The organism is Haloferax chudinovii, assembly GCF_042663345.1.
In the GTDB taxonomy this organism is placed as follows: Archaea; Halobacteriota; Halobacteria; order Halobacteriales; family Haloferacaceae; genus Haloferax; species Haloferax chudinovii.
Genome location: NZ_JBHTAB010000005.1, coordinates 53590 through 163263, shown reverse-complemented (window position 1 = coordinate 163263; position 109674 = coordinate 53590). Strand labels below are relative to the sequence as shown.

At 67.5% G+C, this 109674-nt stretch carries 112 protein-coding genes, 2 tRNA genes and 1 CRISPR repeat array (2 of these 115 cut by a window edge); of the genes, 47 read left to right on the top strand and 67 right to left on the bottom strand.

Annotation, left to right across the window (positions count from 1 at the left end):
- Positions 1 to 227 carry the 3' portion of a DUF7382 domain-containing protein gene (locus ACFQI8_RS11480; protein ID WP_390244883.1) on the top strand. It extends 217 nt beyond the left edge of the window, so only the last 227 of its 444 coding nucleotides appear in the window; its start codon lies beyond the left edge, outside the window; it ends in the stop codon at positions 225 to 227.
- Between the two features lie 24 nt (positions 228 to 251).
- On the opposite strand, the gene ACFQI8_RS11475 is transcribed toward ACFQI8_RS11480, so the two are convergent.
- Positions 252 to 1520 carry a TiaS agmantine-binding domain-containing protein gene (locus ACFQI8_RS11475; protein WP_390244881.1) on the bottom strand — a complete coding sequence of 423 codons (1269 nt, stop codon included), beginning with the start codon at positions 1518 to 1520 and terminating at the stop codon, positions 252 to 254.
- Positions 1521 to 1662: 142 nt separating this feature from the next.
- On the opposite strand from ACFQI8_RS11475, the gene ACFQI8_RS11470 reads away from it, so the two are divergent.
- Positions 1663 to 2637 (top strand): transcriptional regulator, encoded by a 975-nt coding sequence (locus ACFQI8_RS11470; protein ID WP_390244879.1) that lies wholly within the window; start codon positions 1663 to 1665, stop codon positions 2635 to 2637.
- A 116-nt stretch (positions 2638 to 2753) separates the two neighbouring features.
- On the opposite strand, the gene ACFQI8_RS11465 is transcribed toward ACFQI8_RS11470, so the two are convergent.
- From ACFQI8_RS11465 to ACFQI8_RS11440, 6 genes are all read right to left on the bottom strand, one after another.
- Complete coding sequence (locus ACFQI8_RS11465) at positions 2754 to 3008, bottom strand: glutathione S-transferase N-terminal domain-containing protein (RefSeq protein ID WP_390244877.1); 255 nt, start codon at positions 3006 to 3008, stop codon at positions 2754 to 2756.
- Positions 3009 to 3102: 94 nt separating this feature from the next.
- The gene (locus ACFQI8_RS11460; protein WP_390244875.1) at positions 3103 to 4491 is read right to left on the bottom strand and encodes an aryl-sulfate sulfotransferase; all 1389 of its coding nucleotides are present in this window, start codon (positions 4489 to 4491) and stop codon (positions 3103 to 3105) included.
- Positions 4492 to 4581: 90 nt separating this feature from the next.
- On the bottom strand, positions 4582 to 5994 hold the full coding sequence (locus ACFQI8_RS11455) for an NCS2 family permease (RefSeq protein ID WP_390244873.1): 1413 nt from the start codon (positions 5992 to 5994) through the stop codon (positions 4582 to 4584).
- 186 nt (positions 5995 to 6180) lie between these two features.
- Positions 6181 to 6894, bottom strand: coding sequence for a phosphoribosyltransferase family protein (locus ACFQI8_RS11450; protein WP_148413644.1), 714 nt, complete (start codon positions 6892 to 6894; stop codon positions 6181 to 6183).
- A gap of 74 nt (positions 6895 to 6968) precedes the next feature.
- Positions 6969 to 7499: an orotate phosphoribosyltransferase gene (pyrE, locus tag ACFQI8_RS11445; RefSeq protein ID WP_390244871.1), complete on the bottom strand. Its 531-nt coding sequence runs from the start codon at positions 7497 to 7499 to the stop codon at positions 6969 to 6971.
- Positions 7500 to 7625: 126 nt separating this feature from the next.
- Positions 7626 to 8168, bottom strand: coding sequence for a CDP-2,3-bis-(O-geranylgeranyl)-sn-glycerol synthase (locus ACFQI8_RS11440; protein WP_390244869.1), 543 nt, complete (start codon positions 8166 to 8168; stop codon positions 7626 to 7628).
- A gap of 126 nt (positions 8169 to 8294) precedes the next feature.
- On the opposite strand from ACFQI8_RS11440, the gene ACFQI8_RS11435 reads away from it, so the two are divergent.
- Together ACFQI8_RS11435 and ACFQI8_RS11430 are read left to right on the top strand one after the other, a co-directional pair.
- Positions 8295 to 9134: a proline dehydrogenase family protein gene (locus ACFQI8_RS11435; RefSeq protein WP_390244867.1), complete on the top strand. Its 840-nt coding sequence runs from the start codon at positions 8295 to 8297 to the stop codon at positions 9132 to 9134.
- Positions 9135 to 9215: 81 nt separating this feature from the next.
- A complete protein-coding gene (locus ACFQI8_RS11430) occupies positions 9216 to 9860 on the top strand; it encodes a DUF502 domain-containing protein (RefSeq protein WP_390244865.1) in 645 nt (214 codons plus the stop codon).
- 87 nt (positions 9861 to 9947) lie between these two features.
- Here the strand turns inward: ACFQI8_RS11430 and ACFQI8_RS11425 are convergent, their stop codons facing one another.
- On the bottom strand, positions 9948 to 10886 hold the full coding sequence (locus ACFQI8_RS11425; protein ID WP_390244979.1) for a branched-chain amino acid transaminase: 939 nt from the start codon (positions 10884 to 10886) through the stop codon (positions 9948 to 9950).
- Positions 10887 to 10975: 89 nt separating this feature from the next.
- Between ACFQI8_RS11425 and ACFQI8_RS11420 the strand changes: the two genes are divergently transcribed.
- Positions 10976 to 11866 (top strand): NAD-dependent epimerase/dehydratase family protein, encoded by an 891-nt coding sequence (locus ACFQI8_RS11420; protein ID WP_390244863.1) that lies wholly within the window; start codon positions 10976 to 10978, stop codon positions 11864 to 11866.
- Positions 11867 to 11897: 31 nt separating this feature from the next.
- Here ACFQI8_RS11420 and ribB read toward each other — a convergent pair whose 3' ends face one another.
- The 3 genes from ribB to ACFQI8_RS11405 form a co-directional block, all read right to left on the bottom strand.
- Positions 11898 to 12587, bottom strand: a complete 690-nt coding sequence (ribB, locus tag ACFQI8_RS11415) for a 3,4-dihydroxy-2-butanone-4-phosphate synthase (protein ID WP_390244861.1) — start codon at positions 12585 to 12587, stop codon at positions 11898 to 11900.
- Positions 12584 to 13324, bottom strand: coding sequence for a DUF120 domain-containing protein (locus tag ACFQI8_RS11410; RefSeq protein WP_390244859.1), 741 nt, complete (start codon positions 13322 to 13324; stop codon positions 12584 to 12586). The genes ribB and ACFQI8_RS11410 overlap by 4 nt, the downstream gene beginning before the upstream one ends.
- Positions 13325 to 13576: 252 nt before the next feature.
- Entirely contained in the window at positions 13577 to 13729 is a 153-nt protein-coding gene (locus ACFQI8_RS11405) for a DUF7563 family protein (RefSeq protein ID WP_465261713.1), read from the bottom strand.
- 211 nt (positions 13730 to 13940) lie between these two features.
- On the opposite strand from ACFQI8_RS11405, the gene argS reads away from it, so the two are divergent.
- The gene (argS, locus tag ACFQI8_RS11400; protein ID WP_390244857.1) at positions 13941 to 15704 is read left to right on the top strand and encodes an arginine--tRNA ligase; all 1764 of its coding nucleotides are present in this window, start codon (positions 13941 to 13943) and stop codon (positions 15702 to 15704) included.
- A gap of 45 nt (positions 15705 to 15749) precedes the next feature.
- Here argS and ACFQI8_RS11395 read toward each other — a convergent pair whose 3' ends face one another.
- Both ACFQI8_RS11395 and ACFQI8_RS11390 read right to left on the bottom strand, forming a co-directional pair.
- Positions 15750 to 15887 (bottom strand): hypothetical protein, encoded by a 138-nt coding sequence (locus ACFQI8_RS11395; RefSeq protein ID WP_390244855.1) that lies wholly within the window; start codon positions 15885 to 15887, stop codon positions 15750 to 15752.
- Between the two features lie 39 nt (positions 15888 to 15926).
- Positions 15927 to 17747 (bottom strand): cell division ATPase MinD, encoded by a 1821-nt coding sequence (locus ACFQI8_RS11390; protein WP_390244977.1) that lies wholly within the window; start codon positions 17745 to 17747, stop codon positions 15927 to 15929.
- 155 nt (positions 17748 to 17902) lie between these two features.
- Between ACFQI8_RS11390 and prf1 the strand changes: the two genes are divergently transcribed.
- The gene (prf1, locus tag ACFQI8_RS11385) at positions 17903 to 19147 is read left to right on the top strand and encodes a peptide chain release factor aRF-1 (protein WP_390244853.1); all 1245 of its coding nucleotides are present in this window, start codon (positions 17903 to 17905) and stop codon (positions 19145 to 19147) included.
- Positions 19148 to 19203: 56 nt separating this feature from the next.
- Here prf1 and ACFQI8_RS11380 read toward each other — a convergent pair whose 3' ends face one another.
- From ACFQI8_RS11380 to ahaH, 14 genes are all read right to left on the bottom strand, one after another.
- The gene (locus ACFQI8_RS11380; protein WP_390244851.1) at positions 19204 to 19587 is read right to left on the bottom strand and encodes a DUF6276 family protein; all 384 of its coding nucleotides are present in this window, start codon (positions 19585 to 19587) and stop codon (positions 19204 to 19206) included.
- A gap of 93 nt (positions 19588 to 19680) precedes the next feature.
- On the bottom strand, positions 19681 to 20382 hold the full coding sequence (locus ACFQI8_RS11375; RefSeq protein ID WP_390244849.1) for a V-type ATP synthase subunit D: 702 nt from the start codon (positions 20380 to 20382) through the stop codon (positions 19681 to 19683).
- A 135-nt stretch (positions 20383 to 20517) separates the two neighbouring features.
- Complete coding sequence (locus ACFQI8_RS11370; RefSeq protein ID WP_390244847.1) at positions 20518 to 21567, bottom strand: Brp/Blh family beta-carotene 15,15'-dioxygenase; 1050 nt, start codon at positions 21565 to 21567, stop codon at positions 20518 to 20520.
- A complete protein-coding gene (locus tag ACFQI8_RS11365) occupies positions 21558 to 22292 on the bottom strand; it encodes a lycopene cyclase domain-containing protein (RefSeq protein WP_390244845.1) in 735 nt (244 codons plus the stop codon). The genes ACFQI8_RS11370 and ACFQI8_RS11365 overlap by 10 nt, the downstream gene beginning before the upstream one ends.
- 89 nt (positions 22293 to 22381) lie before the next feature.
- Positions 22382 to 23116 (bottom strand): bacteriorhodopsin, encoded by a 735-nt coding sequence (locus ACFQI8_RS11360; protein WP_390244843.1) that lies wholly within the window; start codon positions 23114 to 23116, stop codon positions 22382 to 22384.
- A 47-nt stretch (positions 23117 to 23163) separates the two neighbouring features.
- Positions 23164 to 25140: a bacterio-opsin activator domain-containing protein gene (locus ACFQI8_RS11355; RefSeq protein WP_390244841.1), complete on the bottom strand. Its 1977-nt coding sequence runs from the start codon at positions 25138 to 25140 to the stop codon at positions 23164 to 23166.
- 129 nt (positions 25141 to 25269) lie between these two features.
- Positions 25270 to 26676, bottom strand: a complete 1407-nt coding sequence (locus tag ACFQI8_RS11350) for an ATP synthase subunit B (protein WP_390244839.1) — start codon at positions 26674 to 26676, stop codon at positions 25270 to 25272.
- Between the two features lie 4 nt (positions 26677 to 26680).
- Positions 26681 to 28441 carry an ATP synthase subunit A gene (locus ACFQI8_RS11345; RefSeq protein WP_390244837.1) on the bottom strand — a complete coding sequence of 587 codons (1761 nt, stop codon included), beginning with the start codon at positions 28439 to 28441 and terminating at the stop codon, positions 26681 to 26683.
- Positions 28442 to 28447: 6 nt separating this feature from the next.
- Complete coding sequence (locus ACFQI8_RS11340) at positions 28448 to 28768, bottom strand: V-type ATP synthase subunit F (protein WP_390244835.1); 321 nt, start codon at positions 28766 to 28768, stop codon at positions 28448 to 28450.
- Positions 28765 to 29811, bottom strand: a complete 1047-nt coding sequence (locus ACFQI8_RS11335) for a V-type ATP synthase subunit C (protein WP_390244833.1) — start codon at positions 29809 to 29811, stop codon at positions 28765 to 28767. Before ACFQI8_RS11335 ends, ACFQI8_RS11340 begins: the two co-directional genes overlap by 4 nt.
- Positions 29808 to 30392 (bottom strand): V-type ATP synthase subunit E, encoded by a 585-nt coding sequence (locus ACFQI8_RS11330; RefSeq protein WP_390244831.1) that lies wholly within the window; start codon positions 30390 to 30392, stop codon positions 29808 to 29810. The genes ACFQI8_RS11335 and ACFQI8_RS11330 overlap by 4 nt, the downstream gene beginning before the upstream one ends.
- A gap of 21 nt (positions 30393 to 30413) precedes the next feature.
- Positions 30414 to 30671 (bottom strand): F0F1 ATP synthase subunit C, encoded by a 258-nt coding sequence (locus tag ACFQI8_RS11325; protein WP_007275011.1) that lies wholly within the window; start codon positions 30669 to 30671, stop codon positions 30414 to 30416.
- A gap of 173 nt (positions 30672 to 30844) precedes the next feature.
- Positions 30845 to 33016, bottom strand: coding sequence for a V-type ATP synthase subunit I (locus ACFQI8_RS11320; RefSeq protein ID WP_390244829.1), 2172 nt, complete (start codon positions 33014 to 33016; stop codon positions 30845 to 30847).
- Between the two features lie 4 nt (positions 33017 to 33020).
- Positions 33021 to 33353: an ATP synthase archaeal subunit H gene (gene ahaH, locus ACFQI8_RS11315; protein WP_390244827.1), complete on the bottom strand. Its 333-nt coding sequence runs from the start codon at positions 33351 to 33353 to the stop codon at positions 33021 to 33023.
- 154 nt (positions 33354 to 33507) lie between these two features.
- On the opposite strand from ahaH, the gene ACFQI8_RS11310 reads away from it, so the two are divergent.
- On the top strand, positions 33508 to 34131 hold the full coding sequence (locus tag ACFQI8_RS11310; RefSeq protein ID WP_004969020.1) for a methyltransferase domain-containing protein: 624 nt from the start codon (positions 33508 to 33510) through the stop codon (positions 34129 to 34131).
- A 52-nt stretch (positions 34132 to 34183) separates the two neighbouring features.
- On the opposite strand, the gene ACFQI8_RS11305 is transcribed toward ACFQI8_RS11310, so the two are convergent.
- Both ACFQI8_RS11305 and ACFQI8_RS11300 read right to left on the bottom strand, forming a co-directional pair.
- Positions 34184 to 34666, bottom strand: a complete 483-nt coding sequence (locus ACFQI8_RS11305) for a type IV pilin domain-containing protein (protein WP_390244825.1) — start codon at positions 34664 to 34666, stop codon at positions 34184 to 34186.
- 39 nt (positions 34667 to 34705) lie between these two features.
- Positions 34706 to 36100, bottom strand: a complete 1395-nt coding sequence (locus tag ACFQI8_RS11300; RefSeq protein WP_390244823.1) for a DUF7094 domain-containing protein — start codon at positions 36098 to 36100, stop codon at positions 34706 to 34708.
- A gap of 145 nt (positions 36101 to 36245) precedes the next feature.
- Between ACFQI8_RS11300 and ACFQI8_RS11295 the strand changes: the two genes are divergently transcribed.
- The 4 genes from ACFQI8_RS11295 to ACFQI8_RS11280 all read left to right on the top strand — a co-directional run bounded on the left by ACFQI8_RS11295 (position 36246) and on the right by ACFQI8_RS11280 (position 40295).
- Complete coding sequence (locus ACFQI8_RS11295; protein ID WP_390244821.1) at positions 36246 to 37397, top strand: helix-turn-helix transcriptional regulator; 1152 nt, start codon at positions 36246 to 36248, stop codon at positions 37395 to 37397.
- Between the two features lie 85 nt (positions 37398 to 37482).
- Entirely contained in the window at positions 37483 to 38280 is a 798-nt protein-coding gene (locus tag ACFQI8_RS11290) for an electron transfer flavoprotein subunit beta/FixA family protein (protein WP_390244819.1), read from the top strand.
- Complete coding sequence (locus tag ACFQI8_RS11285) at positions 38277 to 39230, top strand: electron transfer flavoprotein subunit alpha/FixB family protein (RefSeq protein WP_390244817.1); 954 nt, start codon at positions 38277 to 38279, stop codon at positions 39228 to 39230. Before ACFQI8_RS11290 ends, ACFQI8_RS11285 begins: the two co-directional genes overlap by 4 nt.
- 222 nt (positions 39231 to 39452) lie before the next feature.
- Positions 39453 to 40295 carry a polyprenyl synthetase family protein gene (locus ACFQI8_RS11280; RefSeq protein WP_390244814.1) on the top strand — a complete coding sequence of 281 codons (843 nt, stop codon included), beginning with the start codon at positions 39453 to 39455 and terminating at the stop codon, positions 40293 to 40295.
- A gap of 40 nt (positions 40296 to 40335) precedes the next feature.
- On the opposite strand, the gene ACFQI8_RS11275 is transcribed toward ACFQI8_RS11280, so the two are convergent.
- Together ACFQI8_RS11275 and ACFQI8_RS11270 are read right to left on the bottom strand one after the other, a co-directional pair.
- Positions 40336 to 41469, bottom strand: coding sequence for a DUF373 family protein (locus ACFQI8_RS11275; RefSeq protein ID WP_390244812.1), 1134 nt, complete (start codon positions 41467 to 41469; stop codon positions 40336 to 40338).
- 126 nt (positions 41470 to 41595) lie between these two features.
- The gene (locus ACFQI8_RS11270) at positions 41596 to 43485 is read right to left on the bottom strand and encodes a PAS domain S-box protein (RefSeq protein ID WP_390244810.1); all 1890 of its coding nucleotides are present in this window, start codon (positions 43483 to 43485) and stop codon (positions 41596 to 41598) included.
- Between the two features lie 107 nt (positions 43486 to 43592).
- Between ACFQI8_RS11270 and ACFQI8_RS11265 the strand changes: the two genes are divergently transcribed.
- A complete protein-coding gene (locus ACFQI8_RS11265; RefSeq protein ID WP_390244808.1) occupies positions 43593 to 44588 on the top strand; it encodes a radical SAM protein in 996 nt (331 codons plus the stop codon).
- Positions 44589 to 44721: 133 nt separating this feature from the next.
- On the opposite strand, the gene ACFQI8_RS11260 is transcribed toward ACFQI8_RS11265, so the two are convergent.
- Complete coding sequence (locus ACFQI8_RS11260) at positions 44722 to 45408, bottom strand: hypothetical protein (RefSeq protein ID WP_390244806.1); 687 nt, start codon at positions 45406 to 45408, stop codon at positions 44722 to 44724.
- Positions 45409 to 45498: 90 nt separating this feature from the next.
- On the opposite strand from ACFQI8_RS11260, the gene ACFQI8_RS11255 reads away from it, so the two are divergent.
- The 3 genes from ACFQI8_RS11255 to ACFQI8_RS11245 all read left to right on the top strand — a co-directional run bounded on the left by ACFQI8_RS11255 (position 45499) and on the right by ACFQI8_RS11245 (position 47459).
- Complete coding sequence (locus ACFQI8_RS11255; RefSeq protein ID WP_390244804.1) at positions 45499 to 45981, top strand: TRAM domain-containing protein; 483 nt, start codon at positions 45499 to 45501, stop codon at positions 45979 to 45981.
- Positions 45982 to 46057: 76 nt separating this feature from the next.
- Positions 46058 to 46552 carry a Tfx family DNA-binding protein gene (locus ACFQI8_RS11250; RefSeq protein WP_390244802.1) on the top strand — a complete coding sequence of 165 codons (495 nt, stop codon included), beginning with the start codon at positions 46058 to 46060 and terminating at the stop codon, positions 46550 to 46552.
- A gap of 121 nt (positions 46553 to 46673) precedes the next feature.
- Complete coding sequence (locus ACFQI8_RS11245) at positions 46674 to 47459, top strand: SDR family oxidoreductase (RefSeq protein ID WP_390244800.1); 786 nt, start codon at positions 46674 to 46676, stop codon at positions 47457 to 47459.
- A 6-nt stretch (positions 47460 to 47465) separates the two neighbouring features.
- On the opposite strand, the gene ACFQI8_RS11240 is transcribed toward ACFQI8_RS11245, so the two are convergent.
- Both ACFQI8_RS11240 and ACFQI8_RS11235 read right to left on the bottom strand, forming a co-directional pair.
- A complete protein-coding gene (locus ACFQI8_RS11240) occupies positions 47466 to 48470 on the bottom strand; it encodes a mannose-1-phosphate guanylyltransferase (RefSeq protein WP_390244798.1) in 1005 nt (334 codons plus the stop codon).
- A gap of 66 nt (positions 48471 to 48536) precedes the next feature.
- Positions 48537 to 48818, bottom strand: coding sequence for a DUF7091 family protein (locus tag ACFQI8_RS11235; protein ID WP_390244797.1), 282 nt, complete (start codon positions 48816 to 48818; stop codon positions 48537 to 48539).
- A gap of 171 nt (positions 48819 to 48989) precedes the next feature.
- Here ACFQI8_RS11235 and ACFQI8_RS11230 point away from each other — a divergent pair, with 171 nt between their 5' ends.
- The 3 genes from ACFQI8_RS11230 to ACFQI8_RS11220 all read left to right on the top strand — a co-directional run bounded on the left by ACFQI8_RS11230 (position 48990) and on the right by ACFQI8_RS11220 (position 51107).
- A complete protein-coding gene (locus ACFQI8_RS11230; protein ID WP_390244795.1) occupies positions 48990 to 49922 on the top strand; it encodes a replication factor A in 933 nt (310 codons plus the stop codon).
- Positions 49923 to 50513, top strand: a complete 591-nt coding sequence (locus ACFQI8_RS11225) for an RPA family protein (protein WP_390244793.1) — start codon at positions 49923 to 49925, stop codon at positions 50511 to 50513.
- Positions 50514 to 50693: 180 nt separating this feature from the next.
- A complete protein-coding gene (locus ACFQI8_RS11220) occupies positions 50694 to 51107 on the top strand; it encodes a DUF8146 domain-containing protein (RefSeq protein WP_004969001.1) in 414 nt (137 codons plus the stop codon).
- A gap of 45 nt (positions 51108 to 51152) precedes the next feature.
- On the opposite strand, the gene ACFQI8_RS11215 is transcribed toward ACFQI8_RS11220, so the two are convergent.
- Positions 51153 to 51614 carry a DUF5814 domain-containing protein gene (locus tag ACFQI8_RS11215; protein WP_390244791.1) on the bottom strand — a complete coding sequence of 154 codons (462 nt, stop codon included), beginning with the start codon at positions 51612 to 51614 and terminating at the stop codon, positions 51153 to 51155.
- Between the two features lie 150 nt (positions 51615 to 51764).
- Between ACFQI8_RS11215 and ACFQI8_RS11210 the strand changes: the two genes are divergently transcribed.
- Positions 51765 to 51837 (top strand) — tRNA-His (locus ACFQI8_RS11210).
- Positions 51838 to 52233: 396 nt separating this feature from the next.
- Positions 52234 to 53016 carry a competence/damage-inducible protein A gene (locus tag ACFQI8_RS11205; RefSeq protein WP_390244789.1) on the top strand — a complete coding sequence of 261 codons (783 nt, stop codon included), beginning with the start codon at positions 52234 to 52236 and terminating at the stop codon, positions 53014 to 53016.
- 15 nt (positions 53017 to 53031) lie between these two features.
- Here the strand turns inward: ACFQI8_RS11205 and ACFQI8_RS11200 are convergent, their stop codons facing one another.
- Positions 53032 to 54204 (bottom strand): M50 family metallopeptidase, encoded by a 1173-nt coding sequence (locus ACFQI8_RS11200; RefSeq protein WP_390244787.1) that lies wholly within the window; start codon positions 54202 to 54204, stop codon positions 53032 to 53034.
- Positions 54205 to 54290: 86 nt separating this feature from the next.
- On the opposite strand from ACFQI8_RS11200, the gene ACFQI8_RS11195 reads away from it, so the two are divergent.
- The 4 genes from ACFQI8_RS11195 to ACFQI8_RS11180 all read left to right on the top strand — a co-directional run bounded on the left by ACFQI8_RS11195 (position 54291) and on the right by ACFQI8_RS11180 (position 58920).
- On the top strand, positions 54291 to 54680 hold the full coding sequence (locus ACFQI8_RS11195) for a cupin domain-containing protein (RefSeq protein WP_390244785.1): 390 nt from the start codon (positions 54291 to 54293) through the stop codon (positions 54678 to 54680).
- Positions 54681 to 54812: 132 nt separating this feature from the next.
- On the top strand, positions 54813 to 56867 hold the full coding sequence (locus ACFQI8_RS11190) for a DEAD/DEAH box helicase (RefSeq protein ID WP_390244783.1): 2055 nt from the start codon (positions 54813 to 54815) through the stop codon (positions 56865 to 56867).
- Positions 56868 to 56941: 74 nt separating this feature from the next.
- Entirely contained in the window at positions 56942 to 58798 is a 1857-nt protein-coding gene (locus tag ACFQI8_RS11185) for an SLC13 family permease (protein WP_390244781.1), read from the top strand.
- A gap of 49 nt (positions 58799 to 58847) precedes the next feature.
- A tRNA-Pro gene (locus tag ACFQI8_RS11180) sits at positions 58848 to 58920 on the top strand.
- Positions 58921 to 59120: 200 nt separating this feature from the next.
- Positions 59121 to 61123: a CRISPR direct-repeat array (repeat unit 30 nt; unit sequence GTTTCAGCAGAACCCTTGTGGGATTGAAGC).
- 191 nt (positions 61124 to 61314) lie between these two features.
- Here the strand turns inward: ACFQI8_RS11180 and ACFQI8_RS11175 are convergent.
- On the bottom strand, positions 61315 to 61599 hold the full coding sequence (locus ACFQI8_RS11175; RefSeq protein ID WP_390244779.1) for a DUF7861 family protein: 285 nt from the start codon (positions 61597 to 61599) through the stop codon (positions 61315 to 61317).
- Positions 61600 to 61602: 3 nt separating this feature from the next.
- Positions 61603 to 63216, bottom strand: a complete 1614-nt coding sequence (locus ACFQI8_RS11170; protein WP_390244777.1) for a spermidine synthase — start codon at positions 63214 to 63216, stop codon at positions 61603 to 61605.
- A gap of 139 nt (positions 63217 to 63355) precedes the next feature.
- On the opposite strand from ACFQI8_RS11170, the gene ACFQI8_RS11165 reads away from it, so the two are divergent.
- The gene (locus ACFQI8_RS11165; RefSeq protein ID WP_390244776.1) at positions 63356 to 64048 is read left to right on the top strand and encodes a CRISPR-associated protein Cas4; all 693 of its coding nucleotides are present in this window, start codon (positions 63356 to 63358) and stop codon (positions 64046 to 64048) included.
- Positions 64049 to 64172: 124 nt separating this feature from the next.
- On the opposite strand, the gene ACFQI8_RS11160 is transcribed toward ACFQI8_RS11165, so the two are convergent.
- The 3 genes from ACFQI8_RS11160 to ACFQI8_RS11150 form a co-directional block, all read right to left on the bottom strand.
- Entirely contained in the window at positions 64173 to 64775 is a 603-nt protein-coding gene (locus ACFQI8_RS11160) for an L-threonylcarbamoyladenylate synthase (protein ID WP_390244774.1), read from the bottom strand.
- A gap of 96 nt (positions 64776 to 64871) precedes the next feature.
- Positions 64872 to 65378, bottom strand: coding sequence for a redoxin domain-containing protein (locus ACFQI8_RS11155; protein ID WP_390244772.1), 507 nt, complete (start codon positions 65376 to 65378; stop codon positions 64872 to 64874).
- Positions 65378 to 65641 carry a glutaredoxin family protein gene (locus ACFQI8_RS11150; protein WP_390244770.1) on the bottom strand — a complete coding sequence of 88 codons (264 nt, stop codon included), beginning with the start codon at positions 65639 to 65641 and terminating at the stop codon, positions 65378 to 65380. Before ACFQI8_RS11150 ends, ACFQI8_RS11155 begins: the two co-directional genes overlap by 1 nt.
- A 159-nt stretch (positions 65642 to 65800) precedes the next feature.
- Here ACFQI8_RS11150 and ACFQI8_RS11145 point away from each other — a divergent pair, with 159 nt between their 5' ends.
- Complete coding sequence (locus tag ACFQI8_RS11145) at positions 65801 to 67210, top strand: hemolysin family protein (protein ID WP_465261712.1); 1410 nt, start codon at positions 65801 to 65803, stop codon at positions 67208 to 67210.
- A 121-nt stretch (positions 67211 to 67331) separates the two neighbouring features.
- On the opposite strand, the gene ACFQI8_RS11140 is transcribed toward ACFQI8_RS11145, so the two are convergent.
- Genes ACFQI8_RS11140 through ACFQI8_RS11130 form a run of 3 tightly spaced genes read right to left on the bottom strand, consistent with a single transcriptional unit; the run spans position 67332 to position 69019 of the window.
- Positions 67332 to 67607, bottom strand: a complete 276-nt coding sequence (locus ACFQI8_RS11140; protein ID WP_390244768.1) for a hypothetical protein — start codon at positions 67605 to 67607, stop codon at positions 67332 to 67334.
- Positions 67604 to 68812, bottom strand: a complete 1209-nt coding sequence (locus ACFQI8_RS11135) for an inorganic phosphate transporter (protein ID WP_390244766.1) — start codon at positions 68810 to 68812, stop codon at positions 67604 to 67606. The genes ACFQI8_RS11140 and ACFQI8_RS11135 overlap by 4 nt, the downstream gene beginning before the upstream one ends.
- 42 nt (positions 68813 to 68854) lie before the next feature.
- A complete protein-coding gene (locus ACFQI8_RS11130; protein WP_390244764.1) occupies positions 68855 to 69019 on the bottom strand; it encodes a DUF7859 family protein in 165 nt (54 codons plus the stop codon).
- Positions 69020 to 69115: 96 nt separating this feature from the next.
- Here ACFQI8_RS11130 and ACFQI8_RS11125 point away from each other — a divergent pair, with 96 nt between their 5' ends.
- Entirely contained in the window at positions 69116 to 70117 is a 1002-nt protein-coding gene (locus tag ACFQI8_RS11125) for an ArsR/SmtB family transcription factor (protein WP_390244762.1), read from the top strand.
- Between the two features lie 217 nt (positions 70118 to 70334).
- Here ACFQI8_RS11125 and ACFQI8_RS11120 read toward each other — a convergent pair whose 3' ends face one another.
- Positions 70335 to 70853, bottom strand: coding sequence for a metallophosphoesterase (locus tag ACFQI8_RS11120; RefSeq protein WP_390244760.1), 519 nt, complete (start codon positions 70851 to 70853; stop codon positions 70335 to 70337).
- 134 nt (positions 70854 to 70987) lie between these two features.
- On the opposite strand from ACFQI8_RS11120, the gene ACFQI8_RS11115 reads away from it, so the two are divergent.
- The gene (locus ACFQI8_RS11115; RefSeq protein ID WP_390244758.1) at positions 70988 to 71932 is read left to right on the top strand and encodes a cation diffusion facilitator family transporter; all 945 of its coding nucleotides are present in this window, start codon (positions 70988 to 70990) and stop codon (positions 71930 to 71932) included.
- A gap of 60 nt (positions 71933 to 71992) precedes the next feature.
- Here ACFQI8_RS11115 and ACFQI8_RS11110 read toward each other — a convergent pair whose 3' ends face one another.
- A complete protein-coding gene (locus ACFQI8_RS11110; protein ID WP_390244756.1) occupies positions 71993 to 73018 on the bottom strand; it encodes a threonine aldolase family protein in 1026 nt (341 codons plus the stop codon).
- A gap of 117 nt (positions 73019 to 73135) precedes the next feature.
- On the opposite strand from ACFQI8_RS11110, the gene ACFQI8_RS11105 reads away from it, so the two are divergent.
- Together ACFQI8_RS11105 and ACFQI8_RS11100 are read left to right on the top strand one after the other, a co-directional pair.
- Entirely contained in the window at positions 73136 to 74218 is a 1083-nt protein-coding gene (locus ACFQI8_RS11105; RefSeq protein WP_390244754.1) for an aminopeptidase, read from the top strand.
- 281 nt (positions 74219 to 74499) lie between these two features.
- Positions 74500 to 74652 (top strand): hypothetical protein, encoded by a 153-nt coding sequence (locus tag ACFQI8_RS11100; protein WP_167321014.1) that lies wholly within the window; start codon positions 74500 to 74502, stop codon positions 74650 to 74652.
- A 5-nt stretch (positions 74653 to 74657) separates the two neighbouring features.
- On the opposite strand, the gene lrp is transcribed toward ACFQI8_RS11100, so the two are convergent.
- Positions 74658 to 75116 (bottom strand): HTH-type transcriptional regulator Lrp, encoded by a 459-nt coding sequence (lrp, locus tag ACFQI8_RS11095; RefSeq protein ID WP_089779760.1) that lies wholly within the window; start codon positions 75114 to 75116, stop codon positions 74658 to 74660.
- 126 nt (positions 75117 to 75242) lie between these two features.
- Between lrp and glnA the strand changes: the two genes are divergently transcribed.
- On the top strand, positions 75243 to 76613 hold the full coding sequence (gene glnA, locus ACFQI8_RS11090; RefSeq protein WP_390244751.1) for a type I glutamate--ammonia ligase: 1371 nt from the start codon (positions 75243 to 75245) through the stop codon (positions 76611 to 76613).
- A 138-nt stretch (positions 76614 to 76751) separates the two neighbouring features.
- Here the strand turns inward: glnA and ACFQI8_RS11085 are convergent, their stop codons facing one another.
- From ACFQI8_RS11085 to ACFQI8_RS11075, 3 genes are all read right to left on the bottom strand, one after another.
- Entirely contained in the window at positions 76752 to 77714 is a 963-nt protein-coding gene (locus ACFQI8_RS11085; RefSeq protein ID WP_390244749.1) for a phosphatase PAP2 family protein, read from the bottom strand.
- A gap of 1 nt (position 77715) precedes the next feature.
- Complete coding sequence (locus tag ACFQI8_RS11080; RefSeq protein WP_390244747.1) at positions 77716 to 79050, bottom strand: YihY/virulence factor BrkB family protein; 1335 nt, start codon at positions 79048 to 79050, stop codon at positions 77716 to 77718.
- Between the two features lie 104 nt (positions 79051 to 79154).
- Complete coding sequence (locus ACFQI8_RS11075; protein WP_390244745.1) at positions 79155 to 80285, bottom strand: tRNA (guanine(26)-N(2))-dimethyltransferase; 1131 nt, start codon at positions 80283 to 80285, stop codon at positions 79155 to 79157.
- 120 nt (positions 80286 to 80405) lie between these two features.
- Between ACFQI8_RS11075 and ACFQI8_RS11070 the strand changes: the two genes are divergently transcribed.
- From ACFQI8_RS11070 to ACFQI8_RS11035, 8 genes are all read left to right on the top strand, one after another.
- Positions 80406 to 80750 (top strand): SWIM zinc finger family protein, encoded by a 345-nt coding sequence (locus tag ACFQI8_RS11070; protein ID WP_390244743.1) that lies wholly within the window; start codon positions 80406 to 80408, stop codon positions 80748 to 80750.
- A 96-nt stretch (positions 80751 to 80846) separates the two neighbouring features.
- On the top strand, positions 80847 to 81674 hold the full coding sequence (locus tag ACFQI8_RS11065) for an HVO_0234 family beta-propeller protein (protein ID WP_390244741.1): 828 nt from the start codon (positions 80847 to 80849) through the stop codon (positions 81672 to 81674).
- Positions 81675 to 81734: 60 nt separating this feature from the next.
- Complete coding sequence (locus tag ACFQI8_RS11060; protein WP_390244739.1) at positions 81735 to 82586, top strand: ribose-phosphate diphosphokinase; 852 nt, start codon at positions 81735 to 81737, stop codon at positions 82584 to 82586.
- Between the two features lie 54 nt (positions 82587 to 82640).
- Positions 82641 to 82871: a DUF7860 family protein gene (locus tag ACFQI8_RS11055; protein ID WP_390244737.1), complete on the top strand. Its 231-nt coding sequence runs from the start codon at positions 82641 to 82643 to the stop codon at positions 82869 to 82871.
- Positions 82872 to 83501, top strand: coding sequence for a uracil-DNA glycosylase (locus ACFQI8_RS11050; protein ID WP_390244735.1), 630 nt, complete (start codon positions 82872 to 82874; stop codon positions 83499 to 83501). It begins immediately after the preceding gene.
- Positions 83502 to 83625: 124 nt separating this feature from the next.
- Positions 83626 to 84042, top strand: a complete 417-nt coding sequence (locus ACFQI8_RS11045; RefSeq protein WP_390244733.1) for an HIT family protein — start codon at positions 83626 to 83628, stop codon at positions 84040 to 84042.
- Between the two features lie 90 nt (positions 84043 to 84132).
- Positions 84133 to 84948 carry a DUF7847 domain-containing protein gene (locus ACFQI8_RS11040; protein ID WP_390244731.1) on the top strand — a complete coding sequence of 272 codons (816 nt, stop codon included), beginning with the start codon at positions 84133 to 84135 and terminating at the stop codon, positions 84946 to 84948.
- 68 nt (positions 84949 to 85016) lie between these two features.
- Positions 85017 to 85760: a P-loop NTPase family protein gene (locus tag ACFQI8_RS11035; RefSeq protein WP_390244729.1), complete on the top strand. Its 744-nt coding sequence runs from the start codon at positions 85017 to 85019 to the stop codon at positions 85758 to 85760.
- Positions 85761 to 85872: 112 nt separating this feature from the next.
- Here the strand turns inward: ACFQI8_RS11035 and ACFQI8_RS11030 are convergent, their stop codons facing one another.
- Positions 85873 to 86394: a DUF7858 family protein gene (locus ACFQI8_RS11030; protein WP_390244727.1), complete on the bottom strand. Its 522-nt coding sequence runs from the start codon at positions 86392 to 86394 to the stop codon at positions 85873 to 85875.
- Between the two features lie 162 nt (positions 86395 to 86556).
- Between ACFQI8_RS11030 and ACFQI8_RS11025 the strand changes: the two genes are divergently transcribed.
- Positions 86557 to 87423, top strand: coding sequence for a transcription initiation factor IIB (locus tag ACFQI8_RS11025; RefSeq protein WP_390244725.1), 867 nt, complete (start codon positions 86557 to 86559; stop codon positions 87421 to 87423).
- 114 nt (positions 87424 to 87537) lie between these two features.
- Here the strand turns inward: ACFQI8_RS11025 and ACFQI8_RS11020 are convergent, their stop codons facing one another.
- From ACFQI8_RS11020 to ACFQI8_RS10990, 7 genes are all read right to left on the bottom strand, one after another.
- Positions 87538 to 88200 carry a P-loop NTPase gene (locus ACFQI8_RS11020; protein ID WP_390244723.1) on the bottom strand — a complete coding sequence of 221 codons (663 nt, stop codon included), beginning with the start codon at positions 88198 to 88200 and terminating at the stop codon, positions 87538 to 87540.
- Positions 88197 to 89072: a DUF7857 domain-containing protein gene (locus ACFQI8_RS11015; RefSeq protein ID WP_390244721.1), complete on the bottom strand. Its 876-nt coding sequence runs from the start codon at positions 89070 to 89072 to the stop codon at positions 88197 to 88199. Before ACFQI8_RS11015 ends, ACFQI8_RS11020 begins: the two co-directional genes overlap by 4 nt.
- Before the next feature lie 66 nt (positions 89073 to 89138).
- Entirely contained in the window at positions 89139 to 90074 is a 936-nt protein-coding gene (locus tag ACFQI8_RS11010) for a DUF7856 family protein (protein WP_390244719.1), read from the bottom strand.
- The gene (locus ACFQI8_RS11005) at positions 90071 to 90409 is read right to left on the bottom strand and encodes a DUF7855 family protein (protein ID WP_390244717.1); all 339 of its coding nucleotides are present in this window, start codon (positions 90407 to 90409) and stop codon (positions 90071 to 90073) included. The genes ACFQI8_RS11010 and ACFQI8_RS11005 overlap by 4 nt, the downstream gene beginning before the upstream one ends.
- Positions 90410 to 90536: 127 nt before the next feature.
- Complete coding sequence (locus tag ACFQI8_RS11000) at positions 90537 to 90839, bottom strand: DUF7854 family protein (protein ID WP_390244715.1); 303 nt, start codon at positions 90837 to 90839, stop codon at positions 90537 to 90539.
- A 91-nt stretch (positions 90840 to 90930) separates the two neighbouring features.
- Complete coding sequence (locus ACFQI8_RS10995) at positions 90931 to 94452, bottom strand: LAGLIDADG family homing endonuclease (protein ID WP_390244713.1); 3522 nt, start codon at positions 94450 to 94452, stop codon at positions 90931 to 90933.
- Between the two features lie 53 nt (positions 94453 to 94505).
- Positions 94506 to 95111, bottom strand: coding sequence for a conditioned medium-induced protein 4 (locus ACFQI8_RS10990; RefSeq protein WP_390244711.1), 606 nt, complete (start codon positions 95109 to 95111; stop codon positions 94506 to 94508).
- 162 nt (positions 95112 to 95273) lie between these two features.
- On the opposite strand from ACFQI8_RS10990, the gene ACFQI8_RS10985 reads away from it, so the two are divergent.
- The 4 genes from ACFQI8_RS10985 (at position 95274) to ACFQI8_RS10970 (ending at position 99449) form a co-directional block, all read left to right on the top strand.
- On the top strand, positions 95274 to 95852 hold the full coding sequence (locus ACFQI8_RS10985) for a biotin transporter BioY (protein ID WP_390244709.1): 579 nt from the start codon (positions 95274 to 95276) through the stop codon (positions 95850 to 95852).
- Positions 95853 to 96554, top strand: coding sequence for an energy-coupling factor ABC transporter ATP-binding protein (locus ACFQI8_RS10980; protein WP_390244707.1), 702 nt, complete (start codon positions 95853 to 95855; stop codon positions 96552 to 96554).
- Positions 96548 to 97252, top strand: a complete 705-nt coding sequence (locus ACFQI8_RS10975; RefSeq protein WP_390244705.1) for an energy-coupling factor transporter transmembrane component T family protein — start codon at positions 96548 to 96550, stop codon at positions 97250 to 97252. The genes ACFQI8_RS10980 and ACFQI8_RS10975 overlap by 7 nt, the downstream gene beginning before the upstream one ends.
- Positions 97253 to 97331: 79 nt before the next feature.
- Positions 97332 to 99449, top strand: coding sequence for a (Fe-S)-binding protein (locus ACFQI8_RS10970; protein ID WP_390244703.1), 2118 nt, complete (start codon positions 97332 to 97334; stop codon positions 99447 to 99449).
- An 18-nt stretch (positions 99450 to 99467) separates the two neighbouring features.
- Here ACFQI8_RS10970 and ACFQI8_RS10965 read toward each other — a convergent pair whose 3' ends face one another.
- The 9 genes from ACFQI8_RS10965 to alaS form a co-directional block, all read right to left on the bottom strand.
- Positions 99468 to 100430 (bottom strand): L-lactate dehydrogenase, encoded by a 963-nt coding sequence (locus tag ACFQI8_RS10965; RefSeq protein ID WP_390244701.1) that lies wholly within the window; start codon positions 100428 to 100430, stop codon positions 99468 to 99470.
- A gap of 184 nt (positions 100431 to 100614) precedes the next feature.
- Positions 100615 to 101067, bottom strand: coding sequence for a ferritin-like domain-containing protein (locus tag ACFQI8_RS10960; RefSeq protein WP_148413716.1), 453 nt, complete (start codon positions 101065 to 101067; stop codon positions 100615 to 100617).
- A 121-nt stretch (positions 101068 to 101188) separates the two neighbouring features.
- Positions 101189 to 101563, bottom strand: a complete 375-nt coding sequence (locus tag ACFQI8_RS10955) for a VOC family protein (RefSeq protein ID WP_390244699.1) — start codon at positions 101561 to 101563, stop codon at positions 101189 to 101191.
- Between the two features lie 44 nt (positions 101564 to 101607).
- Complete coding sequence (locus tag ACFQI8_RS10950; RefSeq protein WP_390244697.1) at positions 101608 to 101931, bottom strand: 4Fe-4S dicluster domain-containing protein; 324 nt, start codon at positions 101929 to 101931, stop codon at positions 101608 to 101610.
- A 247-nt stretch (positions 101932 to 102178) separates the two neighbouring features.
- On the bottom strand, positions 102179 to 102469 hold the full coding sequence (locus tag ACFQI8_RS10945) for a DUF7853 family protein (RefSeq protein ID WP_390244695.1): 291 nt from the start codon (positions 102467 to 102469) through the stop codon (positions 102179 to 102181).
- A gap of 108 nt (positions 102470 to 102577) precedes the next feature.
- Positions 102578 to 103741, bottom strand: coding sequence for an acyl-CoA dehydrogenase family protein (locus ACFQI8_RS10940; RefSeq protein WP_390244693.1), 1164 nt, complete (start codon positions 103739 to 103741; stop codon positions 102578 to 102580).
- Between the two features lie 153 nt (positions 103742 to 103894).
- Positions 103895 to 104608: a type 1 glutamine amidotransferase gene (locus tag ACFQI8_RS10935; RefSeq protein WP_390244691.1), complete on the bottom strand. Its 714-nt coding sequence runs from the start codon at positions 104606 to 104608 to the stop codon at positions 103895 to 103897.
- 125 nt (positions 104609 to 104733) lie between these two features.
- Positions 104734 to 105510 carry an alpha/beta fold hydrolase gene (locus tag ACFQI8_RS10930; protein ID WP_390244689.1) on the bottom strand — a complete coding sequence of 259 codons (777 nt, stop codon included), beginning with the start codon at positions 105508 to 105510 and terminating at the stop codon, positions 104734 to 104736.
- A gap of 97 nt (positions 105511 to 105607) precedes the next feature.
- Positions 105608 to 108376 carry an alanine--tRNA ligase gene (alaS, locus tag ACFQI8_RS10925; RefSeq protein WP_390244687.1) on the bottom strand — a complete coding sequence of 923 codons (2769 nt, stop codon included), beginning with the start codon at positions 108374 to 108376 and terminating at the stop codon, positions 105608 to 105610.
- 122 nt (positions 108377 to 108498) lie between these two features.
- On the opposite strand from alaS, the gene ACFQI8_RS10920 reads away from it, so the two are divergent.
- Positions 108499 to 108984 carry a TspO/MBR family protein gene (locus ACFQI8_RS10920; protein ID WP_390244685.1) on the top strand — a complete coding sequence of 162 codons (486 nt, stop codon included), beginning with the start codon at positions 108499 to 108501 and terminating at the stop codon, positions 108982 to 108984.
- A gap of 120 nt (positions 108985 to 109104) precedes the next feature.
- Positions 109105 to 109674 carry the 5' portion of a GAF domain-containing sensor histidine kinase gene (locus tag ACFQI8_RS10915; protein WP_390244683.1) on the top strand. Its footprint extends 1713 nt past the window's final position, so the window shows 570 of its 2283 coding nt (coding positions 1-570); the start codon lies at positions 109105 to 109107; its stop codon lies off the right edge, out of view.

Genomic DNA, 109674 nt, shown 5'->3' with positions numbered 1-109674 from the left:
GCGACCCGGTCGAGGGCGCGACGGTCATCGTGAAATCGGGAACCGCCGAAATCGACGGCGTGGCGACCGCGAAAAGCGGCGACGGCGGGTCCGCGACCGTTCGCGTCGACGCCGAACTCGGCGCGAACCGCGAGGACGGGACGCTCGTCGTGGACGTGAAACCGCCCGCCGGGGGGTCGTTCGTCGACCGCCGCGAGAACACGAACGTGCTCGTGGTCCAAGACTGAGCGCCGAAGGGCCGACCCGCGGCCTCAGCGTTCGGGATGCGTCGCCGCGTCGAAGCCCCCGCGGACCAGCGGCTTGGCGATATGTCGGCGGGCGCACGGCGGCACCTCGTACCAGCCGAGTTCGAGGTCGCGGTCGACCGCCCGCTCGACTTTCCCGGGGGCGTCGGTCCCGCAGTCGCGACACCGATACCCCTGATTCCGCCCGGCGCTTTTCATCGTCCGCCCGCAGTCGGGACAGACGGGGGTCGCAGGCTCCGTCCGCACGAGGTCTCGGACCGCGAACTTCTCCAGTTTGAGCGTCCCGTCACCGACCTCGCCGCAGGCGGTGAGCGCGTCGCCGACGCGGAGCGACCGCACCCGGTTACGGAAGCGCTTCGTCGGTTCGAAGGCGGCGACGGGGACCGCAGAGCCGTCGGCTTCGAGGTCGAAAAAGACGTGGCCGCCGGGGCGCGTCTTCGGTTCGGTGGCGACGGTCCCGGCGACGCGGTAGGCGCGGCCGTCGCGGAGGTCCGAGACCACGCCGTCCCGGAGATGCGCGTCGGTCCCCTGATTCGTGAGAAACGTCGCCGAGCGGTCGACGGGTTCCGAGTCGATGGCGGCGGCGACCTCCCGGACGGTGTCGGCGTCGTCGCCGCGGATGCCGTGGAGAATCGGCCCCGGCGCGTTCGGCACGCAGACGGCCTCGCCCTCCTCGCGGTCGACGGTGTCCCACGCCTCGGGGTACGCCGCGTCCGCGGCGTCGAAGACGGAGTCGAAGTCGACCTCGCGGGGCGTCCCACAGCGGTGGAACTCGCGGTAGGAGATGTGTTCGTAGGTCCACTCGTCGAAGGCGGCCGACGCGCCGACGGCCGCGAGCGCGCCGATGCGGCCTCGCCCGCCGTGCCAGCCCTCGGTCAGGAACCCGGAGCGTTCGGCGAGGTCGACCGCCGCATCGAGGTCGTGGAAGTCGCGGACTGCGTCGCGGGCGAACTCGGCGACGGCGGTCGAAACCGTGTCGGCCGACCCCGGCGCGACGACGACCCCCGGACTGGTTCGGTCGTCGTCGAGGACGGCCCAGCGGTCGAGTTCCTCGCGGGCGAGGTCGAACGCCGCGCCCGCGGGGAGGTCGGTGTGAATCGCCAGCGCCGCGTTCCCTCGCGTCTTGTGTTCGACCGCCGGGTTCAGGCGGACGAGGAGTCGCCGCTCGACGGTCCCGCCGCGGGCCTCGACGGCCTCGGCGACGAGCGTCGCCAGATAGGTCGTACACATCCCGAGGCTCCGGGAGTCGGTGTCGTCGAGGCCGATAACGGTCATGGACCGAGATTGCCGGAGGGCGCAGTAACGCCTTTCGGGACGGCCTCGGATATATAAATGCGGCATCGAGAGGGGAGATACGTCGCCGAGGGCGGCGGTATCGGGGAAAGCGCTTTATGGGCCGAATCGCTTATTGCCCCCTATGTCCCGGTCAGCGCTGGTTGGTAATGTCGCCGCGATGCTCCAAGACGCGGGCTTCGTCGTGAGCGACCGCATCGCCATCCGGCCGAAGAGCTTCGACCTCGCCGCTCGCAGGGGCGAGGACCTGTTGCTCCTCAAGATACTGGGGAACATCGACGCGTTCGACGGCGTCACCGGCTCCGAGATGCGACGCCTCGGCTCGTACCTCGACGCCACGCCGTTGGTCGTCGGGCTTCGGACCCGAGACGAGGACCTCAAACCCGGCGTCGTCTACTTCCGCCACGGCGTGCCGGTGTTGAACCCCGACAGCGCCATGGACCTGTTCGTCGAGGAGGTTCCCCCGCTCATCTACGCCGCCCCCGGCGGGCTGTACGTGAGCCTCGACGGCGACGTGCTCGCCGAAGAGCGGCAAGAACGCGGGTGGAGCCTCGGACAGCTCGCGACCGAACTCGGCGTCTCGCGGCGCACCGTCTCGAAGTACGAAAACGGCATGAACGCGAGCATCGAGGTGGCGATTCACCTCGAAGAGCTGTTCGACCGCCCCTTCTCGAACCCGGTCGACGTGCTCACGGGTGCCGAGGACGTCCGCGACGCCGAGCCGACACCCGACGACCCGGACGTTGACCCCGACGACGAACACGTCCTATCGGTGCTGACGCGCGCCGGCTTCACCGTCCACCCGACCGCCCGCGCGCCGTTCAAGGCCGTCAGCGAAGACGCCGGGCGCAAGAAAGAGACGAACGTCCTCACCGGGCACTCACCCTTTACCCGGAGCGCCGAAAAGCGCGCCCAAATCATGTCGTCGCTTGGCGAAATCACGCGGACGCGCTCGGTGTACTTCGTCGAGGAACAGCAGAAGCGGGAGTCGGTCGACGGCACCGGCATCGTCAGCTGTGAGGAACTCGCCGCCATCGACGACCCCGACGAGATTCGCGACCTGATTCGCGAGCGGACCCGCGACCCCGCCGAGAGCTAATCGACGGGGCCGGGCGCTCGTGGCGGGGTGCGACGCGCGCCCGACGCGAGGTCGCACGCAGTCGGAAACGAGTCAGTGAGCGGTGCGACGGCCGCCGCGGGACCGAGTGGACGAGATTACGCCGCCGAGCCGTAGGTCTCTTCGAGGTAGTCGACGATATCGTCGCTCTCGGCCATCCCCTCGATGCCGTGTTCTTCGTCGACGAGGACGGGAACACCGGTCTGGCCGCTTACCGCTTCGACCTCCGTGCGCTCGGCGTGGGCGCTGGGGACCATCTGCGACTCGTATTCGAGGTCGAGTTCGGCGAGTTTGTCTTTCACCTTCGCGCAGTACGGACAGCCTTGCAGTTCGTAGAGGATGAGCTCGGGCATCACGCCGAGGTACGGAGTCGCGGCTAATGAGTGCCATGGTCTGATGCAACCGCGCCACACGACCCCGAAAGGAGCGCCGTGGGTCGCGGGCGGGTTACCACTCGAACAGCTCGCGGAACGTGTCGAGGAGCCGCCGGCGCATCAGATAGAGTTCGCCGCCGGTCGCAGTGAGACCGACGCCGACGGCGCACGCCGCCGAAAAGAGGTCCCACGGCGTCATCCAGACCGGGCGGAGCCACGGGAGGACGTGCGACAGTCGGGTCGAGAGCCCGCTCATCGGCTCTTCGAGCGGCGTCCCGGCGAACGTCGACTCGGCCCGCGCGGCGAAGCCGACGCTCTCGTTTCCGCCCGCGGTGAGGTTCGCGCTCCCGGTGATTGGGTACGACCCGCTGGCGTTGAGGTCCCGAATCGTCGGCCCGGATGACTCGTCGCCGTGAGCGACGCGCTCGGCGTCGTACGGCCCCCACGTCGCGTAGTACTCCCAGACGACCTCGCCCGTCGGCGTGATTTCAATCACGCGGTGGTTGAGCGTGTCGACGACGAGCGTGTTCCCGTTGGGGAGTCGGTCGGCGTCCCGCGGCCAACTGAGCGTGTTCGACCCGACGGACCACGTTCGGACCCACTCGCCGTCTTCTTTCGCGTACTCGACGACGCGGTTGTTCCCGCTGTCTGCGGCGAGCATGGTCGGCGTGCCGTTCTCGCTGACCAGCCAGTCGGGGTTGTGCTGTTCGTTGAGCACCTCGTAGTCGTCGTCGGTGCCGAGCCGTTCGACGATCTCTTTCGACTCCATATCGACGACGATGGCCTGGTCGAAGTTCCGCGGCGACAACAGGAGCCGACCATCGCCGATGTAGTCCACGTCGTTGACGTGGCTCCAGTCGGCGTTGTAGCCGCCGTCGGTGTCAGCGGGGAAGTGGTTCTTGAAGTACCACTCCCACGTTATTTCGTCGGTGGTGCGGTTGTACACGACGATTCGGTCCTCGCTGACGCCGGCGGAGTCGTTCCACTCGCGCATGTTGGCGATGAGGAGTTCGTCCTCGCCGAAGGCGTCGACGTCGTGGGTGTCTTCCATGTCGAACCGCCGTTCCCAGACGCGTTCGCGGGTGTCCGGGTCGAGTTCGAAGACGACGGTGTCGGTCCCGCGGGGCGACGAAACCAGCAGGTTCCCGTTCGGAAGCGGGTCGACGTCGAAGAACCACGCGTTCCCGTTGTCCGAGTCGTCGTACGTCCACTGGAGGCTCCCGCGTTCGTCGACCGAGACGAGCCGAGCGGGTTTCTTCGGGTTCGTGTTGCCCTGGAAGGTGTAGCCTTGGACGCTCACCAGCGTCGAGCCGTTGGCGGGGCTGGTGACGGTCCCGGGCTCGAGGCTCGTCTGCTGGGAGGGGTCGTACGTCAACGCGGAGACCGCAGAGGGAGTGAGAAGGCCGATAATGAGGAGGAAAGCGGCTCCGCGGAGGGCGAGCCGCTCGTTGGGCAGATTCATACGGAGTGGCTTAGAACCGGGGGTATCCAATACTTTATGAATCCAATTGGGTTGTGAGAAAATCAGCGCGGAGAGAGCGTCGTCGCGGGGTCAGACCTGCGCTTGCAACATCCCCGAGGTGCGGACGACGAAGTAGAGGACGAACGCGGCGGCGAGCGCCCACTGGCCGGCGCTGACCTCGTCGTACTCGCCGGCGGCGACCTTCACGAGCGGGTACGAGACGATGCCCGCCGCGATGCCGTAGGCGATGGAGTACGTGAAGGGCATGACGAGGATGGTCATGCCGGCGGGGATGGTGAACGTCAGGTCGTCCCACTCGATGTCGACGACGTTGCGGAGCATGACGACGCCGATGACGACGAGCGCGATGTGCGAGGCGTACTGCGGGATAGCCGTCGCGAGCGGGACGATTGCGAGCGACACGAGGAAGAGGAGTGCGATGACGAGCGCGGTGAGGCCCGTGCGGCCGCCCTCCTCGACGCCGGTGGCGGACTCGATGTAGGTCGTGACCGTCGAGGTGCCGAGCATCGCGCCCGCGGTGGTACCGACCGCGTCGGCCATGAGCGGCTTGTCGATGTCGGGGAGGTCACCGTCGTCGTTGAGGAAGCCCCCGGCCTGCCCGACGCCGACGAGCGTGCCGGCGGTGTCGAAGAAGTCGACGAAGAAGAACGTGATGACGATGAGGGCGAAGCTGAACGCCTCGACGTTCCCGAAGCCGGAGACGAACGCGCCGGCCAGCGGCGTGATGTCGTAGGTCGCCGCGGAGGAGCCGACGACGAGACCCGCCTCGGACGAGACGAGACCCGAGGCGGTGAGGCCCCAGCCGAGAACCGACGTGCCGACGATGCCGATGATGATAGAGCCGGGGACGTTCGCCGCGTAGAGGGCGAACGTGAAGAACAGGCCGATGATGGAGACGATGGCGACGGGGTTCGACGCGAGGTTCCCCATCGTGACGAGCGTCGAGTTGTCGTTGACGACGATGCCCATCGCCTGCAACCCGATAATCGCCAAGAACAGTCCAATGCCGGTCCCGACGGCCATCTTGACCGGTTCGGGGAACACTTTGATGATGGCTTCGCGCGCGCCGACGGCGGTGAGCGCGATGAAGATAATCCCCTCGACGAAGACGGCCGCGAGCGCCGTCTGCCACGGGACGCCCAACGCGCCGACGACGGTGAACGCGAAGAAGGCGTTCAGGCCGAGCCCCGGCGCTTGCGCGAAGGGTCGATTGGCGTAAAACGCCATAATCGTGGTCGCGATGGCGGCCGCGAGGATGGTGACGACGGCGAGCATCGACTGGACCTCGCCCGGCGTGTAGCCGGCGATGGCGATGCCGTCGACGCCCTCGATGTACGGTTGGTCTGTGAGAAGCGACGGGTTGACGACCACGATGTACGACATCGTGAGGAACGTCGTGACGCCCGCGAGAATCTCGGTCCTGACCGTGGACCCGTGTTTATGCACGTCGAAGTAGTTTGCGAGGGTTTCAGAGAGCCCCATGATGCACGACTAAGCATACCCCGGATTCCACACATAAGCATTACCATCCTGACGAGGGAATTCACCCACAGACGTGGATTAAATGGCCCATTCGACGTGAACGAACGGCACAGAAGTGCCTATTTCCACGTCAAATGTAATTAAACTGAATGGTTTAGAACGGTGTATCGGCGCAGTCGTGAGGCGTCAGTCGAAACTGCTCAGCGCGCCGACCGGCGCGTCGGTGAGTTCGCGGGCTCGGTTCGTCCCTTCGTCGCCGACGGCGATGAGCGCGAAGACACCGGCGATGTCGGCGTCGGCCTGCAAGGCGATGTCCAAGAGGAGTTCTTGGGTCTCGCCCGAGCGAATGAGGTCGTCGACGACGAGGACCCGTTCGCCGTCGTCGATGGCGCTGGCGGGGAGGTAGTAGGTGAGTTCGATGCCGGACGCGAGGCGCTGGCGCGACTCGATGAAGTCCTCGACGGCGGTCTCTTTCGACTTCTTCGCGTACGCGAGGCGCGCGCCGAAGTAGCTCGCCATCGCCGCACCGAGGGTGATGCCGTCTGTCGCCGCGGTCAGAATCACGTCGGGGCGTTCGAGGTTCAGCGCGTTCGCCGCGACGGGCGCGACGAGGTCGAGGAACGACTGGTCGAAGACGACGCCGGAGTTGTCGACGTAGCCCTCGTCGTCGAATCGGACGCGGGCTTCGAGTTCGTCTGCGAGCGCGTCGCGGCCGACGCCCTCGACGACCTCGCGGGCGCGTTCGACCCCGGGCAAGACGTGCCCGTTGACGTAGCGGTTGAGGTCGCCGGCCGGCAGTCCCGTGAGTTCGGCCAACTCGTCGTACGTCCGGGTCTCTTTGAGCATCCGGAGCACGGAGACAGCCTGTAACTGGAGTGCGGCCTTCTCTGCTCTGTTCATGCCTCCGCCTTCGTACTTGCACAAAAATGAATACTTCGATTGCCGATTCCGAGTGAATTAGTCACAAGCGTGTATTAGCCGTCGGCGTCGGCCAGCAGGTCCTCGGCGGTGAGAAGCGACTCCAGTTCGATGTCGTGGTCGGCCAGCAGTTCCGCCGCGCCCTCCTGTCGGTCCACGACGACGACGACGCGGTCGACGACCGCGCCCGCCTCGCGGAGCGCCTCCACGGCGTCGACGGCGCTCTGGCCCGTCGTCGCGATGTCTTCGAGGACGACGACCTCCTCGCCCTCGTCGAGCGCGCCCTCGATGCGCTTTGCCGTCCCGTACTCCTTTGCCTTCTTGCGGGCGATAACGTACGGCTTGTTCGTCTCGACCGCGGTCGCGGCCACGAGCGGAACCGCGCCGAGGGCGACGCCGGCCAGTTTGTCGTCGTCCGCGACGCGCTCCGCGAACGCCTCGGCGATGAGCTTCAGACACCGGGGGTCGGTCTCGAAGAGGTACTTGTCCACGTAGTAGCTCGACGTCCCGCCGTGAGAGAGCTCGAACTCGCCGAACTGGACCGCGTCGGCGGCTCGAAGCGCCTCGATGAGTTCTGTGTTCGCCATCTTGTTTCGAGAGGGTTCAGGGAGGCGCTTAAGCGGGACGGTTCGGGGTGGGTGATACGCGATGTTGGACCGCGAGACGAGCGAATCGAGTCCGTGCGACCGTTTTCCCGCTCGGGGCTCTGCGGATTACCACGGCTCGTTTTTGAGCCCCAGCAGGTACGCGCCGACGTTGGTGACGACGTGAAGCACGGGCGTCATCACGAGCACGACCGCGAGCACGGGCAGGGAGAACGTCGCCGAGAACCAGCCGGGCGCGGCGACGAACGCGAGGGCGAGCGCGCCGACGACGAAGTCGAGTTGGTCGAGACCGGGGAAGGCGGCCCCGCGCTCGCGGCCCGACCGACGCTTGAGAAACGACGCGCCGATGTCGCCGAGCATCGCGCCGAGCGCGAGGCCGACCCCGGCGGCGAGCGGGAACGTCGGGAGCGAGACGCCGAGCGCGTCCGAGACCGCGGGCGCGGCGGCGTTGAGGACGACGGCGAGGAGCGTCCCGGCCAGCGTCCCGGCGGCGGTGCCGCGCCACGTCTTTCCGTCCCCGAGGACGCGCCGGCCGCCCCACGTGCGCCCGCCGTCGATGGGGCGACCGCCGCCCGCGAGGACGGCGGCGTTGTTCGGCACGTACGCGGGCAACATCGCCCAGAAGGCGGTGGCGACGAGAGAGACGACCATACCGACCCGTCCGCGGCGAGGAATGTAAGTTCCGACGGTTCGTCGGCGGGCGAGGCGACGGAGTCGTTCGATTTCGCGTCCGAATCGATGATAACCCTCAATAGCTGACGGTCGCAATCGTTTATTATGATTCCGCCCATCGCGAGCAGGTTCGTCGCGGGAGAGTCCGCGGCGAGAGCGCTCGACCACGCCCGACGGATGAACGACGACGGCGTGGCGGTCATCCTCAACCTCCTCGGAGAGCACTACGCGGAACGCGCGCCCGCCGACGAGGACGCGGCGGCCTACGTCCGACTCGTCGAGGACATCGCCTCGACCGGCATCGACGCCTGCGTGTCGGTCAAGCCCTCGCAAATCGGCCTCGACGCGGGCGACCACGTGTTCGAGGAGAACTACCGACGCATCGCCGAGGCGGCCGACGAACGCGGCGTCTTCCTGTGGTGCGACATGGAGGACCACGAGACGACCGACGTGACCCTCGACGCCTTCGAGGAGCTCGCCCGCGAGTTCGACGGCGGGATGGGACTGTGCGTGCAGGCGAACCTCAAGCGCACCCCCGACGACCTCGAACGCCTCGCCGACGTGCCGGGGAAGCTTCGCCTCGTCAAGGGCGCGTACGACGAGCCGGCCGCGGTCGCCCACACGCAGAAATCGGCGGTCAACGAGGCGTACAAGGAACTCCTCGCGTACCTGTTTCGGGAGTACGACGGCGGCATCGCGGTCGGGAGCCACGACCCCGAAATGATAGCCTACGCCCGGGACCTCGGCGCGGAGTACGACCGCGACTACGAGGTGCAGATGCTCATGGGCGTGCGCGAGGACGCCCAGCGCGACCTCGCCGCCGACGGCGTCGAGGTGTGGCAGTACGCGCCCTACGGCGACAACTGGGTCTCCTACTTCTACCGGCGGGTCCGCGAGCGCAAGGAAAACGCGCTGTTCGCGCTCCGCGCCGTCGTCGGCGTCTGAGCGAGCGCTGGAACGCGGCGCGTGTCTCTCGTCCCACACTAGAAATCCCCTTATGCCCGCGGGTTCACGTACCCCATATCAATGTCCTCGTGGAGACGCGATTTTGCCAGCGGCCTCGTGGTCCTCGTTCCGCTCATCGTCATCCTATACGTCCTCTCCATTCTGTACGGCGCAATCGTCCGCATTCCGGGAGTCGACCAACTGTTGAAGTTTCCGGAGCCGTACACCTCCCTCTCGGAGGTGTTCGGCTTCTTCGTCGCCATCATCATCTTCCTGTTGTTGGTGCTTTCGGTCGGCTACCTGATGCGGACGACGGCCGGTCGCCTGCTCGAATCCGGCCTCGACGCCGCCATGAACAAGGTCCCGCTCGTTCGCGTCGTCTACAACGCTTCTAAGCTCGCGGTCGAAACCGCGCTCACCGGCACCGAAGACCTCCAGAAGCCGGTCCGCCTCGAAACGTGGCCGGGCATCCGCATGACCGCGTTCAAGACGGGCAAGACGACCAAAGACGGCAGGGAAATCATCTTCATGCCGACCGCGCCGAACATCACCACCGGGTTCGTGATGGAAGTCGACCCCGACGACATCGAGGAGACCGGCGAGAAGGTCGAAGAGGCGCTGACGCGCGTCCTCTCGGCCGGGTTCGCCGAGCAGGACCACGTCGACGAGTTCGACATCGAAGTGACCGAGGAGTCCGGCGACGGCCGGGTCGCCGCCGACGAGTAAGGCTCGCGCCCCGCGTCGGCGGTCGTCGCTATCGGCTCGTGACGGGACCGCGATAAAAAGAACGCTCGTGTTCGCGGGTGTCTCGGGTTACTGCTCGTCGACGTAGGTGAACCACTCTTCGTGGTCGTCGGTGCGGCGCTCCACGAGGTCGAAGAAGGCGGACTGGAGTTCCTCCGTGACCGGGCCGCGAGTGCCCTCGCCGATGACGACGTTGTCGACCTTGCGGATAGGGGTCACTTCGGCGGCGCTCCCCGTGAAGAACAGCTCGTCGGCCGTGTTGAGTTCGCCGCGGCTGATGGTCGCGCTGTCGTCGACCTCGTAGCCGCGCTCGCGGGCGAGCGTGATGACGGTGTCGCGGGTGATGCCGTCGAGGATGCTCTGGGAGAGGCCGGGCGTGTAGAGCTTCCCGTCGCGGACCATGAAGATGTTCTCGCCGGGGCCCTCGGCGACGTTGCCCTCCTTGTTCAGGACGATGGCTTCGACGTAGCCGTTGCGGCGGGCTTCCTCCCCCGCGAGCATGGAGTTCACGTACAGACCGGTCGTCTTCGCGTTCGTCGGAATCTGGCTGGAGGCGTGCTTGCGCCACGACGAGACCATCACGTCGACGCCGTTTTCGAGCGCGTCCTCGCCGAGGTAGGTCCCCCACGGCCACGCCGCGATGGCGACCTCGGTCGGGTTGTCCTTGGGGCTGACGCCGAGCGAGTCGTAGCCGTAGAAGGCGATGGGGCGGATGTAGCCGCCGTCGAGGTCGTTGCGGCGGATGATCTCCAGCGTCGCCTCGGTGAGTTCCTCGCGCGTGTACGGAATCTCCATGTCGTAGGGCTTCGTGGAGTTGTAGAGCCGTTCGAGGTGTTCCTCCCAGCGGAAGATGGCCGGGCCGCGGTCGGTGTCGTAGGCGCGAACTCCCTCGAAGACGCCCGTCCCGTAGTGGAGGCCGTGCGTGAGGACGTGCACCGTCGCGTCCTCCCAGTCCGTATATTCTCCACTCATCCAGATCGTCGAGACATCCATCTCGTCAAATCCCATGTAGTGGCCTTCGGCGGCCCCCTCTAAAATCATGACGACCCGACTCCCGCGCCCCCGGCGGTTTTGTCCGCGGACCGCCATGACGAGGTATGAGCCTCGAATCCGTCGCCGTCACGGGCGGGACCGGAAATCTCGGGCCGACCGTCGTCGCCCACCTCCGCGCGAGCGGCTACACCGTCACGAACTGCTCGCGACACAGCGAGTCGTCGCTCGCGGACCACGACTACCGCGTGAGCGCGCTCGACCCGGGGGACCTCACCGCGGCGCTCAGCGCCGTCGACGCCGACGCCGTCGTCCACCTCGGAGCCATCTCGACGCCGACGAACGACCCCGGCCACCGCGTCTTCGAGAGCAACGTCCAATCGACGTACGTCGTCCTCGAAGTCGCCGCCGCGCTCGGCATCGAGCGCGTGGTCGTCGCCTCCAGCATGAGCGCCATCGGCGGGAGCTTCGAACCCGACCCCGCCCGAATCGACTTCCTCCCGGTGGACGAGACCCACCGCGCGACGCCCTCGAACCCCTACGGCCTCGGGAAGTACGTCGCCGAGCAGACCGCCGCGGGGTTCGTCCGCCGCGACGACGCCCCCGAGACGGTCGCAAGCCTCCGGTTCCCGTGGATGCCGAGCGAGGAAGAGGCGAGACGGGCCTTCGCCGAGGCCGACCGCTCGCTGTCGGGACTGCGGGACGCCGGCCACTTCCACACCGCGCGCAACACGCTCTTTGCGTATCTCGGTCGGGAGGACGCCGCGAGACTCGTCCGCCGGGCGCTCGACGCCGATTTCGCGGGCCACGAGGTGTTCTGGGCCGCGGCGGCCGACACTTCGACGACCGTCGAGTCGGCGGCGCTCGCCAGCGAGGTCTACCCCGGCGCGGAGACCAGAGGGCCGCTTTCGGGCCACGATGCGCTCGTCTCGACCGAGAAGGCAAAGCGACTGCTCGGCTGGGAGCCGACGTGGTCGTGGCGCGACCGGCGCGCGTGAGAAGCTGAATCAGACCGACTATCTCGGTCGCTCAGACGAGTTCGTCGATGAGGCCGTCGCCGTCGACGAAGGCGAAGCCGTGTCGGTCGGCGTAGTCGCGGGCGGCGTCCTTCGAGAGCGCCGCGCCGGTCTCGTCGTCGAGCATCTCGCAGACGACGACCGCCGGCGGGACGCCCGCCTCGTCGGCCAAGGCGAGGCCGAGTTCGGTGTGACCCTGCCGGTCCGAAAGCAGGTTCGGCGCGCCGCGGAGCAGGTGGACGTGGCCGGGCGCGCGGAACTCGCCGCCGAAGTCGTCGGCGGTGTACTCGCCCGCACGGGTGGCCTCGGCGACGGGCGCGAGCCGCGAGATGGTCATCGCGCGGTCGCGATCGGTGATGCCCGTAAACGAGTCGCGGTGGTTCACCGTGAAGGAAAACGACGACCGCGAGTCGTACGCGAGGTCGTGAGACGACGCGGCCGGGTGGTCGAGCACGTCGTCGATAAACGGGAGACCGAGGGATTCTGACACGTCGTTCGGGAGGGCGACGCAGACGAGGCCGCCGGCGTCGTTGCGCATCCGGCCCACGTCGGCGGGGGTGACCGCGCCCGCGGGGTAGACGAGGTCAGTCTCGCCCTCGCGGTCGTCGAAGTCGTGGACGAGCACCGGCTCGCCGGCGCGGAAGGCGTCGAGGACGCGCGAGACGGCGTCGAAGTCGCCGGTCGACTCGGCGGTTCGGCTCATTCGTACTCCGCCTCCTCGACGCGGACCGTGACCGCGTCGCCGTCGTCGAGGTCGAGTTCGTCGCGGAGCTTGTCGGGCGCGATTATCTCCAGTTGCGACTCGTCGTGGTGGGTCCGCTCCGGGACGATGATGTGGACCGGCTCGTAGGACTCGTCGCCGACCGCGACGGAGGCGGCGTAGCACGTCGCCGGGCCGAAGGTGCGCTCGTCGTCCTCCCAGCCGTCTATCGGGACCGCGTCGAGGGCGCTCATCCCGGCGCGGGCGCGGACCGCGTCGTCGCCGAGGCGGACGTTCAGCGTGCCGGGGAACGGTTCGTAGCCGAGTCGGTCCTTGAACTGCTCCATGTATCCCGAAAGCGAGATGTAGTGGCGGCCCTCGCCCATTCCCCCGGTGACCTCGCCGTCGAGGACGACCACCGAAGGCGTCTCGAAGATGCGCCGGTAGTCGGCGTACTCCTGTCTGAGCGCGGACTCGCCCGCGTCGGTGATGGTTATCCACTGGCCGTCGGCGACGACCTCGCGGTCGATGAAGTCGGCCTCTTCGAGGCGCTGGAGACGGCGCGAGGCCGTCTGGTTCGACACGTCGAGTCGATTCGCGACGCCGGAACAGGAGAGCTTGACCGGGCCGGAGCGCCCGCCGTCGAGCGCGACGAGCTTGAGCGTGGCCAACTCGTCGTACCCGACCGCCGCGGCGACTGCCGATTCTGACATATCTCCCGCTTCGAACGCGCGCCTCATAAGCGTATCGTACGTGGAATGCGTTCCAAAAATGATATGGACGGAGAGGGTAGAAGCGGCGAGGCGGGGCCCGTGGTAACGCGATAGTTCCAATCGCGGACGGGTAAGTCCGTCGGTCAGTCTACCGCGGCGAGAAGGGAGTGGAAGCGAGACGCGGGGGAACGCTGTGGGGGTGGTGGGGTGCTTGGTGGTGTGTGGGTCTCGTAGGCTCCGACTCCGCGGGGCGGCGGTGCCAACGACCGAACGGCGTCCTCAGAGAGACGACGCTCGCCGCTCGGTGCTGACCTGTGAGATACCCGCGTTCGCCGAGCAACTGGGACACGCGTACACGTTGCCGTCCTCGTCGCCGAAGACGCGGACGAAGTTGTTCGACACGAACGCTTCGCAGTGGTTGCATTGACTCATGGGTGGGTGGTGGAGCGGCGGGTCGCCGCCCGTGATTTGATTGTCGTCCGCTCACGATATACCACTATTACCTAACTGGTAAGGTATCGACGCGAGTGGCGCTAAGACCACCCCGCAAACGGAGGGGACCGAGCGTCCCAAGCCGACGCGACCCGCGGGTCGCTCGGGCGGTTCGGAAAGGCCTTTAGCCGCCTATCGAGAATCCGCGTACATGTTCAGACAGTTCCGTGAGGAGGTCGAGACGGCGCTCTCTGCGGCGCTCTCGTCGCTCGACCTGCCCACCGACGACCTCGGGGTCGAGGAACCGCCGGAGGACGTACCCGCGACGCTCGCCTCCAGCGTCGCCTTCCGACTCGCCGGGGTCGTCGGCGCGCCGCCGCCGAAAATCGCCGCCGACATAGCCGAGGAACTCTCCGTCGAGGGCTACGACTACCTCGCCGCGGTCGACACGCAGGGGCCGTACGTCAACTTTCACGTCTCGGACGCCTACTACGACGACACCCTCGAAGCCGCCGCGACCGACGAGGCGTACGGTCGCCTGCCCGCGACCGGCGACAGCGTCGTCGTCGAGCACACGAGCGCGAACCCGACCGGTCCGGTCCACGTCGGCCGCACCCGCAACCCGGTCATCGGCGACGCCGTCGCCAACCTGCTCGATTTCGCCGGCAACGACGTCGACCGCCACTACTACGTGAACGACGCCGGCCGACAGATGGCCGTCTTCACCTGGGCCTACGAGACGTTCGACGAGGACGACCTCGAAGGCGAACCCGCCCGCGAGCGCGTCGAGTACGACCTCGTTCGCTACTACCGCAAGGGCAACGCCTTCCTCGAAGAAGCCGACTCCGAGGCAGTCGAACGGGCCGAAGCCGAAATCACCGGGATTCTCCAGGGTATCGAGGAAGGCGACGAGGAGACCTACGCCCGCGTCGAGACCGTGGTCGACCAGGTGCTCGGCGGCATGCGCGAGTGCCTCGAACGCCTCCCCGCGGAGTTCGACGAGTTCGTCAAGGAGACGCGGTTCATGTTCGACGGGAGCACCCGCGACCTCGCAGAACGCCTCAAAGAGACCGACCACGCCGTCTACGAGGAAGACGCGTGGCAACTCGAACTCGACGACTACGGCTTCGAGAAGAACCTCGTGTTCCTCCGCTCGGACGACACCTCGCTGTACACGACGCGCGACCTCGCCCACCACGAGTGGAAGTTCGACAACTACGACCGCGCCGTGACCGTCCTCGGTGAGGACCACAAGCTCCAGTCCGGCCAGCTCCGCGCCGCGCTCGACATCCTCGGCAACGACGTGGACAAACTGGAGAACGTCATCTACTCGTGGGTCAACCTCCCCGGCGGCGAGACGATGTCCACCCGCAAGGGGACGGGCGTCATGCTCGACGACCTCCTCGACGAGGCCATCGACCGCGCCCGCGACGAAGTCGAGACCCGCCTCGAAGGCCGCACCCGCGACGACGACCTCGACGAGGCCGACATCGACCGCATCGCCCGGCAGGTCGGCATCGGCGCGGTCCGCTACGACATCGTCTCCAAACAGCCCACGAAGACCATCACCTTCGAATGGGACCAGGCGCTCAACTTCGAGGCCCAGTCCGCGCCGTACATCCAGTACGTCCACGCGCGCTGTTGCGGCATCGCCGACGAGGCGGCCGCCGCCGGTCTCGACGCGAGCGAGGTCGACCCCGCCGTGCTGGCGACCGACGCCGAGCGCGACCTGCTGGCGACCATCGCGCGGTTCCCCGCGGTCGTCGAGACCGCGGCCGACGACCTCGAACCCCACACCGTGGCGACGTTCGCCCGCGAACTCGCCGAGGTGTTCAACACCTTCTACCGCGAGTGCCCCGTGCTCGACGCCGACGAGGAGGTCGGCGCGGCCCGACTCGCGCTCGTCGAGGCCTCGCGGAACGCGGTGGCGAACGCGCTCGCCATCGTGGGCGTAGAAGCGCCCGAGTCGATGTGACCGCGGGCTACGCGAGTCCCTCGGCGGCGGCTTTTTTCGAGCGGTTCAGAAGAAAAGCGGGAGCGCCGCGGTCCCAGCGATGAGCGACCCGCCGACCGAGAAGACGACGGCGGCACCACTGCCGAGCGCGAGGACGAGAAACAGCACTATCCACCAGAAGGGAACGGACTCGGATTCTGCCATAGAGGCCATTCCGCAGACGCGAGTAAAAGGCCTTCCCGTTTAGCCGAGGAAGCGCCTGAAAAACCCCTTTTTCTTCTCGTCGCCGTCGTCCTCGAACGACTCGACCTCCTCGACGAGCGAGGTGGTGTAGACGCCCTCCTCCTCGCCGTCGTCGGCCGCGTCGTCAGCGTCCACGTCGGCGTCGGTCCCGGACGCGCTCGGCTCAGCCTCGGCGACGAGCGGTTCGGCCGCGCTGGGCGCGTCCGCCTCCGGTTCCGCGGCCTCGGGCGACTCGTCCGAGTCCGAGCCGGCGGGCGCGTCGCCGACCGAGTCGGGCCCGGCCGCCCCTTCCGCGAGCGGGTCCGCGCCCGTCGAACCGGGGTCAACGTCGACATCCGGACCGGGAGTGGCGTCGGTATCCGAGGCGGGTTCACCGTCGGTGCCGCCGACCACCTCCTCGTCGGCCGTCGACGTCCCGCGAGTGACCGCTTCGAGGTCCGCCGCCAGCGGGTCGGTGTCGGGTTCGCCGTCGCCGATCAGTTCGTCGTCGCCGACCGGTTCGGGGTCGGCGGCCAGCGGGTCGGCCGGCGCGTCCACCGCGTCCGCCGCGGCGTCCTGGTCGGGGACGGTAGAGTCGACTTCCTCGACCGCGCCGGAGTCACCCGCGTCTTCGGCGGGGGACGAGCCAGGTTCCACGACGGAGGCGTTCGAGTCCCCGACGGAGCCACCGGAGAACGGGACCGACGCCGCGAGGTCGTCGTCGGTCGCGGACTCGTCGTCGGAGCCGGAATCAGCGTCAGCCCGTTCCTCGGCTTCCGGTTCAGCTTCGGCTTCCGGCTCAACTTCGGCCTCGGCTTCTGGTTCGGCTTCGGCTTTCGGTTCCGATTCGGCCTCGGGGGCGGCCGTGGCTCGGTCTTCGTCAGCGACCGCGGCGGCGACGTCGTCGGGGGCGGCCTCGGGGGACGACATCTGTTCGGTGGCCGACACCTGTTCGGGGGCCGATTTCGGGTCCAAATCCGCGTCTCGCTCGGGGGTCGGAGCCGATGCCGACTCGTCGGCGGGTTCGGCGTCGCCCCGCACAACTGAGGCGTGTTCGTCGGTCTCCGACGCGTCGGCGTCGCCGTCGGCCGCGTCCGCCTCCGACTCGGCCGCCTCGCCCGCGGCGTCCGGAATCGGAACCGGCTGACCGGTGAGCGCCTCGGCGAGCGCGCGGTAGCCCGCGGCCGCGATGCTGTCGGGCGAGCGGGCGACGACCGGAATCTGCGTGTTGAGCGCCTCGCGGATGGCCGGGTCCTCCGGGACGACGGCGATAACCCCGGCGTCGAGGAGCGAGGCGACCACCTCGGCGTTCGGGTTCGACTGGTCGACCCGCGTGAGGACGACGCCGACCACGTCAGCACCGATACGGTCGCCGAGCTGTCGGGTCTTTTCGGTGTCGCCGAGCGCCTCGCGCTCCGTCGTGGACACCAAGACGACCTCGTCGGCGAGCTTCAGCGGGACGAACGTGTCGTCGCTCAGCCCCGCGCCGGTGTCGATGATGACGATGTCGTGGGTGGCTTCGAGCGACGAGATGACGGAGTCGAGTTCCTTCACGTTCGCCGTCGCGAACGCTTCGAGGGCGTTCGAGCCGGGGACCACCGAGAGTCCCGCCGGTCCGTCGTAGACGGCCGCCTCGACCGCCGCCTCGCCTGTCAACACGTCGTGGAGCGTCGCCCCGTCGGGGTCGACGCCGAGCGCGCCGGCGAGGTTCGGCATCCCGAGGTCACCGTCGACGACGACGACGTCGTGACCGGCCATCGCGAGCGTCGTCCCGAGGTTGGCCGTGGTCGTCGTCTTTCCAACCCCGCCTTTCGCGCTGGCAACTGCGTACACCCGGGCCATAATTCCAACGTCGAAGTCCACCCGTGACAGCCACATAAATGTTCTCCGACCGCTCCCGTCTCCGCGGTCGGGTCGTACGGCCGCTCATGCGGCGAGATACCGCGGGGCGTGCCCAGTCAAAGGTTACTTAGCCGCTGGAGGGACTAGGTGGAGTGATGAGTAGCGACGCCGAGGAGGCGAGCGAAGACCGCCGAAAGTACGAGTTCAAGAAGGTCATCGAGGACCTGCGAGAGTACGAAGGGTCGGGAACTCAGCTCGTCACCATCTACATCCCCGAAGACAAGCAGATTTCCGACGTGGTCGAACACGTCATCACGGAGCACAGCGAAGCGTCTAACATCAAATCGAAGCAGACGCGAACGAACGTCCAAGACGCCCTGACGAGCATCAAAGACCGCCTCCGATACTACGATACCTTCCCACCGGAACGCGGTATCGTCATGTTCTCCGGTGCGGTCGACTCCGGCGGTGGCCAGACCGATATGGTCACCAAGGTACTCGAAAGCCCACCGGAGCCGATTCAGTCGTTCCGGTACCACTGCGACTCGAACTTCCTCACCGGGCCGCTCGAAGACATGCTCATGGACAAGGGCCTGTTCGGCCTCATCGTCCTCGACCGCCGCGAGGCCAACGTCGGCTGGCTCAAGGGCAAGCGCGTCGAGCCGGTCAAGAGCGCCTCGTCGCTCGTCCCCGGCAAACAGCGCAAAGGTGGCCAGTCCGCCCAGCGTTTCGCCCGCCTCCGGCTCGAAGCCATCGACAACTTCTATCAGGAGGTCGCCGGCATGGGCAACGACCTGTTCGTCCCCAAGCGACACGAGATGGACGGCATCCTCGTGGGCGGTCCCTCGCCGACGAAAGACGAGTTCCTCGACGGCGACTACCTCCACCACGAACTGCAGGACCTCGTCGTCGGAAAGTTCGACGTGGCCTACACCGACGAGTCCGGGCTCTACGACCTCGTCGACGCCGGTCAGGACGCGCTGGCCGACCAGGAGGTCATGAAGGACAAAAGGCAGATGGAGGAGTTCTTCGAGAAGCTCCACCGCGGCAACGAGTCCACCTACGGGTTCGAGGCGACGCGGAAGAACCTCGTGATGGGGTCGGTCGACCGCCTCCTCATCTCCGAGGACCTCCGAAAGGACATCGCCGTCTACGACTGCGGCGGCCAAGAGGAGTACGAACTCGTCGACCACCGCCGCGACACGCCCACTCACGAGTGCGACGACGGCTCGGAGGCCGAACTGAAAGAACGCGAGGACGTCGTCGAGTGGCTCATGGACCTCGCAGACCAGCGCGGCACCGAGACGAAGTTCATCAGCACCGACTTCGAGAAAGGCGAACAGCTCTACGACGCGTTCGGCGGCATCGCCGGTATCCTCCGGTACTCCACCGGCGTCTAAACGACTCCTCCTCGGCGTCTTCACGCCACGGTTTCGACAGCACAGAGCGGCGGCGCTCAGAGGAACGCGTCCAACTGGCTCTGCCGACGAGCGACGTCGAAGTGGGGCTCCGTCGCCGCCCGCTGAAGCCGGTCGAGAGTGAGATGCACGTCAGTCCCCGACCGCTCGGCGAACTCGACGCAGTCGACGATGCCGGCGCGGTTGAGCGCCAGCGAGTCGAGCATCCCGACGAGGAGCGCGACCGCCGCGCCCGCGTCGCCCTCGGGAAGCGCGTCCGCGAGCGGCCGCGACTCACCTTCGCTCGGCGGTACCTCGGTCGGGTGGAGTCCGAGACAGTCGGCGCACAGTCCGACGGTCAACGCCCCCTCGGGCGCGTGGGCTTCGAGCGGTTCGGGCACCGCGAAGACGGCGAGTTCGCCGTCGCAGTCGGGACAGGACATGGGAGTCCCTACGCGCCGGTGCGATGAAAAGCGGTCGGAGACCCGACCGAGAGGAAAACGACATCGGGAGAGAGAGAAAACGGGGGAGTCCGGTCAGTCGGCCGTTGCCGCTTCCGCCTCCGCTTCCGCTTCCGCTTCGGCCGCCGCCGCGGCGCGTTCTTCCTTCTCTTCTTCTTCCTTCTTCGCCTTGATCTTCTTCAGACGGAAAATCTCCTCGCGCTCCTGTTCTTCGAGCTTCTGCTCGATGTACTCCTGATTGTCGTAGAGCTCCGGAAGCAGTTTGAATTCGAGCGCGTTGACGCGGCGCTTCGTCGTCTCGATTTCCTCAAGCATCTTCTTCATCGCCGTCTCGACTTCCGCGGCGAGGATGATAGATTCGAGGAGTTCCTCGTAGGCGTCCGCGGCCTCGTCGATGCGCGCCGAGGAGCCGAGCAGGCCGTAGCCGCGCTGGTCGAGGGTCTTTTTCACGCGCGAGGACTCGATCTGCGGGACGACGACGCCCATGATGTTCTTCGACTGCGTCGTGATTTCCGGGTACTCCTTCAGCGCGGCGGCCGCGCCGCGAACCGCCACGTCGCCCTCCATGGCGCGGGCCATGTTGATCTTGTTCTGCGCGCGCTCGTAGTCCTGATTGAGGTTGGCCCGCACGTCTTGGGCCTGGTCGAGGATGTCCATGAACTCCATGATGAGCCCGTCACGCTTCTGTTCGAGCGTGTCGTGGCCCCGCTCGGAGAGTTCGATGCGATCTTCGATCGCCATCAAGTTCTTGCGGGTCGGCTTGACGTCTTCGGCCATCGTTGGCGGGGGTTGTTCGCCTGGGGTGTTAATCTTTTACTGTCTGGCCGGCTGGACCGCCCGAAATCGGTCGTGAGAGGAGCGCGTCGCGGTCGGTGGCCCGACACAACTGACGGTCTGAGTACAGGTCGCCGGTCACCACACGCGCTGGAGTCGGTCAACGCGGGAGACGACGACGACGTGTGGAACCGTTAGAACGGCCAGAAGCACCAGGTACGCGCCGGCGAGACCTTCGACGGTGGCGACACCGGCGGGCAACGCGAGCGCGAGGATGCCGAACAGGGCGAGGCCGCCGAAGGTCATCGGCGCGCCGTCTCGCGCGAGTCGCTCCAGCGCGGGTCCGTCGCGGGCCTCGGAGAGCGCCGCCGTGGTCGGCGCGTCCAGAAGCGCCACGCGCACGAGGTGTCGAGCGGAATGCCAAAGCGGAAAGTACAGTCCAATAGCCAACACTGGCGGGACCACCGCGAAGAACACCCAGAGAAGTACGGTCTCCCCTGCGTCGAGCCGCCACGACGAGCGCGTGGCTCCGTCGGTGACACCGGTCCGCCCGGCGACGAGCGCCGCGACGGTGAGACAGAGGAACCCGACACCGAGCGCCGCCCGGAGCTCGGGGGCGAACAGCCAGCCGAGCGTCGGTTCGGTCCCGAACAGGCTGACGACGTTCTCGGAGACGGTTCGGTACGCGACCGGCGCGGCCACGAGCGGGACGACCATGGGAATCCCACCGCGGACGGCCGCCGTGAGGAACCGCCGCCCGCGCCCGACGAGATGCGTCCGGTCGGCGACGAGGACGATTGCGGCGAGGTCACCGAGGCCCCAATGCACCCACGTCACGAGGAGGAACCCGACGAACGCGACATCGGGGGCGAAGAACCAGACGACGGCGTACCCCCCGCCGAGAAGCGCGTAGAGGCCGCCGACGGCGATAAGGGACCGTGATGTGATTTCGTTCCCGCGGGCGCGCGGGACCACGAGGTGGTCGAACGCGCCGTGCGGGAGGCCGAGAAACAGCGCGCTCCCGACGAGGAGCGCGTACTGGGCGGACACCGGGGGCACGTAGCCGACCGCCGAAAGCGCCGCGACAAGCGCCAAGACGGCCCACGCTGGGGCGAAGACGAGCCGGACGAGCCGTCGCACCGCGGTGTTGGGACCGGCGGAGTCGCCCCAGCCGCTGGTCAGGTCCATCTCTCGACCACCCAGAAGAACAGCACGAGCCCTTGGACGACAAAGAGGTTCGTGACGACGAAGAACAGCGCCTCCTCGACCGGGAGACCAAACAAGCCGACACCCGTCGTGTGGGCAGGCGAGATAGACCAGACGCCCAGTCGGAGCGCGGTCCAGTCAGCGACCCACAGGTAGGCGGTCGGCACCGCGACCGCGACCGCGACGAGCCGGCGGCGCGCCCAGAGATACGGCCAGCCGAAACCCCACTGGAGCGTCAACACGGGACCAGCCCACGCGAGAATCGCACCGAGGTAGTACGTGCGACCGCCGAGGAGCGCGAGGCCGAGGAGCGAGACGAAGACGCCGGCGAGCACGCCCGCGAGGCGTTCACGCCGGGCGACACGGACGTTCGCGACGCGGTCCGAACCGGGGAGCACGAAGAGCCAGAGCGCGACGCCGACCGGTTGGAAGAGCATGAAGAGGTACTCTTCGCCGGGTGCGAACCACACGGTCGCGGCGACGGTGTCGGTGCCGTACCACCAGACGCCCTGCGAGATGAGGTAGTTATCCCAGGGCGTCGCGTACGCGAGGGCGACCGCCGAGATGACGCCGAGGCCACCGAACCGGGACAGCCACCACGCCGAGGTTGCGTCCGAGCGGAGCCACGCGGTTACGGCGGCGAGCGCCGCGAGCGGCGGGAGAACGAACACGATGTGAAAGTCGACGTAGGTGAACGTGGAACTCATGGGTGTGCGAAACTGTGAGTGGCACGGTGCCGCGCGGAAAGATGGTCGGTGAGCGGTCGTACCGGGACAGCGACGACTGGACGGCCCCGCTAGTCGGCCGTCGAAGCGACACCGGTCTGTTGTGACGCCTCGTTGAGGACGGTGTGGCTCCGGAGGAGGACGAAGCCGAACCCGACCTTCGCGGTCAGGTCGAGGACCATGAACGCGGCGGTCTCCCAGTACAGCGGGAGCACGCCGATGGTCCCTTCGGTCCCGAGTATCCAGACGACCGGGTAGGCCACCCAGAGTACGATGAGCATGTTGCGGAGGCGAGTCGTTAGCCGCCTGACCGAGTCGGTCTGGCGAGACGCCGCCTCGCGGAGCGCGCCCACGAGGAAGTACAGCAGGAACACCAAGGCGGCCGTGCTGATTCCCCACCAGACGATTCGAAGGGCCGGTGACGACGTGACGAGCGCGCCGACGACACCCGTGACGATCATGATGACGTCGAGACCGACGAGCGTGTACGTCGTGTTGCGGGTGGCCTTCGCGAGAAGCGCCAAGTCGAGCAACAGCAACGGCGTCGTGAACAGCCAGTCGGCGTACCGAGCCCAGTAGATGTCGAGCGCCTGTCCGCCGACGCTGACCTCGGTGAGGCCGAAGCCCGTCGCCATCGCGAAGTACGCGATAGACGCGATTGCCGTGATGAAGATGGTGATGATGTAAAACCGTCGCTGTTCCTCGTCTTCGACCCCCCAGCCACGGGCGATGAAGAACAGTGTTCCGAGCGCCATTCCCAGCGTTCCAATCCACAACCAGAGTGATTCGCTACCAGGTGTTGCCATGGTACATCCAGAGGTTGGCGCTCAGCAGGCAAACAAAGGATACCCGACTAGTATGGGTCTTTGTCGAAAAATCGTGATATAAGCTTGCGCTCCGCCGCGTGCAGGTGCTGGTGGAACGTCGCCCGGGAGACCCCCATCGTCTCCGCGAGTTCGTCGCCGGTGACGGCGTGCGGCCACTCGAAATACCCGCCGAGGTAGGCGAGTTGGAGGGCCGACTGCTGGCGGTCGGTGAGGTCGTCGTTGACGCTCGCGACGAACTCGCGGCGCGCCTCCGGCGGTTCGGACCGGTTCGTGACGGAGCGAAGTTCGGCGTTCGCCGCGACTGCCTTGAGGTCGTCGAGGAGCGCGCGCCCCCCCACGCGGTCGGGGACGACCACCGTGAGCCGACAGCCGAGGCGGTCTACTTCGAGGTCGACGAGTCGCCCCCCCGCGTCGGCGACGAGGTGGACGAGCGACCCGTCGGCGAAGGTGAGTTCGTAGAGTTCGGCGTCGTCGCCGCGGGGAAGGACGTCGACGCTTCGAAGGCCGTCGAGCGCGGTGTCGGCCTCGTCGAACTCCGTCGCGGGGTGCGTCGAGACGAACAGACTCACCGTTCCGTCGTCATGTTGGGCCGAACCGCGGTACGAGAGTTCGCAGTCCCCCGCGGCGGCGAGTCGGACCAGCGGTTGCGTGTCGTCGCGCACCTCGATTTCGAGTTCGAGCCGCTCGTCGGACAGCAACGACCGCCGGCTCTCGAAGGCGTCGATGGCCGCACCGACCGCCCGCCCGAGCGTTCCGAACACCACCCGTACTTCGTCGTCGAGTTCCGCGGCGTCGGTGTAGACGGTTAACACGCCGTAGAGCGCATCGCGGTGGACCAGCGGAATCGCGATGACCGAATCGAACGGGACGACCGTCTCGGCGTGGACGCTCCCCTCGCCGACGGTCGCCGACTGCACGGTTCGCGTCTCCGCGGCACGAGCCGTGGGGTCGCCGGAGTCAGACCGGTTGATTTCGAGGTCGTCGAGGAATTCCGTGTCGGTTCCGGCCCGCTCGTTCGGGACGATGACCGCCGGCGAGAGGTCGCAGTGGCCGACCCACGCGCAGTCGAACGAGCCGGCGGCGGTGACTCGGTCGCAGACGGCGGCTTCGAGACCCTGTCTGCTCTCCGCGCGGACGAGCGCGCTCGTCACGTCCTCCAACAGCCCCTCGATGTGCTCGACGAGCGTCTGGAGCCGCGCGCGCTCCTCGTCGACTCTCGCGGCGTATCGCTCGGCGGCCGCCTCGGCGCGCACCCGCTGTGTGATGTCGGTCTGGAAGCCGACGTAGTGGGTCACCTCGCCGTCCGGCCCGCTCAGCGGCGCGACGTCGACCCGGTTCCAGAACGTCTCGCCGTCCGCGCGGTAGTTCAGCAGTTCGACCGACGCCGCCTCCTCGGCCTCGATGGCCCGGCGGAGTTCGGCGACTCGCTCGGGGTCCGTGTTCGGCCCCTGAAGATATCGGCAGTTCCGCCCCAGCGCCGCGTCGGCCGAGTAGCCGGTCGTCGTCTCGAACGCCTCGTTGACGTAGACGAGCGGTCGGTCGGGCAACGAGCAGTCGGCGATGGTGATTCCGACCGGAGCCTCGTCTATCGCCTGTTCTTTCAGGTCCTCCGTGATTTTGCTCGCGGCCGCCGCGCCGCGGCGACGCCACGCGACGGCGCTCTCGATGCGCTCGGGGAGCCGCTCGAAGAGGTTCGAATCGACGACGGGAACCACGTCGGCCGCGCCGGCGTCCCGGGCGGCCGCCGCGGAGAGGTCGCCATCGGGCGGGACGACGACGACGAGCGGGACCGCGATTGCCCCGTGGACCGCCTCGACGTCCGCGAGGCGGTCGGTCGCGAGCACGACGCAGTCGACCCGTTCGGCCTCGGCGCGTCGGACCACGGCCTCGGCGGACCCGGCGACCGACACCGAAAGCGGCGAGAGCGCGTCCACGAGTCGCTCCCGGTCGACGGCGGGACCGACGACCGCGAGGACGCGGGCGGGAGACGAAGTGGTGTTCATGGGGAGTCGTCGTGGCCGAGACGTAAGGAAGTTCTCGCGGGCGACGCGCGGCCGCACGGCTCGAAGAACGAACGGCGCGAATAGAAGCGGAGAATCGAACCGAGGGACGAACGCGGCGTTCGCCGCGGTCTAGGCTTCCGCTTCGACCGACTCGGTGTCTTCGTCGTAGTAGTCCTCGATGAGCTCTTCGTCGATGCGGTTGAGCTCGGACTTCGGGAGCGTCGACAGGAGGTCCCAGCCGATGTCGAGGGTATCCTCGATGGACCGGTCCGTGTCGAAGCCCTGATTGACGAACTCGGCTTCGAAGCGCTCGGCGAAGTCGAGGTACTTGTTGTCGCGCTCCGACAGCGCCTCGCGGCCGACGATGTTCACGAGGTCGCGCAGGTCTTCACCCTCCGCGTACGCCGCGTACATCTGGTCGGACACGTCGGCGTGGTCCTCGCGGGTGAGGCCCTCGCCGATACCGTCGTCCATGAGACGCGACAGGGACGGAAGCGGGTTGATCGGCGGGCGGATGCCCTGCGAGTTGAGGTCGCGGTCGATGTAGATCTGACCCTCGGTGATGTAGCCGGTCAGGTCAGGAATCGGGTGCGTGTCGTCGTCACCCGGCATCGTGAGGATGGGAATCTGCGTGACGGAGCCGTCACGTCCCTGGATACGACCCGCACGCTCGTAGAGCTGTGCGAGGTCGGTGTACATGTAACCCGGGTAGCCACGGCGACCGGGGACCTCTTCGCGAGCCGCGCCGATTTCGCGGAGCGCCTCGCAGTAGTTGGTCATGTCGGTCAGGATGACGAGGACGTGGTAGTCCTTGTCGAACGCGAGGTACTCGGCGGTCGTCAGCGCGAGTCGCGGCGTGACCGTCCGCTCGACTGCGGGGTCGTCCGCGAGGTTCGTGAAGACGACGGAGCGCTCGAGTGCACCCGTGCGCTCGAAGTCCTCCATGAACTCGTTCGCCTCTTCCTGCGTGATACCCATCGCGCCGAAGACCACTGCGAACTCGGACTCTTCGCCGCTTTCTTCGTCCTCGGGCACCGTCGCCTGACGGGCGATCTGGAGCGCGAGGTTGTTGTGGGGAAGCCCCGACGCGGAGAAGATGGGGAGCTTCTGGCCGCGGACGAGGGTGTTCATGCCGTCGATGGCGGAGACGCCGGTCTGGATGAACTCCTCGGGGTACTCGCGGGAGTAGGGGTTGATTGCCGCGCCGACGATGTCCCGACGCTCGTCGGGGACGATCTCGGGGCCGCCGTCGATTGGCTGGCCGGACCCGTCGAGCACGCGCCCGAGGAGGTCCTCGGTCACGGGCATCTTGAGGGTCTCACCGAGGAACCTGACGGACGCGTTCCTGTCGATACCGCTCGTGCCTTCGAACACCTGAATCGCGACGAGGCCCTCGGAGGATTCGAGGACCTGTCCGCGCTTGGTCTCGCCTTGGGGCGTCTCGATTTCGACGATTTCGTCGTAACCGATCGGCTCGTCGACCTCGGCGAACACCAGCGGGCCGCTGATTTCGGTGATGGTCTGGTATTCCTTCATGGTCTCAGTACAGCTCGCGGAGCTGCTCGGTGATCTCTGCTGTGAGGTCCTCGATGTACGCCTCCCAGTCTTCCTGCACACCGATGCGGTTCAGCCGGGGAGCCGCCTCGATGGCCTGAATCTCTTCGACGGGGACGCCGGCTTCGAGCGCCTTGAACGCCTCGTCGTTGAACGCGTGGATGGCGGTGAGGATTCCGTACGTCTTCTCGGGGGAGCAGTACGTGTCCGTCGGGTGGAACGCGTTCTGCTGGAGGTACGCCTCGCGGAGGTAGCGAGCGATTTCGAGGGTCAACTGCTGGTCCTCCGGCAGGGCGTCCTTGCCGACGAGCTGAACGATCTCCTGCAGTTCGCTCTCCTCGTCGAGCACGTCGACGGCCCACTGGCGCTCTTCGGCCCAGTCGTCCTCGACGTTCTCGACGAACCACGGGTCGAGCTGCTCTTGGTACAGCGAGTACGACTCGTTCCAGTTAATCGCCGGGAAGTGACGGCGCTCTGCGAGGTCCGCGTCGAGCGCCCAGAACGTCTTGACGATACGCAGGGTGTTCTGCGTGACCGGCTCGGAGAAGTCGCCGCCCGGCGGCGAAACCGCGCCGATGACGGAGACCGAGCCTTCCTCGCCGTTGACGGTCGTGAAGTAGCCGGCGCGCTCGTAGAACTCGGAGAGGCGCGCGGCGAGGTACGCGGGGTACCCCTCTTCGCCGGGCATCTCTTCGAGACGCGACGAAATCTCGCGCATGGCCTCGGCCCACCGGGAGGTGGAGTCGGCCATCAGCGCGACGTCGTATCCCATGTCGCGGTAGTACTCCGCGATGGTGATTCCGGTGTAGATACAGGACTCGCGGGCCGCCACAGGCATGTTGGACGTGTTCGCGATGAGACACGTCCGGGCCATAAGCGGGTTGCCCGTCTTCGGGTCGTCGAGTTCCGGGAAGTCTTCGATGACCTCGGTCATCTCGTTACCGCGCTCGCCACAGCCGACGTAGACGACGATGTCCGCGTCGGCCCACTTGGCGAGCTGGTGTTGCGTGACGGTCTTTCCGGAGCCGAACGGACCCGGAATCGCGGCCGTACCGCCCTTCGCGATGGGGAACAGCCCGTCGAGGATGCGCTGTCCCGAAACGAGCGGTTCGCGCGGAGTCTTCTTCTCGGCGGCGGGGCGAGCCTGACGCACCGGCCACTCCTGGTGCATCGTGATCTCCTCGCCGTTGTCGAGTTCGACGACCGTCTCGGTGACGGAGAACTCGCCGTCTTCGGCGGCGACGACTTCGCCGCCCTCGTAGTCCGGCGGGACCATGACCTTGTGTTCGATGGTCACGGTCTCGGGGACCGTCCCCACGACGTCGCCGGAAGCGACCTCGTCGCCCGCGGAGACGGTGGGTTCGAACTCCCATTTCTTGTCGAGGTCGATACCCGGCGCGTCGACACCGCGGTCGAGGAACGCCGAGTTCATCTTCGACTCCAGCACGTCCAACGGACGCTGGACGCCGTCGTAGATGGCGTCCATCATCCCGGGACCGAGGTCGACGGTCAGCGGTTCGCCCGTACTCTCGACGGGTTCGCCGGGACCGACGCCGGAGGTCTCTTCGTACACCTGAATAGTCGTGAGGTCGCCCTCGATTTCGATGACCTCGCCCATCAGCCCTTCGTCGCCGACGTAGACGACGTCGTTCATGCGGGCGTCGAGGCCACGGGCGGTCACGACCGGACCACTCACGCTTGCGATGACACCGTCCTCGCGAACGGAATCTTGTGTTGCCTGACTCATGTTTGGTTATTCGTCCATCAGATCGATACCGATTGCTCTCTTGATCTGGTCACGGAGGCCGCTCGCGCCGCCGGAACCGCCGAGCGTCACGAGCGTCGGCTCGATGCTTCGCTCGACCGACTGCCGCGCGTTGCGCGAGAGGTGATCGAGGTCGTCTTCGTGCATCACGATGATGCCGACGTCCTCGTCATCCAGCGTCCGCGTCACGGCCTCGTCGAGTTCGTCGTCCTTCGCTTCGTCCGGGACGTTCTCGAACTTGCGGACGCCCGCAAGCCGAAAGCCCGTGGTGAAGTCCGGACTGCCGATAACCGCGATTTCCTGGCTCATAGGATGACCAGCTCCGCTTCTATTGCATCGGGGTCCAGCCCGGCCTCGCGGCCGCGGGCGATGGCCCGGATGTTGTCTACCTCGCGCTCCTTGGCGAGGATGTACGAGACGATTGGCGTGACAGAAAGCGGGAACACGTAACCGAGCGTGTCCGCGTACTCCAAGAGCGCCGCGTCGAGGGCGCGCTCGAAGCCGATGAGGCTGTCAGCCTCTTCGAGGTCCGAAAGGGCCGTCGAGAGGCGGTCGCCGTACCGGCTGTCACGAATCTTCGACACCAGTTCGTCCGGACTGGTCGCCAACGACGCGAGCTCCGACGCGCGGAACAGCTTGCCGCCCTCGATGAAGTAGTCGACGGGGTCGAGGTCGGCACCGCTTCGGGCGATTCGGAGCGCGTTGCGGGCGTTTCGGAAGTCGATTTCGGCTTCGAGGAACTCGCGGTACTGCTTTGCCTCTTCGCCGACGACCAGGCCGTCGAGCAACTGCTCGTAGAAGGCGCGGTCGACCGCGTTCTCCAGCGGGACGAGGACGCCGACGTCCTCGTACTCCTCGTAGGCGGCCGCGAGGCCGTCTCCGAAGATGGTGCCGGAGAGAGCGGTGACGACCTCCTCCATCTCGCCCGCGTCGAGAAGCCGCGAGATGAGGCGGTCGTCGAACTCGCCGGCACGGATGAGGTCGGACTCGACCTCCTCCCGTGGCGCGCCGGAGTAGACGCCGCGGATAATCGTCTTCACGTTCCACGCGTCGAACTTGCGGAGGTACCGCGCGATGAGGTCGTAGAGGCGGCCGTCTGCCCAGTCGAGGATATCGTTGAACTGCTTTGCCAGATTCCGGTTCAGCGCGTACTCGATGAGGTCGACGCCGGAAAAACGGCTCCCGAGCGCGTTGACCTCGGTCTCGTACTCCGATTCCTCCATGAACCGAGCGATTTCGGCCGGTCCCATGCGGACCAGTTTGCGGTACTCCTCGTCGCCGAACAGGGCACTACGTCGCGCTCGAACACGAGCGATGACGTATTCGGGATTCGAGCCGCCTGTAGTGCTCATTGGTCGTCGAACAGTCGCGCACTCACTTCCTTCAGGTTGTCCTCCCAGACTGTGTCGAGGACCGAGTCGAAGGTGTTGTTCACCCGGACGCGCGAGTTCGAGCCCTCGACCACGACGCCACCGAGGCAGTCGCGCTCGCCGGCGAACTCGTAGCCGTCGTAGTCTTCGAGGATGCTCGAAAGCAGCTCCTCGTCGTCGGCGCGGCCGTGGACGAAGACCTCGTCTTCGTCTTCGAACTCGACCGACGCCGCGTCGAGGAGCGAGCGGGTCAGCTCCTCGCGGCGGTCGCCTTCCAGCTCGGCGAGCTCGTTTTCGACCTGCTCGCGGACGCGCTGGAGCACGTCACGACGGGCGCTGAGTCGAGCCTGCTTGGCTTCGAGCTTCGCGCTGGAGAGCGCCTGTTCGCGCTCCCGTTCGAGCTGTTGCTCGACGTCCGCCTTCCGCGATTCGAGGAGCTCTTCGGCGTCGGCCTCGGCCTCGGCGACGATGTCGTCTGCCTGTTCCTGGCCGTCCTGCCTGATGTCCTCTGCGCGTGCGCGGGCTTCGTCTCGGATGTCCTCAACGACGTTGTCCAAACTCATAATGGGAAAGAGAGGGGGTGCTTAGGCCGCGAAGACAACGACCAGTGCGAGGATAACGAGGGTCTCGGGGAGAACCGTAAGGACCAGCCCGTTGACGAAGAGGTCCTCGTCTTCCGCGATGGCACCCATCGCGGCGGAACCGATGCCACGCTCCGCGTAGCCCGCGGCGAAGGCGGCGATACCGACGGAGAGGGCCGCCGCGGCGTCGGCGGTGATAGCGGGCGAGGAAGCGGCTTCACTCTGCAGTGCAGTCATGAGGGGTTCGATTGCTTCAATCATTGTGTGTTCCTGAGTACCGGATTGTCGTCTCCGAACGTCTGCATGTGGCGTCAGCCGTATCATAAAGGTTCCCAAAACGTTTGGAGCGGTCTGTCTACGACGGCGGAATCGGCGTCATTGCAAAAGCAATCGCTCCGAGCGGACAATAGTCAAAAAAGAATCGGCGATGAGGATTAGTCTTCGGTCGTGAACTCGCGGTCGTAGCCGAACGGGTTGTACGCGCGGCCGCCGCCCTCGAAGAACTTGTTGAAGAACTCGACGTACTCGAGACGCACGGCCTGCAGGCCGGCGCTCGTGATGCCGAGCGCGAGGACGACCAGGTGACCGACGACGAGGACGAGCAGTCCGCCCACGACGCCCGCGGCACCCGAGTGGAAGATGCCGCCGAACAGGACATCGGTCACCTCGTGACCGTGGTACATGTCACCGACGTGGTACATGTGGCCGAGACCGAAGTGCCACTCCGCCTCGCCCCCTTCGCCCGTGACGAACACACCGAAGACGAGCAGGTTGACGGCGAACGCCATCGACGCCTTCGCGATGAGGACCGCGCCCAGACGCGTGTACGACAGGACGTTCGAAAGCGGGGAGGCGAACTCGACGAGTTCGGCCAGTTCGCCCATCCCGAGGAGCACCGCGCCGAGGATGTACAGCCCGAACCCGACCCAGCCGACGACGAACGAGAAGCCGGAGAAGCCGAGCGGGATGAGCCCGTCAGCCGCGAACGTGGTGAACAGGAACTCCGGCGGGACGCCACCGAGCGCGTCGCTGAAGATCCAGATCCACAGCCCGTTCAGCATGAGGATCCACGAACCGCTTTCGAGGACCGCGTCCTTCGGACCGTGGAGCTGGTAGTTCTCGAAGAAGTCGAAGACGTAGCCCACGTTGACGTGGATGATACCGACGGCGACGCTCACGGTGAGCCAACCGAGGGCCCACTCAGCGGTGGCCGGCGACAGTCCCTTCTCGATGGGCGGGTGCGACAGCCCGAGCATCCCTTCCCAGAAGTACTGGGTGATGAGGTGGAAGCCGAATATCTCGCCGTAGAGGATGCCGAACAACGTCGTGAACAGCCCCGCGGCGATGGTGACGCCACCCATGCTCTTGAGCGCGCCGTCGTCGAACTTCGAGTAGAGGAAGAAGCCGATGGCGGTGTAGATGACACCGTACCCGAAGTCACCGATCATGAACCCGAAGAACGTCGGGAACGTCAGGAACAGGATGATGGTCGGGTCGAACTCGTAGTAGTTCGGGCGGTTGACCGCCTGAACGAGGAGTTCGAACGGCTCGACCGCGCCGCCGTTCTTCTGGACGACCGGCGGGTCGTCGTTGGCCATCGAAACCGTCCCGCCGTCGGTCGCGGCGGCCGTACCGCCGCTTTCTGCGACGCCCTCGCGCGCGTGGTCGTGCCCGTCGCGCGAGAACTCGGCGCGTTCGATCTCTTCGACGGCGACGTGCTCGCCGACCTCGTCTTTGAGCGTGCCCGCAAACGCGTTGTAGCGCTCGCTGGGAATCCAGCCCTCGGCGACGAAGGCGTTCTCCGTCATCGCGAACGAAAGCGGTGCTTCCGTCTTCTGGACGTCGATTGCGAGGCGCTCTTCGGCGGCAAGGAGGAACTCGCCCTCCTCGACGGAGATGTCGTGTAGCTCGGACTCGACGGTCTCGAGCTTCGACTCGATTTCGCGTTTCTGCTGTTCGAGGTCGCGGATGTGCTCTTCGGGGCTTCCCGAGGCGTCCGGGACTTCGAGGGTGGCGAACTCGACGCCGACCAGCGCATCGGCGAGCGCCATCTCGTCGGCGCCATCGACCGGTCGACCGAAGACGGCGTGCGTGCGCTCCCCCGAGAAGATCTCGTAGGCGCTGATGTCGTCGGCGTCGACGACGGCACGCTCGACGGGGTCGACCTTCCCCTGTCCGACGACGACCTGCAGAGTCTCGTACCCCGAAAGCAGGTCGAGGTCGAGTCCGAGGTCGACGAACGGCTCCATCGCGTCGATTTCTTCGTCCACCGCGCGGAGCTCGTTTTCGAGCTCGGAGCGGCGGTCGTCCAGTTCGTTGACCTCGGCTTGGATCGCTTCGAGGGGCTCGCCGAGCGCGTCGTCGGGGACGATGCGCTGTCGGCCGGAGTCGGTGTCCTCGACCCCGAGGATGCTCTTGAGCGAGCGAACGGTGACGAGCTTATCGGAGGCGCTTTCGGCGCCTTCGATGGGTGACCCCGTCTCGAATCCGAACTCCTCCTGCCACGAGCCGTCGTATTCGGTGACGTGCATCAGTCGGAGGTCGTGGACGGCCTCGATGACCTCGGGCATGACGCCCCTGGAACCGGTCACCGAGACCTTGCTCATCTGCTCAGGTCTGAGCATCCACCGCCTCCTCGAAGTTGCCGATGGCGAACTCGACCGCGTCGTCGATGTGGTCTTCCGCCTCGGCGACCAGTTCGTCGCGGGCGTCCTCGCCGTCTTCGAGGATGCGTTCCCGCTCCGTCTCTATCTCCGCGCGTCCCTCCTGTAGACGCTCGGATTCGAGCTCTGCGGCCTCTTCTTCGGCCTCGGAGCGAATCTCATCGGCTTTCCGACGCGCCTCCGCGACGAGCTCCTCACGTTTGGCCTCGGCCTCTTCAACGATGTCGTCGGCCTCCTGCTCGGCCGTTTTGATTCGTTCGAGAACCTCTTGTCTCGGCATACTCGTATCACAGGAACGTTGCACAAGCGCTGTATAAGGTGTTTGCGGAAAGTCTGTGACAGACGCTCGGGAAACGCGGCGATTTCCCCCCTCGAACGCCGACCGGCGCGGCGAATCCGCACCGTTATCATCGGCGAGTCCTAACCCCGGCGCGATGGGAGTCCTCGAAAACAAAGCGCGGGCCCGCCTGTTCTACAAGTACCTCTCGAAGGTGTACGACCGGGTGAACCCGTTCATCTGGAACGAGGAGATGCGCGACGAGGCGCTGGAGATGCTCGACATCCAGCAGGGCGACCGCGTCCTCGACGTGGGCTGTGGCACCGGCTTCGGAACCGAGGGACTGCTCCGCTACACCGACGACGTCCACGGACTCGACCAGAGCATCCACCAGATGCAGAAGGCGTGGGAGAAGTTCGGCAAGAACGACGAGGTCCGGTTCTACCGCGGGGACGCCGAACGGCTCCCCTTCGCGGACGACGCCTTCGACGTCATCTGGTCGTCCGGCTCCATCGAGTACTGGCCGAACCCGGTCACCGCGCTCGAAGAGTTCCGCCGCGTCGTGAAACCGGGGAACAAGGTGCTCGTCGTCGGCCCCGATGACCCGAAATCCGGCGTCTTCCAGAAGCTTGCGGACGCCATCATGCTGTTCTACGACGAGGAGGAGGCCGACCGGATGTTCGAGGCCGCCGGCTTCGTCGACATCGAACACCACATCCTCCAGCGTCAACCCGGTAGCCCGCGGGCCATCGTGACCATCGCGCGCGTGCCGGAGGAGTAAGAGCCCAACCGTACCGAGGTCGACTCGGGCGCTCGTTTTCGCCGCGGCCGACTCACGACGCTGTCGCTTCGAGCGCCGCGACCGGCGTGTCGCCGTCGAAGACGCGAACGGTCACCGTCGCACCCGCCACGATGTCCGGGTCGTTCGTCCCCGCGAGTTCGAGCGTCGCCGTCTCGCCGGCGGTCCACCGTGAGTCGGCGGCGGCGTTGAACGGGCCGGTCGGGCCGGGTCGGAAGCCGCTGGCCGAGAAGAACGGCACGGGCGGTTGGTGCGCGAGCGGCGCGCCGTCGACCGAGATTCGAACCACGAGCGAATCCACGTCCAGCGGCGCGCCCCCCTCGTGAACCAGCGATAGCGTGTCACCCGAGACGGACAGCGACAGCGCCGTCGGTCGCGTCGGCGACGGCGAGGAGTCGGCCACGTCGAACGCCGCCGCGCCGACGCCGGCCGCGACGACGACCACGAGGCCGACGAGGAGCACGCTCCCGAGGAGCACGGACGAGCCGCGAGTCGAGGTGCGGAACTGGCGAGGCATCGAGAGGGGGTGGTCCCGTCATTGGATAAGAAGCTCCGGTCAGCCGCCGCCGGTGGGGGCTTGCGGGCCGGCCCGCGAGGCCGTCGAGACGGAACCGGCCGACCCGGTCAACTCGGTCGACTCGGTCGACTCGGTCGGCGTCGACGTGACCGTCGCGGACGTGCCGTTTTCCGTGTCGGTCGCGTTTTCCCCGACGTAGGGCATGGGCGTCGGCGAGGTGGTGAGCACGACCGCCGAGTTACCTCTGATGACCGTGACGGTGTAAGACGCCGACGGTGAGACGGTCCAGATAGTCCCGTCCGAACCGGTGTGACCCAAGAGCGTGCTCTCCTGGCTGGCTTCGAGTCCGATCGTGACGTTCGCGTCTACCGGGTCGCCCGTCTCGCTTTCGTTCAACTGGATGCGAAGCGGTCCACCGGGGTAGGTCCGGTCGACAGTGAGCGCCAGCCCGTCTCTGACTCCACTCGCGTTGTCGCGGGTCGTAATCGATTCGAGGGGGCGCGTCTGGGACTCCTTGAACACTCGCCCGGTTCCGGAGTCGACGTACGCGGTCAACTGCCCGTCCCGGTAGTTGATCTGCACCCGGTGGCTGTCGCCGGCACTGATGACGTTGGTCCCGTTCTGCGCGGCGCGGTTCGAGTAGATCGTCGGGTAGTTCTCCGCGACGATGTCGAGCGCCTCCTCGTAGGAGACCGTGTTCTGGTCGCGGTTGCGGAGGTCGGCGCGGTAGGCCTCGCGGACGTACTCGCCGTCGGTGACGACGCTGAGGACGAACCCCGTCTCGCTCGTCCGCACGGAGAACCGCGCGGCGTCGGACTGGCCGGTCACGACCGAGACGGCGTGGGTCCGAACGGGGCCGGTGAACGTGTCGAGTTCGCGTTCGAGCGCCGCGAGCCGCCCGGAACTAATCGAGAAGTCCGGCGTCTCGCTCGTGATCTCGCGGAGGGCGACCCGCCGCTCGTCGAGCGCGCGCGCCTCGGCGTCGATTCGCGCGAGTTCGATGAGGAGGTCTCGCGCGGTGATGTCGTCAGCGTTGAACCGCTCGATGGCGGAGCGCTGTGCGCTCTGGAGCGCAATCGCCCGCTGTTCGATGGTGTTGAGCTCGTCGAGGATGAGCTGTTGCCGGGTGCTGTCGTCGGTCGCGGACTCGATGCGTTCGATGGACGCGCCCGTCTGAATCTGTCCGCTGGCTCCGAGCGCGGAGAAATCGAGGGACGGGCCGAGGTCGACGTGGTGGGCCTCGACTGTCGACCGAGCCAGCTCCGACGACGGAATGTCGAGAACGTGAATCGTCTCGTTGGACGGCGACGCGACCTGTGCGAGCTCCGTTTCATCAGGAGCCATCGAGTGGGTCGCCCCGTCCGCGGGACCGGCCGCGCCGAGCACCGGCGACGCCACGAGAACCATGACGACGACGAGCGGGAGGGCTTTCATCGCCGTGAGGGTACACGGGGGCAGTACTAAAATGACCCTCTTGGCGCGGTCGCCGTCGCCGACACCGAGGGAGGCATCTCGACGGCGTCTGACACTGTTGAATCGATGGAAAGCGTTTTCATCGCCGGATGAAACGGATTTACGTATGCGGAGCGCCGCCCTCATCGTCGCCCTCCTCACCATCGTCGCCGGCGTCGCAGCGCCGGTAGCCGCCACTGGCGCGGCTGCCGCCGGCACGCAGAGCGCGGACACGGTCGTCGCCGTCTCCGACGCCGATTCGCGCGCGGGCGCGAAGGAAGTAGTTGCTCTCGGTCGCCCGTCGCTCGTCGCCCAGCAGACGAGTCTCGACCGGTCGCCGCAGACGGAGATATCGATTCAACTGCGTGCCGACCGCTCTGCGGACTGGCGGGTCGAGATGCGCTACGAGCTCGACACCCAAAACGAGACCGCGGCGTTCGAAGAGTACGCACGGGAGTACGAGCAGGGGACCGCCGACGCCGGTCCCGACGCGGCGTTGTTCCGACGCATCAGTCAGACGGCCGCCGGGCAGACTGGCCGGTCGATGACGGTTCAGAACGCGACGACGAGCGGCTACGTCGAAAACGGGACCGGCGTCCTCGTGTTGGCGTTCACTTGGACCAGCTTCCTAGAACAGACCGACGAGGGACTGCGCCTCGGTGACGCGCTATCGGCCGGTGACGACGAGACGTGGCTCACGTCGATTCGGTCGAATCAGAACCTCACGATTCAGACGCCGCCGGGCTACGCCGTCAGCGACACGAACCTGCCGCTCGAAAACAACGCCGTCGTCGTCGAGGGGCCGCGGACCTTCGAATCGACCGACCAGTTGACCGTCACGTACGTCTCGACCGGCACGGAACGAGCCATTCCGTGGACGCTCGTCGGCGGCGGTGCCGTCGTCCTCGCGGTGCTCGTGGCGGGCGTCGTCCTGTTCACTCGGCGGGGACCGGACAGGGCGACTCCCGACGGAACGTCGACGACGACGCCGGAACCGCAGGAGTCCGCACAGGAGCCGGCCGACGACGAGCCCGCGCCCGCCGAAGAGCCCGACGACGTCGACCTCGACCTGCTCTCGGACGAAGAGCGGGTCGAACTCCTCTTGGAGCGGAGCGGCGGGCGGATGAAACAGGCGAACATCGTCAAGGAGACCGGCTGGTCCGACGCCAAGGTCTCACAGCTCCTGTCGGCGATGGCCGACGAGGGGCGCGTCGAAAAGCTTCGCCTCGGCCGTGAGAACCTCATCTCACTGCCCGACGAGGACGAAGACGAGGTGTAGCGAAGAAGAAGTGAAATCGGACGACGGGGCCGCCGGTGACCGCGGTGCGAAAACGTTTATTTGCCCCGGTCAGTAGTGAACGTTGATGAAAATTCTCGTAACCGTCAAGGAGGTAGCCGAGGTCGAAGAGGACTTCGAGCTCGACGGACTCCGCGTGGCGGACCAGTTCCTCGACTATGACCTCAACGAGTGGGACGAGTACGCGGTCGAGGAAGCCGTCCAGATCGCCGAGGAGAGCGACGACGACGTGGAGGTCGTCGCGGCCACCATCGGCCCCGAGCGGTCCGAAGAGACCATTCGGATGGCGCTCGCCAAGGGGGTCGACCGCGCGGTCCGCGTGTGGGACGACGCGCTCGACGGCGTGGACCTGCTCGACGTGGGCGCGAAGACGCGCCTGCTCTCGGCGGTCGTCGAGGACGAGGACCCCGACCTCGTCCTGACGGGCGTGCAGGCGAACGACGACAGCTTCGGCGCGACCGGCGTCTCGCTCGCCTCGGCCATCGGCTTCGAGTGGGCCGCGGTCGTGAACGCCCTCGACCTCGACGCCGAGGGCGGCGTGGCGAACCTCCGCCGCGAACTCGAAGGCGGCGTGGAGGAGCTCACCGAGGTCGACCTCCCCGCGGTCCTCACCATCCAGACGGGTATCAACGAGCCCCGCTACGCGAGCCTGCGCGGGATTCGACAGGCCCAGTCGAAGGAGATCAAGCCGCTCGCGCTCTCCGACCTCGGCCTCGACGCCGCGGCGGTCGAGTCAGAGCTCGTCCTGACCGACGTGTACGAGCCCGAGACCGAGTCCGACGCGACCTACTTCGAGGGTGACGCCGGGGAGCAGGCCGCCGAGCTTGCGACCGTCCTCCGCGAGAAGGGGGTGGGCGCGCAATGAGCGACGTGCTCGCCGTCGTCGAGCACCGCCGCGGAAGCCTCCGCGACGTGTCGTTCGAACTCGTGACGGCCGGGGCCGACCTCGTCGGCGACACCGGCGGCGACCTCCACCTCGCGGTCATCGGCGGCGACGTAGACGCCTTCGCCGAAGAACTCTCGCTCGCCGGCGTGGACGCGATTCACACCGTCGCCGAGGGCGACGAGTTCAACCACGACGTGTCGGTGCAGGCCGTCGAAGCGCTCACCGAGGAACTCGACCCCACGTACGTCCTCATGGGCAACACGGTCAACGGCCTCGATTACGCTCCCGCGGTCGCAGAGCGCCTCGACCTCCCGCTCGTGACCGACGCCATCGGCCTCCAGAACGACGGCGGTCTCGTCGTCACCCGCGAGATGTACGCCTCGAAAGTCGAATCGACCGTCACGGTCGACGCCGAGCGCGCCGCGGTCACCGTCCGCCCCGGCGAGTGGGAAGCCGCCGAGGAGCCGGGCGAGCCCGCCGTCGAACCCTTCGCGTTCGACCTCGACGAGTCTCTCGTGCGCTCGCGCGTGACCGGCTTCGAGGAGGTCGGAAGCGGCGACGTGGACATCGCCGACGCCGACGTGCTCGTCTCCGTCGGTCGCGGCATCGAAGAAGAAGAGAACATCGAACTCGTCGAAGAGCTCGCCGACGCGCTCGGCGCGACGCTGTCGTCGTCGCGGCCCATCGTCGACAACGGCTGGCTCCCGAAGGACCGGCAGGTCGGCCAGTCCGGGAAGGTCGTCACGCCGAAGGTGTACCTCGCAATCGGCATCTCCGGGGCGGTCCAGCACGTCGCCGGGATGAAGGGCGCAGAGACCATCATCGCCGTCAACACCGACCCCGACGCGCCCATCTTCGACATCGCCGACTACGGCATCGTCGGCGACCTCTTTGATGTGGTGCCGGAACTCATCGACCAGTTCCAGTAGGTCGACCCAACCCCCTTTTTGCTCCAGATGTTCGGGTGAACGAGTCGAACAGCAGTTCGGCGAGACGCAACTGCTCATCCTCGCGCGCGGTCACTAAATAAACACTGCAGAGCAGGAATCACGTCCTCTATTTTCGGTCAGAAACCACCGCGAACGACGGTTCCCGCGCTCGGTTTCTCCAAATCCGGTACGTACTTCCCTACCCAACCCTACGAACCGACAATGGAATACCTGGAGCGCCGGGTCACGATGGTAAACGACCGCCTCGAGGAGGTCGTCTCGGCGGTCGAGCCGTCGGAGCTCGCCGACCAACTCGACCACGTCGCTCTCGCGGGGGGCAAGCGCGTCCGCCCCGCCGTAACCATCCTCGCCTGCGAGGCCGTCGGTGGCACCCCCGAGGACGCCGTCGATTTCGCGGTCGGCGTCGAACTCGTCCACAACGCCTCGCTCGTCGTCGACGACATCATCGACCGGTCCGACATCCGCCGCGGCACGCCGAGCGCGTGGGCCGAGTACGGCTACGGGCCGGCCATCATCGCCTCCGACGGCCTGCTCGGCGAGGCGTTCGCCCTCCTGTCGTCGTCCGACCGCGCCACCCGCATCGTCGCCGAGTCGATGGTCGAACTCGGGGAGGGCGAGGCGACCGAGCTGGTCGCGGTCCCCGCCAACGAATCCGAGTACATGCAACTCGCCCACCGCAAGACGGGCGCGCTGTTCCGCGCCGCCGCCGAGCTCGGCGCGGTCGCCGCGGGCGGTGACGCCCACGTCGTCGAGGCGTTCGGCGACTACGCGGCCCGCGTCGGCGTCGCCTTCCAGATTCGCGACGACGTGCTCGACGCCACCGCGGACGCGGAAGAACTCGGCAAGCCGACGGGGCAGGACGCCGAGATGGGCCGGCCGTCGCTCGTGCAGGTGACGGACCTGACCCCCGAAGAAGCGAACCGCCGGGCCCGCCGGCAGGCCGACGAGGCGCTTTCGGCCCTCGACGCCTCGGGCGTCGAGGACTCCGAACCGCTTGCGTACCTCCGCGACCTCGCGGAGTTCGTCATCGTCCGCGAGAGCTGAGGAGTCGGAAAGAAAAAAACAGCCTGCGGGGGCACGCCGATTACGCCGGTTGCTCGCTTTCGCCGTCGGAGCCGGTCGGATACCGGGATTCGGCCACCGCGAACGTGAGCGTGCTCAGCACGCCGAGGAGCGTGCCGACCGTGAGCGCGACGGCGAGGCCGGGGAGGTAGAACTTCCGGACACCGGCGACGCCCTCGGGGACGAAGAAGCCGGACAGCGCGTACAGCACGATAGCGATGGCGAGCACGTAGAACGGCGCGTTCAGGTAGCGCCACTTGAAGCGGTCGTGGAGGTACTCGTCTGTCACCTGTCCGAGACTGCTCGTGATGCCGGCGGCGGCGAACCACTCGACCGCGCCGTGGACGAGCGTGGCGAGGACGAGCCCCGGCGCGGGCTCGCCCGCGACGCTGTCCGAGACGGTTTCGAGGAGTTCCGCCCCGCGGACGCCGCCGACGACGAGAAGCGCGGCGGCGGCGACGTAGGTGATGATGGTGACGCGGCCGGCGTAGAGGACGTTCCGCGCGCGGTTGGCCGCCTCGTCGACGGCCGATTCGAGGCCGAGACCGCGGAACAGCGTGTACAGCCCGAGCAACGCCGAGATGAGACCGAGGACGACCGCGCCGGGCACGTCGAAGAAGCTGGCGATGGTGACGAAGGGGTAGATGAGAAGCAGGATGCCGAGCGGGACGAGGATGGTCCCGCGGGTCTCGGGGTCGGCGAGTACCTGCTTCATCGTGTAGTACATCGATTCGAGGTTCTGGGCCTGCCTGACGACGACCCGACGGACCCCGTCGATGGGGACGCGCGAGCGGATGACCGGGAGGACGGACTCGTCCTGTGCGCCGTCGGTGATGACGATGGCGTGGACGGGCTCGCCGGTCGAGAGGCTCGCGAGCACGGTGTCTATCTCGTCGCCGATGGCGCGGTTCGCCTTCACGTCGCTTCCTTCCAACCCGGTGACCGCCGCGACCTCGACTTCCTCGTCCTCCGATTCGAGCAGTTCGTCGTGGACCTGAATGCCCTGAAAGAGGACGTTCACGTCGGAGTCCTCCGGGTCCGCGGTGGCCAGCGCCACCGCGGCGTCCTCGACGCGCTGTCGGCCGACGACGGGCGTCGACAGTCCCGTCTTGCGGCCGAGGTCGTCGTCGAGATCGACACAGAGGACCAAGAGCATCGTTGACTCCTATGCCACGGGGATATATCTGCTTTCGGGGGCGCGGCCGCGGTGGCGCGGTCCGTCGGTCTCGCGGAGAAGCGGGTCTCCCCGCGGCGCGGTCGCGGCCCGTCCGTGAACCGCCAGTCACGCGGTCGCGCCCGCTTCCCCGACGGGGTCGAAAAGCACCTCGAAGCGCGCCCCAGCCCCGCTGTCGGCGACGCGGACGACCCAGCCGTGAGAGTCGACTATCTGGCGGACGATGTCGAGTCCGAGGCCGGTTCCGTCGTCGCCTTTCGTCGAAAAACCCGAGTCGAAGACGCGGTCGCGAATCGACGACGGGATGCCGGGGCCGTTGTCCTCGACGAAGAAGCCGCGGTGCGACGGGAGCGCGCCGACGCGAATCACGAGCTCGGAGTCGTCGCCGCGGTCGGTCGCGGCGGCGCGGCCGCTCCGAGCGTGCTGGAGCGCGTTCCGAAACAGGTTCTCGAAGAGGCGGGTCGTCCGGTTCTCGTCGGCTTCGACCACCGGAAGCTCGCCGATTTCACAGCGCACGTCGCCGGCGTTCGACGAACACATATCCCACGCGGTGGCCGCGGAGTCCGCCAGCGGGACTGCCGACGCATCGAGGACGGAGTGCTCGTCGCGGGCGAGAGAGAGGACGTCTTCGACCACGTCGGTGATGCGCCGGTGGGCGCGCTCGACGTGGTCGAGATGGGAGTCGTCGTCGAGTTCGCGGGCGAGTTCGAGCCGGCCCTGTGCGACCGCCAGCGGGCCGCGGATATCGTGAGAGAGGACGCGGGCGAAGGCGTCGAGCCGGGCGTTCTGTTGGGCGAGTTCGCGCTCGTGGCTGATGCGTTCTGTGAGGTCGGACATCACGCCGAGGACGTTCGTCACGTCGCCGTTTTCGTCGAGGAGCGGGACCGCGCGGGCGTGCGCCCAGCGGATGGTGTCTCCCCCCTCGGGGACGAACCTGAACTCGAACTCGTACTGCTCGTCCGCGACACCGTCTCGGATGTCGGCGAACAGCTCGTCGATGGCCCGCGTCAGTTGGTCGCGGTCGTCGACGTGGATGAGGTCGAGGAACGAACGCGGGTCATCGTAGAGAAGCGACACGTCTCGTCCCCAGATGTCTTCGAACTGGTCGTTGATATAGACGACGTCGAACTCGGTCGGCTCCGAGATGAACACCATATCCGGGAGCGACGAGATTATCTGTCTGGTGAGGCGCTCGGAGCGCCTGAGGAGTCGTTCGGACTCGAGTCGAGCGGTGACGTCCATCGCGGTCCCGACGACGACCGGGTCGCCGTCGACCGTCGTCCGCTGGCCGGTGATTTCCAGTGCGGTCAGCTCGCCGTCGCGATTGCGGACGCGGACAGTGTACGACATCGATTCGACGCTCCCGTGGAACCTGTCTTTCAGGCTCTCGTCGACGATGGCGCGGTCTTCCTCGACAATGAAGTCCGTGATGGGTCGACCAACCACCTCGTCTGTGTCGTAGCCGAGCAGGTTCGAGAGGTACTGGTTGACGAACTCGACGAGGCCGTCGCGTATCACGTACAGGCCGACGAGCGACTGGTCGTCGATGAGCCGGACCCACGCGTGCAGTTCGCCGAGTTCGGTCGACTGGCGGGCCGCGACGACCGCGTTCGAGACGCGGTGGGCGAGCACCGCGGTCTGCGTGTCGGCCGGCCGCTTGTCGACCACGTCGGAGACCCCGGCGGCGAACGCCTCGTCGACCACGTCTTCGGAGTCGAGCCGGGTGTACAGAATCACCGGCGGCGGGTTCGCCGAGTCGCGGACGCGGAGAAGCGTGTCGAGACCGGCGGTGCCGCCGAACTCGAACTCGGTGACGATACAGTCGAACGGCGACCCGGCGTGCGCGTCGAGCGCCGCGGTCGGGTCGGCGACCGCCGTGGCGTCGAGACTGTCGTATTCGTCGAGCGCCGATACGGTGCCCGCGGCGGTCTCGGGGTCGTCGTCGACGATGAGGACCCGAACCGAGCCCTCAACGCGGGCGACGGGACCGAGAGACATGCCTTATTGTCAGCCACATACAATAATAATCGTATCGGCGAGCGAGAGATGCTCCGGGTGAAGTCGGACGCCTTTTGACGATGCGCCAAGTACGGTTCCGTAATCGAATGATTTCGAAGGGATGCGAGCAGTGCGCCATGGGCGGGAAGATGGTGCTGTTCGTCTACGGGTACTGCGACCAGCGCGATTGTTTCTACTGCCCGCTCGGCGAGAATCGCAAGAACGTCACCGACGTGTACGCCAACGAGCGGAAAGTCGAGTCCGACGCGGACGTCATCGAGGAGGCCAAACGGATGGACGCGCTCGGGTCCTCTATCACCGGCGGCGAGCCGCAGGAGGCGCTCGACAAGACCTGTCGGTACATCTCGCTTCTCAAAGACGAGTTCGGAGAGGACCACCACATCCACCTCTATACGGGTATCACGGGCGGCCGCGAGAACATGCGCCGCCTCGCCGAGGCCGGCCTCGACGAGGTTCGCTTCCACCCGCCGCTCGAACTCTGGGGCGACATGCACGGCACCGAGTGGGAGGACATCCTCTACATCGCCCGCGAGGAGGGCCTCACCCCGGCGTTCGAGATTCCGGGCATCCGCGCCGAGCGGGAGTTCCTCGAGTTCCTCGACGAGGGGGCCGCGGAGTTCTGCAACATAAACGAGTTCGAGATGTCGGACGGCAACTACCGCCGGATGCAGGAGAAGGGCTACGAACTGCAGGACGGCCACATGTCGGCGGTCGACGGCTCGAAGGAGGCCATCCTCGACGAGATGGGCGACCACGAGCGCGTCTACTTCTGTACCTCCGTGTTCAAGGACGCCGCCCAGCACAGAAACCGTCTGAAGCGCATGGCTCGCAACCTCCGCCGCCCGTTCGACGAGGTGACCGACGACGGGACGCTCGTCTACGGCAAGACCTACACGCCCGCCGAGCGCTTCGCCGAACTCGGCGTCCCCGACGAGTTCTACAGCACCAAATCGAACCACGTCGAGGTCGCGTGGTGGCTCCTCGAAGAGATGATAGAAGACGGCGACGTCGACGACGGCGAAATCGTCGAGCAGTACCCGACCTACGACGGCACTGTAGTCGAGCGGACGCCGTTGGCCTGAGTTCAGTCTTTTTGGTCCAGATTTTTGCGGAGTGAGCGAATGCGAACTCCGGAAAAAGGTGGGATGGAACCGTAGTCGAGCGGACGCCGTTGGCCTGAGTTCAGTCTTTTTGATTCGGGGTTTCACGCGACCGTCACGACCGATAGCGGCGGTTCGGTATCCGAGTTCTCGTGAGCGCGACGAACAGGCTCGGCGTGAGCGCCGCGGCGACAGCCGCGGCCGTGGTCGGTCCGAGGGGGAGACGCATCACGATGCCGATGCCCGCGACCGTGACGCCGACGAACACGCCCGCGGCGATGCCGGCGCGCTGTTGGCGGTATGTCGGTCGAAAACCGCGGGCGTCGGCGTAGAGCGCCCCGGAGAGTCCGACGACGAATCCGAGGAGCGCGCTCGTCGTGCCGAGGCGGGGCGCGAGCGCGAGGAACGCCGCGCCGACGACCGCACAGCAGGCGAGCGACGCGACCGGGGAAAGCGGGTTCACGCCCGCGCCGAACCGGACCGCGTAGGCGACGGGGGGAAGCGACACCACGACGGCGGCGAACAGTCCGTCGAGCGGTTCGACCGTCGCGCGTTCGAGGACGGCGGTCGCCGCGGTCAGGAGTCCGATGACCGCGCCGAGGCCGAGAACGACTCGGGGTGGCAACGCAACCGAGGGGTCGTCCGACCGGAGGACGCCGAAGGCGGCGAAGGGGTAACAGACGACGGCACCGAAGAGAAGCGGGCGAAACAGCGCCCCCGAGAGGACCGCCGCGGAGACGGTCGCAGAGAGGCCGAGGAAGACGCCGATGAGGAGTGCGAACTCGGGGACGCGTTCTGCCATACCGCGGGGTTCGAGCGCGCGAGGGAAAGCGTTTCGGCGGCCGGCGGGCTACCCGCAAGCGTTTAGAGTGCCCCTAGTGTACCTCTCGGCATGTCCGACTGTCCACTCGCGGACGACTGCCCGAGCTTCTCAGAACGAATCGCGGGCATGGGGTGCCAGTACTACAGCGACCGGGGCGGCGCGGAGTGGTGCGACCACTACGAGCGACCGATCTCCGAGCTCAAACAACAGCCGGTCAAGCCGGGCGAGGAGGTCATCGTCACCGTCGAAGACATCCACGAGAGCGGTGCCGGCGTCGGTCGGACCGAAGACGGTTTCATCGTCTTCGTCGACGGGCTCCTCCCTGACGCGCGCGCCATCGTCCGCATCGATCGGGTGAAGGGGAGCCACGCCCGCGCGAAGAAGATCGTCGAGCGCCTGCCGCTGGACCCCGACGCCGAGGAGAGCGAGGCGGGCGAAGCGGGCGAAGCGGGCGAAACGCCCGAAGCGGACGCCGAATCGACGGGGAGCAGTCGCGACGGCCCGAAGCGCCCCGAGGCGCTCGGGAGCCGAGACAACTTCTGGGGCGAGTAACGCCGACGCATCGGCGGCGTCCTGTGGACAGTCAGCCTGCTGTATCTTTTTTCACCCCCGAGCCCAACCCCGAGGTATGAGCGACGCCGGACGCGACGACGAGACGGTCCCCGACGTAGACCAACTCCTCGACAGGGCGGGGTTCGACCCGGAGACGAGCGTGCTCACCCGGCGGCAAGCCGAGGTGCTCGCACTGCGCGAGCGGGGGGTCCGACAGTCGACCATCGCCGACTTCCTCGGCACCTCGCGTGCGAACGTCTCCAGCATCGAGGCGAGCGCCCGCACCAACGTCGAGAAGGCCCGCGAGACGGTGACGTTCGTCGACGCGCTCACCGCCCCGGTCCGCGTCGAGGTCCCCGCCGGAAGCGACCTCTACGACGTGCCCAAGCAGGTGTACGACGCCTGCGACGCGTCGGGCGTGAAGGTGAACCAGACCGCGCCGGACCTGATGAAAATCGTCTCTGACGCCGCCGGCGACGCGGTCGAGGGACGCGAGGTTCGAGAACAGCTCTTCGTCGGCGTCACGAGCGACGGGCGCGTCCGCGTCCGCCGACACGCCGACGGCATCTGAGCCGCGTCCGCGTCCCCCGGCGACTCACCCGCTGTCAAACCCCCGAACCCAGCGGCCTCGGTTCGTCACACGTCGTGCCGCGAGGCCCACGCTTTTGCTCGCGGCGCTCGTCGGCTCGCGCATGGAACTCGGACTCGACGGCGACACGGTCGTCGTCACGGCGAGTTCGGCCGGCCTCGGGCGCGCGAGCGCCGCGGCGCTGGCCGACGAAGGAGCGAACGTCGTCGTCTGCGGGCGCGACCCGGAGCGCCTCGCGGCGACCGAATCGGACCTGCGCGACCTCGACGGCGACGTGCTCGGCGTCGAGACCGACATCACGAGCAAGCACGACGTCGAGGCGCTGGTCGAGGCGGCCGTCGACGAGTTCGGCGGCGTCGACCACGTCGTCACCTCGGCCGGCGGCGTGCCGCCGGGCGGCTTCGCCGACCTGACCGAACAGGAGTGGTACGGGGCGTTCGACATGCTCGTCATGAGCGCCGTCTGGACCGTGCGGGCGGCGCGACCGCATCTCGAAGCGAGCGACGCGGGCACGATTACCTGCATCACCTCCACGTCGGTTAGGGAGGTCATCGACGACCTCATCCTCTCGAACGCGGTCCGCCGCGGCGTCATCGGTCTCGTGAAGTCGCTGTCGCGGGAACTCGCGCCGGGCGTGCGAGTGAACGCGGTACTGCCGGGCGCACACGAGACGAGTCGCATCGAGGAACTGGTCGAGGCGGCCGTCGAGCGCGGCGACCACGACACCTACGAGGAGGGACTGCACTCGTGGTCCGACGGGATTCCGCTGGGCCGCGTCGGCGACCCGCGCGAACTCGGCGACGTGGTCGCGTTCCTCGCCAGCGACCGCGCGAGCTTCGTCACCGGGGCCTGCGTCCCGGTCGACGGCGGGCGACTGCGGAGCGCCTGAGCCGCGTTAAAACTGGCCGCGTTCTCTGAGCCGCGAGACCACGTCACGGACCTGCTGTGCCTTTTCTTTCGGGACGACGAGCACGCGGTCGTCCCACGCGACGACCGCGAGGTCGGAGACGCCGACGAGCGAGACGGTCGCGCCGTCGGTGGCGACGACGTTGTCCGCGGCGTCGACGAACACCGGGTCGCCGCCGAGCGCGACGTTGCCGTCTCCGTCGGCGGCGATGAGTCGTTCGAGGGCGTCCCACGAGCCGAGGTCGTCCCACTCGAAGTGGACCGGGACGACCGCCGCGTCGGCGGCGCGTTCCATCACCGCGTAGTCGATGCTGACGGCCTCGACCGCCTCGAAGCCGGCGTCCGTGTCGCCGTCGTCGAGGGCGTCGAGGAGGGCGGAAAGCGGCGAGTCGCGGGCGGCGGAAAACAGCGCCTCGGGCGTCCACGCGAACATTCCGGCGTTCCAGAGGTAGCCCTCGTTGACGTAGCGGGCGGCCGTCTCGGCGTCCGGTTTCTCGTGGAACGCGGCGAGGCCGCGATAGTCGCCGCGGTCCGCGCCGGGTTCGATGTAGCCGTAACCGGTGTCCGGGCGGGTGGGTTCGACGCCGAAGGCGACGAGCGAGCCGGTGTCGGCGGCGACGCGCGCGCCGCGGGTCATCGCCTCGGCGAAGCCGTCGCCGACGTGGTGGTCGCTCGGGAGGACGACGACGACCGGGTCGTCGTACAGCTCGGCGATGCGGTGGGTCGCGTAGACGAGCGCCGGGCCGGTGTCTTTGGCCGCGGGCTCGACCACGACCTCGGCGTCGGGCGCGTGGTCGGCAATGTCGTCCGCGAACGCGGGGCGCGTCGAGACGACGACGTGGTCGGCGACGTCGGCGCGGGCGACGGTCTCGGCGAGAAGCGAGCGGTCGCCGCCGAGCGAGAGGAACTGTTTGGGCCGGTCGCTCCGGCTCGCGGGGTACAGCCGGGTGCCGGTGCCGCCGGCGAGGACGAGCGCGACGAGTGGTCGGTCCATACGCGCTGGTGGCGCTACAGCCTCAAAACCGTACCACGTCGCGCGCACCTCGCCTACCCGCGTCGCCTACCACGTCTCGACGATCCCCTCGCGGATGTCCTCGACACAGCCCTGACAGTCCGGGTGGTCGGGGTCGAAGCAGGCGGGACGGCCCTGCTCGTCGACGGCGACGGCGCGGCGCTCGGCGTGGCGGCGACAGACGAGTTTCGCGCGGCCCTCGGCGTCCCGCGGGAGCGAGTGCGCCGGCGACGAGTCGCGGCCGTCTCGATAGGCGCGTTTGACCTCCTCGTAGCGCTTGCCGGCGTTTCGAGCGGCACTGCGAATGATGCTTTCGAGGCGGTCGTCCATGGTGTCGAATGCGTGCCCCGAGGCTATCAATTCCTCGCTCGGTGCGACGGTTCTGACGCGGTCTCCGGCGTGACGTTCACTTTCACCGCGCCGTTTGCAACTTTTTATATGAGTACGCATCCAAGCTCAGTATGCCTCCCAATGGAAACCAAGGTGGAGGCGAGGTAGACCATGACTGATTTGCGAACCCACGCGGCTGAGATAGCCGACCAGTTCTCGGACCACCTAGACGTGTCCGCGGATGAAGTCGAAGAACGTTTAGAGAGCCTCGTCACCGAGTACCGCGTCCCCGTCGACGAAGCGCGGCGGAGCGTCGTCAACAGTTACCTCGACGAGGCCGGTATCGAGCGCGACGAGCTCGCCGGCGGCGGCGGGAACGAACAGACCCTGCTCAACGACATCGACGAAGACGAGATGTGGGTCGACGTGCGCGCGAAGGTCGTCGAACTCTGGGAACCCCGGAGCGAGTCCGTCGCGCAGGTCGGCCTGCTCGGCGACGACTCCGGGCGGATGAAGTTCGTCTCCTTCACCACGTCCGAACTCCCCGAACTCGAAGAGGGGAAGTCGTACGCGCTCGGGAACGTCGTCACCGACGAGTACCAGGGCAACTTCTCCGTGAAGCTCAACCGGACGACGAGCATCACCGAACTCGACGAGGAAATCGAAGTCGGCGACGACTCGACCAGCGTCGAGGGCGCGCTCGTGGACATCCAGTCCGGGAGCGGCCTCATCAAGCGCTGTCCCGAGGAGGGCTGTACGCGCGTCCTCCAGAACGGGCGCTGTTCGGAACACGGGAGCGTCGACGGCGAGTTCGACCTCCGCATCAAGGCCGTCGTCGACGACGGCGACGAGGTCCACGAGGTCATCTTCAACCGGGAGATGACCGAGGAGCTGACGGGTATCGAACTGGACGAGGCGAAGCAGATGGCCATGGACGCCCTCGACACCACCATCGTCGAAGAGGAGATGCGCGGTGACCTCGTGGGGTTCTACTACCGCGTCACCGGCCCGACGCTGGGCCGGTACGTGCTCGCCAACGAAGTCGAGCGCCTGCGCGAGCCGGCGGACGCAGAAGAACTGCTCATCAAAGCGAGGTCGATGTAAATGAGTTCCAACGAAATCCCCACCCGAGAGGTCGCCCGGCGCGTCTTCGCACAGGAGTTCAACGACGCCGGTTACACGTTCAAAGAGTCAGACGACGAGCGCGCGCCCGTCTACCTGTTGCTCCCGACGGGGGAACGCGCCAACCGCGTCTTCCTCGTCGGCACGCTGACCGAGAAGGAAGACGTCGGCGAGGACAACGAGTACTGGCGCGGTCGCATCGTCGACCCGACGGGGACGTTCTTCGTCTACGCCGGCCAGTACCAGCCCGAGGCCGCCAGCGCGCTCCGCGACCTCGACGCGCCCGCCTACGTCGCGGTCGTCGGCAAGCCGCGGACCTACGAGACCGACGACGGCAGTATCAACGTCTCCGTCCGCCCCGAGTCAATCACCGAGGTCGACGCGGCCACGCGCGACCGCTGGGTGACAGAGACCGCCGACAAGACGCTCGACCGCATCGCGGCGTTCGACGACGAGGGCAACGAGTACGCACGGATGGCCCGCGAGCACTACGACCTCGACCCCGACGAGTACAAGCGCGCCGCCATCGCCGCGCTCGAAAGCCTCGAACAGGCCGACGAACTGAGCGCGTAAGCGGGCGTCTCGCCCCGCGACCGGGCGCGTCAGCGGGACGCCCACCGGCCGACGAACGCGCCGACACCGACCGACGGCCGATTTCCACCGTCACACGCCACTTTTTGCGACGAATTGCGACGCCCGAGACCCCTCGTCTGACGAACCATTAAGTGGCCTCACCACGGACCGAGAAATATCATGGGCAACAAGAACAAGACCATCTCGTTTCGCGTCAACGAGGACGCGTTCGAGACCCTTCGGGAGATCGCCGAGGAGCGGGACATCTCCCTGTCCGCCGTCTTCCGCGACTACGTGGACACGTTAGTTGCCCACGACGGTCAGGTGCAGGTCGTCCCGAAACACGAACTCGAAAAGCTACGCGAGGGCGAAGACGAGTCGTTCCCGCCGACCGTGGAGGTCCCCAAGAGCTTCATCCGCGAGCACGAGCGCCTCGAACTGGAGGCCGAACACCTCCGCGAACAGCTCGAAGAGCACAAGGGCTACGTGAACTACCTGCGCGAGCAGGTCGAAACCGACCACGACGACGTCGAAGAGGTCATCCAACTGGAGGACCTCGATACCGGCGACGAGCCGTCGTTCCGCCTCGGCTAAGCGTCTCTCCCGTCGTTCTGCGGCTTTCGTTCGTCCCGATTCGATTCAGCGAGGACCGACGAGGTCCTGTTTCGCCCGCCGAGCGTCGTCTTGCATCTCCCGGTCGCCTTCCACGTCCGCGAGCGCCTCGACGGATTCGAGCGTCCGGACCGAGTCGTCGAGAAACGAGAGTACGTCGCCGGGGTAGGCGTACACCATGTAGTCGTCGGTCATCACGTCCACGATGGCGTCAGGCCCGAGACCCTGCGCGCGGAGTTCGAGCAGGTACTCGATGAACTGGCGCTCGGGGTAGCCGGTGTAGATGTCGTCGGAGTTCTCGCAGTCGAGGAAGTCCTGCGCGAAGTCGAGCAGGCGGTCGCGGGTGGCGTCGTCCACCTTGGCGAGCCCCTCGCCGGAGTAGAGGATTTCGAGGGTCGCACCGCTGAAGACGCGCTTGGGGATGTTCGTATCCAGTTGCGAGACGATCTGGCGGTGGTTTTTGAGATAGATCTTGTCCGTGATAGCCACTGCTACCCGCGACTTCGGGCCACCGCGGCAAAAGCGTCCCGCTCGCCGGCGCGGAGCGGTCGACGGGGGCGACCACTGTTACGTACTGTCATTCCGGGACCGTAGCGTAACGTATTTTAGTCGTAGCGGATTAGGAAGGGTTGCAACGTGTCCGGGTTGGGGTAGTGGACTATCCTTCAGCCTTGTGGAGGCTGAGACGCGGGTTCAATTCTCGCACCTGGACCTCTTCTCTACATTTCGACCAGTGAGCGCCGCAATCGAGACAGGAGCATCTCGAATCGCCCACCAGACCCAAGTGTGACACAAACTAACATTTGACGTGGGATGAGAACCCAACTCCGCGCGGACAACTCGGTGTTCGACCGCATCCGCGACGCGATACTCAACCGCGGCGACCCGGAGGACAACGAAGCGCCGGTCGGCCCCACGGTACCGACGGGCTGACCGGTCGCTCCGCAGAGTCGTCGTCGGTTCATCTCGCTTTTCGGCGAGCCGGCGCGCGAACCGCCGGGAGCGGAGCGACTCGTCCGGAAACGTCGAGACGACGGTCGTCGACGACAACCCGAAGGGAACACCGGAAACAGGCAGGTCTTTCTTCCGGGCGTCATACGACCCGGCCATGCAGGTCGCCATCCTCACCGTCGGCAACGAACTGCTCGCGGGGGACATCGAGAACACGAACGCGACGTGGTTAGCTCGGCGGCTCACCGAGGGCGGGGCGACGGTCGCGCGGATTCAGACGGTGCCCGACGACCACGGGGTCATCGCCGAGGCGGTCGCCGACTGGGCGGCCGCCTTCGACGCGGTCCTCGTCACCGGCGGCCTCGGCGGGACGCCGGACGACATCACGATGGAGGCCGTCGCCGCCGGTCTCGACCGGGCGTTCGTCGTCAACGAGGAGGCCGAAAGACAGGTCGAATCGACCATCGCGGCGATTCTCGAACGCCGGCCCGACATCGACTTCGACCTCGAACCCGAGTGGTACGCCTCGATGCCCGCCGACGCCGAGGTGCTTCCGAACGAAGAGGGTCTCGCGCCCGGCTGTCGAGCGGGGAACGTCTACGTCTTGCCGGGCATCCCCACGGAGATGAAGCCGATGTTCGAGTCCGTCGCCGAGCGGTTCGCCGGCGACGTCCGGTCGCGGGTGGTCTACGCCGACGCGCCGGAGGGGGCCGTCGCCCGCGAACTCGGCGTCGTCGCCGAGCGCTTCCGCGTGGGCGTCGGGAGCTATCCCAACAGCGGCGGGCCGACGCGAATCAAACTCACCGGCGGCGACCCGGCGGCCCTCGACGAGGCGATGGCGTGGTTCCGGGCGAACGCGACCGTGGACCTCTACGAGAGCGAATCGGCGGTCGAAGCGGCGCGCGATGGAAGAACGGGAAGTGAGTCTCCCGAGAACTGAGAGACAGGCGGCGAATCAGCGGAGCTGTGCGAGGCCGGCGTCGGCGCGGGGCATGGCGTCGAGCGACCCGCGACTGCGAATGATGTTGAAGGCGGTGACGAGGTCCGACCGGGAGACGAGGCCGACGAGTTCGCCCGCCTCGTCGACGACCGGGAGGCGGCCCACGCCGCGCTCCTGCATGAGGGCGATGGCTTCCATCGCGTCGGCGTCGGGGGTGATGGTCGCCAGTTCGTCGCTCATGATGTCGTCGACTCGGAAGGCGTCGCGTTCGACCTCCTTGACGCCGCGGGCGTCGTCGAGGGTGACCATGCCGACGAGGTCGCCGCTTCTGAGGACCGGGTAGCCCGTGTGGCGCTCGACGAACATGCGTTCGAGGAGTTCCGCGACGGAGGTCTTCTCGTCGACCACGTCGAGGTTCTCGTGGCCGGTCATGATGTCGCGGACGACCACATCCTGAAACGTCGCCTTGAGAACGGTCTGTTGGGCCTCGCTGGACGCCCCCATGTAGATGAAGAAGGCGAGCGCGACGAGAAACAGGTTGAAAAAGAGGCCGAACAGGCCGAGCAGGAACGCGAACACCTTGCCGACCTCGGCGGCCATCTGCGTCGCTTTCGCGTGCGGGCGGTTCCGCGCGAGGAGCGCCCGGAGGACGCGCCCGCCGTCCATCGGGAAGCCGGGGAGCATGTTGAACACGGCGAGCGAGACGTTCACCAGCGCGAGGTAGCCGAGGACGAACTGCGCGGGGGCCTGCGACGCGGGGAGCAACAGGAAGCCGGCGTAGGAGACGACGCCGATGGCGACCGAGACGAGCGGCCCGGCGACGGCGATGGTGAACTCCTGTTTCCAGTCCTCGGGTATCTCCTTGAACCGGGCGACGCCCCCGAAGAGCCAGAGCGTGATGGACTCGATTTCGTAGCCGTAGCGCATGGCGACGAGCGAGTGACCGAACTCGTGGAGCAGAACGCCGGCGAACAACCCGATAGCGGCCGCGCTCCCGAGTACCCACTGCATCGACCCCGCGGAGATGGCCGCGCCGTCGATACTCGCGCCGAAGAGGTCGTTGACGACGAGCGCAAGATTCGTCACGTCCGAGCCGATGAGCCACGCGAAAAGCGGGAGAACGATGAGGAACGTGAGGTCCAACTTTATCGGGATGCCGAAGACGCTACCGATGCGGATTCCTCGCATACCCGTAGTAACCCCGGAGGGAACTTAAGCAGTCAGGGCGGGAAGACGGGGAAATGCTTACGCGGGCGGGCAATCGACGGGGAGACATGAGCGATTCCCGACCGGAGCCGGTGGTCAAGCGGAGCGCGGACATCGAGTACGAGGCGGTCGACGCGGCCGACGGGATGTCGAAGGGCGTCCTCGTCTCCGAGGCCGACGGCGCACCGAACTTCGCCATCCGGCGGTTCGTCCTCGATTCGGGTGCGTCGGTGCCGAAACACACCAACGAGGTCGAACACGAGCAGTACGTCCTGTCGGGCCGGTACGTCGTCGGCATCGGCGACGAGGAGTACGAGGTCGAAGCCGGCGACTCGCTTTTGATTCCCGCCGGCGTCGTCCACTGGTACCGAAACGAGTCCGACGAGGAGGGGGCGTTCCTCTGTGCGGTCCCCAACGGCGACGACGCCATCGAACTCGCCGACGACGCCGACGCCTGAGCGTGGCCGGCCGTCGGTGGCCCTCGGAGGCCGGGGGCGAGGAGACACGGTACGAAGCCGTGTGCGGGTCGCTATCGAATCTGAGCGGTCGCAGGCGAATCGCTGAAATACCACGTCGCCGTAGCAGGCACCGTGTCTAAACAGGTCACCCGCGTCGACACGCTGTTTCTCCACCAGACGGGAGACGACTACCTCGTCGTCGCCCGCCGGGACGGAAAGCGGGTGCTCCGCGGCAAGCTCGAACTCAAAGAGACGAACGCGGGGCCCCGCCCCCTGCGCTTTCTGGTGACGCGGAAGGGAGAGGACTCGCCGCGCGACCCGAGCCAGTTCGTCGAACTCGCCCGGTCGGCCGCCCGTATCCGCATCTCCCAGCAGACGCCCAAAGACGGCCGCGACGAGCTGAAAGAGATGTTCGACGGCTACCAGCTTGAGGCGCTGACGGTGCGGACCTGCCGCCGCTGTGCCGTCAACGGCCGGTACTCGCCTATCACCGACGACACGGCCATCAAGGCCGAACACGAGCACATCTGCCGCGACTGCGCCGTCCAGGAGCTGGAGGGCGAACTCTCCTTTGCGGGCGGGCTCACGCAGGCGGCCCAAGAGCGCTTAGAGGAACTGCTGTACGAGACGGGCGACCTGACCCGCATCACGAACTTACTGCAGGGCGAGTTGGACCCCGACCTGACGAAGTTCGACACCATCAGCGCGACGACGGAGGACGTGGAGCTGGTCGAGACGAGCACGCTCGACCTCCACCCGAACCTGAAGTCGATGCTGACCGAGCGCTTCGACACCCTGCTCCCCGTCCAGAGCCTCGCCATCGACAACGGACTGCTCGACGGCGACGACCAGCTCGTCGTGAGCGCGACGGCGACCGGCAAGACGCTCGTCGGCGAACTCGCCGGCATCGACCGGATGCTGAAGGGCGACGGGAAGATGCTGTTTCTCGTCCCGCTCGTCGCGCTCGCCAACCAGAAACACGAGGACTTCAAGGAGCGCTACGGCCACCTCGGCAAGGTGACCATCCGGGTCGGTGCGAGCCGAATCAACGACGATGGCAACCGCTTCGACCCGAACGCCGACGTCATCGTCGGCACCTACGAGGGCATCGACCACGCGCTCCGGACGGGGAAGGACCTCGGCGACATCGGCACGGTCGTCATCGACGAGGTCCACACCCTGAAAGAAGAGGAGCGCGGCCACCGCCTCGACGGGATGATAGCCCGTCTGAAACACTACTGCGAGGCCCGCGCGAAGCGCCGCGAGAGCTACGGCGGCGCGCAGTGGATTTACCTCTCTGCGACCGTCGGCAACCCGAAGTGGCTCGCACAGAACCTCCGGGCGAACCTCGTCGAGTACGAGGACCGCCCCGTCCCCATCGAACGCCACGTCACCTTCGCCGACGGCCAGGAAAAGCCACGCATCGAGAACCGCCTCGTGCGGCAGGCGTTCGACTCGAAGTCCTCGAAGGGCTACCGCGGCCAGACCATCATCTTCACCAACTCCCGGCGGCGGTGTCACGAAGTCGCCCGGAAGATGGACTACAACGCCGCGGCGTACCACGCCGGACTGGACTACGGCCAGCGAAAGCGCGTGGAGCGACAGTTCGCCAATCAGGACCTCGCGGCCGTCGTGACGACCGCCGCGCTCGCCGCCGGCGTCGACTTCCCGGCGTCGCAGGTCATCTTCGACACGCTGGCGATGGGCATCGAGTGGCTCTCCGTCCAGGAGTTCAGCCAGATGCTCGGCCGCGCCGGTCGCCCCGACTACCACGACAAGGGCGTCGTCTACCTGCTCGTCGAACCCGACGCGAGCTATCACAACACGATGGAGATGACCGAAGACGAGGTCGCGTTCAAGCTCCTCAAAGGCGAGATGGAGGAGGTCCGGACGGTGTACGACCAGTCCTCGGCGGTCGAGGAGACGCTGGCGAACATCGTCGTCGCCGGCAAGAAGGCGAAGGCGCTCAACAACCGGATGCTCGGTGAGTTGCCGACAACGCACGCGGTGGGGAAGCTCCTGGAGTGGGGCTTCATCGACGGCCTCGACCCGACGCCGCTCGGCCTCGCCGTGACCCGGCAGTTCCTCTCGCCGAGGGAGGCGTTCGCCATCCTCGACGGCATCCGAAAGGGGTCGTCGCCGTACGAAATCGTCGCCGACCTCGAACTCGACGAGGAAGGCCGGTGAACTCGGACGCCCTCGGCCGAGGCTAACACTCCGAATCCCGCACGCTTTTTGGCCGCCACCGCGTCGATGACCGCGTGGTCGCGATAACGCCGGACATCCTCGCCGTCTTCGCCGTCATCCTCGTCGCGTTGGCGTTTTTCGCGACCGAGCCCGTCCCGGTCGACGTGACGGCCATCGGCGTGATGGTGTCGCTGATGCTGATTCAGCCCGCTTCCGAGGCGCTCGCCTCGGCGGGGATGCTCGGCGCGCCAATCGTCCTGTTCGAGTCCTACCCCGGCGACGCCCTCTCAGGGTTCGCCAACACGGCGACGCTGACCGTCCTCGCGATGTTCATCCTCAGCGAGGGCGTCCAGCGGACCGGTATCATCCAACTTCTCGGCGCGAAGATATCGACGTTCACCGGCGACAGCGAACTCCGGCAACTCGGCGCGACGGTCGGCCTCGTCGGTCCCATCTCCGGCTTTATCAACAACACCGCCGCGGTCGCCATCCTGCTCCCGATGGTGACGGACCTCGCCGACCGCGGACGGACCTCCCCCTCGAAACTCCTCTTACCGCTGTCGTACGCGTCGATGTTCGGCGGCATGCTGACGCTTATCGGGACCTCGACCAACATCCTCGCCAGCGACGTCTACTCGCGCATCACGGGCGAAGCGCCGTTCACGATGTTCGAGTTCACCGCGCTCGGCGCGGTGGTCATGGCCGTCGGCGTCGTCTATCTCATGACTGTCGGCCGGCGGCTCACCCCGGAGCGAATCGAGCCCCGACGGGACCTGACCGAGGAGTTCGAGATGGCGGAGTACCTGACCGAGGTCGTCGTCCGCGAGGACTCCCCGCTCGTGGGCCAACAGGTCCAACGGGCGCTCGTCGAGACCGAGTTCGACGTCGACCTCCTCCAGCTCATCCGCGGCGAGAGCGTCTTTCTCGAACCGCTCGGCCCGAAGGAGATTCAGCCGGGCGACGTGTTCACCCTGCGGACCGACCGCAACACGCTCGTCGAACTGCTCGACGTGGAGGGCCTCGACCTCGTGCCGGCGACCGTCACCGAAGACGAACTCGAACTCGCCGACCGCGGCCAGAACCTCGTCGAGGTCGTCGTCGCACCGGGGTCGGCGCTGGTCGGCGAGTCGCTCGCCTCGGCGAGTTTCAGACAGCGGTACGACGCGACCGTGCTCGCGCTCCGCCGCGGCGGCGAACTCATCCGCCGGCGGATGGACAAACTCCCGCTCCGCGTCGGCGACACGCTTCTCGTGCAGGCGACCGTCGAGAGCATCGAGCGCCTCGACAACAACCGCAACTTCATCGTCGCCCAGGAAATCGAGCGCCACGACTACCGCGAGTCGAAGATTCCGGTCGCCGTCGGCATCGTCGCCGGCGTCGTCGCGCTCGCCGCGCTCGACTTCCTGCCCATCGTCGTCGCCGCGCTCCTCGGCGCGCTCGCCATGGTCGCCACGAAGTGCCTCCGCCCGACGGAGCTGTACGACGCCGTCCAGTGGGACGTTATCTTCCTCCTCGCGGGCGTCATCCCGCTCGGCATCGCGATGGAGAACTCCGGGGCCGCCGAGCTCCTCGCCGAACTGGTCGTGATGACCGGCGACTACCTCCCCCTCATCGCCGTCCTCGGGGTGTTCTACTTCGTGACCGCGCTCCTGACGAACGTCATCTCGAACAACGCGAGCGTCGTGCTCATGATTCCGGTCGCCATCGAGGCCGCGACAACGCTCGGAGCCGACCCGTTCTCGTTCGTCCTCGCGGTCATGTTCGCGGCGTCGACGGCCTTCATGACCCCCGTCGGCTACCAGACGAACCTGTTTGTCTACGGCCCCGGCGGCTACAAATTCACGGACTACATCCGCGTCGGCGGCCCGCTACAGTTGCTTCTCGGGGTCGTGACGACCGTCGGTGTCGCGTACTTCTTCCCCCTGACCTGACGGGGCGGAACGAAACCCTTTACTCCGCGACGGGGAGAGTCGTATATGCGGGACCGTGGGTTAGCCTGGTATACTTCGGGCCTTGGGTGCCCGTGACCCCGGTTCAAATCCGGGCGGTCCCATTGGGTTTATAAACAAAGCGGCCCGTTTTGCCGCCACTTTCCATCCCAACAGACGGGGGTCTGCGCGTGAGTCTTGCGAGTGCCCTCCGTGTGGTCACGATTCCGTCGACCCCCCGGGGGGTGCGGGGGTATTGAGGGTCGACAGAAACGTTGATATGATTTCACCATGTACAGCCGTCTATCCCCGTGAATTCGGGATGGTTTCAGCAGAACCCTTGTGGGATTGAAGCCCCTCTTGGGCGACGCCATAGTCGGCGCGCCCCGCGGTTTCAGCAGAACCCTTGTGGGATTGAAGCGGTGTTCGCGTTCATCTGTGTGTCCTGTGCTCTCGCAGTTTCAGCAGAACCCTTGTGGGATTGAAGCGGCCTCCTGGACCGCGTCAGAGATCTCGCCGGGGGTTTCAGCAGAACCCTTGTGGGATTGAAGCGAGCGCACACCCAGCGCCGAGCGCAGTCCGAACCGCGTTTCAGCAGAACCCTTGTGGGATTGAAGCGAAGGATCGAGTCCTCGCCGACAGCGATGCCAGAGAGTTTCAGCAGAACCCTTGTGGGATTGAAGCCTCGGTGAGCACTCGTTCTTCGGGCGTGCCTGAGGAGTTTCAGCAGAACCCTTGTGGGATTGAAGCGAACTCGTCGTTCTCAACAGCGCCGACGAGGTCCTGTTTCAGCAGAACCCTTGTGGGATTGAAGCATCGGGTTGCCCGCCCCTTTCACGTCGTCACGGAACGGTTTCAGCAGAACCCTTGTGGGATTGAAGCTTGGAACTCAACGAGACGCTTGCGACGGGCATCCGGTTTCAGCAGAACCCTTGTGGGATTGAAGCTCCGTTTTGCTGTTGGTCTCCTTAATCGCGCGGTAGTTTCAGCAGAACCCTTGTGGGATTGAAGCGAGGTCCAAGCCGACGACGCCGGCGAACTCGAAGGTTTCAGCAGAACCCTTGTGGGATTGAAGCTTCGACTCGGTTGAGGAGTAAGCCGCCACCAGAACGGTTTCAGCAGAACCCTTGTGGGATTGAAGCTGACCGACTCGAAGACGTCGAAGCCGAGAACGCCAGGTTTCAGCAGAACCCTTGTGGGATTGAAGCCCAGAGATCGGCGTTGGTGATGCGCCACTCTTGTTTCAGCAGAACCCTTGTGGGATTGAAGCCGCTGACGCGCTCGGACATCCTCGCTATGCTCGGTTTCAGCAGAACCCTTGTGGGATTGAAGCTCTCGTCCACAGGACGCCCGCTGAGCGACAGCCACCCGGTTTCAGCAGAACCCTTGTGGGATTGAAGCTCCCGATGGAACGGCCAGCAATATGGTGGCGACCGGTTTCAGCAGAACCCTTGTGGGATTGAAGCGACCCGAAGCACGGCGGCCTGAAACGCATCTACCGCGGTTTCAGCAGAACCCTTGTGGGATTGAAGCCGCCGGAGGCTCAACGCATGACGTACGAGGAAGTCGGTTTCAGCAGAACCCTTGTGGGATTGAAGCTGACACAGACTCGGCGCCCGATGCGCCGGGAGACACGAGTTTCAGCAGAACCCTTGTGGGATTGAAGCGACTCGCCGTAGTCGGCGATCCAGGCGTCGGGGATGGTTTCAGCAGAACCCTTGTGGGATTGAAGCGACTACTCCATCAAGGGCATCAGGGACTTCACTGTCGTTTCAGCAGAACCCTTGTGGGATTGAAGCCCTTCATCGGTCTGGCACCTCCGGGATCCCGCGATCGTTTCAGCAGAACCCTTGTGGGATTGAACCCGTGAGAAAGCATGAGTACGAAACAAGTCCACCGGTTTCAGCAGAACCCTTGTGGGATTGAAGCGAGCGATGATATCGGAGGATTTCGAGTGCGTCGTCCGGTTTCAGCAGAACCCTTGTGGGATTGAAGCCGCCACGCCGATGTTGGGACCATCCGCTACCCGCGTGTTTCAGCAGAACCCTTGTGGGATTGAAGCTCCGGGTGTCTGTCTGGTCTGTCGTCAGATTGTTACCGGTTTCAGCAGAACCCTTGTGGGATTGAAGCTCATTCGGGTCCGGCGAGACCACGTCGCTGACGGGGGTTTCAGCAGAACCCTTGTGGGATTGAAGCTGTCGGCGTCTGTGACGGTTCCAGTGGGTCCATGAGTGTTTCAGCAGAACCCTTGTGGGATTGAAGCCCGAGCAAATGCTTGAGAATCCAGACGTGCAAGCAGTTTCAGTAGAACCCTTGTGGGATTGAATCCCAGTGGTGGGGCCCACAGGATGGCGGCTACTGCGTTTCAATGACCAAACGCGAACCGCGAGACGGCGTTGAGAGGACTTTTGCGGCGAGCGGGAGACCTCTCGACCGGGATGTCAATCCAGCCGTTCGATGTCCTCGGCGGGGTCATGTTCATCGCAGGCCTCGCAGTCGTGACCGCCGTGGTCGCGGAGTTACCGCCGCTTCTTTCGGTACCAGAACCGACAGCCGACGGGCGACTCGCCGGCGTCGACATCGAGTCGGGGGAGAAACAGGTCGCGGACCGCGAGGGTGACGACCAGTTCGACCGAGTCGCCGCCCTCACGTTCGGCCGTCTCGTCACCCGGTCGGTCGCTGTCTGCCGGGCGCGCGCGGACCACCCAATGGCCGTCGCGTTCGGCGGCCGACGTGACGACGCCCTCGGTCCAGCGGTCGCGGTCGTGGGTCGGTTCCCTTGCGTGGATTCTGTCGTGGACCATTGCCTACGCCGCCCTTACGGCCGGCCCGGTGACAGCGCTTCGGGTTGCGTTCCCGTCGGCCTCGCGTTGTTCGGTCTCGTTCGTCCGCTGGATGACGTAGCGCTGTCCGACCATCGGGTCCAAGAGGCTGTCGACGGGCGCGCGGTCGTCGGTGAGAAGCGGCACGTCGTCGGTGGGTTCGTCGTTCCGGTAGGACGTGAGTTCGGCCGCGAGGTCGATGCCGATGTCGCGCCGCTCGTTGCGCGCCTGTAGCTCCGCGGCCGTCACGGGCGTCTCGTCTTTCGTCGCCACCACCTCGATGTTCTGGACGACGACGCTCCCCGCGGTGGGGAAGCTGTACACCTGCGGGTAGACCGACCGCATCGTCTTGTACTCCGCGCGGTAGAACTGCGAGGCCGGGCCGCTCGGCGCGGAGATGACGTTGGCGAACAGGACGCCGTCCTCGTCGAGGCGGTCCGAGGTGAGTTGCATGAACCCCTGTGTCGTCAGCTGAAACGGAACCTTGTCCTTCCGGTAGGCGTCGAGGACGATGAGGTCGTACGTCCGATTCGTCTCCCGGAGATACTGCCGGCCGTCCATCGTGTGGACGTTGAGCCGCGGCGACTCCTCGACGCCGAAGTACTCCTCGGCGACGGAGACGACTTCGGGGTCGAGTTCGACCACGTCGACGGTCACGTTCGGGTACGTCTCCAAGAACACACGCGGGCCGGTGAACCCGCCGCCGCCGACGAACAGCACGCGGTCGACGTCGTCGGACAAGAGGAAGGGGACGTGGAAGTACGACGTGTAGTCGAAGACGTGGCGCGTCGGGTCGTCGAGGTCCATCGCGCTGTGGGGCTGGCCGTCGAGGTAGAGCGTCCGCGTCCCGCCCGCGTCGGCGACGCGAAGCTCCTGATAGGCGGTCTGGGTGTGGTAGACGGTCGTGCCGCGGGAGTCGAGACCGATGCCGCCGGTCAGCGACGCGAGGACGAGGACGGCCGCGATGCCGACGCTCCAGACCGCTTCCTCTCGGCCGATATCGGGGCGTGCGAGCGCGAGCGCCGTCACGACCGAGACGAGTCCGAAGACGAGCCCGATGTTGGTGACGCTCAGAGACGGGATGAGAAAGTAGGTAGTGGCGAACGCGCCGATGATACTGCCGACGGTGCCGACGGCGTAGACGTGCCCCGAGGCCGCGCCCACGTCGGACCGCCCGGAGAGTTCCGCCGCGTAGGGGCTGATGAAGCCGAGGAAGTAGGTCGGCGGCCCGAACAGGAGGGTGATGGCGGGGAGCGACGCGAACCGGCTCGGGACGGGGAGTCCGGCGGTCGACTGGATGAACAGGTCGCCGAGGAGAATGACGCCCGCGATGTAGGCGGCCGTGCCGATGAAGACGCGGGCGAGCGCGCCGTTCGACGCTCGTTCGGCCTGCTGTCCGCCCCGGTGGTAGCCGAGGCTCAGCGCCGCGAGGAAGACCCCGATAATGCTCCCCCACGTGTAGATACTGCTACCGAACTCGGGAGCGACCATCCGCCCGGCGAGAATCTCCAGCCCCATGCTCGTGACCCCGGAGACGAACACGGCGAGTTCGGGCCGTGTCATCCGGAGCCACGAGGAGGATGAGGGCGTCGATGCCATGTCAGTACGCCAAGGGACGCGGCCGTATTAATTCATGCACGGCGGCGAACTGGATGCGGTTCGAGGCGATGCTCGCCGACGAGCCGGTCGAACGGTCGCGTGCAAACGCTCTTAACCGATGAGGAGGCCACGCCGGTCCGTGTCCACCAGCCTCGTCGCCGCGTCCGATCTCGCCCGCGCCGCCTACTGCCCGCGACAGCTCTACTACGCCCGCCGCGACGACGACCGAGCGCCGCCGGCCGCAGTCGCCGACGTTCGCGCGCTCGCCTTCGAATACCCCGACCTGCTCGACGCCCCCACCGACGCGCTCGCGGCGCGTCCGATTTCGGTGTCGCCGGCGGCGTACCGCGAGCACCTCGCTCGACTCCGCGAGCGCGACGACTGGGACGCGCTCACCGACCCCGTCGCCCGCGACGAACTCCTCACGGGGAAAGATTGCCGCGGCGTCGCGCACAAACTCGTCGGCTCGCCCGACGGCGAGGGCGACCGACCGCCGGTGCCGATTCCCTCCCTCGTCTCGCCGGGCGAACCGCCCGAGCGCGGCGTCTGGGAACCCCAGCGCGTCAGGGCCGTCGCGCTGGCGAAGGCGCTCGCGTGGGAGCGCGAGGCGTCGGTGTCGCGTGCGCTGGTCGAGTACCCGGCGGTCGGCGTCGTCCGAACGGTCAGACTCACGACGGGGAACAAGGCGGCCTACCGACGAGCGCTCCGCGTCGCCCGCAATCTCGAGTTCGTCCCGTCGCGGCTTCGCGACTCCGCGAAGTGCGAGTCGTGCGCCTACCGGGAGCGGTGCGGCGTGAAAACGTGGTCGCTGTCGTCGTTACTCGGTCGATGAGGCGCTTCCCGTGGTAACTCCGGGTCGCCTCGCCTGCGTGCTCGTCGGGCTACGTCGTCAGTGTGCTCGTCGGGCTACGTCGTCAGTGTGCTCGTCGGGATACGTCGTCAGTGTGCTCGTCGGGCTACGCGTTGTCGGCGTGCTCGTCTAACCACGCTTCGATGTCGTCGGCCATCGCCCCGCGGCGGTGGACGACGCCGCGGCCGGGGTCGACGACGGTGCTCTCGGTGCCGGGGGTCGTCCCGCCGTCGAGGACGGCGGCGACCGCGTCCCGAATCTCGTCGGAGAGCTGTGAGGGGTGGGTGATGCTCCCGGTTCCGGAGCGGTTGGCGCTGGTCGCGGTGACGGGCGTCCCGGCCGCGCGGAAGAGGTCGACCGCGAGTTCGTGGTCGGGGACGCGGACGCCGACGCGGTCCTTCCCGGCGACGAGCGCGTCCGGGAGGCTGTCGCGTCGCTCCACGACGACCGTCACCGGGCCGGGGAGGAACCGGCGCATGAACGCCTCCTCGCGGGCGTCGGCGGCGACGTGCGCCAGCGCGGCGTCCACGTCGGGGAAGCCGGCCGAAAGCGGTTTGTCTCGGTCGCGGCCCTTGATGTCGAAGACGCGTTCGACCGCGTCGGCGTTCGTCGCGTCCGCGCCCATGCCGTAGACCGTCTCGGTCGGGTAGACGACCGCCTCGCCGCGGCGGATGGCGGCGGCGGCACGCTGTACGTCGTCGTCACTCATGAGAGAACCGACGGGCAACGGGCGAAAAAGCGTGACGAAACGGCGATTCCGCGCGGATGGGAGCGCGGTCGGCGCGGCGAGAATCGGGTGGGCGGCCTACAGGTCGTCGAGGGCGTCCGCGATGCCCTCGTAGTCCGGGAAGTCCGGCCACTCGTCGGCGACCCAGCGGTACTGGACCGTTCGGTCCTCGTCGAGGAGGAACACGGCGGGGCGGTGTTCGGTGACGCCGGCCATCCCGTCGAGGTCGTGTTCGAGGTCGTAGTCGGCCGCGACGCCGGCCGCGGGGTCCGAGAACAAGCGGGCGTCCACGCCGCGCGCTTCGAGGAACGACTTGTGTTCGTAGGGCGACGAGATGGAGACGCCGACCGTCTGCACGTCCTCCGGGACGCCGCGGTCGCGGAGCTCGTTCCAGACGTACGTCGCGGGGAACGCGCCCGCCATCGTGTGGAACACGAGAAGGACGGGACCGTCGTCGGTGAGGTCCGAGAGCGAGGCGTCCTCCCAGAACTCCGCGTTGACGAGCGGGCGGGTGAAGTCGGGGGCGGTGTCGCCCACCGCCGGCGCGTCGTGGTCGGGCAGGGAGACGACGTCGAAGTCGGGCATCAGGCTCCCTCCCCGTAGGTGTGTTCGAGGTACTCGACGATGTTCGCCGACTCGGACATCGTGACGCCGGTGTTGTCGTCGACGATGGCGGGGACCGAGCGCTTGCCCGAGACGCGCTTGACGACGTTCCGGTCGGAGTGCATCGGCTCGACGAACCGCGACTGGTAGGCGAGGCCCTGCTCGTCGAGCGTGCGGACGACCCGCTCGCAGAACGGGCACGCCTGCAGTCGGTACAGCGTAATCGCCGGTTGCTCGTCGGACATGGGCGGCTGTTGGGCAGAGCGTCGCCTAAGCCCTTCGCTCGCGGGCATCCGCGCCGCAATATCGTGACTGACCGGTCCGACGGGGGCGAACGAGACGCCGAACGAGGCGTTTTCGAGGGCAACTCTTAATTTCGGTCCCGCGCAAGACAGTGTCGTTACATGGGTTTGCCGCCGCTACAGTTACTTCCAGCCACGACACTCGCGGCCGCACAGGTCTCGAACATGCCGCTGGACGATACGACGATAACAGTCCTCGGTGTGGCTGCGATTATCGTCCTCGTCGGCCTCTCGGCGTTCTTCTCTTCCTCCGAGATTGCGATGTTCTCGCTCGCGAAGCACCGCGTCGACTCGATGGTCGAGGAGGGTATCCCCGGCGCGGAGCGGGTCAAGTCACTCAAAGACGACCCGCACCGCCTGCTCGTGACCATCCTCGTCGGCAACAACATCGTCAACATCGCGATGTCGTCGCTGGCGACCGGCCTCCTCGCCGTCCTCGACTTCGGCGCTGGCGAGTCGGTCCTCATCTCGACGTTCGGTATCACGACGCTCGTCCTCCTGTTCGGCGAGAGCGCGCCGAAGTCCTACGCCATCGAGAACACCGAGTCGTGGTCGCTCCGCATCGCGCGACCCCTGAAGTACGCCGAGTTGCTGTTGCTCCCGCTCGTCATCCTGTTCGACCACCTGACGCGCCTCGTCAACCGCATCACCGGCGGGCAGACCGCCATCGAGACGACGTACGTCACCCGCGACGAGATTCAGAACCTCATCGAGACGGGCGAGCGCGAGGGCGTCATCGAGGAGGAAGAACGCGAGATGCTCGACCGCATCTTCCGGTTTAACTCGACTATCGCCAAGGAGGTCATGACGCCCCGCCTCGACATGACCGCCGTCCCGAAGGACGCGACCATCGACGAGGCCATCGAGACGTGCGTGCAGGCCGACCACGAGCGGGTCCCCGTCTACGACGGCAACCTCGACAACATCATCGGCATCGTCAACATCCGAAATCTCGTCCGCGAGAAGTACTACGGCGAACGCGGCGTCGGCATCGCCGACATCGTCTCGCCGACGCTCCACGTCCCCGAGTCGAAGAACGTCGACGAACTGATGGCCGAGATGCAGGACACGCGGATGCAGATGGTCGTCGTCATCGACGAGTTCGGGACCACCGAGGGTCTCATCACCCTCGAAGACATGGTCGAGGAAATCGTCGGCGACATCCTCGAAGGCGACGAGGAAGAGCCGTTCGAGGCAGTCGGCGAGAACACCTACCTCGTCCGCGGCGAGGTCAACATCGACGAGGTCAACGAGATGCTCGACATCGAACTCCCCGAGGGCGAGGAGTTCGAGACGCTCGCCGGCTTCATCTTCAACCGCGCCGGCCGCCTCGTCGAGGAGGGCGAAGAGATCAGCTACAACGACATCATCATCCGCATCGAGCAGGTCGACAACACGCGCATCATGAAAGCACGCATCCAGACCAACGCGGGCATCGAAGCCGCCGACGGCGACGAAGACGAAGACGAAAACGGCGGCGACGAGGAAGCGGAAGTCGAACCAGACACCTGACCGGTCGACCCGACGAACCCAGTTCGTTCCGACCGCCGAACTCGACTCGTCTCGACGCCCGACCGAACCGACTTCGTCTCGGCCCGACCGAACTCGTTTTCAGCCCGTCATCCGCCGCGATTCAACCGAGGAGCGTAAACGAGAGGAACACGAGCACCAGCGACGCCAGCGCGAGAAACACCAGTCCGGTCGCGTCGGCGGTGCCGTCGCCGAGCCGTCGCGCCCGCCCGCGAAAGCGAATCGCCAGCGCGAACGCGCCGAGGCCGACGGTCCCGAAGGCGAACCCGCGGAGCGAGATGCGGGTCACGACCGCCATCCCGATGTGGTAGACGCCGAAGACGGCCCAGAGGGCGGAAACGAGGCTAGCGAGCGCGACGCGGAGCGCACGGACGTTCACACACCGAGTACGCTCGACACGAGCGTAAAGACGCCGTAGCTCAGTCCGAGCGCGAGGGCGAGCGAGCCGACCCACGCGAGGACTGTGTACAGCATCTTCCGCCCGGAGACGCCCGACCCGCCGGCGGCGTAGCCGGAGCCGATGATGGCGCTGACGATAATCTCGTTGAACGAGACGGGGACTCCGAGGGCGACGGCGGTCTGGGCGATGGCGAACGAGGGAATCATCGCCGCGATAGAGCGCCGCGGCCCGAGCGAGGAGTAGTCCTGCGCGAGCGCCTTAATCATGCGCGGCGCGCCGGTCCACGACCCCGCGAGGAGGCCCAGTCCGCCGCCGACGAGGAGCGCCGGAAGCGGGACCGTGACCGCGTCGAGAAGCGGGACGAGCGGCCCGATGGCGAGGCCGACCTGACTGCCGCCGGCAGAGAAGGCGACGAGACCGCCGAGGACGAGGAGGAACCGTCGCTGGCCCCGGGTCTTGTCGGTCGTCACCCAGCGGCCGACCACGGCGGCCGCGGCGAGCGCGACGAGAAGCGAGGCGGCGACGAACCAGACCGTCTCGCCGAGGCCGCCGAGGCCCCCGAGGCCGGTCAGTTCGACCGCGGCGGCACGGGCAATCGAGGCCGACCCCGACGCGCCGCCGAGCCCCGCGAACTCCATGTTGGCGACGAGCAGGCCGACGAGACCGGCGAGCGCGGGGACAGTCCATCGCTCGGAGACGCCGTCGGCGCGAAGGAGTCGGGCGGTCGCGTACGACGCGCCGCCGCCGACGAAGGGCGTGAGCACCCACAGCGAGACGATCTGCTGGTATTTCGCCCACGCGGGGACGCCGCCCATGGCGAGGCCGACGCCGACGACCGCGCCGGTGACGGTGAAGGCGGTGGCGATGGGGTAGCCGGCGAAGACGCCGATTGCGACGAGCACCGCCGCGGTGAGGAGCGCGACGACCGCGGCCCCGGCGGTCAGCGTGACGCCGCCGATGAGTTCCGTCCCGACCGCGTTGGTGACGTTCGCACCCTGCAGGAACGCCCCGGCGAAGCCGAGCAGGCCGACGATGAAGCCCGCGCGCATCACCGAGATGGCGTTGGCTCCGACGGCGGGCGCGAAGGGCGTCGACCCCGACGACCCCGCGCCGATGGCCCACGCCATGAACAGGCTGGCGAGCGCGGCGACGACGAACGTGGCGAGCGTTCCGGCGGCTACCACGGGGTCACACCTCGGCGGGTGTCGGGAGTTGTCCGGTCCATATCAGCGGCGGGCCTCGTCATAGCCCTCACTCAGGCCGAGGAGCGTCCGGCGGACGAGGAGATACCCGAAGAAAACGAAGAGCAACAACGCGACGAGCAGGCCGACGAACACGGGGTTCCCCGCGAGAAAGTCGACGAGGCCGTCTACGACCAAAGGGTCGGTCATGTGGGTGGGTTCGGCGGGCACGAGGTATAGCAATTTCGGCGACGCGTCGTGAAAGAATACGAACACTCTTGGGAAGCGGCGAGTAACGCCGATTCGATGGCCGACCTCATCCCCTCCACCCCGGGCGACCCGGACGATGACCGGGGCGACCGAGACCCCAAGGTCATCGGCCTCGACAGCGACGAGGCGGACGACCTGCTCGGCGCGCTCACCTCGTCGACCGCCCGGTCGGTCCTCGCGTCGCTCCACGAGTCCCCGGCGACGCCCTCCGAGCTCGCCACCGAGGTCGACACGTCCCTCCAGAACGTCCAGTACCACCTCGGCAACCTCTCGGAAGCCGACCTCATCGAGGTCGCGGACACGAGATACTCCGAGAAGGGCCGCGAGATGAACGTGTACGCGCCCGCGGACCGGGCGCTCGTCGTCGTCGCCGGGCGCGAGGACGAGACGAACGGACTGAAAGGCGCGCTCACGCGCCTCATCGGCGGCGTCGGCGTCCTCGGCGTCGGCGCGGCCGTCGTGAACCGACTCGCCCGTTCCGGGTCGGTTCTCCCGTTCGGTTTCGGCACCTCGGGCGGCGGCGCGGACGGCGCTGGCGGTTCCGAAGCCGGCCAGAGCGGCGGGGCTGGAAGCGGCCTCAACGCGACCTATCAGACCGATTCGGCCACCACGACCGCGGCGGCCGAGCGGACGCCGACCGCGACGCGGACGGCCACGGAGACCGCGACGCGGACGGCGACGACGACCGACGGCGGCGGGTTCAGCATCGCCGAGGCGACGACGACCGCGGACTCGACGACGCAGACCGCGGAGGCGACCCGGACGGCGGTGGAGTCGACGCCGACGGTGACGGAGACCGCGCAGACCGCGACGGAGGCCGCACGGACCGCGACGGAGACCGCGACCGCGACGCCGACGCAGACGCCGATTCCGGACACGACGGTCGCACAGACGGCCACGGAGACCGCGGCACAGCTCACGAGCGGGTCGAACGGGCTCGCGGGGGCCATCGGGTCGCTCTCCCCGGGAACACTGTTCTTCCTCGGCGGGCTGACCGTGCTTCTCGCGTGGGTCGCGGTGGGCGTACTGCGTGACTAAAACGGCTGTTTGAGCTTACGGTGCGTATTTGATACCGTCACCCGTAGGAGTGAGTACGGGGTCGCGCGTGGCCTCCAACGGCGACGGGACTGCCATCCGTGCCCCTGCCCCCCATCCCGTCGTCCGCGCGGCCTCGGACTCCCCCAACAGACCCTCTCCGGTCTGTTCCCGCTGATTCTTCCGGCCCTCCACCGGACCTCCACCGGACCTCGTCCCGCTATTCGCCGGGGACGATACGGAACGTCTCGAAGGTGTCGCCGTCGACCGTGACGAGTCGCCCGCGGAGTCCGCCGTCCGGCAGTTCCTCCAGTTCCGCGTGGGCCTTCCGGTTGCCCCGCGGTTGGGCGTGACTCCCCGGATTGAGGAGCGGAATCGGCCCGGTGCCGTCGAAGCCCGGCCGGTGGCTGTGGCCGAAGATGACCGCGTCGGCACCGCGCTCGCGGCCGAACATCGACAGCGCGGTGTTCCCGCCGCGGCGGGTGTGGGTCACTGCGAACTCGACGCCGCCGTAGGTGACGTTCCGCGCCGCGGGAATCCGGTCGCGTATCTCGGAGCCGTCGTTGTTGCCGTACACCGCGAGGAAGCTGTCGGCCTCGTCGATGAACGCGTCGAGGACGGACTCGCGCATGAAGTCGCCCGCGTGGACGACGAGGTCGGCCTCGCGGACGGCGTCGAGCGTTCTGTCGGTCAGTCGATGACCGTCCATGCTGTGGGTGTCGGAGACGACGACGAGCATGCGCGGGGGTAGGAGCCGGAGGGATTGAAACCTACCGACTGCGGCGTCGGGTCGGTCGGGACCGCCGCGGTCGGCGAGCGGTGTCCCGGTTCTCCGTCGGTAGCTCTATCCGAGCGGGGGGAGTGGCCCACGATATGGCAGGCAGTACGTCCGTCGTCGTCGCCGCGCTCTTCGCGAACGCGGCGATTGCGATTCTCAAGTTCCTCGGCTATCTCGCGACCGGGAGTCCCTCCATGCTCTCCGAGACGTATCACTCCATCTCCGACACCGGCAACCAGGTGTTCCTCCTCATCGGCATCCGCGACAGCAAGCGCGGCGAGACGCAGTCGCATCCCTTCGGTCACGGGAAATCGCAGTTCTTCTACTCGTTTCTCGTCTCCGTGATGCTGTTCGGCATCGCCGGCTGGGAGTCGGCCAAACACGGCTACGACGCCCTGATGCACCCCGGCCACGGCGGGGGCGGCGAGGCGCTCGTCCTGCTCGGCTTCGAAATCGAGCCCGTGTTGGTCAACGTCGCCATCCTCCTCGGGGCGATCGCCTTCGAGAGCTACGCCTTCCTGAAGGCGCACGCCGAACTCCGCCGGCAGATAGAAGAATACGACTGGAGCGGCCTCGTCGAGGCCTTCCGGCAGACGAGCGACGTGACGACGCTCACGGCGTTCACCGAAGACACCGTCGCGCTCACCGGCGCGGTGCTCGCGCTCGTCGGCATCGGCCTCACCGAGTTCACGGGCAACGAGCTGTTCGACGCCGGCGCGGCGCTCCTCATCGGGATACTGCTCATGGGCTTCGCCATCGCGCTCGCGTGGGAGAACAAGCGACTGCTCATCGGCGAGAGCGTCCCCCTAGACGAGGAACAGGCCCTCCGCGACATCGTCAAGAACGACCCGCGGGTCGTCCACGTCGACCACTTCCGCGCGAGCTACGTCGGGCCGGAGAAACTGCTCGTCGCCCTCGACGTGAGCTTCGACCCCGAACTCGACACCGAGGAGTTAGACGACCACATCACCGAAATCGAGTCCGAACTCAGGGCGGCCGACGACCGGGTGCACTTCGTCTACATCGAACCCGAGTTGTAATCCGAACGAGCCGAGCGGGCCGCCACCGGCCGACCGCCACTTACGGCGGCTTCCCCTGACCTACCGCGATTCGACCGCGTCGGCGACGAGTTCGACCGCTTCTTCGACGTCCGCCCGCGAGACGTTCAGATTCGTCGTAAAGCGGGTGTGGTACTCGCCGAACGTCCCGCCGAGGACGCCCGCGTCGTCGCACAGTTCGACGAACGCCTCGGCCGTCAGCCCGGCGGCCTCGGAGTCGATGACGACGATGTTCGTGTCGGGCGTCGGCACCGACAGGCCGGAGACGGCGTCGAGACCCTCGGCGAGCACCGTCGCGTTCGCGTGGTCGTCGGCGAGGCGGTCGACGTTGTCGAGCGCGACGAGCCCCGGTGCGGCGATGAGGCCGGCCTGCCGCATGCCGCCGCCGAACTGCTTTCTGACGCGGACGGCCTCCTCGACGAACGACTCGGGACCGGCGAGCATCGAGCCGACGGGTGCACCGAGTCCCTTGGAGAGACAGAACATCACCGTGTCGACGCGCTCGACCATCGCCTTCGGGTCCTCGTCGAGGGCGACGCAAGCGTTGAACAGGCGCGCGCCGTCGAGGTGGACGGGAATCCCGAGGTCGTGGGCGGCGTCGGCCGCGGCGTCGACATCGGCTTTCGGAACCGCGACGCCGCCGCGGGCGTTGTGGGTGTTTTCGAGGCAGAGGACGCCCGTGCCGGCGACGTGAAGCGACTCCTCGCGGGCGTGGTCGCGGACCTGCTCGGGCGTCGGGGCGGCGCGCTCGCCGGCGTCGTAGGCGCGGACCTGTAGGCCCGACAGCTGGGCGAAGCCGCCGACCTCCCACTTGTAGACGTGCGCCTTCTCGTCCACGAGCGCCTCCTGCCCGGGGTCGGCGTGGACGCGGGCGGCGATTTGGTTGCCCATCGTCCCCGACGGCACGAACAGCGCGGCCTCCGTGCCGACCACCTCGGCGGCGCGCGCTTCGAGTTCGTTCACGGTCGGGTCGTCGCCGTACACGTCGTCGCCGACGGCGGCGTCGCGGGCGGCCTCGCGCATCTCGTCGGACGGGAGCGTGACGGTATCGCTTCGGAGGTCTATCATGGGCGGAGAGACCGCGCGGACGGAGAAATAATCGGTGGTCCGCCGGGCGACCGCCGGGGGGTGTCGCAATATTTGCGCTTCGAAAGGTGTTTGCCCCGAGGACACACACGACGCGGTATGGACCCGCGCATCCGCGAGCACGCACAGACCATCGTCGACCACTCCACGAGCGTCGAGGCCGGCGACAACGTCGTCGTCTCCGCGCCCTCGGCGGCCGAGGACCTCGTCACGGCCGTCCACGAACTGCTCGGCGACCGCGGCGCGAACGTCGTCGCGATGGACGCGAACCCACGATTCACCCGCGCGTTCCTCCGCGCCGGCGACGACGACTACGAGACGCCCGCACACCTGCTGGCGCTCTACGAGGAGACCGACGTCATCATCCGCGTCCGCGGCGAGACGAACGCGACCGAACAGAGCGACGTGCCGCCGGAGACGAACGCCGCATACAAGCGCGCCTACAAGCCCGTACAGGGCGAGATGCTCTCGAAGCGCTGGTGTCTCACCCAGTACCCCGCGAAGGGAAGCGCCCAGCTCGCGGGCATGAGCACCGAGGCCTACGAGAACTTCGTCTACGACGCCGTCACCCTCGACTGGGACGCGCAGGGCGAACTCCAACAGCAGTTGGTCGACATCCTCAACGACGGCGACGAAGTGCGCATCACGTCGGGCGACGAGACCGACGTGACGATGAGTATCGCCGGCAACACCGCCATCAACGACACGGCCGAGCACAACCTCCCCGGCGGCGAGGTGTTCACCGCGCCCGTAAAGGACTCCGTGAACGGCGAGGTCTACTTCGACCTGCCGCTGTACCGGCAGGGCCGCGAGGTCTCCGGCGTCCGCGTCCGCTTCGAGGACGGCGAAGTCGTCGACTACTCCGCCGAGGGCAACGAGGAGGTCTTAGACGGCGTGTTCGACACCGACGAGGGCGCGCGCTACCTCGGCGAACTCGGCATCGGCATGAACCGCAGTATCGACCAGTTCACCTACAACATGCTGTTCGACGAGAAGATGGGCGACACCGTCCACATGGCCGTCGGCTCGGCGTACCCCGAGACGGTCGGCGCGGACAACGAGATCAACGAGAGCGCCGAGCACGTCGACATGATCGTCGACATGTCCGAGGAGTCGGTCATCGAGGTCGACGGCGAGGTCGTCCAGCGGAACGGCACGTTCGTCTTCGAAGACGGGTTCTGACCGAGTCGGCGGCTCCGCCCGGGTAGCGGACAACTCGCAACATTTCACCTCCAGTTTATCGACCGGGGAATCGACTCGAGTCGGCGGGTTTTCCAGTCGAAACAAGAGCCTTCGAGCGGTCGTCGAAAACGGTGCGGAAACGCGGGCGGAACGCCGGCCGTATCGAGCAAAACTCACGGATGTTCCAGTCGAAGCGGTGCCCTTCCGTCTATAGACAATCGTGTGACAACAATACGCATGACCCAGTAGGTTTATTTCGAATAATCGACGAACACGAGTCGATGCCAGCGGTTCAGTGTCGAGAGTGTGGGCGCGACGTGGCGGTCCACGAGATAGAAACGGCGACCACGACGACGCCCGACGGTTTCGAGACGAGGTATCGGTGTCCCTACTGTGACTCCGAGATGCGCGACGTAAAAACGCGAATCGTCTGACGGCGTTACTGGTCGAGTTCGAGGTCGAACTGCTCGTTTTCGGAGACGGCGTTGAGCACGACCGACGTGTTGGACTCGCGGATGTCCGCGTCGGTGAGCAGTTTCTTGATCTGCGTGTTCATGCCGTCGGTGTCGCGGAACTTGCCGATGGCGATGATGTCGTAGTCGCCGGTGACCTCGTACACGGAAATCATCTGCTTTTCCGCGCGGAGGCGCTCTGTGATTTCGGGGAGCGCGGAGCCCTCGACTTTCAGTTGGATGACGGCGGTCACGTCGTAGCCGAGCGCGTCGTAGTTCACCCGCGGCGTGTAGCCCTCGATGACGCCTTCGTCTTCGAGGTCTCGCAGGTGATTCGAGACGGTCGTCACCGACACGTCGAGTTCTTCGGCGAGGCTTCGCAGGCTCGCTCGACCGTCACCGAGGAGCGCGTTGATGAGCTTCGCGTCGAGGTTTTCGTACGTCATTACATCCAAGGACCGTCCGAGGGCATTAGAATTTTACGAATATCCAATTCTGTGGCACACCGCGGGGAATTGCATTAAGCGGAAAGGTCTTTATAGTGCGGGTGTTCGAATCGCGTGTTCAGGAAAATGACGGAAGACAACGCACTCACCGACGGCGGCCTGAGCGACGAGGCACAGGCAGTCATCGACGAAATCGAAGAGAAGAACGTCGACTTCCTCCGACTGCAGTTCACCGACATTCTCGGAACGGTCAAGAACGTCTCCATCCCGGCCTCGCAGGCCGAGAAAGCGTTCACCGAGGGCATCTACTTCGACGGTTCCTCCATCGACGGCTTCGTGCGCATCCAGGAGTCCGACATGCGCCTCGAGCCCGACCCGTCGACGTTCGCCGTCCTCCCGTGGCGGAAGAAGGAAAACAGCGCCGCCGGCCGCCTCATCTGTGACGTGTTCAACACGTCCACCGGCGAGCCCTTCAGCGGCGACCCGCGTGGCGTCCTCAGGCGCGCCATCGAGCGCGCAGAAGAGTTGGGCTACGACGTGAACGTCGCCCCCGAACCGGAGTTCTTCCTGTTCGAAGAAGACGAAGACGGCCGCGCGACGACCGTCACGAACGACGCCGGCGGCTACTTCGACCTCGCGCCGAAGGACCTCGCGTCCGACGTGCGCCGCGACATCATCTACGGCCTCGAAAGCATGGGCTTCGACATCGAAGCCTCGCACCACGAGGTCGCCGAGGGTCAGCACGAGATCAACTTCACGTACGACGACGCGCTGTCGACGGCCGACAACGTCGCCACCTTCCGGTCTGTCGTCCGCGCCATCGCGGCCGAACACGACCTCCACGCGACGTTCATGCCCAAGCCCATCCCGCGCATCAACGGCTCCGGGATGCACACTCACATCTCGCTGTTCCAGGACGGCGAGAACGCGTTCCACGACGGCGACGACGAGTTCGACCTGAGCGACACGGCGAAGAGCTTCGTCGCGGGTATCCTCAACCACGCGCCCGCCATCACGGCGGTCGCCGACCCGACGGTCAACTCCTACAAGCGCCTCGTCCCCGGCTACGAAGCGCCGGTCTACATCGCGTGGTCCGACCGCAACCGCTCGGCGCTCATCCGCAAGCCGGCCGCACGCACGCCGGCCGCCTCGCGCATCGAGGCCCGCTTCCCCGACCCGTCCTGTAACCCGTACCTCGCGTTCGCCGCGCTCATCCACGCCGGTCTCGACGGCGTCGAGAAGGACCTCGACTGCCCCGACCCGGTCCGCGAGAACATCTACGATTTCGACGAGGAGAAGCGCGAAGAGTACGGCATCGAGACGCTCCCGAAGGACCTCGGCGGCGCCGTCGACGCCCTCGAAGAGGACGAAGTCATCCAGGACGCCCTGGGCGACCACGTCTACGAGAAGTTCGTCGAAGCCAAGCGCTCCGAGTTCAAGGACTACCTCGTCGACGTCTCCCAGTGGGAGCTCGACCGGTACCTCGAGACGTTCTAAGCGTCGCGCACGCCCAACACCGATTTTTCTTTCGCGCCCGCTCGTCGGAGAGCGACAGCGCCCGGTATCGCAGTCGGTGAGAAACCAGAAGCGACACGGGCCAAAATCAAAGTCGGATAACAGCCCGAAACCGCGGCCTTAGTCGGCCCGCAGGGACCCGTCGCCGAGTCCGAGACGGTCGTACGCCCGCGGCGCGACGAGGATGAACGCGACCACCGTCGCGGTGGCGAGCACCGTCACCGGGACCGGGGCGTCGACCACGTCGACGCCGACCCAGAGGCCGCCCGCGACGAGGAACGCGACGAGCGCGACCGGCGGCGACAGCGTCGGCAGTGACTCGTGGTCGGTGAGTCGCGTCCAACCGGCAAGGCCGCCGAGCGACCCCCCGAGCGCCGCCGCGGCGTTTTCGGTGTGCCCGGAGAGACCCGTGGCGAACACCACCGCGAGCGCGAGGACGCTGAGGCCGGCCGCGATGGCGAACAGGCGCGCCGGGTCGAGGTGGCCGGCCGCGTCGGGGTCGTCCGCGCCGGCGGCGAGAAAGACCGCCTTCAGGAAGCCGAGACCGAGGAGGACACCGACCACGACGTCGACGCCGTAGTGGACCCCGAGGAACACCCGCGAGAGCGAGACGGTGCCGACGACGACCGCCGCGGCGACGAGTCGGCGACGGCGGTCCCACAGGTCGAGAAGCGAGACCGCCGCCCCGTAGACGACAGTGGTCCCGAGGGCGTGCCCGCTCGGGAAGCCGAAGCCGTCGTCGGTGGTAAACGACACGAACAACTCCGAGAGCGGCGACGGCCACGCGGGGGCGTCGGCGACGGCCGCGGTCGGCGGTCTCGGTAGTGCGAAGCCGACTTTCAGCGCGGTGACGAGCGCCAGCGACCCGAGTGCGAGGCCGACGAATGAGGCCGCGGTCCGCCGCGGGCGCGCCGTGATTCGGGGCCGACAGAGCCAGTACAGCGAGGTGAACGCGACGAAGAAGAACCACTGGTCGCCGAGTTGGGTGACGAGACCGAACAGGAAGACGAGCGCGTCCGGCGCGTCAGCGAGCGCTAGCTCGCCGAACCCGCGGGTCTGGAGGGAGAGTGCGAACCGGAACATCTCAGCCGCGGCGTTCGCGGACCGCGTCGACGGCGCGCCCGGGGACGCCGAGCGCGCTCAGGCCGATGCCGAAGATGACGAACAGGACGTAGAGCCCGAGCGTCGACAGGAAGATGATGAGCATGGCGACGACCGCGATGAGGTCCGACTGGAGGTAGTAGAACGCGCCGAGCGTGAGGACGACCCCGTAGCCGAGCACGAGATACGGGCCCCAGCCGCGGGCCTTCCCGCGGCGCATCCGGCGACGGACGTAGCGCTTCAACTCGGCTTCGAGCTTGGGCTTTTCGACCGTCCGGTCGGTCACGTCGTCCTCGAACGCATCGAGGTCGGCCCGGAGTTCCTCGACCTGCGATTCCAGCTCCTCGATGTCGGGAGCGCCGCGCGGGGAGACGGACGCGCCGGTCTCCTCGCCGGCGTCGTCCGTCCGCGGCCCATCGGTGTCACCTCGGTCGTCGCTCATATCCGTACGAGCGTCATGTCGGCCTCCCGTATGTTGTACCTGCCGGTCCACACCGGGCGGTCCCCCCGGCGGGTCACGCGGTTCCGCGTGCGGCGCGTCGCCGTCGACCCCCGCGAGGACCGCGTTGACGACCGCGCCCGAAAGCAGGATGAGCCCCGAGAAGTAGAACCACGTCACGAGCAACAGGAGCGTCCCGAGCGCGCCGGCGACCGACCCCCCGGCGACCGACGCGTAGACGCCGAAGCCGACCCCGAGGAGAGTCCAGCCGACGGCCGCGAAGACGGTCCCCGGCACGACCTGTCGCGGCGAGAGGTCGGCGTCGGGGAAGACGTAGTACAGCGGGAAGAACGCCGCACAGAGCGTGAGAAGCAACAAAAGCGGCGAGAGCAGTCGAAGGAACGGCACGTCGAGCAGGCCGACGAGCGCGGTCAGCACCGCGACGCCGATGGTGCCGACGCCGATGCTGGCGAGGGCGATAGCGCCGTCGCGGAGTTGGTCGACCAACCCCCCCGCCTCGGAGCCGTAGATGCGCGAGAAGGCGATGTCGAGGCCGCGAAAGAGCTTCAGCGCCCCCCAGACCGTCAGCGCGAGGCTCACCGCCCCGACGCTTCCCTGTCCGGTTCGGTCGGTGAGAGCCTCTTCGACGAGGTCCTGCCCGGTCGGGACGAGGTACTGCTCGACGAGCGTCTGGAGTTGCGCTTGCAACTCCGCGCCGCCGATGGCCGTGGCGACGACGACGCCGAGGGCGAGAAGCGGAATCAGCGAGACGAGCGCGTAGTACGAGATGCTGGCCGCGAGAAACGAAATCTCCTTCTCCCGAATCGTGTCGACGACGGCCCGTGCGACGGGGACGGCGGTTCGAATCGTGGCGCTCACGTATCACGGAAACGACACGGGAGGCAAAGAAGCTACCCGCCGACGCGGCGAGGTGCGCCGGTTACGGCCGCTCACCGCTCGAGACACGGGGACGGGACTCGGAGTCAGGCTTCGGGGTCGAGCGCGGCGGTCGCCTCGCGTATCTCAGCGACCGTCGCGTCGGTCTTGAACGCGGTGCCGTGGTAGTGTGCGGGGGTGGCGTCGTAGCCGGCCTCCCGGAGGGCTTCGAGGAACGTCTCCATCTTCGAGGCCGACCGACCCCAGAGCTTACAGAGGCGGTGCTGGTCGAAATGGGTCGGTGCGTCGAGTTCGACCGCGAGCGTGTCGAGGAGCTTTCGGGCGCGTTTCGCGGTGCCGAAGTCGTCCGTTACCTCGTCGCGGACGGCCGCGACGAACGCCGGCTCGGAGACGGGGCCGAGCCAGATGGGACCGGCTTCGAGAATCCGGGTCGAATCGCAGTTGGCGCACGACTCGGGCGGGTGGGCGATGAGCGAGCGCTCGGCCTCGCGGTGGAGGCAGTCCTCGCAGTGGTAGACGAAGCCGGTCGATTCGAGGAGTTCGTCGGCCTTCGTCGCCCGTTCGTCGAGTTCGAGATAGGCCCGCACGTAGTGGCGCGTCGCGTGCGAGAGAATCGGGACGGCGGCCTTGTCGTATCGGGCGGCGGTGCGGACCATCGCGCCGAGGAGGGTCCGAAGCCCCATCTCGGGGTGGTAGTCGGTGTTCTGCGGGAGACAGCCGTACTTCCGGATGCCGCTTTTCTGGTGTGCGCCGCACAGCGGGGCGGTGTCCGTGGCGGTGACGCAGACGAGGTCGCGGGTGTTGGCGAAGACGGGGTCGGCGAAGGGCATCGGCGTGCCGAAGGGGTCGAGGTCGACCACGTCGAAGACGGAGTCGTACATGAGGGCGTTGGCGTTGCGGTGGACCGCCTCGCCGCCGTTGCCGGCGCGGTCGAGGTTCGACTGGGCGAGTTCGACGGCGTCGGTGTCGAGGTCGGCGCAGGTCACGTCGTAGCCCTCGGCGGCGGCGCGGACGCCCCGGATGCCAGAGGCGGCCATCGCGTCGAGGTAGCTCTCGGCGCGGGGTTCGCGCTCGCGGAAGGCGCGGAGGACGGCCGCGGTGATGTCCCGGTTCAACTCCTGTGTGGGGTTGTAGAAGACATCGTCGCCGGTCCCCGCTGACGCCCCGTCGCGGGCGTCGGGAACCTCGATTTCGACGCCTCCCTCGCTCACGTGCATACCCGCAGTCGCCCGCGCGGGCGGAAACCGGTTGCGATGCGAGTGTGCGACGCGAGTGCGGCGGTCGGGCCACCCCGCGGCATCGAATGCGTTTTCACCGCCACCGACGAAGTCGCCGGCGTGGACCCGGCCGACGACTGGCGAGCGGCGCTCGCGGAGACCGGGCGACTCTCGCCGAACATCGTGCAGGCCATCGTCGACGCCCACGGCGACCGGGGCGTCACGGCCATCGAGGCCGTCTCCGAGCGACGGGTGAAACGCTACCGCGATTTCGACGTGGTCGTCGGCTACGACGACGAGTACGTGGTCGAAGACCGGGGCTGTACCTGCAAGGACTCCCGGTACAACCTCGACCCCGACGAGGGCGAGCGCTGTTGGCACGTCCTCGCGGTCGACGTGGCCGAGGCACTCGGCGAACTCGACCACCACGACATGTGGTACTCCGACGTGCGAGAGTTCCTGTAACCTCAGGTCTCACTCGCACGCCCGTTCGGCCCGTCGCCGCGCCGCGGGAACGACCACAATCCTTTCCGAACCCCGCCGCGAACCTCGGGCCAACGGATGGCTGATTTCGACCTCTCTATCGACGAAAAGCGGGTGTACGCGGACAAGTCCGGCAAGCAGACGGCGTACGTCGCCGCGGGCGTCGGGGTCGTGACCGTCGACGTCTCCGACGACCTCGTCGGCGGCTTCCGCATCGACCGCCGGTGTACCGCCCGGGACGCCGCCGGGTCGCCCGGGGAAGTCGCCATCGCCACCGACGAGGACGTGTTGCTCGTGCAGGGCGGCGACTACCACGAACTCGACTTCGGCCCCGCGACGGCCGTCGGCTTCCACCGCAATCGCGTCGTCGCCGCGGACGACTCGGGCCGAGTGGCCCGCTTCGACGAGGCCGGGTGGACCGACCTCGGCGAGGTCGAAGCGGTCCGCGCCCTCGACGGGAGCCTCGTCGCGGCCGGCGACGGCGTCTACCGCGTCGGCGACGACGGCCTCTCGCACGTCGGCCTCGACGACGCGAACGACGTGTCCGACCCCGCGGGCCGGCTCGGCGGCGACTCGGGGACCCCGCTCGCCGCGACCGACTCGGGGCTGTACGCGCTCGGCAACGGCTGGATGGACGCGCTCGACGGGGCGTTTTCGGCCGTCGCGTCGATACCGGACGGCCGCGCCCACGCGGTCGGGCCGAACGGCGTCGTCGCGCGCGACAAAGAATCGGGCGCGTGGGAGGCCGCACCGATTCCGCTGGGCGAGACGGTCGTCGCGCTCGCCCACGACGCCCGGGCCGCCTACGCCGTCACCGACGCGGGGAGCTTCTGCGTTCGGCTGACCGGTGGCGACTGGCGGACGCAGGTACTCGGGTTGGACGCGGTCGGCGTCGCGGTTCGCTGACACGCGACGGGGCTGAACGCAACGAAAAGCGGTTTTACCCCCCACGAGAGACGAACGGGTATGCTCGTACCCGGCGCATCCTCGCAGGCACTCGCGGCCGCGCTCGCTTCCGAACTCGGCGAGTCGCTCGCGGCCGTCGAGTACGACCGCTTCCCCGACGGCGAGACGCTGGCCGCGGTCCCCGGTTTCGACGCCGACGCCGCCACCATCGTCGCCAGCACCGCCAGCAACGACGCCTACGTCGAACTGCTCCAACTGCAGGACGCCGTCCGGGAGGCCGGCGCATCGGCGGTCACGACGGTCATCCCGTACATGGGCTACGCCCGACAGGACAGGGCGTTCGAGGCCGGCCACCCGGTTTCGGCACGTGCGGTCGCCCGCGCCGTCAGCACGACGACCGACCGCGTCGTGCTCGTCAACCCCCACGAGGACGCCGTCACGGAGTTCTTCGACGTACCCGTCGAGATCGTCGACGCCGCCGGGCGACTCGCCGAACCGCTTTCGGACCTCGACGACCCGCTGTTTCTGTCGCCCGACTCGGGAGCCATCGATATCGCAGAGACCGTTCGCGACGCCTACGGCGACGGCGAGACCGACTACTTCGAGAAGGTGCGCCACTCCGGGACCGACGTGGAAATCACGCCGAGCGACGCCGACTTCGCGGGCCGCGACGTGGTCATCACCGACGACATCATCGCCACCGGTTCGACCATGAGCGAGGCCGTCGCCGTCCTCGCCGACGGCGGGGCAAAGCGCGTCTTCTGTGCGACCGTCCACCCGCTTCTGGCTCGCAACGCCCGCACGAAACTCGCTCGCGCCGGTATCGAACGCGTCGTCGGCACCGACACCATCGAGCGCGACGTGAGCGAGGTGTCCGTGGCGCCGGTTCTCGTCGACGAACTCGAACGGTAACAGACCACACGCTCTCTCGAAACGGTTTTGCCAGTCCCCGCATCTCGGGATACTATGGGACGTTACGGAAACATCGACTACCCGCGGATGACCAAGACCGGCCTCGGACTGGGGCTCGCGCTGTTCCTGTTCGGCGCTATCGGCGCGAAAGCCGCCCTCGCCGTGAGCGGCGGTGCCATCCCCGGCTGGGAGCGCACGCTGTTTTTCGACGCCGAGTGGCTCGGCATCGCGCTGGTGCTGTTCTCGCCGATTATCTTCGGCATCGTGCTCCCCCTGACGGAGTAGATGGCCGACGCCGACCCCCGGTTTCCCGACGCCGACGAGACGCTCGTCCTCGAACCCGACTGCGCGCGCTGTCCGGCGCTCGTCGACTGCCGAAACCGCATCTCGTGGGGCGTCGGCCCCGCGGACGCGACCGTGATGGTCGTCGGCGAAGCGCCGGGCGCGGGCAACCCCGACGCCGACCGCTGGCGGGGCGGCAACTGGACCGGGATGTCCTACACGGCCCGGCACTCGGGCCGCCGCATCCGCGAGACGATGGCCGCCGTCGGCTACGAGTCGGGCGTCTTCTACACGAACGCCGTCAAGTGCTTCCCCTCGGACGGCGAGGGGTCGAACCGCGCGCCCACCGCCGCCGAAAAGGCGAACTGCCGCGACCACCTCGTTTCCGAACTCGAAGCCGTCGACCCCGAGGTGGTGGTCCCGACCGGCCGCCACGCGACCGAAAGCGTCCTCGCGCTCGACGACACCTCGCTGGACGGCTTTCTCGATGTCGTCCTCGAACCCGTCGAGAGCGAGCGGTTCGGCTACACCGTCGTCCCGCTTTTGCACCCCTCGTACCGCGACGTGTGGCTGTCGCGTCTCGGCTACGAGCTAGACGAGTATCTGGCCGACTTGGAATCGCTTCTCCCCTGAGACCGCCGCGTCGACCGAGCCGCGCACCGACGCCGACCGCGAACGGTCCGCCGAGCGGTACTGACTCGGCCCCGACCCCGAGCCGGTCCGAACTTTCTTTTCCTCACCAATCGACATCCGACGTATGTCCGACTGCATCTTCTGTGCCATCGTCGACGGCGACATCCCCGGCCGAATCGTCCACGAGACCGAGCACACGCTTGCGTTCCTCGACGCCAACCCGCTCGCGCCCGGCCACACGCTCGTCGTCCCGAAAGCGCACCACGCCCGCCTCGACGAGGTGCCGGCCGACGCGGCGGCCGACCTCTTTGCCGCCGTGCACGGCCTCCTCCCGCGGGTCGAGGCGGCCGTCGACGCCGACGCGACGAACGTCGGCATCAACGACGGCCCCGCCGCCGGGCAGGAAGTCGACCACGTCCACGTCCATATCGTCCCGCGGTTCGAGGGTGACGGCGGCAGTCCCATCCACGCCGTCGCGGGCGAGCGACCCGACCTCTCCGACGAAGAACTGGCCGACATCGAGGCGGCCATCTCGGGCTGAAGGCACCGACCTCGTTCCTGCCGACGCCGCGCTCACTCGCCAATCGTGTCGATGTAAACACACATATGGCCGCCGCGAGTACCGAGCGGCGTGACAGTCCTCCAATCGTTTCGAACGGCCCTCCGCATCGTCACCGACACGCCGGTGCTCGTCGCGTTCGCCCTCGCGTTCGGGGTTATCACCGCGTTGAACAACGCCTCCGGCTCGGCCGGAGCCGTCGGCTCGATTCTTCAGTTGTTCGCCCTGCCGGCGCTTACCGGCGCGTTCTACACCGTTATCGACGGCGCGCGTCCCGGCTCCGACACCGACCTGCGTGCGTCTACCGCGGCACAGCGCTACTACGTCAGCCTGCTCGGTGCGACGCTTCTCGCCGGCCTCGTGGTGCTCGTCGTCGCGATGGTCGTCCTCGGGGGGCTCATCGGGTCTCTCGGCTTCGACCGAGTCACTGCGGTGCTGAACGGCTCCGCGAGCCTCACGCTCGTCGAACTCGCCGCCGCCGGGGTGGCCTTCGCGGTCTTCGCGGCCGTCGTCTACGTCTTCACCTTCTTCGACACCGCCGTCGTCCTCGACGGGAAGACCGCGGCCGGGTCGCTCAGCCGTAGCGTCGACTTCGTCTTCGGCAACCTCCGGCAGGTCGTCGGCTACGCGGTCGTAGCGACCGTCGCGACCTCGGTCGTCGACCTACCGGTGCTCTGGTTCGTCACCCTCGACGGGGCGACCACCGTCGCCGGCGCGGTGGCGGCGTTTCAAGCGCCGATGTCGGCGGTCGACATCGCCGTCGTGGCCGTCGGCTCGACGGTCACCACGCTCGTCGGACGGAGCTACAAAGTCTGTTTCTACCGGGCCTGTGCGGATGACCCACGGGGTTCGAAACCGGAGTCGGCCGACGGGGAGTGGACGGCGTAGTCGCGCGTCCGGCGGCGCTGACGGCGGGCGACCGAAGCTATTAATCTGAGCACCCGAGCAATCGCAGTATGTCGATTCCCACCACCAGCGCGCTGGTCGGGGCCACCGGCGGCGCAGGGACGACCCGACTGACGCTCGAACTCGCCGCGGCGCTCGCGGACGACGGCCGCGACGTGGCCGTCCTCGACGCGGCGTTCGCCACGCAGGGACTCTCGGACTACGTCTCGGGGGCGCTCGACCCCGACGCGACGGCGCTCGTCACCGACGCCGCGGACGTGCCGCTCGAATCGGGACTGGTCGCGTTCGACCCCGACGCCGAGGGGCGCGTCGCCGTCTGCCCGGCCGCGGCCCCGTTCGAGCGACTCGCGCGGGCGATGACGCCCGACGCCGCGCGGGCGTTCGAGGGGCGCATCGCCGAGGCCGCAGACGGCTTCGACCACGTCCTCGTCGACGCGCCGCTTCTCGCCTCGAACCAGACGGTCGCCGCCGCCGCGGCCTGCGACCGAGTCGCGCTCGTCGCACCCGCCACGGACCGCGGTGCCGACGCCGTCGGTCGCCTCAGCGCGCGGGCCGCCGACATCGGCACCGACGTCGACGCCGTCGTCTCCACGTTCGGCGAACTCCGCGACGCGGACGTCGTCGTCCCCGAAACCGAGGCGGACGGCATCGCCGACGCGCCGGTGTGCCGCGATGACGCCGAACTCGCGGCGGGCGTCGGCGCGGTCGCGGAGGTCCTCCTCGACGTCGAAATCGAATCTGCGGCCGCCACCGACGGGGTCCTCGGCTCGGTCAGCGAGTACGTCCGTCGCTGAGCGCGCGGAGCATCGACCGCGTTTCGGACGGAGCGACAGACAGCCGACGAGCGCCGCCGCTCGCGAGCTCGGAATCCGAGCCGAAAACAGGGGTGGGGAGGCGCGTCCCGCGTCAGAACTGCATGTCGGTGACCGAACTCATCGTCTCGGCCAGCGAGTCGCGCTTGGCGACGGCCGCGTCGGTGCGGTCGGTCAGCGCGCCCTCGACGGCTTCGACGAGGGGGGCGATGGGGTCGTGCGTCTCGATGTACGTCGCGAGCGCGAACTCCGACGGCTCCGCACCGGTGAGCGCGAGCGCGTCGGCCCGTGAGATTCGCCCGTCGACCCAATCGCGGACGATGCGTCGCGCCTCGGGCGCGAGGGGCGTCACGCCCGCCTCGCCGCAACGGTGCAAGAGCTTCGCCGCCGTGACCGGCGCGACGCCCGCGTCGCGCGCGCTCTCTCCGATTGACGTGCCCGAGCCGTGTGCTTCGACAACCCGCTCCGCCGCCGCAGGCGCACAGGGGAGCGCGTCTGCGTGCGCCTCGAAGCGCTCGCGGAGGGAAACCTCGGTGTCGTCGACGGTCGGGACGCGGCGCGAACGCTGTTCAGTCGTCGTCGTCTCTAACGCGGCGGCGATATCCGACAACCCCATTGACCGGAGTTCAACACCGTTCCATCAAAAGCGTTGCCAATGAATATCAACTTTGATAGCTAAACGTACCGGTAACCGGTAGGCTCTATCAGCCGAGAGCGGGGTTCGAACCCCGCTTTGACCCGTGTTTAAATACCTCTTCGAGACCGATTTTCAATTGTGATGAGTGAAGCACGCTCCCCCAAGGGTTGCCCCGAATGCGACGGACACCTCGGTTTCGAGGCCGGCGAGACGGTCTGTACGGACTGCGGCCTCGTCGTCTCGGAGTACCGCATCGACCACGGTCCCGAGTGGCGCTCGTTCGCCGACGACGACCGCAACCCCGCCCGCACCGGCGCGCCGCTTACCCGGTCGCGCCACGACCGCGGCCTGTCGACCGAAATCGGCCGTTCGACGCGTATCAAGGGCCGCAAGCGCCGGCAGTTCGCCCGCATGCGCCGTCAGCACAACCGCGCTCGCATCTCGACCAAGCGCGAGCGCAATCAGGTGTACGCCTTCACCGAGATTCGCCGCGTGACGAGCGCCCTGTCGCTCCCGAACCACATCCGCGACCAGGCGTGTTCGCTGTTCGAGTCCGCCCAGAACGAAGACCTCCTGCGCGGTCGCTCGCTCGAAGGGTTCGCCGCGGCCTGCGTCTACGCCGCCTGTCGCGTCGCCGGCGTCTCCCGGAGCGTCGAGGAGGTCTGCGACGTGTCGAAGTCGACCGAGGCGGAGCACCAAGCGGCCTACGGCGCGCTCAACCGCGACCTCGGCCTCCCCGTCGCGCCCGCCGACCCGACCGAGTACCTGCCGCGGTTCGCGACCAAACTCGACCTCGACAGCGACACCGAACGGCGGGCGCGCGAGTACGTCGCCGACGCCCGCGACGCGGGGCTCGTGGGGGGCAAGAACCCCTGCGGCGTCGCCGCCGCGTGTCTCTACACCGCCGCGTGCGACCGCGGGGAAGACTGCACGCAGGCCGAGGCCGCCGACGTGGGCGACGTGACGCCCGTGACGCTCCGCAAGACGTACGTGGCGCTCCGCGAGTGAGACGGGGACGGCGGACTGTGGCCGTGGCGGCTCGCTGACCGAAATCGAAGCCGAAGCGACGAACCGAGAACCGACCTACTGTCGCGCGACCGAACCGAAGCCGAGACGACGCTTCTACCGACCGCTCACCCGGACCGCGTCCGCGAGCTCCCGAATCCGAGTACTGGGAAGGCTCTCCGGCGACGACGCGACGACCGGCTCGAACCGCTCGACCGCCTCGGAGAGCCGCGCGTCCGCTGGGACCTCCGTCGCCGGCGCACCGAGCACGTCGGCGAAGGCGTCGAGGGGCACCGCGTCGACGACGCGGTTGACCGCGACGGCGGCGAGTCCGCACCCGAGTTCCCGCGCGAGTTCGCGGGTCCGAACCGCGTCGGCCAGCGCGTAGCCCTTCGGCGACGCGACCACGACGCAGGCGTCGGCGACGGCGAGCGGAACGCCGGTGTCGGCGCGCATCCCGGCGGGACAGTCCACGACCACGTCGCCGTGGGCCGCCTCGACCGCGCGAAGCGCATCGGCGAGGAGGCGAACGTCGGCGGCGCGCGCGCCGGCGAGCGTCCGACCGCACGGGAGTATCGAGACCGGCCCGCCCGAGCGGACGGCTTCGACCGGGTCCGCCCGCCCCGCGAGCACGTCGTGGAGGTCGGGGCCGGGCGCGTACGGGAGGTTCGCCATCCCGAGGTCCGCGTCGACGACGACCGCGCCGAGTGCCGCCGCGAGTTCGAACGACAGCGTCGACTTCCCGACGCCGCCCTTCCCGGAGACGACCGCGAGAATCACGCGAGCCTCCGGAGCGCGTCCGCGTCGGGGTCGGCGTCGGCCGCGCGGTCCGCGAGCGCCGTCGCCCGCGCCGCCAACCGGCGGAGGCGCGCTCGGTCCGCGTCGAGCGAGTCGAGCGCCTCGACGCCGGCGTCGGCCTCAGAGAGCGCGGCCGCGGCGTCCGCGACCGACGCGCCGTCCAGTCGCTCGGCGAGTTCGATGCGACGCTCGACGGTCGCGAGAGACGCCGACTGGACCGACTGGTCGGTCTCGTGCCCGCGCGCCTCGCGAGCCTCGAGCGCCGACGACACGTCGGCGTCCGTCGGCCGTTCGGACGGTCCGGTGCGGTCGGAGGCGGCGGCCCGTTCCGATTGCGAAAGCGAGTCGGGTCGCTCGTCGCCGGACTCGGGGGTCGTCGCGTGAGTCGGTTCGGGCGTCGCCGACTCAGGCGCTCCCGACTCGGCGACCGTCGACGACGGGTCAGACGAGACGGGAACCGCGTCGGCCGGCGGTCGCGCCGAACCGAGCGTCCGAACCGCGTCCTCGGGCGTCGAATCGGCGGCCCGTTCCGACTCGTCGGCGCGGCCGAGGACCTCGATGTCGACCGCACGCTCCGGGGAACTGTCGACGTCGGTGGGCGCGACGTCGCGGTCGGCCGACGGCGACAGGGCAACGGCGTAGCCGAGCGCGACGGTCGAACCCGCGGGGACGACGCCGTCGAAGCCTTCGTCGTCCCAGCCGGGTTCGGGAACGCCGGCGCGACGCGGCGGAAGCACCGGTCCATCGAGGCGGTTGCGAACCCTGAGGCGGCGGGCGACCGGCGAGTCGTTGTCGATTCGGACCGAGACGAGGGCGACGCCGTCGTCCGCGGTCACGTCGATATCGGTGTGCATAGCGGGGGTGGCCGCGGCTTCGTATATAAATCAACGCCCGGAGCGACCCGGCGGACCGTCGGGCGGTCAACACCGAACAACCGGCACGCCGAGCCAGTCCGCGGCGGCCTCGGCGTCCGAGAACCGGCCGCACGAGAGGACAACCGGCGCGGACAGGTCGGCGAGGCGGACGGCGGCCAGCGCGCGGGCGACGGGGTCCGATTCGAGGGCCGCCGGCCCGGGCGGCGAGTCGACCGCCGGGGTCGCCGTCGCCGGGAGCGACGCGAGGTCTCGAAGCGCCGCCTCGAACGCCTCGCCGAGTTCGGCCGCGAAGTGCGCCCGCGCCTCGCGGCGGCGGTTCTCGACCGCGTCTGCGAGCTTGAGTCGCGCCTCCCGCCCGTCTCGGTCGGCTCTGACCGCGCGTTCGAGCGCCGAAAGCCGCTGTTCGGCCGCGACGCGCTCTGTCTCGACTTCCGAGAGCTCAGTCGCCGCCGAGACGAGTTCCTCGCGCGCCGCGGCGGTCGCCTCGTCGTCGCCGGCGTCACGGTGGGCGTTCACCCGCCCGCGGAGGGTCGCGACGCGCTCTCTCAGTCGAGATTCGTCGTCTCCGGCGGCGGCGACGCGGCGACGGGCGTCTCGGAGCGCGGCCGCCGAGGTGTCGACGCCTTCGCGTTCGTCCGCCTCCACCTCCTCGGCCGCACGGTCGCGGTGCTCGGCGAGTCTCGCTTCGAGTCGGGCGAGGTCGTCGGCGACGGGAGCGCGGCGGCCGCGCGACCGACCGACCGCCGCGAGGAGCCATCCGCGAGACGGAGACGACGCGGAGACGGGGACTCTGCCGAGTCGGTCGTGACCGGGACCGGGCGACGGGCAGTCGATTCGAAGCGGGCCCGGGTCCGTCGCGTCGGTCCCGTCGTCCGCCCGTACCGCGGCGACGACGGCGTCGGCGTCAATGTCGACCGATTCGCTGGCGAGGTCGATTGCCGACCCTTCGTAGACGGACCCGTCGGGGAGTCGGAGCCTCATAGCTCGCGGCGCTTCATCTCCGCGGCCGACGGGTGGTCGGTTCCCGAGGCGAACTTGCTGTACGGCGTCGCCGGCGACTCGCGGTCCTCGTAGGCCGCCGCGGCCTCGCGGACCGCATCGGGGACGGCCGCGAACTCGTTGAACGGCTCGGTTCGCTCGATTTGAACGGCTTCGTCGTGTTTCTCCCGAAGCCGAAGCGCGAGGAAGGCGGCCAACTCCGTCTCGTCGAACAGCGCGGCGCGACCCAGCCGTCGGACCACCACCTCCTCGTGGGTCCGACAGATGTTCCGAAGCGTCGTCCGCGCCGCCTGCGAGTAAGTCACGACCAACAGCACGCACGCCCGGTCACGGAGCCGGGAGAAAAATCGTTCGACAGCGGCACCGCAGGTCACTCGTCTGGCGGTTGTGCGGACGGTGGTGCGTGGTGCTAAGCCTCATATTCGAATCCCCGCGAGATGCGTCTCAGACCTCCTCGACCGAGAACGACACGTCGTCGGCGTCGCCGGTCGCCTCGTCGAGGAGGTCTCTGACCCGCGCCCGCGCGTCGGCGGCGTCGGCGGCGAGGACGACGAGCCCCTCCGCGCGGTCGTCGCCGACGGCCGTCCACGCGTCGAGCGTCCCGTCGCCGGCGTCGTCTTCGAACTCCGTCGCGAACGTCCGGAGGACGGTCACGACGCGCCGCTCGGTGCTGGCGAGGTCCGCGTCACCCGATTCGAGGTCGCGGATGGCGTCTTCGATGTTGCGGATGGCGGAGATTCGGTCCATCGGTCGTCTGTCCCCTCAGCGCACGCTCCACTAAGTTCGTCGGTTCCGGGCGGACCCGAGTCGCGGGCGGGCGCGAAAGCCGAGCGACGGCTCAGGTCGCGCGGTACACGTCGCCGCGAGGCTCGTAGATGTCGCCTTTCATCTTGAGCTTGTCCAGCTGGTCGTTGACCGTCTTCTCGTCCATGTTCAGCTCGCTGTTGGCGCGTTCGAGGACCTCCTCGTGGGGCGCGCCCTCCTCGTACTCTTCCTGCATGGTGCGGATGAGTTCGAGCAGGTTCTTGATGCGGTCGCGCTGGGTCTTCGAGCGACCCGTCTCGACGATGTCGGCGTCGAACTCGCCGGTCTCGGGGTCCATACCGATGTCGCGCAGGCAGGACTCGACGATGCCCGTGACGCGCTCTGCGTCCTCGCGGGTCACCTTGTCCGAGAGGCGGACGCGGGCCGAGGCCTCGCCGAGGCGGACGAGCGCTTCGAGCTTCCGGGCGGTCACGGGGACGGGCGCGTCCTCGTCCGCACCGCGGGCGCGGAAGTCCACGTAGAAGTCGCGGATGACCTGTTTCGCCTCGTCGGTCATCGTCGGGTAGCAGGTGCGCTTCGAGTAGGCGATGTACTTGCGAAGCAGGTCCGCGTCGATGGTGGGCGCGACCTCGTCGGTGACGGCGTCGACCTGCTGTTCGGTGAACTCGGAGTTGGCGACGTTCGTCCGCTGGGTGTTCAACTCGCCCGCGTAGTTCGTCTTGAGGATGTGGTCTGCGAGCTTCGAGTCCTCGTCGGGGTCGGGGTCGTCCGTGACCGTGAAGATGAGGTCGAACCGGGAGATGAGCGCGGGTTCGAGGTCGATCTGCTCGCCGATCGGCTCGTACTGGTCGAAGCGGCCGTACTTCGGGTTCGCCGCGCCGAGGAGCGAACACCGCGACTTCAGCGTCGCGTTGATGCCGGCCTTCGAGACCGAAATCTGCTGTTGTTCGAGGCCCTCGTGCATCGCAGAGCGGTCCTCGGGCCGCATCTTGTCGAGTTCGTCGACCGCCGCGATACCCTTGTCCGCGAGGACGAGCGCGCCGGCTTCGAGCGTCCACTGCTGGCCGTCGCCGAAGTCGTCGCGGACGGCCGCGGCGGTGAGACCCGCCGAGGACGACCCTTTACCGGACGTGTAGACCGAGCGAGGCGCGATGTGGCGGATATACGACAGCATCTGGGAGTTGTGCGAGACGAGCCCGTTGGAAACGTAGCTGTGGGTGCCTTCGACTTCGAGGTCGTACACCCACTCTTCGGCGGGTTCGACGCGCTCTATCGACTCGATGCACTCCCAAGCGACGGTACCGTCGACGAGCGACCGGAGCTCAGAGACGCGGTCTGTGACAGAGACGCCACCGTCGGCGACCGCTCGTGCCTCTTCGCCGTCTCGGCTCAGTAGTGCATCTTCGAACGCCGAGACGACGCGAGCGAGGCTTCCGCGGCTCGGGTTACGGTCGCCTCGTTCGTAGTGCTGGTACGTCGACCGCGGAAGCCCACACTCGGTCTGCGTGAGCCCGAGTGCCTCGCGGAGTTCCCGAAGCTCTCCGCCGGCGGGAATCGGGTCGGTGTTCGTGTTCCCGTTGGTTCCCGCGACTTCGGCGGTTGCGAGCGATTTCCGTTCGGTCACGAATCCGATTTCGTCGACGTACGTCTCGAAGTCGTCGCCGCTGATTCGGAGCCGGTAGCTCCCGTTGTGTCGTGGGCGCAGTTGCGACCGGATACCAGTGGTGAGCAGGAGCGTCCGAACGTCTTCGAGGAGTTCGTGACTCATCGAGGCGACCGTTATCTCTCGTTGACTCGCCGAGACGTGGCCTTCGCCCTCGATGAGCGCGCGGAGGAACGCCCGGCCGGTGTTCGCGCTCGCAGACATGATCTGTTCCGGGATTCGTCGCTCGGCCGACCCGGCTAAGAGCATCGGACAGAGGTTTTCGAGGAAGCTCACGAACTCTCCGGACCCACAGATGACCTCCCGCGCGCTCTTTTCTTCGTGCGGGGACCGCTCGAAGTAGTTGACGCCGAGACGGTCGAACGCGTCTGCCACGTCGTCGAGCACTTCGCGGTCGTTGTTCGTGACTGAGACGAACCCGGTCGAATCGTCGCGTCGTTCGACGTACCCCTCGGCGACGATGTATCCGACGAGCCGGGCGAGCCATGGCTGCCACTCGTCCGGGAGGTCGAGTCGGATCGCGTTATGCGACTTCGACCGGCGGAACTCGACGTCGAGTTCGTCCCGACCCGTCGCCGGAAGCGAACGCGGTGCCGCGAGGAACGCGCCTTCGGTTAGCTCGTCCGCTCTGACCGCGGTCGTCATCCCGTCGGTACGGGTGAACAACGGGTGGGACGGGGTGACCTCGATTTCGCGGCCGGTGTTCGTCCGGATACGGAGCATCCGGTCCGGGGCCTCTCGCTTCCAGACTTTCGTCGCCTGTCGCGGCGCGAGCGTTCCGTCGGGGCCGAGCGACGGGACGGTGAAGTCCGCGGTGTCCCAGACGCCGTCGTCGATTGGTTTCGGGTCGTCGAGGTTCGATTCGACCAACTCTCGAATCGGCACGTCGCGCCCGTCGGCGAGCGTCACGCGGGTGTCGCCGTCGACACACTTCCCGGTCCCGGGGTCCCCTATCAACAGCATGTGCAGGTCGCCGCGAATCCGTGACCCGTCGGGCAGGTGCTTCGTGACGCCCGAAAACAGCTGGAGAATCATGGCCATCTTCTCTTGCTCGTAGCCGTAGATGGCGGGCGCGACGGACTCGACCATCTTCTCGTAGATGGCCGGGTCGTTCGAGAGCTCGACGATTTCGGCCACGTCCTCGTCGGAGATTTCCATGTCCTCGAACTCCTCGTCCTCGATGGTGAGCGAGATGCCCTCCATGTAGTAGTCGAAGACGGGCGTCTTCTCGTTGCCCGAGGTCTGCTGTTCGATGTGGAGGACGCCGACGGCGGTGACGTGGTCGCCCGCGGTGACTTTGCCGGTCACGTCGTCAGAGAGGTTGATATCGATGTTCTGCGGTGTCTCGCCCCCTCGCAGGCCCTCGGGAGACTCCTGAACGCGCAGTTTCTGGGAGTCGATGAAGTTCGACTGGTCGAAGTCGATGCGGAACGGCCCCTGACGCTCGCATCCCTGACACTCGTGTGGCTCCTGAAAGCCGCCGTCGCCCTGCGGGACGTAGCTCATCGTCCCACAGCGCTGGCACTCGAAGGCGGCCTCAGTAATCTTCGGGCGCACGTCGGTCGCCTTGCGGACGATGCCCTGCACCGAGATGAGCGTCCCGATGTGGTCGTCGTTGACCCGGATGTTCCGGATGTCGACCGTTTCGGGGAGGTTGCGCATCCGGACGTGCGCCTGCCCGAGCTTCACGTCCGCGGGGAGGTCGAACAGGCGCAGGGCCTCCTCCGCGTACTCCTGAAACTGGCCGGGCTTCGTGATGTAGTCGTCCGCGAGCTCCGCGTCGAACCGATAGAGGTCGTCGTAATCGATGTACAGCGACCGCTTTTCCTTCGGGTACTGCTGTGCGAGCGTCCCGATCTCCTCTCGATAGTAGTTTCGGTAGAACTCGATGAACCGCTCCGTCAGGTCTCGGTTCTGGGGGGCCTGCGCCATGGCACAGGGGTATGTCCCCAATCGGTTAAGAACCTTCGTCGTCTGACCGACCGCTACAGTGACACGTCGGTCTCGATGTCCTCGGTCGCCTCGCGGAGGCCGTCGCGGCGGGCGTCTTCCGCCATCCGGTTCGAGAGGTCGTCGTCGGTCAACAGCTCCGCGAAGTCGTCACGGAAGCGGTAGTTGGCCCGGCTCGAACGGATATCCGCCTCGGCGACGGGTCGGCACTCGGCGACGACCTCGACGGGCACGTCGAGGGCCTCGGCGATGGTCTCGTCGTCCGCGCCGTCGACGAGCAGGTTGTCGAAGCGGTCGGCGTCGAACGGGAACTCGCGGTCGGCGTCGCGGACGAGGTGGAGGTCGAACCGGGCGGTGCGAACCGCCTCGGGCGACGCGTCGAGTTCGACCGCGAGGTCGGCGTCGGAGTCGCCGTCGAAGAAACCGACGACCAGCGCGACGAGCGCGTCGTCGTCGAAATCGGCGTCGAACGCGTATCGCTCGCGCATCGTCGCCACGATGTCGCGGACGCGCTCGCGGACCGCTTCGGGGTCGTCCACGTCGGCGAGCGACCCGCGCGACTCGGACTGCTGTTCGGTCACGGTGTCCGAGCCGGTCGCCTCGATGAAGATGTCGCGGAGTTCGGCGGTCTTCTCGTCCATACCCTGAGAATGGCACGTCCAGCGTCTTTAATGATGCTGACCCGAGAGCCGCCCGAGCGCCGGCGAGACGACTCGAATCGACCGACGTGCCTCGAACCGGCTCCCCGCCCGCGCACTCTGTAAACCGATAAGTTAAACTGGGTTTACGAGACAGCGACTGGCATGGCAACCGAACGCGAGTCAGTCGAACTCGTCGGCGACGAACTCGTCGGCAACATCGCCCGCGCCGCCCTGTTCGCGGCGCTCATGGGCGCGGGCAGTTACGTCTCGTTCCCGAACCCCGTCTCGCCGATTCCGGTGACGATGCAGGTGCTCGTCGTCTTCCTCGCGGGCATCTTCCTCGGCCCCGTCTGGGGCGGCGGCTCCATCGCGCTCTATCTCGTCGCGGGCGGCCTCGGCGCGCCGGTGTTCGCCGGCGGCTCCGCCGGGCTCGCGCCGCTCGTCGGGCCGACCGCCGGCTACCTCTGGTCGTACCCCGTCGCCGCGGCCGTCGTCGGCCTCGTCGTCCACGGCGGCGTCGACATCGGCGACCACCGCGTGAGCACCGTCCGACTCGTCGGCGCGATGGTCGCGGGCACCGTCGTCGTCTACGCCGTCGGGACGCTCGGCTTCGCGTACGTCCAGCGCGTCGGTCTCGAATCCGCCTTCTGGACGGCGTCCGCCGCGTTCATCCCCGCCGAGGCGTTCAAAATCGCCGCCGCGGTCGGTATCGTCCGCTCCGACGCCGTCGCCGCCCAGTAGATGATTCGCGTCGACGACCTCGTCCACCGCTACGGCGACACCGTCGCGGTCGACGGGGTCGACCTCACCGTCGACGACGGCGAGTGCGTCATCGTCGCGGGCGCGAACGGCTCCGGCAAGACCACGCTCGTCCGGCATTTCAACGGCCTGCTCGACCCCGACGAGGGGACAGTCTCGGTCAACGGCCGGTCCGTCTCGGACCACCTCGTCGCCGCCCGGACCGCGGTGGCGATGGTGTTCCAGCACCCCGAAGACCAACTGGTCGCCGCGACCGTCGGCGCTGACGTGGCGTTCGGCCCGGAGAACCTCGGCCTCGACCGCGACGAAATCGACCGCCGCGTCAGCGAGTCGCTGGGCGCGGTCAACCTCGACGGCCGGGAAGACGAGCGCGTCGACGCCCTCTCCGGCGGTGAGGTCGAACGGCTCGCCATCGCCGGCGCGCTGGCGATGCGCCCCGACCACCTCGTCTTGGATGAGCCGTTCACCGGCCTCGACGAACCCGCCCGGCGCTCCGTGCTCGCGCGCCTCCGCGACCTCCGCGCCGAGGAGACGAGCCTCGTCGTCGTCACCCACGACCTGCGCGACGTGGCCGAACTGGCCGACCGCGTGGTCGTCCTCGCCGACGGCGACGTCGCCCTCAACGCCGCGCCCGACGAGGCCGCAGACCGCCTCTCCGACCTCGACGTTCGACCGCCGTGTTGACCTACGAACCGGGCGACAGCCTCGCCCACCGACTCGACCCGCGGACCAAGCTCGCGGTGCAGGTCGCCTTCGCCGCGGCCGGCTTCGCGCACACGACGCCCGCCGGGCTCGTCGCCCTCGGGGTCGTCGCCGCGAGCTGTCTCCGTGCCGCCGACGCGTCCCCCATCTCGGCCCTCCGCGACCTCCGCTATGCGATTCCGTTCCTCGCGCTCGGCCCGGTCGTCGAGGCCGCCCGCCTCGGCGCACCGTGGTTCGACCCCGAGGCGGCCGTCGAGCCGGCGCTCGCCAGCGTCCGCGTGCTTTTGGTCTTCTTCGTCGCGGCGGCGTACGTCAGGACGACGCCCGTGCGCGAGTCCCGGGCGGCGATTCAGCGACTCGTTCCGGGTCGCGTCGGCGTCACCCTCGGCGTCGGCGTCGCCCTCGTCTTCCGGTTTCTCCCCTTGGTCCGCCGCGACCTGCGCCGCGTCCGCGAGGCGCAGGCGGCCCGCCTCGGGAGCGAACGACGGCTGGACGAACGGCTCTCGCTCGTCGCCGCCGGCGGCCTCCGACGGTCGTTCGCGCGGGCCGACGCGCTCGCGCTCGCCCTCCGCGCTCGGTGTTTCGCGTGGAACCCGACGCTCCCCGAGACTCGGTTCGGTCGGCGCGACGCGCCCGGACTCGTCCTCGCCGCCGCGCTCCTCGCGAGCGCCGCGCTCTGAGGTCGCCGGGGGGCCGTAATCCACCGACCGACACGCCTCGGGTGACAAGATTTAACCCGCCGTTCTCCGGTGAATGATTATGGACTTTGCGGCACAGGCGGATGTTACACGGGAGACGTTCTGGACGATTAGTCCGGTCGGCGAGGCGGTCTTCTACGGTCTCGCCGTCATCGCGTCGCTCGTCTTCCTCTACGGGGTGTACGAGCGGTTCGCTCGGTACGCGCGCGGCGGCGAGGACCCCTTCGACCGACTGTCCGACCTGCCGGGGCGGACGGTTCGGGCGGCGAAAGTGGTGTTCTCCAACGAAAAGCAGTTCAAGCGCGACCGGTTCGCCGGCGTGATGCACGCGTTCATCATGTGGGGCTTCCTGACGCTCCTCATCGGGACGACCATCCTCGCCATCGACATCGACGTGTGGCGGCGGCTGACGGGGAGTTCCTTCTTCGTCGGCGACTTCTACCGCTCGTACTCGTTCGTCATGGACTTCATGGGTCTCGCGTTCGTCGTCGGCGTCGGGATGGCGCTGTGGCGGCGCTACGGGGTCCGACACCCGCGGCTGTGGGGGAAACACACCGGCTTCGAGGACGCCGCGTTCGTCTGGACGCTCTTTCTCCTCGGCGTCGGCGGCTACGTCCTCGAAGGCATCCGCATCGTCGGCACCGACTTTCCCGACTTCGAGACGGTGAGCTTCGTCGGCTACTTCGTCGCCCTCGCGTTCGAGACCGCGGGCATGGGACAGGGCCTCGCGCAGACGCTCTACTGGGTCGGCTGGTGGTCCCACGCGCTTCTCGCCTTGGCGTTCGTCGCCGCCGTCCCCTACGCCAAGCCCCTGCACATGCTCACCTCCTTCGCCAACGTCGTCACCGCAGACGAGAAGGCCGGCACGCGCCTCCCGGCGGTGCCCGCGGACACGCCGCCGGACGAAATCGGCTACGTCTCCGAGGACGACTTCTCGTGGAAGGCGATGCTCGACATGGACGCCTGCACGAAGTGCGGCCGCTGTACCGACGCCTGCCCGGCGAAGGCCTCCGGCCGCAACCTCGACCCGCGGGACGTGATTCTCGACCTGAAGACCTACCGCGAGTCGGTCGACGCCGGCGGCGACTCCGTCGACATCGTCGCGGACGGCGGCACCTCCGTCGTCGACGCCGAGTCGATGGAGTCCTGCATGGCCTGCATGGCCTGCATGGACGCCTGCCCGGTCGATATCGAACACCTGACGCACTTCACCGAGATGAACCGCCGACTCACCGAGACGGGCCAACAGCAAGAGCCGGTACAGGAGGCGATGATGAACATCTTCCAGAACGGCAACGCCTTCGGCGACCCACAGCGCAAGCGCCCCGACTGGACCGACGACCTCGACTTCGAGGTGCCCGACGCCCGCGAGGAGCCCGTCGAGTTCCTCTGGTACGTCGGCGACTACCCCTCCTACGACGAGCGCAACCGCGCCGTCGCCCGCTCGCTGGCCCGCATCTTCGAGGAAGCCGGCGTCTCCTACGGTATCCTCTACGAGGACGAAGGACACGACGGCAACGACGTGCGCCGCGTCGGCGAGGAGGGTCTCTACGAGATGCTCGTCGAGGACAACGTCGCCGCCATGGCCGACTGCGAGTTCGACAAAATCGTCTGCACCGACCCGCACTCGTACAACACGTTCAAAAACGAGTACCCGGAGATGGACGACTCGTTCGACTACCCGGTGTACCACTACACCCAACTGGTCGAGCGCCTCGTCGGCGACGACCGCCTCGGCCTCGCGGGCGACGAACTCGCCGCCCAGACGGTCACCTATCACGACCCGTGTCACCTCGGCCGCTACAACGGCGAGTACGAAGCGCCCCGCGAGGTCATCCGCGCGACCGGCGTCGAACTCGCCGAGATGCCCCGCAACCGCGACCAGTCGTTCTGTTGCGGCGGCGGCGGCGGCGGCCTCTGGATGGACCACGACGAGGAGTCGAAGCCGTCCGAAGAGCGCCTGCGCGAGGCGCTCGACGACACGGCCGGCGGCGTGGAGCGGTTCGTCGTCGCCTGCCCGATGTGCGCGACGATGTACGAAGACGGCCGCAAGACCGGCGACTACGAGGACGACATCGACGTCGTGGACATCGCCGAACTGGTCGTGGAGGCCCTCGACGCGAAGACCGCCGCGGCGACGGAAGCGGGCACGGATACGACGCCCGCGTCGGCCGACTGAGTCGGCGGCGCGGCTATTTTACTGTAGGTCCAAGCGGTCGAGAGACTCGCGGATGACGCCCGCCGACTCCCGGAGCGCCGCCGTCTCGTCCGCCGAGAGGTCGAACTCGTGGACGTCGCGGACGCCGCCTTGGTTGACGGTACACGGGAGGCTCATGTAGACGTCGTCGATGCCGTGTTCGCCCGAGACGAGCGTCGAGACGGTGAGGATGGAGTTGTCGTCGCCGAGGATGCGTTCCGTGGTCGCGGCCACCGAGCGCGCGACGCCGTAGTTCGTCCGCTCCTTGCGCTCGATAATCTCGTAGGCGGCCTCGCGCACCTCCGCTTCGACGCTGGCCTTGAGCGCATCTATGTCGTCGACGCCGTGGCTCTCGGCGTACGACTCGAACGGGATGCCGCCGAGGTTCGCCGAACTCCAAACGAGCACCTCGCTGTCGCCGTGCTCGCCGATGACGTAGGCGTGGACGTTCGCCGGGTCGAGGTCGAACTCCCGGCTGAGCGAGTGGCGGAACCGCGACGTGTCGAGGACGGTCCCCGAGCCGATGACGCGCTCGGCCGGCAGGTCCGACACCTTCCACGTGACGTACGACAGCACGTCGACGGGGTTGGTAACGATGAGCATCACGGCGTCGTCGTTCAGCCCCTCGGTAATCTGCGGAATCATGTCGGCGAAGATGTCGGCGTTCCGCTCCATCAGGTCGAGGCGGGTCTCGTCCGGTTTCTGGCTGGCCCCGGCGGTGACGATGACCACGTCGGCGTCCCAGCAGTCCTCGTAGTCGCCCGTCCGCACCCGGACCGGCGACGTGAAGTACGACCCGTGGTTGAGGTCCATCGCCTCGCCCGCGACGCGCTCTTCGGCGATGTCGACGAGGACGATTTCGCCCACGAGACTGCTCTCCATCAGCGCGAACGCCGTGCTCGACCCGACCGCGCCCGCGCCGCCGACGACCGCGACCGTTCCCTTGCCGCGTTCAGTGCTCATACCGGTCGTTCGAGCGACGGATTGATAAAAACAAACCCCCCTTTCGAAGAACTGGGAATACTACTTCTGTAACAGATTATAATTTATTAGATACGGGTTGATGGTGACACATTTTTCGAAAATAGTGAATACAGAGAGTTGTCGAACCCTCGTGCGCTGGCCAGTCGGTCGGCGTCCAGTGGGCCTATTCGCGGTCGTACTCTTTCTTGAAGCCGCGGAACTCGGTCCGGTGGGCCTCCTCGTCGGCGAGGATGGTCACGGCGAGGTCCTCGGTGACGGGGTCGTTGGCCTCCTCCGCCGCGTCGATGAGCGCGCGGTAGGTCTCGATGGCGTCCTCCTCGGCCGCGAGGACGCCGTTGATGACGGCGAGCACGTCCGTGCTGTCCTCGGGTGGCTGGAGGTCGTGCTGGCGCGCCTCGAAGGACGCGGAGCCCGGCGGTTTCTCGTCGAGTTGCTTCAGTCGGTTCCCGAGTTGCTCCGCGTGGGTGAGCTCCTCTTGGATATCGGTCTGGAGGGACTGCTTTATCTCCTCGGCCCGGACGCCGTCGAGGACGATAGAGTTCGTCATGTAGTTCATCACCGTCTCGATCTCGTCCTGATAGGCGCGCTTCAACAGCGCAGTTACGTCCTCGGACATAGCGACTTCGTATTGACGCTCTGGCAACAAATAGCTGTTCGCCGCGGCGAGTCGGGGGGTGGTCGAGCCGTCGGCGTCGGCGAAAATCGGCGTCTGAGACGGGTCGGCGGCGTGGGGCGGGTCAGTCTTCGAGCGCGACGAGTTCGACGACGTAGCCGTCGGGGTCCTTCACGAACGCCGCGCGGGCGTTCGCCGGGTCGATGTCGACCGGTGGCTTGACGACCTCCGGCGACTGTGCCTCGACGATGTCCTCGAACGCGCGGTCGGCGTCGGCGACCTCGACCGCGACGTGGTCGATACCGGCGGGTTCGACGCGCGCCGCCGAGCTCGGGTCGTACTTGAACTGCAGTTCCATGTCGGTGTCGTCACTGCCGACGTAGACGTTCCTGACGCCGTCGAGTTCGAACTCGTTGGTCCGTTCGAGGCCGAGGTCGGCGTAGAAGTCGAGCGTGGCGTCGATGTCCGAGACGACGAGCGCGGTGTGGATGAGACCCATAGCCGACGCGACGCGGCGCGGGGAGATAACGTCTGGTCTTCGTGTCAGGCCTGCCGCGAGGCGTCCACGTCGATGGCGTCGACGGGGCAGATGTCGACACAGAGCATACAGTCGATACACTGGTCCTCGTTGGTCGGTTCGACCTTTGTCTCGCTCACCGGGTGGTCGGGCGTGTCGACCCACGTGAACACGTCGACGGGGCAGTTTTCGAGGCACGCCCCGTCCGCGAGACAGATGTCGTAGTCGACGGCGACGTGGGTACCGTGGATGCCGAGTTTCGCCGGCGGTTCGACGGGCCCCCAGACGGCGACGCCGTTTTCGTCGCCCGCTCGCTCCCGGTTCTGGTCGAAGTTCGAGTCGATAGCCATCGCCGGGCGTTGGCCGCACCGGGTACTAAAACGTCCGCATCGACGATGCGAGAAATCGGAGACGGAATCGGGGTCGAGGTCGGTATCGGTGTCGAGGTCGGTGTCGGTGTCGAGGTCGGTGTCGGTGTCAGTCGTCGGGAGACAGCCGAGAGACGACCGGGACGCGTCAGCGACGGGCCCCGAAGAAGACAGCCGCTGGGGGCTTCGGCGGCGAAAAGAAACCAGCGGGCGAACGTCAGTCGGGCGACTATACCCGCGCGGCCTCGATGTGTTCGAGGACGCGCGAGATGTGGTGGTCGTCCCGGGTGGGGGCCTGTGTCCGATACGTTCGGAGGGCATCTACGAGATAGTCGAGTTCGGCGCTGTCGAAATCCTCGTCGCCGGCCTCGACCCGCGCGAGCAGGCCGGGGGCCGGCGTCGGCTCTTCGTCTGCATCGACCGCCCGCTCGATGGCGTCGAGCAACGCGGCGTGGACGACCCACGTCTCTTCGCGAGAGAGGTCGAGCGCCGTCGGACGGTCCTGGGCCGATGTGGTCATTGTGGGGCCTCTATCGTAACCTATGGACGTGGAGACATAAATGTATGTGCACTGTTGTCATGTTTCACGCACGACCGCGAAAGCCGCGGGGGCGTCCGCTCCCGAGTCCTACTCGAATGCTTCGATTCCCGTCAGATCAGCGCCGAGGACGAGCGTATGGATGTCGTCGGTCCCCTCGTAGGTGTAGACGGTCTCGATGTTCTCCATGTGGCGCATCGGCGAGTAGTCCGTCGTGATGCCGTTGCCGCCGAGCATCTCGCGGGCGGTTCGGGTCACCTCGCGGGCGACGCGGACGTTGTGACGCTTCGCCATCGACACCTGCTGGTGTCGCAGGTCGCCGCGCTCTTTGAGGTCGGCGAGGCGGTGGGCCATCAGTTGCGCGTTCGTGATTTGGGTCGCCATCTCCGCGAGTTTGCCCTGCTGGAGTTGGAACCGCGCGATTGGCCCGCCGAACTGGTCGCGGTCCTTCGCGTACTGACGGGCGTCCTCGAAGGCGTCGCGCGCCGCGCCGACGACGCCCCACGCGATGCCGAACCGCGCCTGCGTGAGACACGAAAGCGGTCCCTTCATCCCCTCGACGCCGGGGAGGACATCCTCCTCGGGGACCCGGACGTCGTCGAGGCCGATTTCGCCCGTGACCGACGCGCGCATCGAGAGTTTCCCCTCGATTTCGTTCGTCGCCACCCCGTCGCGGTCGGTCTCGACGAGGAACCCGCGGACCGGCGACCCCTCCGCCGACACGTCACGCGCCCAGACGACCGCCACGTCGGCGATGGGCGAGTTCGTAATCCACGTCTTCGAGCCGTTGAGGACGTAGCCGTCGGCGTCGCGCTCGGCGCGGGTCTCCATCCCCGACGGGTCCGAGCCGTGTTGCGGTTCGGTCAGGCCGAAACAGCCGACCGCCTCGCCCGACCCGAGCTTCGGGAGCCATCGCTGTTTCTGCTCGTCGGAGCCGTAGGCGTGGATGGGATAGATGACGAGCGACCCCTGCACGCTCGCCATCGACCGGAGGCCGGAGTCGCCGGCTTCGAGTTCCTGCATCAGGAGGCCGTAGGCGCGCTCGCCGAGACCGGGGAGGCCGTAGCCGTCGAGGTTGGGCGCGTAGAAGCCGAGTTCGCCCATCTGCGGGATGAGTTCGGTCGGGAACGTCCCGGCCTCGTAGTGCTCGCCGATGTCGGGTTTGACCTGCTCGTCGACGAAGCGCCGGGCCTCGTCGCGGACGAGTTTCTCTTCGCCGGTCAGGTCGCCCTCCAATTCCAGATAATCGAGCATGATAGACCCTGCGACCGGCCCGGTGAAAAGCGATTCGCTCGGTCGAGATTCACGGCGGACTGACGACCGGAAAGTCGGTGACGAAAGCGAGTCGGGCGCGACCCGGCGGCGACTCGGATACGGCTCGAAAACGGCCGGCGACGGTCCCGACGCTCAGGCCGCTGATTCGACCGAGCCCGCGTTCGCCCGGTTCACGTAGCCGACGAAGTTGTCGAACAGGCGCTTGGCCTCGCAGGCGGCGGCGTAGTTCTCCGGCGTGATGCCGTCGACGACCGACCGAATCCGCTCGTCGGGGAGGAACTCCTTCTGCCGGGCGATGGCCTCGGCGGTGTCGGTGTCGTACTCGGGGTGGAACTGGACGCCGAAGGCGTGGTTCCGGCGGAACGCGTGGACGCCGAACTCGTTTTCGGCGAGGAGGTCCGCGCCCGACGGGAGTTCGGTCACCCGGTCGCCGTGAGAGGTGAAGACGGTGAACCGCTCGTCGATGCCGGCGAGGATGTCGTCGGTGTCGTCGGGACGGGTGCGCTCGATTTCGTTGTAGCCGAGTTCGAACGCGCCCATGTCCTCGACGGTGCCGCCGAGGGCCGCCGCGACGACCTGATGGCCGAAACAGACGCCCAAGAGGGGGAGGCCGCGCTCGTCGGCGTCGGCGACCCACGACACGAGGCTTCGAATCCACGGCTCGTCCCAGTAGACCGACGACGACGAACCGCTGATAACGACGCCGTCGTAGTCGAAGTGGTCGGGGAGACGGCCGTCGGTCACGTCGAACTCGACGAGGTCGGCGTCGAGTTCGCGCCTGAAGTTTCGTGACGTGCTCGAATCGCCGTGGGAGGCGTCCAAGAACGCGAGTCGCGGGCGAGTCATCGTGGAGAGACAATCGGTGTGGCTCTAAAGAAGTTGCGCCCGGAACGCTCGCTGCCGGCATCTGTGAGGGGCGACGGCGGCGGCGACCGCGGGGCGAACACGGGTCGAACGCGCCGGAGCGACGCTCAGTCGTCGCCGACCGAGTCGAGAAAGGAGACGAGCGCGTCGTTGACGAGTCGAGACCGCTCGACGGTGACGAGGTGCCGCGCGCCCGCGAACGACTCGAACTCGGCGCGCGGGAGTCCCTCGGCCAGCGCGCGGCCCCCCTCGGCCGGCCAGACCGGGTCGTCGTCGCCGTGGAGGACGACCGTCGGAACCGTCACCTCGTACAGCGGGCCGGCGTCGTAGTCGGCGACGGCGGCGGCCTGCGCCGCCCACGCCTCCGGGTCGGCGTCTTCCCGTTCGCGCCACGAGACGAGTTGGTCGACCACCTCGGGCTGTTCCGCGCGGAACGCCTCGGAGAGCGCCGGTGCGAGCGACTCGCGGAGTGCGGCCGGGTCGCCGGGTGCGGCGGACAGCGGGTCGGGGTCGATTCCCGCTCCCGAGGCGGCGGTGCCGACGAGGACGAGGCTCCGAACGCGGTTCGTCGTCCGCGCGGCCTCCAGCGCGACCAGCCCGCCGAGACCGAACCCGACGAGGTGGGCCTTCCGGACGTTCGCGTCCGCGAGGACGGCCACGAGGTCGGAGACCAACGTCTCGACCGAGTACGGTCCCGCGGGGGCGTCGGAGCGGCCGGCCCCGCGGAGGTCGGTCACGAGGCTCTCGTAGGGGCCGGCGACGGCGGCGTGTTGCCAGCCCCACTGCCACGCGCCGTAGCCCGCGTCGCCGACGAAGGCGACCGTCTCGCCGTCGCCCTCGCTGTCGTAGTACAGTTCGACCCCGTCCGCGACTGCCGTGGGCATACCGGAGGCTCGGCGGGCGAGCGACTTAGGGCGTCCGTCTCGGACGCGAAACAGCAAAACAGCAAAACAGCGAACTCGCGGGAGCCGCGGGAGCGACTCAGGCGTTCAGGACCGTCCGGAGCACGTCGGGGGCCTCGTCGAGCGCGTCGTCGAGCGCGTCCACGTCGGGGCCGCCGCCCTGCGCGAAGTCCGCGGGGCCGCCGCCGCCGCCGCCGACTTTGCCGGCGAGTTCGCCGACGACCTGCCCGGCGTTGATGCCGACGTCGTCGGGGACGCCGACGACGAACTGGGCGCTCCCGCCCGCGGCGGAGCCGAGAACGGCGACGTTCCCCTCCTCGACCAGCGCGTTGGCGGTCGCGCGGAGTTCGTCAGCGTCGCCGTCGAGGCGCTGGACGACGACGGGCGTGCCGTCGATGTCGATTTCGTCCGCGCCGGCCGCGGCGCGCGCCTCGGCGAGTTCCGTCTTCAGACGGTCGATGGTCTTGCCGCGCTCTTTCCACTCGGTGAAGAAGCGCTCGGCCGTCTCGGGCACGTCCGCGGGGTTCACGTCGAGCACGTCGGCCGCGCCGTACAGCGCGTCCTCGGTGCGCTGGGTGGCCTCGATGGCCGCGTCGCCCGCCGCGAAGACGACGCGCTCGACGCCGTCCTGAACGGGCTCCGTGGTCAGCACCTTGATGGCCCCGATGTCGCCGGTGCGCTTGACGTGGGTGCCGCCGCAGGCCTGCACGTCGGTGCCGACGTGGATGAGGCGAATCTGCTCGCCCGGCGGGATGCCGCCCTGATACAGGTCGAAGCCGTACTTCTTCTCGGCGTCGCGGCGGTCCGGCCACTCCTGTTTGACCGGGATGTTCCGCATCACGATCTCGTTGGCGACGCGCTCTATCTGTGTTACCTCCTCGCGGGTGATGCGCTCGTAGTGGGTCACGTCGAGCCGCGAGCGGTCGACGCCCTTCGACGCGCCGGCCTGCCGGATGTGGTCGCCGAGGACCGACCGGATGGCGTGGCCGATGACGTGAGTCGCCGTGTGGTGGCGCATAAGCCGACTGCGGCGCTCTGCGTCGAGCTGGCCGCGGACGAACTCGCCCTTGCCGGGGTCGTCGTCGGTGCGGTGGAGCACCACGTCGCCCACCATCTGCACGTCGGTCACCTCGACGGTCGTGTCGTCGGTGGCGAGCGAGCCGTGGTCGGCGGGCTGGCCGCCGCCTTCGGGGTAGAACATCGTCTGGTCGAGGACCACGTCGTAGCCCTCCTCGCGGTCGAACACGTCGAGGACGACGGCCTCGAACTCGGTGCGCTCCTGGTCGTCGTAGTAGAGCTTGTCCGTCGCCGGCAGGTCGCCGAGGCGGTCGTCGCGCTCCTCGGCCTCGACCCCGTCGTCGACCTGCTCGTGGCGGTCGGCGACGAGCGAGTAGAAGTCGTCGGGGATGTCGACGGTCGCGCCGCGCTCCTCGGCGATTTCCTGCACCATGTCGGGCTGGATGCCGTGGGAGTCGTACAGCTCGATGAGTTCGTCGACCGGGATGGGTTCGTCCTTGTCGGCGTAGTCGTCGGCGAGCTGTTGGACCTTGCGGGAGCCGCGTTCGAGCGTCTGTCTGTACTTGCGCTCCTCGCTACGGACGATGTCGCGGATGGTGTCGCGGTTCTGGTAGTCCAGCCGCTCGGCCTGCATATCCACGAGCTCGTCGAGCGGGGCGTCCACGCCGAGGTTGTCCACGAGGCGCTTGGTGCGCCGGAGGACCATGCGGGCGAGGTAGCCCGTCCCGACGTTCGAGGGGACGATGCCGTCGCCGAACATGTACGCGAGCGTGCGGCAGTGGTCCGCGATGGCGTAGATGTCTTCGAGCGGGCGGAGAAGCGCGGTGAGTTCGGCCTCGTCGACGCCGAGCTCGCCCGCGACGCCGGCGCGCGCGGTGGCGAGGTCGTCGATTTCGTCGATGTCGAGGTGGCCCGAGAGCTTCGCCGCGCGGTGGATGAGCTCCTCCTCCTCGTCGGTGTGCTCGATGCCGACGTTGTCCTTCAGGAACTCTATCATGTCGGGGTAGACGGCCTCGTACACCGTCGGCGTCCCCTGCGACACCCACGTCCACCGTTCGAGCCCGTAGCCGGTGTCGACGATGTAGGTGTCCATCGGCGAGTAGGTGTTGCCGTCCTTGAGTTCGTACTCGCCGTCGGGGTCCTGCTTCATCGACATGAAGACGAGGGTGGCGAGTTCGGCACCGCGGTAGAGCACCTCGAAGGCGGGCCCGGCGTTGCCGCCGCCGACCCACGGGTCCTCGATGTAGGTGATTTCGGAGATGTCCGCGCCGAGCGACTCGAAGAACTCGTCGCAGAGGCGGACCGTCTCGTCTTTCCAGTAGACCTCGCCCTCGTAGGCGTACTTGTCGCCGGCCTCCTCGCGGGCGTTGAACGCGTGGTGGGCCATCATCTCGAACGCCATCGTGTGGCGGCCGGTCTTGCCCACGTTGTCGATGTCCTGCATCCGGATGCAGGGCTGGGAGACGGTCAGCGGGTTGGCCGGCGGCGGCGTCTCGCCGGACGTGACGAGCGGCTGGAAGTCGTAGATAGAGGCCTGCGTCAAGAGCACGTCGTCGCGCCAGCGGTTCGCGGCGACCGGGTAGGGGTCGATGCGCTCGTGGTCGTGGTCCTCGAAGAAAGAGAGGAACTTCTCGCGCATCTCTTCGAGAGTGTACTCCTCGTCGAAGCCGGGGTTGTCGATGAAGGTGTAGTCGTCGGCCGGCGGTTCGCCGCAGGTCTCGCGGTCCGGGTCTCGTGTCCAGAAGTGGACGCCCGTCACGGGGCATTGCTTCCGGTAGAAGCCCTCCTCCTCGAAGTAGTCGAGGCGGTACTCCGCTTCGAGTTCGCTCATTGCCAAACTCTGGTCTACCGTCGGGTAAAACAGTTCCGGGAAATGGACGCAGACGCCCGATTCCCTTCAATTTCGCCCGCACGGGCCGCGTCGTTCTTTTCCCTCCCGAGCGTACGAGGGGTATGGAACTCGCTTCACTCCGGCGGCGGCCGGCGGTCGAACTGCTCGCGTGGGTCGTCCTCGCGCAACTCGCTGGCGCGCTCGGGAGCGTCTTCACCGTCACCGCCGTGGGTTCGTGGTACGCGACGCTCGCTCGGCCGTGGCTCGCCCCGCCGAACTGGGTGTTCGGCCCGGTCTGGGTGACGCTTTTCACCCTGATGGGCGTCGCCGCGTGGCTCGTCTCCCGCCGCGACCACCCCCGCCGCGAGCGAGCGCTCGCCGTCTTCGTCGGGCACCTCGTCGTCAACGTCGCGTGGTCCGCGGCGTTCTTCGGACTGCAGTCCCCCGCACTCGGCCTCGCGGTCATCGTCGTCCTCCTCGCGGCGATTCTGGCGACGATGCGCGAGTTCGCCGCCGTCGACCGGCGCGCCGCCGCCCTCCTCGTCCCCTATCTCCTGTGGACGGGGTTCGCCGCCGCGCTCACCTACGGCTTCTGGTCGCTAAACTGAGTACTCCGGCGGGGTCAAAGCGCCGCGCCGCCGAATCGGACCGCTCGCGGCGCGTTCTTGCTCATTGAAAACATGCCGCAACGATTATATTTCTCGTTGTCGTTCAATAGGAAGACTGCCGTGCACGCGACGGACCCAACGGTTTTCGTTGACGGCGACTTCGACGGCATCGACCTCGGCGACGGGGTCACGGTGGCGTCACCGAGTGACGATAACGGTCCGAGCGACGCCGCGTGCGTCGTCGTCGCGGCCCCCGACGCGGAGGTTTGCGACGGCGTGCCCACGGTGCTGTACACCGACGTGCCGCCCGATGCCGTCGACCGGCCCGGCCGATTCGACGCCTACGTCAGACGCGGCGACCGCGCCGCACTCGAATCGCAGGTCCGCTGGTTGCTCGCGTCCGGCGACGACGCGGGCGCAGGCGGGGACGTCGAGCGGGCGGCGGAACCGAGGAACGACCGCGAGTGGGACCGCCTCAAACGGCTCTACGAGGGGACGACGGAACTCATCGCCGCCGAGACGGTCGAGGAACTGTACGAACGCGCCATCGGACTCACCGAGGACATCCTCGAATTCGACAACAGCTCGTTTTTCCACCACGACGACGAGGGGTTCTACGTCGTCGCCAACAACGACGACCTTGTCGGGACGGGACCGATAGCCGCCGAGATGGGCCTGCTGGGGGAGACG

Bases quoted from the DNA above. Each gene is read 5' to 3' on its own strand.
- lrp (WP_089779760.1), bottom strand. From the start codon at position 75,116: ATGACGTACGAAAACCTCGACGCGAAGCTCATCAACGCGCTCCTCGGT.
- ribB (WP_390244861.1), bottom strand. From the start codon at position 12,587: ATGAGCCGAACCGCCGAGTCGACCGGCGACTTCGACGCCGTCTCGCGC.
- ACFQI8_RS11265 (WP_390244808.1), top strand. From the start codon at position 43,593: ATGATTTCGAAGGGATGCGAGCAGTGCGCCATGGGCGGGAAGATGGTG.
- ACFQI8_RS11350 (WP_390244839.1), bottom strand. From the start codon at position 26,676: ATGAAGGAATACCAGACCATCACCGAAATCAGCGGCCCGCTGGTGTTC.
- ACFQI8_RS11420 (WP_390244863.1), top strand. From the start codon at position 10,976: ATGAGCCTCGAATCCGTCGCCGTCACGGGCGGGACCGGAAATCTCGGG.
- ACFQI8_RS10940 (WP_390244693.1), bottom strand. From the start codon at position 103,741: ATGCTCGATTATCTGGAATTGGAGGGCGACCTGACCGGCGAAGAGAAA.
- ACFQI8_RS11435 (WP_390244867.1), top strand. From the start codon at position 8,295: ATGATTCCGCCCATCGCGAGCAGGTTCGTCGCGGGAGAGTCCGCGGCG.
- ACFQI8_RS11055 (WP_390244737.1), top strand. From the start codon at position 82,641: ATGGGACGTTACGGAAACATCGACTACCCGCGGATGACCAAGACCGGC.
- ACFQI8_RS11410 (WP_390244859.1), bottom strand. From the start codon at position 13,324: ATGAGGCGCGCGTTCGAAGCGGGAGATATGTCAGAATCGGCAGTCGCC.
- ACFQI8_RS11155 (WP_390244772.1), bottom strand. From the start codon at position 65,378: ATGCCCGACTTCGACGTCGTCTCCCTGCCCGACCACGACGCGCCGGCG.
- ACFQI8_RS11220 (WP_004969001.1), top strand. From the start codon at position 50,694: ATGGGCAACAAGAACAAGACCATCTCGTTTCGCGTCAACGAGGACGCG.
- ACFQI8_RS11300 (WP_390244823.1), bottom strand. From the start codon at position 36,100: ATGAAAGCCCTCCCGCTCGTCGTCGTCATGGTTCTCGTGGCGTCGCCG.
- ACFQI8_RS11330 (WP_390244831.1), bottom strand. From the start codon at position 30,392: ATGAGTTTGGACAACGTCGTTGAGGACATCCGAGACGAAGCCCGCGCA.
- ACFQI8_RS11340 (WP_390244835.1), bottom strand. From the start codon at position 28,768: ATGAGCCAGGAAATCGCGGTTATCGGCAGTCCGGACTTCACCACGGGC.
- ACFQI8_RS11460 (WP_390244875.1), bottom strand. From the start codon at position 4,491: ATGAATCTGCCCAACGAGCGGCTCGCCCTCCGCGGAGCCGCTTTCCTC.
- ACFQI8_RS11355 (WP_390244841.1), bottom strand. From the start codon at position 25,140: ATGAACACCACTTCGTCTCCCGCCCGCGTCCTCGCGGTCGTCGGTCCC.
- ACFQI8_RS11075 (WP_390244745.1), bottom strand. From the start codon at position 80,285: ATGCACGTGAGCGAGGGAGGCGTCGAAATCGAGGTTCCCGACGCCCGC.
- ACFQI8_RS10970 (WP_390244703.1), top strand. From the start codon at position 97,332: ATGGACTTTGCGGCACAGGCGGATGTTACACGGGAGACGTTCTGGACG.
- ACFQI8_RS11150 (WP_390244770.1), bottom strand. From the start codon at position 65,641: ATGTCCGACGAGCAACCGGCGATTACGCTGTACCGACTGCAGGCGTGC.
- ACFQI8_RS11270 (WP_390244810.1), bottom strand. From the start codon at position 43,485: ATGTCTCTCGGTCCCGTCGCCCGCGTTGAGGGCTCGGTTCGGGTCCTC.
- ACFQI8_RS11395 (WP_390244855.1), bottom strand. From the start codon at position 15,887: ATGGCAGAATCCGAGTCCGTTCCCTTCTGGTGGATAGTGCTGTTTCTC.
- ACFQI8_RS11110 (WP_390244756.1), bottom strand. From the start codon at position 73,018: ATGATAGACCTCCGAAGCGATACCGTCACGCTCCCGTCCGACGAGATG.
- ACFQI8_RS11455 (WP_390244873.1), bottom strand. From the start codon at position 5,994: ATGGGGCTCTCTGAAACCCTCGCAAACTACTTCGACGTGCATAAACAC.
- ACFQI8_RS11195 (WP_390244785.1), top strand. From the start codon at position 54,291: ATGAGCGATTCCCGACCGGAGCCGGTGGTCAAGCGGAGCGCGGACATC.
- ACFQI8_RS11290 (WP_390244819.1), top strand. From the start codon at position 37,483: ATGAAAATTCTCGTAACCGTCAAGGAGGTAGCCGAGGTCGAAGAGGAC.
- ACFQI8_RS11170 (WP_390244777.1), bottom strand. From the start codon at position 63,216: ATGGCATCGACGCCCTCATCCTCCTCGTGGCTCCGGATGACACGGCCC.
- ACFQI8_RS11260 (WP_390244806.1), bottom strand. From the start codon at position 45,408: ATGGCAGAACGCGTCCCCGAGTTCGCACTCCTCATCGGCGTCTTCCTC.
- pyrE (WP_390244871.1), bottom strand. From the start codon at position 7,499: ATGGCGAACACAGAACTCATCGAGGCGCTTCGAGCCGCCGACGCGGTC.
- ACFQI8_RS11105 (WP_390244754.1), top strand. From the start codon at position 73,136: ATGGACCCGCGCATCCGCGAGCACGCACAGACCATCGTCGACCACTCC.
- ACFQI8_RS10930 (WP_390244689.1), bottom strand. From the start codon at position 105,510: ATGCCCACGGCAGTCGCGGACGGGGTCGAACTGTACTACGACAGCGAG.
- ACFQI8_RS11250 (WP_390244802.1), top strand. From the start codon at position 46,058: ATGAGCGACGCCGGACGCGACGACGAGACGGTCCCCGACGTAGACCAA.
- ACFQI8_RS11230 (WP_390244795.1), top strand. From the start codon at position 48,990: ATGACTGATTTGCGAACCCACGCGGCTGAGATAGCCGACCAGTTCTCG.
- ACFQI8_RS11205 (WP_390244789.1), top strand. From the start codon at position 52,234: ATGCAGGTCGCCATCCTCACCGTCGGCAACGAACTGCTCGCGGGGGAC.
- ACFQI8_RS11145 (WP_465261712.1), top strand. From the start codon at position 65,801: ATGGGTTTGCCGCCGCTACAGTTACTTCCAGCCACGACACTCGCGGCC.
- ACFQI8_RS11030 (WP_390244727.1), bottom strand. From the start codon at position 86,394: ATGGGGTTGTCGGATATCGCCGCCGCGTTAGAGACGACGACGACTGAA.
- ACFQI8_RS10985 (WP_390244709.1), top strand. From the start codon at position 95,274: ATGGCAACCGAACGCGAGTCAGTCGAACTCGTCGGCGACGAACTCGTC.
- argS (WP_390244857.1), top strand. From the start codon at position 13,941: ATGTTCAGACAGTTCCGTGAGGAGGTCGAGACGGCGCTCTCTGCGGCG.
- ACFQI8_RS11405 (WP_465261713.1), bottom strand. From the start codon at position 13,729: ATGAGTCAATGCAACCACTGCGAAGCGTTCGTGTCGAACAACTTCGTC.
- ACFQI8_RS11390 (WP_390244977.1), bottom strand. From the start codon at position 17,747: ATGGCCCGGGTGTACGCAGTTGCCAGCGCGAAAGGCGGGGTTGGAAAG.
- ACFQI8_RS11370 (WP_390244847.1), bottom strand. From the start codon at position 21,567: ATGGACCTGACCAGCGGCTGGGGCGACTCCGCCGGTCCCAACACCGCG.
- ACFQI8_RS11360 (WP_390244843.1), bottom strand. From the start codon at position 23,116: ATGGCAACACCTGGTAGCGAATCACTCTGGTTGTGGATTGGAACGCTG.
- ACFQI8_RS11310 (WP_004969020.1), top strand. From the start codon at position 33,508: ATGGGAGTCCTCGAAAACAAAGCGCGGGCCCGCCTGTTCTACAAGTAC.
- ACFQI8_RS11440 (WP_390244869.1), bottom strand. From the start codon at position 8,168: ATGGTCGTCTCTCTCGTCGCCACCGCCTTCTGGGCGATGTTGCCCGCG.
- ACFQI8_RS11065 (WP_390244741.1), top strand. From the start codon at position 80,847: ATGGCTGATTTCGACCTCTCTATCGACGAAAAGCGGGTGTACGCGGAC.
- ACFQI8_RS10995 (WP_390244713.1), bottom strand. From the start codon at position 94,452: ATGGCGCAGGCCCCCCAGAACCGAGACCTGACGGAGCGGTTCATCGAG.
- ACFQI8_RS11060 (WP_390244739.1), top strand. From the start codon at position 81,735: ATGCTCGTACCCGGCGCATCCTCGCAGGCACTCGCGGCCGCGCTCGCT.
- ACFQI8_RS11160 (WP_390244774.1), bottom strand. From the start codon at position 64,775: ATGAGTGACGACGACGTACAGCGTGCCGCCGCCGCCATCCGCCGCGGC.
- ACFQI8_RS11010 (WP_390244719.1), bottom strand. From the start codon at position 90,074: ATGAGGCTCCGACTCCCCGACGGGTCCGTCTACGAAGGGTCGGCAATC.
- ACFQI8_RS11280 (WP_390244814.1), top strand. From the start codon at position 39,453: ATGGAATACCTGGAGCGCCGGGTCACGATGGTAAACGACCGCCTCGAG.
- ACFQI8_RS11225 (WP_390244793.1), top strand. From the start codon at position 49,923: ATGAGTTCCAACGAAATCCCCACCCGAGAGGTCGCCCGGCGCGTCTTC.
- ACFQI8_RS10955 (WP_390244699.1), bottom strand. From the start codon at position 101,563: ATGGGTCTCATCCACACCGCGCTCGTCGTCTCGGACATCGACGCCACG.
- ACFQI8_RS11200 (WP_390244787.1), bottom strand. From the start codon at position 54,204: ATGCGAGGAATCCGCATCGGTAGCGTCTTCGGCATCCCGATAAAGTTG.
- ACFQI8_RS11375 (WP_390244849.1), bottom strand. From the start codon at position 20,382: ATGGCCGAAGACGTCAAGCCGACCCGCAAGAACTTGATGGCGATCGAA.
- glnA (WP_390244751.1), top strand. From the start codon at position 75,243: ATGACGGAAGACAACGCACTCACCGACGGCGGCCTGAGCGACGAGGCA.
- ACFQI8_RS11475 (WP_390244881.1), bottom strand. From the start codon at position 1,520: ATGACCGTTATCGGCCTCGACGACACCGACTCCCGGAGCCTCGGGATG.
- ACFQI8_RS11120 (WP_390244760.1), bottom strand. From the start codon at position 70,853: ATGCTCGTCGTCGTCTCCGACACCCACAGCATGGACGGTCATCGACTG.
- ACFQI8_RS11325 (WP_007275011.1), bottom strand. From the start codon at position 30,671: ATGATTGAAGCAATCGAACCCCTCATGACTGCACTGCAGAGTGAAGCC.
- ACFQI8_RS11470 (WP_390244879.1), top strand. From the start codon at position 1,663: ATGTCCCGGTCAGCGCTGGTTGGTAATGTCGCCGCGATGCTCCAAGAC.
- ACFQI8_RS10960 (WP_148413716.1), bottom strand. From the start codon at position 101,067: ATGTCCGAGGACGTAACTGCGCTGTTGAAGCGCGCCTATCAGGACGAG.
- ACFQI8_RS11025 (WP_390244725.1), top strand. From the start codon at position 86,557: ATGAGTGAAGCACGCTCCCCCAAGGGTTGCCCCGAATGCGACGGACAC.
- ahaH (WP_390244827.1), bottom strand. From the start codon at position 33,353: ATGCCGAGACAAGAGGTTCTCGAACGAATCAAAACGGCCGAGCAGGAG.
- ACFQI8_RS10965 (WP_390244701.1), bottom strand. From the start codon at position 100,430: ATGAGCACTGAACGCGGCAAGGGAACGGTCGCGGTCGTCGGCGGCGCG.
- ACFQI8_RS10990 (WP_390244711.1), bottom strand. From the start codon at position 95,111: ATGGACGAGAAGACCGCCGAACTCCGCGACATCTTCATCGAGGCGACC.
- ACFQI8_RS11035 (WP_390244729.1), top strand. From the start codon at position 85,017: ATGTCGATTCCCACCACCAGCGCGCTGGTCGGGGCCACCGGCGGCGCA.
- ACFQI8_RS11365 (WP_390244845.1), bottom strand. From the start codon at position 22,292: ATGAGTTCCACGTTCACCTACGTCGACTTTCACATCGTGTTCGTTCTC.
- ACFQI8_RS11285 (WP_390244817.1), top strand. From the start codon at position 38,277: ATGAGCGACGTGCTCGCCGTCGTCGAGCACCGCCGCGGAAGCCTCCGC.
- prf1 (WP_390244853.1), top strand. From the start codon at position 17,903: ATGAGTAGCGACGCCGAGGAGGCGAGCGAAGACCGCCGAAAGTACGAG.
- ACFQI8_RS11100 (WP_167321014.1), top strand. From the start codon at position 74,500: ATGCCAGCGGTTCAGTGTCGAGAGTGTGGGCGCGACGTGGCGGTCCAC.
- ACFQI8_RS11345 (WP_390244837.1), bottom strand. From the start codon at position 28,441: ATGAGTCAGGCAACACAAGATTCCGTTCGCGAGGACGGTGTCATCGCA.
- ACFQI8_RS11305 (WP_390244825.1), bottom strand. From the start codon at position 34,666: ATGCCTCGCCAGTTCCGCACCTCGACTCGCGGCTCGTCCGTGCTCCTC.
- ACFQI8_RS11000 (WP_390244715.1), bottom strand. From the start codon at position 90,839: ATGGACCGAATCTCCGCCATCCGCAACATCGAAGACGCCATCCGCGAC.
- ACFQI8_RS11335 (WP_390244833.1), bottom strand. From the start codon at position 29,811: ATGAGCACTACAGGCGGCTCGAATCCCGAATACGTCATCGCTCGTGTT.
- ACFQI8_RS11430 (WP_390244865.1), top strand. From the start codon at position 9,216: ATGTCCTCGTGGAGACGCGATTTTGCCAGCGGCCTCGTGGTCCTCGTT.
- ACFQI8_RS10935 (WP_390244691.1), bottom strand. From the start codon at position 104,608: ATGACTCGCCCGCGACTCGCGTTCTTGGACGCCTCCCACGGCGATTCG.
- ACFQI8_RS10950 (WP_390244697.1), bottom strand. From the start codon at position 101,931: ATGGCTATCGACTCGAACTTCGACCAGAACCGGGAGCGAGCGGGCGAC.
- alaS (WP_390244687.1), bottom strand. From the start codon at position 108,376: ATGAGCGAACTCGAAGCGGAGTACCGCCTCGACTACTTCGAGGAGGAG.
- ACFQI8_RS11320 (WP_390244829.1), bottom strand. From the start codon at position 33,016: ATGAGCAAGGTCTCGGTGACCGGTTCCAGGGGCGTCATGCCCGAGGTC.
- ACFQI8_RS11050 (WP_390244735.1), top strand. From the start codon at position 82,872: ATGGCCGACGCCGACCCCCGGTTTCCCGACGCCGACGAGACGCTCGTC.
- ACFQI8_RS11175 (WP_390244779.1), bottom strand. From the start codon at position 61,599: ATGGTCCACGACAGAATCCACGCAAGGGAACCGACCCACGACCGCGAC.
- ACFQI8_RS11115 (WP_390244758.1), top strand. From the start codon at position 70,988: ATGGCAGGCAGTACGTCCGTCGTCGTCGCCGCGCTCTTCGCGAACGCG.
- ACFQI8_RS11245 (WP_390244800.1), top strand. From the start codon at position 46,674: ATGGAACTCGGACTCGACGGCGACACGGTCGTCGTCACGGCGAGTTCG.
- ACFQI8_RS11085 (WP_390244749.1), bottom strand. From the start codon at position 77,714: ATGTTCCGGTTCGCACTCTCCCTCCAGACCCGCGGGTTCGGCGAGCTA.
- ACFQI8_RS11465 (WP_390244877.1), bottom strand. From the start codon at position 3,008: ATGCCCGAGCTCATCCTCTACGAACTGCAAGGCTGTCCGTACTGCGCG.
- ACFQI8_RS11275 (WP_390244812.1), bottom strand. From the start codon at position 41,469: ATGCTCTTGGTCCTCTGTGTCGATCTCGACGACGACCTCGGCCGCAAG.
- ACFQI8_RS11450 (WP_148413644.1), bottom strand. From the start codon at position 6,894: ATGAACAGAGCAGAGAAGGCCGCACTCCAGTTACAGGCTGTCTCCGTG.
- ACFQI8_RS11240 (WP_390244798.1), bottom strand. From the start codon at position 48,470: ATGGACCGACCACTCGTCGCGCTCGTCCTCGCCGGCGGCACCGGCACC.
- ACFQI8_RS11295 (WP_390244821.1), top strand. From the start codon at position 36,246: ATGCGGAGCGCCGCCCTCATCGTCGCCCTCCTCACCATCGTCGCCGGC.
- ACFQI8_RS11425 (WP_390244979.1), bottom strand. From the start codon at position 10,886: ATGGGATTTGACGAGATGGATGTCTCGACGATCTGGATGAGTGGAGAA.
- ACFQI8_RS10920 (WP_390244685.1), top strand. From the start codon at position 108,499: ATGGAACTCGCTTCACTCCGGCGGCGGCCGGCGGTCGAACTGCTCGCG.
- ACFQI8_RS11380 (WP_390244851.1), bottom strand. From the start codon at position 19,587: ATGTCCTGTCCCGACTGCGACGGCGAACTCGCCGTCTTCGCGGTGCCC.
- ACFQI8_RS10980 (WP_390244707.1), top strand. From the start codon at position 95,853: ATGATTCGCGTCGACGACCTCGTCCACCGCTACGGCGACACCGTCGCG.
- ACFQI8_RS11125 (WP_390244762.1), top strand. From the start codon at position 69,116: ATGGCCGACCTCATCCCCTCCACCCCGGGCGACCCGGACGATGACCGG.
- ACFQI8_RS11045 (WP_390244733.1), top strand. From the start codon at position 83,626: ATGTCCGACTGCATCTTCTGTGCCATCGTCGACGGCGACATCCCCGGC.
- ACFQI8_RS11015 (WP_390244721.1), bottom strand. From the start codon at position 89,072: ATGCACACCGATATCGACGTGACCGCGGACGACGGCGTCGCCCTCGTC.
- ACFQI8_RS11235 (WP_390244797.1), bottom strand. From the start codon at position 48,818: ATGGACGACCGCCTCGAAAGCATCATTCGCAGTGCCGCTCGAAACGCC.
- ACFQI8_RS11130 (WP_390244764.1), bottom strand. From the start codon at position 69,019: ATGACCGACCCTTTGGTCGTAGACGGCCTCGTCGACTTTCTCGCGGGG.
- ACFQI8_RS11255 (WP_390244804.1), top strand. From the start codon at position 45,499: ATGTCCGACTGTCCACTCGCGGACGACTGCCCGAGCTTCTCAGAACGA.
- ACFQI8_RS10945 (WP_390244695.1), bottom strand. From the start codon at position 102,469: ATGACCACATCGGCCCAGGACCGTCCGACGGCGCTCGACCTCTCTCGC.